General features: G+C 65.4%; 105 protein-coding genes and 1 pseudogene. 41 read left to right on the forward strand and 65 right to left on the reverse strand.

Annotated features, from left to right (window positions below):
• Window positions 1-229: 229 nt before the first annotated feature.
• Together AGI3411_RS08910 and AGI3411_RS08915 are read right to left on the reverse strand one after the other, a co-directional pair.
• Window positions 230-970, reverse strand: coding sequence for an aldolase (locus tag AGI3411_RS08910; protein WP_129527025.1), 741 nt, complete (start codon window positions 968-970; stop codon window positions 230-232).
• Window positions 971-1,012: 42 nt separating this feature from the next.
• On the reverse strand, window positions 1,013-1,729 hold the full coding sequence (locus AGI3411_RS08915) for a haloacid dehalogenase type II (RefSeq protein ID WP_129527026.1): 717 nt from the start codon (window positions 1,727-1,729) through the stop codon (window positions 1,013-1,015).
• Window positions 1,730-1,853: 124 nt separating this feature from the next.
• Here AGI3411_RS08915 and AGI3411_RS08920 point away from each other — a divergent pair, with 124 nt between their 5' ends.
• Window positions 1,854-2,732 (forward strand): LysR substrate-binding domain-containing protein, encoded by an 879-nt coding sequence (locus AGI3411_RS08920; RefSeq protein ID WP_129527027.1) that lies wholly within the window; start codon window positions 1,854-1,856, stop codon window positions 2,730-2,732.
• A 9-nt stretch (window positions 2,733-2,741) separates the two neighbouring features.
• On the opposite strand, the gene AGI3411_RS08925 is transcribed toward AGI3411_RS08920, so the two are convergent.
• The 3 genes from AGI3411_RS08925 to AGI3411_RS08935 all read right to left on the reverse strand — a co-directional run bounded on the left by AGI3411_RS08925 (window position 2,742) and on the right by AGI3411_RS08935 (window position 4,468).
• Window positions 2,742-3,146, reverse strand: a complete 405-nt coding sequence (locus AGI3411_RS08925; protein WP_129527028.1) for a YchJ family protein — start codon at window positions 3,144-3,146, stop codon at window positions 2,742-2,744.
• 20 nt (window positions 3,147-3,166) lie between these two features.
• Complete coding sequence (locus AGI3411_RS08930; protein WP_129527029.1) at window positions 3,167-3,439, reverse strand: GNAT family N-acetyltransferase; 273 nt, start codon at window positions 3,437-3,439, stop codon at window positions 3,167-3,169.
• A gap of 78 nt (window positions 3,440-3,517) precedes the next feature.
• Window positions 3,518-4,468 (reverse strand): 3-hydroxyacyl-CoA dehydrogenase NAD-binding domain-containing protein, encoded by a 951-nt coding sequence (locus AGI3411_RS08935; RefSeq protein WP_129527030.1) that lies wholly within the window; start codon window positions 4,466-4,468, stop codon window positions 3,518-3,520.
• 111 nt (window positions 4,469-4,579) lie between these two features.
• Here AGI3411_RS08935 and AGI3411_RS08940 point away from each other — a divergent pair, with 111 nt between their 5' ends.
• Window positions 4,580-5,212 (forward strand): cysteine peptidase family C39 domain-containing protein, encoded by a 633-nt coding sequence (locus AGI3411_RS08940; protein WP_129527031.1) that lies wholly within the window; start codon window positions 4,580-4,582, stop codon window positions 5,210-5,212.
• Between the two features lie 15 nt (window positions 5,213-5,227).
• Here the strand turns inward: AGI3411_RS08940 and AGI3411_RS08945 are convergent, their stop codons facing one another.
• Window positions 5,228-6,622 carry an MFS transporter gene (locus AGI3411_RS08945; protein WP_129527032.1) on the reverse strand — a complete coding sequence of 465 codons (1,395 nt, stop codon included), beginning with the start codon at window positions 6,620-6,622 and terminating at the stop codon, window positions 5,228-5,230.
• 109 nt (window positions 6,623-6,731) lie between these two features.
• On the opposite strand from AGI3411_RS08945, the gene AGI3411_RS08950 reads away from it, so the two are divergent.
• Complete coding sequence (locus tag AGI3411_RS08950) at window positions 6,732-7,601, forward strand: LysR family transcriptional regulator (RefSeq protein WP_129527033.1); 870 nt, start codon at window positions 6,732-6,734, stop codon at window positions 7,599-7,601.
• An 81-nt stretch (window positions 7,602-7,682) separates the two neighbouring features.
• On the forward strand, window positions 7,683-9,098 hold the full coding sequence (locus AGI3411_RS08955; protein ID WP_129527034.1) for an amidase family protein: 1,416 nt from the start codon (window positions 7,683-7,685) through the stop codon (window positions 9,096-9,098).
• 3 nt (window positions 9,099-9,101) lie between these two features.
• On the opposite strand, the gene AGI3411_RS08960 is transcribed toward AGI3411_RS08955, so the two are convergent.
• The 10 genes from AGI3411_RS08960 to AGI3411_RS09005 form a co-directional block, all read right to left on the reverse strand.
• Window positions 9,102-9,329, reverse strand: a complete 228-nt coding sequence (locus AGI3411_RS08960) for a GNAT family N-acetyltransferase (RefSeq protein ID WP_244240299.1) — start codon at window positions 9,327-9,329, stop codon at window positions 9,102-9,104.
• Between the two features lie 19 nt (window positions 9,330-9,348).
• Window positions 9,349-10,134, reverse strand: coding sequence for a 2-keto-4-pentenoate hydratase (locus AGI3411_RS08965; RefSeq protein WP_129527035.1), 786 nt, complete (start codon window positions 10,132-10,134; stop codon window positions 9,349-9,351).
• Window positions 10,135-10,138: 4 nt separating this feature from the next.
• Window positions 10,139-10,519, reverse strand: coding sequence for a hypothetical protein (locus AGI3411_RS08970; protein WP_165359116.1), 381 nt, complete (start codon window positions 10,517-10,519; stop codon window positions 10,139-10,141).
• A gap of 144 nt (window positions 10,520-10,663) precedes the next feature.
• Window positions 10,664-11,944, reverse strand: a complete 1,281-nt coding sequence (locus tag AGI3411_RS08975; protein ID WP_129527036.1) for a glutamate-5-semialdehyde dehydrogenase — start codon at window positions 11,942-11,944, stop codon at window positions 10,664-10,666.
• 121 nt (window positions 11,945-12,065) lie between these two features.
• The gene (holA, locus tag AGI3411_RS08980; protein ID WP_129527037.1) at window positions 12,066-13,121 is read right to left on the reverse strand and encodes a DNA polymerase III subunit delta; all 1,056 of its coding nucleotides are present in this window, start codon (window positions 13,119-13,121) and stop codon (window positions 12,066-12,068) included.
• The gene (locus tag AGI3411_RS08985) at window positions 13,122-13,784 is read right to left on the reverse strand and encodes an LPS-assembly lipoprotein LptE (RefSeq protein WP_129527038.1); all 663 of its coding nucleotides are present in this window, start codon (window positions 13,782-13,784) and stop codon (window positions 13,122-13,124) included.
• 11 nt (window positions 13,785-13,795) lie between these two features.
• Window positions 13,796-16,453, reverse strand: a complete 2,658-nt coding sequence (leuS, locus tag AGI3411_RS08990) for a leucine--tRNA ligase (protein ID WP_129527039.1) — start codon at window positions 16,451-16,453, stop codon at window positions 13,796-13,798.
• Between the two features lie 101 nt (window positions 16,454-16,554).
• On the reverse strand, window positions 16,555-17,775 hold the full coding sequence (locus AGI3411_RS08995; protein WP_129527040.1) for an MFS transporter: 1,221 nt from the start codon (window positions 17,773-17,775) through the stop codon (window positions 16,555-16,557).
• Between the two features lie 43 nt (window positions 17,776-17,818).
• Entirely contained in the window at window positions 17,819-18,343 is a 525-nt protein-coding gene (locus AGI3411_RS09000; RefSeq protein WP_129527041.1) for a MarR family winged helix-turn-helix transcriptional regulator, read from the reverse strand.
• Between the two features lie 138 nt (window positions 18,344-18,481).
• Window positions 18,482-18,952 carry an HU family DNA-binding protein gene (locus AGI3411_RS09005; RefSeq protein ID WP_129527042.1) on the reverse strand — a complete coding sequence of 157 codons (471 nt, stop codon included), beginning with the start codon at window positions 18,950-18,952 and terminating at the stop codon, window positions 18,482-18,484.
• A 351-nt stretch (window positions 18,953-19,303) separates the two neighbouring features.
• Between AGI3411_RS09005 and AGI3411_RS09010 the strand changes: the two genes are divergently transcribed.
• The 4 genes from AGI3411_RS09010 to AGI3411_RS09025 all read left to right on the forward strand — a co-directional run bounded on the left by AGI3411_RS09010 (window position 19,304) and on the right by AGI3411_RS09025 (window position 23,861).
• Window positions 19,304-20,464 (forward strand): D-alanyl-D-alanine carboxypeptidase family protein, encoded by a 1,161-nt coding sequence (locus AGI3411_RS09010; RefSeq protein WP_129527043.1) that lies wholly within the window; start codon window positions 19,304-19,306, stop codon window positions 20,462-20,464.
• A gap of 12 nt (window positions 20,465-20,476) precedes the next feature.
• Window positions 20,477-21,025, forward strand: a complete 549-nt coding sequence (locus AGI3411_RS09015; protein ID WP_129527044.1) for a hemerythrin domain-containing protein — start codon at window positions 20,477-20,479, stop codon at window positions 21,023-21,025.
• 81 nt (window positions 21,026-21,106) lie between these two features.
• Window positions 21,107-21,979, forward strand: coding sequence for a phosphonopyruvate hydrolase (locus tag AGI3411_RS09020; RefSeq protein ID WP_129527045.1), 873 nt, complete (start codon window positions 21,107-21,109; stop codon window positions 21,977-21,979).
• 124 nt (window positions 21,980-22,103) lie between these two features.
• On the forward strand, window positions 22,104-23,861 hold the full coding sequence (locus AGI3411_RS09025; protein WP_129527046.1) for a SulP family inorganic anion transporter: 1,758 nt from the start codon (window positions 22,104-22,106) through the stop codon (window positions 23,859-23,861).
• Window positions 23,862-23,890: 29 nt separating this feature from the next.
• Here AGI3411_RS09025 and AGI3411_RS09030 read toward each other — a convergent pair whose 3' ends face one another.
• The 6 genes from AGI3411_RS09030 to AGI3411_RS09055 form a co-directional block, all read right to left on the reverse strand.
• Window positions 23,891-24,652: an ABC transporter ATP-binding protein gene (locus AGI3411_RS09030; protein WP_129527047.1), complete on the reverse strand. Its 762-nt coding sequence runs from the start codon at window positions 24,650-24,652 to the stop codon at window positions 23,891-23,893.
• Window positions 24,649-26,526: an ABC transporter permease gene (locus AGI3411_RS09035; protein ID WP_129527048.1), complete on the reverse strand. Its 1,878-nt coding sequence runs from the start codon at window positions 26,524-26,526 to the stop codon at window positions 24,649-24,651. The genes AGI3411_RS09030 and AGI3411_RS09035 overlap by 4 nt, the downstream gene beginning before the upstream one ends.
• Complete coding sequence (locus AGI3411_RS09040; protein WP_129527049.1) at window positions 26,526-27,749, reverse strand: ABC transporter substrate-binding protein; 1,224 nt, start codon at window positions 27,747-27,749, stop codon at window positions 26,526-26,528. The genes AGI3411_RS09035 and AGI3411_RS09040 overlap by 1 nt, the downstream gene beginning before the upstream one ends.
• A 157-nt stretch (window positions 27,750-27,906) precedes the next feature.
• Complete coding sequence (gene rpmG, locus AGI3411_RS09045; RefSeq protein ID WP_003810296.1) at window positions 27,907-28,074, reverse strand: 50S ribosomal protein L33; 168 nt, start codon at window positions 28,072-28,074, stop codon at window positions 27,907-27,909.
• 37 nt (window positions 28,075-28,111) lie between these two features.
• Window positions 28,112-28,348, reverse strand: a complete 237-nt coding sequence (gene rpmB / locus AGI3411_RS09050; protein ID WP_006223506.1) for a 50S ribosomal protein L28 — start codon at window positions 28,346-28,348, stop codon at window positions 28,112-28,114.
• Between the two features lie 338 nt (window positions 28,349-28,686).
• A complete protein-coding gene (locus AGI3411_RS09055) occupies window positions 28,687-29,835 on the reverse strand; it encodes a Bcr/CflA family multidrug efflux MFS transporter (RefSeq protein WP_129527269.1) in 1,149 nt (382 codons plus the stop codon).
• A 204-nt stretch (window positions 29,836-30,039) separates the two neighbouring features.
• Here AGI3411_RS09055 and AGI3411_RS09060 point away from each other — a divergent pair, with 204 nt between their 5' ends.
• The 5 genes from AGI3411_RS09060 to AGI3411_RS09080 all read left to right on the forward strand — a co-directional run bounded on the left by AGI3411_RS09060 (window position 30,040) and on the right by AGI3411_RS09080 (window position 35,645).
• Window positions 30,040-31,302, forward strand: coding sequence for a class I SAM-dependent methyltransferase (locus AGI3411_RS09060; protein WP_129527050.1), 1,263 nt, complete (start codon window positions 30,040-30,042; stop codon window positions 31,300-31,302).
• A 518-nt stretch (window positions 31,303-31,820) separates the two neighbouring features.
• Window positions 31,821-32,822 (forward strand): ABC transporter substrate-binding protein, encoded by a 1,002-nt coding sequence (locus AGI3411_RS09065; protein WP_129527051.1) that lies wholly within the window; start codon window positions 31,821-31,823, stop codon window positions 32,820-32,822.
• A 232-nt stretch (window positions 32,823-33,054) separates the two neighbouring features.
• Complete coding sequence (locus tag AGI3411_RS09070) at window positions 33,055-33,912, forward strand: ABC transporter permease (protein WP_129527052.1); 858 nt, start codon at window positions 33,055-33,057, stop codon at window positions 33,910-33,912.
• Complete coding sequence (locus AGI3411_RS09075) at window positions 33,909-35,162, forward strand: quaternary amine ABC transporter ATP-binding protein (protein ID WP_129527053.1); 1,254 nt, start codon at window positions 33,909-33,911, stop codon at window positions 35,160-35,162. The genes AGI3411_RS09070 and AGI3411_RS09075 overlap by 4 nt, the downstream gene beginning before the upstream one ends.
• A gap of 108 nt (window positions 35,163-35,270) precedes the next feature.
• Window positions 35,271-35,645 (forward strand): tautomerase family protein, encoded by a 375-nt coding sequence (locus tag AGI3411_RS09080; protein ID WP_043541762.1) that lies wholly within the window; start codon window positions 35,271-35,273, stop codon window positions 35,643-35,645.
• Window positions 35,646-35,792: 147 nt separating this feature from the next.
• Here AGI3411_RS09080 and AGI3411_RS09085 read toward each other — a convergent pair whose 3' ends face one another.
• From AGI3411_RS09085 to AGI3411_RS09095, 3 genes are all read right to left on the reverse strand, one after another.
• Window positions 35,793-36,758, reverse strand: a complete 966-nt coding sequence (locus tag AGI3411_RS09085) for a Bug family tripartite tricarboxylate transporter substrate binding protein (protein WP_129527054.1) — start codon at window positions 36,756-36,758, stop codon at window positions 35,793-35,795.
• An 84-nt stretch (window positions 36,759-36,842) separates the two neighbouring features.
• On the reverse strand, window positions 36,843-37,325 hold the full coding sequence (locus AGI3411_RS09090) for a MaoC family dehydratase (protein WP_129527055.1): 483 nt from the start codon (window positions 37,323-37,325) through the stop codon (window positions 36,843-36,845).
• Window positions 37,322-38,569 carry a CaiB/BaiF CoA transferase family protein gene (locus AGI3411_RS09095; RefSeq protein WP_129527056.1) on the reverse strand — a complete coding sequence of 416 codons (1,248 nt, stop codon included), beginning with the start codon at window positions 38,567-38,569 and terminating at the stop codon, window positions 37,322-37,324. Before AGI3411_RS09095 ends, AGI3411_RS09090 begins: the two co-directional genes overlap by 4 nt.
• A 71-nt stretch (window positions 38,570-38,640) precedes the next feature.
• On the opposite strand from AGI3411_RS09095, the gene AGI3411_RS09100 reads away from it, so the two are divergent.
• Complete coding sequence (locus AGI3411_RS09100) at window positions 38,641-39,537, forward strand: LysR family transcriptional regulator (protein ID WP_244240300.1); 897 nt, start codon at window positions 38,641-38,643, stop codon at window positions 39,535-39,537.
• A 31-nt stretch (window positions 39,538-39,568) separates the two neighbouring features.
• Here the strand turns inward: AGI3411_RS09100 and AGI3411_RS09105 are convergent, their stop codons facing one another.
• Window positions 39,569-40,645: a tartrate dehydrogenase gene (locus tag AGI3411_RS09105; RefSeq protein WP_129527058.1), complete on the reverse strand. Its 1,077-nt coding sequence runs from the start codon at window positions 40,643-40,645 to the stop codon at window positions 39,569-39,571.
• Window positions 40,646-40,748: 103 nt separating this feature from the next.
• On the opposite strand from AGI3411_RS09105, the gene AGI3411_RS09110 reads away from it, so the two are divergent.
• Window positions 40,749-41,657, forward strand: a complete 909-nt coding sequence (locus AGI3411_RS09110) for a LysR substrate-binding domain-containing protein (RefSeq protein WP_129527059.1) — start codon at window positions 40,749-40,751, stop codon at window positions 41,655-41,657.
• 16 nt (window positions 41,658-41,673) lie between these two features.
• Here AGI3411_RS09110 and AGI3411_RS09115 read toward each other — a convergent pair whose 3' ends face one another.
• From AGI3411_RS09115 to AGI3411_RS09195, 17 genes are all read right to left on the reverse strand, one after another.
• On the reverse strand, window positions 41,674-42,609 hold the full coding sequence (locus AGI3411_RS09115) for a dihydrodipicolinate synthase family protein (protein ID WP_129527060.1): 936 nt from the start codon (window positions 42,607-42,609) through the stop codon (window positions 41,674-41,676).
• A gap of 42 nt (window positions 42,610-42,651) precedes the next feature.
• Window positions 42,652-43,035, reverse strand: coding sequence for a RidA family protein (locus tag AGI3411_RS09120; protein WP_043541754.1), 384 nt, complete (start codon window positions 43,033-43,035; stop codon window positions 42,652-42,654).
• A gap of 16 nt (window positions 43,036-43,051) precedes the next feature.
• Entirely contained in the window at window positions 43,052-44,275 is a 1,224-nt protein-coding gene (locus AGI3411_RS09125) for a pyridoxal phosphate-dependent aminotransferase (protein ID WP_129527061.1), read from the reverse strand.
• Window positions 44,276-44,350: 75 nt separating this feature from the next.
• Window positions 44,351-45,709 carry an acetyl-CoA carboxylase biotin carboxylase subunit gene (accC, locus tag AGI3411_RS09130; RefSeq protein WP_129527062.1) on the reverse strand — a complete coding sequence of 453 codons (1,359 nt, stop codon included), beginning with the start codon at window positions 45,707-45,709 and terminating at the stop codon, window positions 44,351-44,353.
• Window positions 45,699-46,160, reverse strand: a complete 462-nt coding sequence (locus tag AGI3411_RS09135; RefSeq protein ID WP_129527063.1) for an acetyl-CoA carboxylase biotin carboxyl carrier protein — start codon at window positions 46,158-46,160, stop codon at window positions 45,699-45,701. The genes accC and AGI3411_RS09135 overlap by 11 nt, the downstream gene beginning before the upstream one ends.
• A 3-nt stretch (window positions 46,161-46,163) precedes the next feature.
• Complete coding sequence (locus AGI3411_RS09140) at window positions 46,164-46,577, reverse strand: acetyl-CoA carboxylase biotin carboxyl carrier protein (RefSeq protein WP_129527064.1); 414 nt, start codon at window positions 46,575-46,577, stop codon at window positions 46,164-46,166.
• Window positions 46,578-46,590: 13 nt separating this feature from the next.
• Complete coding sequence (hutG, locus tag AGI3411_RS09145; RefSeq protein ID WP_129527065.1) at window positions 46,591-47,394, reverse strand: N-formylglutamate deformylase; 804 nt, start codon at window positions 47,392-47,394, stop codon at window positions 46,591-46,593.
• Window positions 47,391-48,395 carry a hydroxyacid dehydrogenase gene (locus tag AGI3411_RS09150; protein ID WP_129527066.1) on the reverse strand — a complete coding sequence of 335 codons (1,005 nt, stop codon included), beginning with the start codon at window positions 48,393-48,395 and terminating at the stop codon, window positions 47,391-47,393. Before AGI3411_RS09150 ends, hutG begins: the two co-directional genes overlap by 4 nt.
• Before the next feature lie 12 nt (window positions 48,396-48,407).
• Entirely contained in the window at window positions 48,408-49,694 is a 1,287-nt protein-coding gene (locus tag AGI3411_RS09155; protein ID WP_129527067.1) for a Zn-dependent hydrolase, read from the reverse strand.
• The gene (locus AGI3411_RS09160; protein ID WP_129527068.1) at window positions 49,691-51,385 is read right to left on the reverse strand and encodes an ABC transporter ATP-binding protein; all 1,695 of its coding nucleotides are present in this window, start codon (window positions 51,383-51,385) and stop codon (window positions 49,691-49,693) included. The genes AGI3411_RS09155 and AGI3411_RS09160 overlap by 4 nt, the downstream gene beginning before the upstream one ends.
• 4 nt (window positions 51,386-51,389) lie before the next feature.
• Window positions 51,390-52,229, reverse strand: a complete 840-nt coding sequence (locus AGI3411_RS09165; protein WP_129527069.1) for an ABC transporter permease — start codon at window positions 52,227-52,229, stop codon at window positions 51,390-51,392.
• Window positions 52,230-52,237: 8 nt separating this feature from the next.
• Window positions 52,238-53,224: an ABC transporter permease gene (locus tag AGI3411_RS09170; RefSeq protein WP_129527070.1), complete on the reverse strand. Its 987-nt coding sequence runs from the start codon at window positions 53,222-53,224 to the stop codon at window positions 52,238-52,240.
• A gap of 76 nt (window positions 53,225-53,300) precedes the next feature.
• On the reverse strand, window positions 53,301-54,905 hold the full coding sequence (locus AGI3411_RS09175) for an ABC transporter substrate-binding protein (protein ID WP_129527071.1): 1,605 nt from the start codon (window positions 54,903-54,905) through the stop codon (window positions 53,301-53,303).
• A 75-nt stretch (window positions 54,906-54,980) separates the two neighbouring features.
• The gene (locus tag AGI3411_RS09180; RefSeq protein WP_129527072.1) at window positions 54,981-55,733 is read right to left on the reverse strand and encodes a LamB/YcsF family protein; all 753 of its coding nucleotides are present in this window, start codon (window positions 55,731-55,733) and stop codon (window positions 54,981-54,983) included.
• Window positions 55,734-55,776: 43 nt separating this feature from the next.
• Entirely contained in the window at window positions 55,777-56,778 is a 1,002-nt protein-coding gene (locus tag AGI3411_RS09185; RefSeq protein WP_129527073.1) for a 5-oxoprolinase subunit C family protein, read from the reverse strand.
• On the reverse strand, window positions 56,775-57,497 hold the full coding sequence (gene pxpB, locus AGI3411_RS09190) for a 5-oxoprolinase subunit PxpB (protein WP_129527074.1): 723 nt from the start codon (window positions 57,495-57,497) through the stop codon (window positions 56,775-56,777). The genes AGI3411_RS09185 and pxpB overlap by 4 nt, the downstream gene beginning before the upstream one ends.
• A gap of 29 nt (window positions 57,498-57,526) precedes the next feature.
• On the reverse strand, window positions 57,527-58,753 hold the full coding sequence (locus AGI3411_RS09195; protein ID WP_129527075.1) for a pyridoxal phosphate-dependent aminotransferase: 1,227 nt from the start codon (window positions 58,751-58,753) through the stop codon (window positions 57,527-57,529).
• Between the two features lie 329 nt (window positions 58,754-59,082).
• On the opposite strand from AGI3411_RS09195, the gene AGI3411_RS09200 reads away from it, so the two are divergent.
• A complete protein-coding gene (locus AGI3411_RS09200; protein WP_129527076.1) occupies window positions 59,083-59,763 on the forward strand; it encodes a GntR family transcriptional regulator in 681 nt (226 codons plus the stop codon).
• A 30-nt stretch (window positions 59,764-59,793) separates the two neighbouring features.
• Here AGI3411_RS09200 and AGI3411_RS09205 read toward each other — a convergent pair whose 3' ends face one another.
• From AGI3411_RS09205 to AGI3411_RS09245, 9 genes are all read right to left on the reverse strand, one after another.
• Window positions 59,794-60,561: a slipin family protein gene (locus AGI3411_RS09205; protein ID WP_062682129.1), complete on the reverse strand. Its 768-nt coding sequence runs from the start codon at window positions 60,559-60,561 to the stop codon at window positions 59,794-59,796.
• A 52-nt stretch (window positions 60,562-60,613) separates the two neighbouring features.
• Window positions 60,614-62,053, reverse strand: coding sequence for an NfeD family protein (locus tag AGI3411_RS09210; protein ID WP_208748053.1), 1,440 nt, complete (start codon window positions 62,051-62,053; stop codon window positions 60,614-60,616).
• A gap of 115 nt (window positions 62,054-62,168) precedes the next feature.
• Window positions 62,169-63,149 carry a Bug family tripartite tricarboxylate transporter substrate binding protein gene (locus AGI3411_RS09215; protein ID WP_129527077.1) on the reverse strand — a complete coding sequence of 327 codons (981 nt, stop codon included), beginning with the start codon at window positions 63,147-63,149 and terminating at the stop codon, window positions 62,169-62,171.
• Window positions 63,150-63,178: 29 nt separating this feature from the next.
• Window positions 63,179-64,375, reverse strand: coding sequence for a CaiB/BaiF CoA transferase family protein (locus AGI3411_RS09220; RefSeq protein ID WP_129527078.1), 1,197 nt, complete (start codon window positions 64,373-64,375; stop codon window positions 63,179-63,181).
• A 17-nt stretch (window positions 64,376-64,392) separates the two neighbouring features.
• On the reverse strand, window positions 64,393-65,544 hold the full coding sequence (locus AGI3411_RS09225; protein WP_165359135.1) for an acyl-CoA dehydrogenase family protein: 1,152 nt from the start codon (window positions 65,542-65,544) through the stop codon (window positions 64,393-64,395).
• Window positions 65,545-65,585: 41 nt separating this feature from the next.
• Window positions 65,586-66,791 carry an acetyl-CoA acetyltransferase gene (locus tag AGI3411_RS09230; protein ID WP_129527080.1) on the reverse strand — a complete coding sequence of 402 codons (1,206 nt, stop codon included), beginning with the start codon at window positions 66,789-66,791 and terminating at the stop codon, window positions 65,586-65,588.
• On the reverse strand, window positions 66,772-68,244 hold the full coding sequence (locus AGI3411_RS09235; RefSeq protein ID WP_129527081.1) for a 3-oxoacyl-[acyl-carrier-protein] synthase III C-terminal domain-containing protein: 1,473 nt from the start codon (window positions 68,242-68,244) through the stop codon (window positions 66,772-66,774). Before AGI3411_RS09235 ends, AGI3411_RS09230 begins: the two co-directional genes overlap by 20 nt.
• Entirely contained in the window at window positions 68,241-69,116 is an 876-nt protein-coding gene (locus tag AGI3411_RS09240) for a MaoC family dehydratase (RefSeq protein ID WP_129527082.1), read from the reverse strand. The genes AGI3411_RS09235 and AGI3411_RS09240 overlap by 4 nt, the downstream gene beginning before the upstream one ends.
• Window positions 69,117-69,124: 8 nt before the next feature.
• A complete protein-coding gene (locus AGI3411_RS09245; protein ID WP_129527083.1) occupies window positions 69,125-70,042 on the reverse strand; it encodes an SDR family oxidoreductase in 918 nt (305 codons plus the stop codon).
• A gap of 348 nt (window positions 70,043-70,390) precedes the next feature.
• Here AGI3411_RS09245 and AGI3411_RS09250 point away from each other — a divergent pair, with 348 nt between their 5' ends.
• The 6 genes from AGI3411_RS09250 (at window position 70,391) to AGI3411_RS09275 (ending at window position 76,764) form a co-directional block, all read left to right on the forward strand.
• Window positions 70,391-71,395 carry a LysR family transcriptional regulator gene (locus AGI3411_RS09250; protein ID WP_129527084.1) on the forward strand — a complete coding sequence of 335 codons (1,005 nt, stop codon included), beginning with the start codon at window positions 70,391-70,393 and terminating at the stop codon, window positions 71,393-71,395.
• Between the two features lie 74 nt (window positions 71,396-71,469).
• Window positions 71,470-72,453, forward strand: coding sequence for a tripartite tricarboxylate transporter substrate binding protein (locus tag AGI3411_RS09255; protein ID WP_165359119.1), 984 nt, complete (start codon window positions 71,470-71,472; stop codon window positions 72,451-72,453).
• Window positions 72,454-72,661: 208 nt separating this feature from the next.
• The gene (locus AGI3411_RS09260) at window positions 72,662-73,897 is read left to right on the forward strand and encodes a CaiB/BaiF CoA transferase family protein (RefSeq protein WP_129527086.1); all 1,236 of its coding nucleotides are present in this window, start codon (window positions 72,662-72,664) and stop codon (window positions 73,895-73,897) included.
• Complete coding sequence (locus AGI3411_RS09265) at window positions 73,890-74,675, forward strand: crotonase/enoyl-CoA hydratase family protein (protein ID WP_129527087.1); 786 nt, start codon at window positions 73,890-73,892, stop codon at window positions 74,673-74,675. The genes AGI3411_RS09260 and AGI3411_RS09265 overlap by 8 nt, the downstream gene beginning before the upstream one ends.
• A gap of 70 nt (window positions 74,676-74,745) precedes the next feature.
• On the forward strand, window positions 74,746-75,729 hold the full coding sequence (locus tag AGI3411_RS09270) for a Bug family tripartite tricarboxylate transporter substrate binding protein (RefSeq protein WP_129527088.1): 984 nt from the start codon (window positions 74,746-74,748) through the stop codon (window positions 75,727-75,729).
• Between the two features lie 63 nt (window positions 75,730-75,792).
• A complete protein-coding gene (locus tag AGI3411_RS09275; protein WP_129527089.1) occupies window positions 75,793-76,764 on the forward strand; it encodes a Bug family tripartite tricarboxylate transporter substrate binding protein in 972 nt (323 codons plus the stop codon).
• 16 nt (window positions 76,765-76,780) lie between these two features.
• Here the strand turns inward: AGI3411_RS09275 and AGI3411_RS09280 are convergent, their stop codons facing one another.
• A complete protein-coding gene (locus AGI3411_RS09280) occupies window positions 76,781-77,698 on the reverse strand; it encodes a LysR family transcriptional regulator (RefSeq protein WP_129527090.1) in 918 nt (305 codons plus the stop codon).
• A gap of 200 nt (window positions 77,699-77,898) precedes the next feature.
• Between AGI3411_RS09280 and AGI3411_RS09285 the strand changes: the two genes are divergently transcribed.
• The 4 genes from AGI3411_RS09285 to AGI3411_RS09300 are packed head-to-tail and all read left to right on the forward strand — an operon-like array spanning window position 77,899 to window position 82,571.
• Window positions 77,899-79,059, forward strand: coding sequence for an acyl-CoA dehydrogenase family protein (locus AGI3411_RS09285; RefSeq protein WP_129527091.1), 1,161 nt, complete (start codon window positions 77,899-77,901; stop codon window positions 79,057-79,059).
• 27 nt (window positions 79,060-79,086) lie between these two features.
• Window positions 79,087-80,157: an acyl-CoA dehydrogenase family protein gene (locus tag AGI3411_RS09290; protein ID WP_129527092.1), complete on the forward strand. Its 1,071-nt coding sequence runs from the start codon at window positions 79,087-79,089 to the stop codon at window positions 80,155-80,157.
• Window positions 80,158-80,202: 45 nt separating this feature from the next.
• Entirely contained in the window at window positions 80,203-81,399 is a 1,197-nt protein-coding gene (locus tag AGI3411_RS09295; protein ID WP_129527093.1) for a thiolase family protein, read from the forward strand.
• A gap of 41 nt (window positions 81,400-81,440) precedes the next feature.
• Complete coding sequence (locus tag AGI3411_RS09300; RefSeq protein ID WP_129527094.1) at window positions 81,441-82,571, forward strand: CaiB/BaiF CoA transferase family protein; 1,131 nt, start codon at window positions 81,441-81,443, stop codon at window positions 82,569-82,571.
• A gap of 12 nt (window positions 82,572-82,583) precedes the next feature.
• On the opposite strand, the gene AGI3411_RS09305 is transcribed toward AGI3411_RS09300, so the two are convergent.
• Together AGI3411_RS09305 and AGI3411_RS09310 are read right to left on the reverse strand one after the other, a co-directional pair.
• A complete protein-coding gene (locus AGI3411_RS09305) occupies window positions 82,584-83,507 on the reverse strand; it encodes a pyridoxal-phosphate dependent enzyme (protein ID WP_129527095.1) in 924 nt (307 codons plus the stop codon).
• 55 nt (window positions 83,508-83,562) lie between these two features.
• Window positions 83,563-84,660: a succinylglutamate desuccinylase/aspartoacylase family protein gene (locus AGI3411_RS09310; RefSeq protein WP_129527096.1), complete on the reverse strand. Its 1,098-nt coding sequence runs from the start codon at window positions 84,658-84,660 to the stop codon at window positions 83,563-83,565.
• Window positions 84,661-84,782: 122 nt separating this feature from the next.
• Between AGI3411_RS09310 and AGI3411_RS09315 the strand changes: the two genes are divergently transcribed.
• Entirely contained in the window at window positions 84,783-85,694 is a 912-nt protein-coding gene (locus AGI3411_RS09315) for a LysR family transcriptional regulator (protein WP_165359120.1), read from the forward strand.
• 19 nt (window positions 85,695-85,713) lie between these two features.
• On the opposite strand, the gene gcvA is transcribed toward AGI3411_RS09315, so the two are convergent.
• Complete coding sequence (gcvA, locus tag AGI3411_RS09320) at window positions 85,714-86,655, reverse strand: transcriptional regulator GcvA (RefSeq protein WP_129527098.1); 942 nt, start codon at window positions 86,653-86,655, stop codon at window positions 85,714-85,716.
• 192 nt (window positions 86,656-86,847) lie between these two features.
• Here gcvA and AGI3411_RS09325 point away from each other — a divergent pair.
• The 5 genes and pseudogenes from AGI3411_RS09325 (at window position 86,848) to AGI3411_RS09345 (ending at window position 91,843) form a co-directional block, all read left to right on the forward strand.
• Window positions 86,848-87,622, forward strand: a pseudogene (locus tag AGI3411_RS09325) (SDR family NAD(P)-dependent oxidoreductase).
• A gap of 22 nt (window positions 87,623-87,644) precedes the next feature.
• Entirely contained in the window at window positions 87,645-88,676 is a 1,032-nt protein-coding gene (locus tag AGI3411_RS09330) for an alcohol dehydrogenase catalytic domain-containing protein (protein WP_129527099.1), read from the forward strand.
• 156 nt (window positions 88,677-88,832) lie between these two features.
• A complete protein-coding gene (locus AGI3411_RS09335; protein WP_129527100.1) occupies window positions 88,833-90,020 on the forward strand; it encodes an MFS transporter in 1,188 nt (395 codons plus the stop codon).
• Between the two features lie 137 nt (window positions 90,021-90,157).
• On the forward strand, window positions 90,158-91,579 hold the full coding sequence (locus AGI3411_RS09340) for an MFS transporter (RefSeq protein ID WP_129527101.1): 1,422 nt from the start codon (window positions 90,158-90,160) through the stop codon (window positions 91,577-91,579).
• Window positions 91,580-91,705: 126 nt separating this feature from the next.
• The gene (locus AGI3411_RS09345; RefSeq protein ID WP_244240301.1) at window positions 91,706-91,843 is read left to right on the forward strand and encodes a hypothetical protein; all 138 of its coding nucleotides are present in this window, start codon (window positions 91,706-91,708) and stop codon (window positions 91,841-91,843) included.
• A 67-nt stretch (window positions 91,844-91,910) separates the two neighbouring features.
• Here AGI3411_RS09345 and AGI3411_RS09350 read toward each other — a convergent pair whose 3' ends face one another.
• A complete protein-coding gene (locus tag AGI3411_RS09350; protein ID WP_129527102.1) occupies window positions 91,911-92,810 on the reverse strand; it encodes a GNAT family N-acetyltransferase in 900 nt (299 codons plus the stop codon).
• 230 nt (window positions 92,811-93,040) lie between these two features.
• Between AGI3411_RS09350 and AGI3411_RS09355 the strand changes: the two genes are divergently transcribed.
• On the forward strand, window positions 93,041-94,711 hold the full coding sequence (locus AGI3411_RS09355; protein ID WP_129527103.1) for a methyl-accepting chemotaxis protein: 1,671 nt from the start codon (window positions 93,041-93,043) through the stop codon (window positions 94,709-94,711).
• A gap of 126 nt (window positions 94,712-94,837) precedes the next feature.
• Here AGI3411_RS09355 and AGI3411_RS09360 read toward each other — a convergent pair whose 3' ends face one another.
• From AGI3411_RS09360 to AGI3411_RS09385, 6 genes are all read right to left on the reverse strand, one after another.
• Window positions 94,838-95,488 carry a phytanoyl-CoA dioxygenase family protein gene (locus AGI3411_RS09360; protein ID WP_244240302.1) on the reverse strand — a complete coding sequence of 217 codons (651 nt, stop codon included), beginning with the start codon at window positions 95,486-95,488 and terminating at the stop codon, window positions 94,838-94,840.
• A 464-nt stretch (window positions 95,489-95,952) separates the two neighbouring features.
• Complete coding sequence (locus AGI3411_RS09365; protein WP_129527105.1) at window positions 95,953-96,561, reverse strand: hypothetical protein; 609 nt, start codon at window positions 96,559-96,561, stop codon at window positions 95,953-95,955.
• A gap of 165 nt (window positions 96,562-96,726) precedes the next feature.
• Window positions 96,727-97,782: an RNA methyltransferase gene (locus AGI3411_RS09370; RefSeq protein ID WP_129527106.1), complete on the reverse strand. Its 1,056-nt coding sequence runs from the start codon at window positions 97,780-97,782 to the stop codon at window positions 96,727-96,729.
• 124 nt (window positions 97,783-97,906) lie between these two features.
• On the reverse strand, window positions 97,907-99,115 hold the full coding sequence (locus AGI3411_RS09375; RefSeq protein ID WP_129527107.1) for a GGDEF domain-containing protein: 1,209 nt from the start codon (window positions 99,113-99,115) through the stop codon (window positions 97,907-97,909).
• Window positions 99,116-99,999: 884 nt separating this feature from the next.
• The gene (locus AGI3411_RS09380; RefSeq protein WP_129527108.1) at window positions 100,000-100,602 is read right to left on the reverse strand and encodes a beta/alpha barrel domain-containing protein; all 603 of its coding nucleotides are present in this window, start codon (window positions 100,600-100,602) and stop codon (window positions 100,000-100,002) included.
• 112 nt (window positions 100,603-100,714) lie between these two features.
• Window positions 100,715-101,674 (reverse strand): LysR family transcriptional regulator, encoded by a 960-nt coding sequence (locus AGI3411_RS09385; protein WP_129527109.1) that lies wholly within the window; start codon window positions 101,672-101,674, stop codon window positions 100,715-100,717.
• Between the two features lie 157 nt (window positions 101,675-101,831).
• Here AGI3411_RS09385 and AGI3411_RS09390 point away from each other — a divergent pair, with 157 nt between their 5' ends.
• From AGI3411_RS09390 to AGI3411_RS09400, 3 genes are all read left to right on the forward strand, one after another.
• Window positions 101,832-102,767 carry an alpha/beta hydrolase gene (locus AGI3411_RS09390; RefSeq protein WP_129527110.1) on the forward strand — a complete coding sequence of 312 codons (936 nt, stop codon included), beginning with the start codon at window positions 101,832-101,834 and terminating at the stop codon, window positions 102,765-102,767.
• A gap of 140 nt (window positions 102,768-102,907) precedes the next feature.
• The gene (locus tag AGI3411_RS09395; RefSeq protein ID WP_165359121.1) at window positions 102,908-103,741 is read left to right on the forward strand and encodes an MBL fold metallo-hydrolase; all 834 of its coding nucleotides are present in this window, start codon (window positions 102,908-102,910) and stop codon (window positions 103,739-103,741) included.
• Window positions 103,742-103,881: 140 nt separating this feature from the next.
• Window positions 103,882-104,517: an SDR family oxidoreductase gene (locus AGI3411_RS09400; protein WP_129527112.1), complete on the forward strand. Its 636-nt coding sequence runs from the start codon at window positions 103,882-103,884 to the stop codon at window positions 104,515-104,517.
• Between the two features lie 241 nt (window positions 104,518-104,758).
• Here the strand turns inward: AGI3411_RS09400 and AGI3411_RS09405 are convergent, their stop codons facing one another.
• On the reverse strand, window positions 104,759-106,123 hold the full coding sequence (locus AGI3411_RS09405) for an ATP-binding protein (protein WP_129527113.1): 1,365 nt from the start codon (window positions 106,121-106,123) through the stop codon (window positions 104,759-104,761).
• Window positions 106,120-106,791, reverse strand: a complete 672-nt coding sequence (locus tag AGI3411_RS09410; RefSeq protein WP_129527114.1) for a response regulator — start codon at window positions 106,789-106,791, stop codon at window positions 106,120-106,122. The genes AGI3411_RS09405 and AGI3411_RS09410 overlap by 4 nt, the downstream gene beginning before the upstream one ends.
• A 229-nt stretch (window positions 106,792-107,020) precedes the next feature.
• Here AGI3411_RS09410 and AGI3411_RS09415 point away from each other — a divergent pair, with 229 nt between their 5' ends.
• From AGI3411_RS09415 to AGI3411_RS09435, 5 genes are read left to right on the forward strand one after another with little or no spacing between them, the layout of a single operon-like run.
• Window positions 107,021-107,545: a thermostable hemolysin gene (locus AGI3411_RS09415; RefSeq protein ID WP_244240303.1), complete on the forward strand. Its 525-nt coding sequence runs from the start codon at window positions 107,021-107,023 to the stop codon at window positions 107,543-107,545.
• Window positions 107,542-109,035, forward strand: coding sequence for an AMP-binding protein (locus tag AGI3411_RS09420; RefSeq protein WP_129527115.1), 1,494 nt, complete (start codon window positions 107,542-107,544; stop codon window positions 109,033-109,035). The genes AGI3411_RS09415 and AGI3411_RS09420 overlap by 4 nt, the downstream gene beginning before the upstream one ends.
• On the forward strand, window positions 109,032-109,703 hold the full coding sequence (locus AGI3411_RS09425) for an iron-containing redox enzyme family protein (protein ID WP_129527116.1): 672 nt from the start codon (window positions 109,032-109,034) through the stop codon (window positions 109,701-109,703). The genes AGI3411_RS09420 and AGI3411_RS09425 overlap by 4 nt, the downstream gene beginning before the upstream one ends.
• Window positions 109,700-110,515, forward strand: coding sequence for an SDR family oxidoreductase (locus AGI3411_RS09430; RefSeq protein WP_129527117.1), 816 nt, complete (start codon window positions 109,700-109,702; stop codon window positions 110,513-110,515). The genes AGI3411_RS09425 and AGI3411_RS09430 overlap by 4 nt, the downstream gene beginning before the upstream one ends.
• Window positions 110,512-111,171, forward strand: coding sequence for a tetratricopeptide repeat protein (locus tag AGI3411_RS09435; RefSeq protein ID WP_425265329.1), 660 nt, complete (start codon window positions 110,512-110,514; stop codon window positions 111,169-111,171). The genes AGI3411_RS09430 and AGI3411_RS09435 overlap by 4 nt, the downstream gene beginning before the upstream one ends.
• The last annotated feature ends 369 nt before the right edge of the window (window positions 111,172-111,540 follow it).

A 111,540-nucleotide genomic window follows, 5' to 3' on the forward strand; every position in this document is an offset into this window, starting at 1 on the left:
ACAGGACAGTGAAACGACTTTGCGCCGATGATAGTGGACGGACGTCTGTGAAAGTAGGTCATCGTCAGGCTTTTATTCCGCAAAACCCCACAGGTACATCCTGTGGGGTTTTGTCTTTGGGGCGCCGCCATGCGCGCGCGGCCCCATGCAAAAAACCCCTCGCCGGATTATCGACGAGGGGTTTTGTTTTTGCGGGAGCGGATGGCTTCGCGGCGAGGATACGCGCCGGTCAGGGCAGTTGGCGGCGCAGGGCGGCGAAGAACAGTTCGGATTGCAGGCGCTCGCCCTGGACCTGGGCGGCGACCTTGCCCGCCAGTTCGGGATTGACCGGCACCAGGGGCCGTCCGGTGGATTGGGCGAGCACCTGGGCGGTACAGGCGCGTTCCAGGAAGAAGAGATCGTCGTAGGCATAGTCCACGCGCTCGCCGCAGACGACCACGCCATGGTTGCCCAGGAACACAACGTCCGCGCCCTGCATGGCATGGGCGATGCGTTCGCCTTCGCTGACGTCCAGCGCCAGGCCGTTGTAGTGCTCGTCGACGGCCAGGCGCCCATGGAAGCGCATGGCGTTCTGCGAGAGGGTGGTGTCCAGCGCGCGATCGGTAGTGAGCGTCAGGGCGGTGGCGTAAGGCATATGCGTGTGCAGGACACAGGCCTTGCCGGCGATGCGGTGGATCGCGGCGTGAATGAACATGGCCGTGGGTTCGACTTCATGGCGGCCGGCGAGCTTGTTGCCGTGGGCGTCGACCAGCACGATGTCGTCCGCCTGAACCTCGTTCCACATCAGTCCGCGGGGGTTGAGCAGGAAATGGTCCGCATCGCCGGGCAGCGCGACGCTGAAATGATTGCAGACGCCTTCCCCCAACCCGTGGGCGGCGGCTGCCCGCAGCGCGAGCGCCAAATCGGCGCGCAGCGCGGCGACAGGTTCGGCGTGGAAGAGCGCGTTGGCGAAGTGGGGTTCTTGATTCATGGCTGCCTATCGGGAGTCAGGGGGAGGGAAGGCGCGCATCCGTCATAGCCAGCCGGCATCGCGGAAAAGCTCGGGTACGCGGTCCAAAGTCGCTACGGTAGCGTCCGGCCGGTAGTCAGGCAAGCATTCGCGGCCGGTGCCGCGGTCGATCCAGACGCAGCGAAAGCCGATATCGCGAGCGGCCGCGTGGTCCAGATGCGGGCTGGCGCAAATGTGCACGACCTCGTCGGGCGTGACGCCGAGGCTGGCGTAGGCGTGGGCGAATATCTGACGCGACGGCTTGTAGGCGCCGGCCTGCTCGGCCGTGATGACGCGGTCGACGTGCCCGCCCAACTGGGCGACGTTGCCGGCGATGATGCCGTCGTCGGTGTTGGAAATGATGCACAGCCGGAAGCCAGCCTGCTTCAGCACTGCCAGCGTGCCCACCACCTCGGGGAACGGCGGCATCGCGGAGATGCCGCCGACCAGCATGTCCGCGTATTCGGGCCGGTATTCGAGGCTCAGCTCCTGCATGGTCAGCCGCAACGATTCGCGGCTGATGTCGGCGAAGTTCCGATGCGGCCGCTCGCGTTCCAGCCGATGTTCATGGCCGTCGTAGCGGTGCAGGAACTGCGCGGGCGTGGGCGCATGCCGGCTGGCTTCGGGGTTGACCGCCAGGATGCGGGCGACGGCATCTTGCAGGCCTTCGTCCCACTGGATGAGGGTGCCATAGCAATCGAAAGTGAGCCATTGGGGACGGGGCAGGTGCGCCAGGGGCATATCGGTTCCTTGAATAGGACGGGGGTAGAAGCGAATGTGATGGGTCCAGAGTAGGTGCGGGCAGATGAGTTGTAAAATTAATTATTGAACTCATCTCAGTTGATTAATCGATATCAAACCCGCCATGCTCGATCTTGAACTTCTGAGGACCCTGGTTTACGTCGTGGACGAGGGCAGCTTCACGCGCGCGGCAAGCCGGGTGCATCGCACGCAATCGACTGTCAGCCAGCAGGTACGCAAGCTGGAGCAGAGCGTGGGCAAGACGCTGCTCTTGAGAGACCGGGCCGGCGGCAATGTGTCGGTGACGGAGGATGGCGAGCTGATGGTGGCCTACGCGCGCCGCCTCCTCGCCATTGCGGGTGAAGCCGAGCATGTGCTGTCGGCCCCTCGCAAGACCTGCGTGCTGCGGCTCGGCGTGCCGGAGGATTTCGACGTATCCCGGCTGACCGTGTTGCTGGCAGGGTTTGCCGCCAGCCATGCGGACGTCCGTCTCGAAACGAGCAGCGGCATGAGCATGGACTTGCGGCGCGGGCTGGAATCAGGCGAACTGGATCTGGCGTTGATCAAGCGCGAGCCGGGCGATGGGCCGTGCCTGGCGGCATGGCCGGAACGTCTGGTCTGGGTGGGCGGCAAGCTGCCGGCGCTTGAGGGGGCCGCCGTGCCGCTGGTCCTGTTCCCGCAAGGCTGCATCTATCGCAAGCGCATGATCTACGCCCTGGAAAGCGCAGGCAGGCCATGGCATATCGCGTATCACAGCCACAGCCTGGCGGGGGTGCAGGCCGCCGTTGCGGCTGGATTGGGCGTGAGTTTGCTGCCGGCGTTCGCGCGGTTGGACACGCACGAGGTGCTGGGCGAGGATGCGGGCTTTGCGCCAGTGCCGCCGACGGAGTTGGCGATCGTCGGTAACCCGCGCACGTTGAACGCCGCCGAACAGCACCTGGTGATGGCGCTGAGGCAAGCCATCGAGTCCGACAGCCTGGACGTGCCCGTGCCCGCGGCCTGAGGGCTGGATTCAGCTCAGGTCGCCGTCCAGGTAATACCACCTTTCGTCTTCACGCACGAAGCGGCTGATCTCGTGCAGGCGATGGGCGCGGCCGGCCTGGCGGCTGCGCGCGACGAATTCCACCGTGGCGTGGTCCGCGTCCTGGTCCTGGGCTTTCTTGACCGCCAGCCCCAGCCACTTCAGGTCAGAAGGATTGGGTTCGAGCGTGGCGGGGCGGGTGCTGGGGTGCCAGGTGGCCAGCAGATACGGCAGCTTGTCGAGCACGAAGGCGCTGTAGCGGGAGCGCATCAGCGCTTCGGCGGTGGGCGCCCGCAGGGCGAGTGGGCCTTCATGCCAGCGGCCGCAGCATTCGGGGTAGCTCTTGGGGCCGCCGCAGGGACAAGCGGCGTTTGCGTTGTGAGAAGGCTTTGCCACGATGGATGCGCCGCCGCCGCTCAGGCCAGCAGATCGCTGTATTCGGGATGGCGGCGCATGTAGGCATCCGCGTATGAACACGACGGCCGGACCTTCCAGCCATTGGCGCGCGCGGCGTCCAGGGCGTGGCGGGTCAGCGCGGCGGCGATGCCGCGGCCGCCCACCTGGCTGGGAACGCCGGTATGGGTGATCGTCATGATGTTGCCTTGCAGGTGGTAGTCGAGCACGCAAAGCACGCCATCGACGGTGGCGGTGTAGCGGGAACGTTCAAGGTCTTGCGTTACGGAAATCATGCGGATGGATTCCTTGGATTCGGATTCGCCAGCGGAGCGCCGCTGGCGGAAAGAAGATGGCATACCCGGCACGCGGGTTCAGCGTTGCAGGGCTTTCAGCAAGGCGGTCAACTGGGCGTCCCGGGCCAGGACCAGGTCCGCGATGCTGCGTTCGCCCACCTCCGCTTTGACGCCCTCGATCAGGCGCTGTTGCAGTTCCGGCGTCACGTCCGGCGCGCCGAGATCATCCCACCAGGTCTGCACCGGGCCGAGCAGATGGTCCATGAAATTCGCCAGGCCGCCCTCGCCGCCGCCCAGGTTGAAGGTCATGTGCGGCCCGAACAGCGCCCAGCGCAGGCCGGGGCCCTGCGACACGGCGGCGTCGATGTCGGCGACGCTGGCGACATTCTCGGCCGCCAGGTGAATGGCTTCGCGCCAGAGCGCGGCCTGGAGGCGGTTGGCGATGTGGCCGGGCACTTCCTTGTTCAGGCGGATCGGGTACTTGCCCATGCTCCGGTAGAACGCAATGCTGCGGTCCATCGTGTCGGCCGAAGTCTGGTCGCCGCCGACGACTTCGACCAGCGGAATCAGGTGCGGCGGATTGAACGGATGCCCGATGACGAAGCGGGAGGCATGCTGGCAGCGCGACTGCAGGCGGCTCATGATGAGGCCGGACGAACTCGATGCAACGATGACATGCGGCGGCAGGACTGCGTCCATGCGTGCGAACAGCGCGGTTTTGAAGTCTTCGCGTTCGGGGCCGTTTTCCTGGACGAAGTCCACGCCGGCCAGCGCGGTTTCAAGGTCCGGTTCGAACGTCAGCGCGTCGGGCGAGGCGCCGGGCAGTACGTGGCCCAGTTCCGCCAGCACGGGCCACGCTGCCTGCACGCGGACTCGCGTCTGGGGTTCGGCGTCGGCGGCCGGATCGCTGACGACCACTTCCAGGCCGCGGGCGAGGAACAGCGCGGCCCAGCTGGCGCCGATGGTGCCGGCGCCCACGATGGCGACGCGGCGGACGGCGGACGGAAGAGGCGTGGCGGGACTGGACATGCGGGTCTCCTGGTTGCGTGGATAGGAGCATTGTGAAGCAAACGTCGGGCCGTTGCCACGCGGAGGCCACGGGGGCAAGATAGCGGCTTCCCCGATTTTCCGGAGCCCGGGATGCATGCGACGCCCGACCGCCAGTCCGCCGTGCCCTACTGTTGCCAGTGGGCATCGGCGCATCTGGCCAGCAAGATCATCCACGGCGAGCTGACGCTCGCCGACGACCCCGCGTGGCGGGAGTCGGGCGCGCACGATGTGGAGGAGTACGCGCACTGGGCCAACCATGTCTGCGGCATGGCCTGCCTGAGCATGGTGCTGGCCGCGCGCGGCGCGGGCCGCCACCCCATCCTGGAACTGGCGCGCCGCAGCTTGCCCTATGGGGCCTACACGGTGGACGGAGACCGCATCAAAGGGATGATCCACGCGCCGTTCGTGCGTTATGTGGCCGAGGCTTTCGGCATGGATGCGCGGGTGCACGTCGGCTTGCAGGCCGCTGAGTTGCCGGCACTGATGGAACAGGCCGAGTTCTTTATGGCGTCGGTCCATCCCTGGATACGTTGGCCGGACAGGGAGCCGCCGAGGAAGGGCGGCCACCTGGTGCTGCTGACCCGCGCCGCCCCGGACGCGGTGAGGTTCCACAATCCTTCGGGCGAGCCGGGCGCGCAAGCCGACGTCGAATTGCCGCTGGCCGCCTTCGACCGCTATTTCGCGGGCCGCGGCGTGGCGATTCTTCCGGCCGCCTCCGCCTGAGCAGCCCGCCGCTGCTCAGGCGTTGCGGGCGCGGCGCAGATGCCGCCCTCCCAGCGCCACGGCCAGCACGTAGCTCGCGGCGATGACCCAGTAGGCAACGGGCAGGGCGTCGTGCCAGTCCGGCAGCAAATGCAGGATGGTGCCCATCAAGGCGACGCCGACCAGCGCGCCCGACTGGCGGTTGGCATTCAGCGTTGCCGCGGCGCTGTTCGCATGCCGCTTGCCCGACACCTGCATGACCACGCTGGTCATCGCGGGCACGGCGATGCCCACGCCCAAGTTGGCCAGCGCGACAATGGCGGCGAACGGCCAGTAGGCGACGTCCGGCGTGACGGTGAAGATGGCGACTGCGCTCAGGGCCGCGGCAAGCGACATGCCGCCCAGCAGCGAGGCCGATACGTTCCAGCGCGCCGACATCCGCGCGGAGATCAGGTTGCCGATGGAAAACACCGCCAGCATCGGAACCAGCTGGATGCCGGTCTGCAGCGCATCCGCGCCGCGCGCCTGCTGCAGGAACAGGCTGAGCAGGAAGAGCTGCCCGTAGGAGGCCAGATTGATCAGGAAGCCGATGCCGTTGGCCGCCGCGAATTGCGTGGTCGCGAAGAGCGCGCGCGGAATGATGGGCTCGGCATGGCGGCGTTCGCGCCGGACCAGCAGGGCCGCGGTGCCCAGGAACAGGGCGGCGGCGATCACGATACGGCTGGAGGACCAGCCATAGGCGTTGCCCTGGATCAGCACGAAGCACAGCGAAGACAGCGCAACGATCCCCAGCAGGTGGCTCAGCGGATTGAGCGCGCGCGGCCGGCGGGGCGCCGCCTGGATGCGGCGGCGGGCCAGCCACAGGCCGACGAGGCCCAAGGGAATATTGATGAGGAAGATCCCGCGCCAGCCGAACTGGTGGATCAGCATGCCGCCCATCAGCGGGCCGGCCGCGCCGGCGACCGCCACGATCGCAGACCAGGCCGCCAGCATGCGGTTGCGGGTAGCTTCGTCATCGTAGGCGTGGGTCAGCAGGCTTAACGAACTGGGCATGAACAAGGCTGCTCCCAGGCCTTGCAGCAGGCGGGCCAGGATGAGGATGTCGGCGTTCGGCGCCAGCCCGCAAAGCAGGGACGCAAAGGTAAAGACGCCCAGCCCTGTCAGGTAGATGGTCTTGGCGCCATAGCGGTCGGCGAGCGCGCCGGCCACCAGTAGCAGGGCCGCGAATGTGAGCGTATAGCCATCGACGATCCAGACCAGATCCGTCAGGGGAACCGTGAATTGCAGCGCGATGCTGGGCAGCGCGACGTTGACGACGGTGACGTCGAGCATGGCCATGACGAAGCCGATCGCGAGGGTGACGAGCGGCAGCAGGGCGGCGGCGGCGGGTTTGGCATCGAGGGCGGAGGCGTGGGGGCAAGCGGAGTTCATGGTGGCGGTTCAGCGGCTTTCGAGGGAGGAAGCTTAGGAGGTTTCTCTGATGCAAAAAAGCCGAATAACTGCTTTATAGTGATGCATAAATGCATCTATTGGGTGACACATGGACTGGGATAACGCCAGGATTTTTCTGGCCATTTACCGGATAGGCACACTGCGGGGGGCCGCGGCCCTGCTGCAGATCGACCAGGCCACGGCCGGCCGCCGGCTGGCGGCGCTGGAGGCTTCGCTCGATGCGCGGCTGTTCCTGCGCACGCCGGGTGGGTACGTGCCGACGGCCGCCGGTGAACTGGCGTTCGCAGCGGCGGAGCGCATGGAGCAGGCCGCCGACCAGTTGCAGCGCCAGATGCAGGGGCTGGACCACCGGCTGTCCGGCGCGGTGCGGGTAGCAACGTCGGAAACCGTGGCCAGATACTTCGTCATGGAGGCCGTCCGGCGCGTACACGTTCAGCACCCCGATATCCGCGTGACACTGTCCACGGCGATCCAGCTGAGCAACCTGACGCGCCGCGAGGCGGATCTGGCGATACGCAACCTTAGGCCTGACAACCCCGATCTGATCTACCGCCACCTGGCGCGCAAGGAAGTCGGGCTGTACGCGTCGCGGGCCTACCTGGAGGCGCATGGCGAACCCCGCCTCGGAACGGCATTCGCGGGGCACACGCTGGTGACCTACCAGCAATCGGTGTTGCCGGGCTGGTCCGATATGTTTTGCGGGGAGCCGACGGGCAACGGCCGCATCGGCCTGGAGTTGAATTCCGGCCTGATGATCATCGAGGCCGTGGTGGCCGGCCTGGGCATCGGTGAGCTGCCCACGCATATGGCGCCCGATTATCCGGATCTGGTCCGTATCTGGCCGAGCCGCAGCGAACCCTATGACCTTTGGCTGGTGATGCACGGGGACCTGAACCGCACGGCCCGGGTGCGCGCGGTGGCCGACGCGATCGTCGAGGTCTTCGAAGAGGGCAAGTAGCGGCGTCATCGCGGCTTGTGGGCGGCGGCGGCAGGCGCTAAGGTGGACGTGCCTCGAAAAACCCTGAATCAGGAGTCGCGCGTGTCCGATCTTTGGCGTTTGTCCGCAGTTGAACTTGCCGCCCGTATCCGCCAGCGTGAAGTCTCCGCCCGCGAAGCGGCGCAAAGCGCGCTGCAGCGGCTCGAAGCCGTCAACCCCGCCATCAATGCCGTGGTGGACTACCGCCCCGAAACGGTGCTTGCGCAAGCGGCCGAGGTGGATGCGGCTCTCGCGCGCGGCGAGGAAGCGGGCCCGCTCGCCGGCGTGCCCGTCACGGTAAAGGTCAATGTGGATCAGGCCGGTTTCGCCACCACCAATGGCGTGGGCCTGCAGAAGGACCTAATCGCCACCGAGAACAGCCCGGTCGTGGACAATCTGCGGCGCGCGGGCGCCGTCATCCTGGGCCGCACCAACACACCGGCGTTTTCGCTGCGCTGGTTCACCGGCAATGTGCTGCACGGGAACACGCTGAACCCGCGCAATCCGGCGCTGACGCCGGGGGGCTCGTCGGGCGGGGCAGCCTGCGCGGTTGCCGCAGGCATCGGGCACCTGGCGCATGGCACCGATATCGCGGGGTCCATCCGCTACCCGGCCTACGCCTGCGGCGTGCATGGCTTGCGGCCGTCGCTGGGGCGCGTGGCGGCGTACAACGCGGCATTGCCCGAGCGCCCCATCGGCGCGCAGCTGACGGCGGTATCGGGGCCCCTGGGGCGCAGCATCGCCGACCTGCGGTTGGGCCTGGCCGCGCTGGCTGCACCCGACCCGCGCGATCCTTGGTGGGTGCCGGCTCCGTTGACGGGGCCCGATGTGCCGCGCCGGGCCGCGCTCTGCCTGAACCCCGACGGCATGGAAACCGAGCCCGCCGTGGTCAAGGCCTTGCAGGAGGCGGCGCGCCGCCTCAGCGAGGCCGGCTGGACGGTGGACACGCTGGATTCCCTGCCGTCGATGCAAGAGGCCGCGGACCTGCAGATCCGCATGTGGCTGGCGGACGGCTACGAGGCCCTGGTCGTGGCCGCCGAGAAAGAGGGCGACCGCGGCGCCCTCATCGCGCTGGCCGGCCAGCGCGGCAAGGCGGCCGGCGCCGACCTGGCCGGGTTTTCGGCGGTGTTGACGCGCCGCGCCACGCTCACGCGGATGTGGGAGCTGTTCTTTGCCGAATATCCGGTGCTGCTGCTGCCGGTGTCCGCCGAGCTTCCGTTCCCGGACAATCTCGACCTGCAGGGCGACGAGGCTTATGCGCGCGTCTGGCGCGCGCAAATGACACAGATCGGTGTGCCGTTCATGGGGTTGCCGGGATTGTCGGTCGCCATGGGCAGCGCCATGAGCGGCGCGGGCCCGAGCCCGGTCGGCGTGCAGGTGGTGGCAGGGCGCTACCGCGAAGACCTGTGCCTGGCGGTCGGCGAGATCATCGAGGCGGCAGGCGACGCGATCGGCATTGCCGAGCCCGCGGCCCGCTAAGGGCTAGGCTGCGCCTGCTTTCGCGGCCTGCCGCTTGGAACGCAGCAGGCCCATCATGCCTGTGTCCCAGCGCTCGCTGCCCGCCCGGGTGGACGAGTGCCTGACGCCTTCCAGCGTGAAGCCCAGCTTGCGGCAGGTGCGGATGGCGGGTTCGTTGAACATATAGACGTTGAGCTCCTGCCGGTCGATACCGGGGGGCCGGAACGCTTCATCGATCATCAGCGCCACCATGGGGCGGGCCTTTCGTGGATTACTTGCCGAAGCGCAGGCGCAGGACGCCGATGTCGCCGTAGGCGAGTTCCACGTCGCGGTTGGCTGGCACGTCCAGGAAGCCTGCGTACGAGCCGGTGATGACGTGCTGGCCGGCGCGCAGCCCCAGGCCTTGTTCGCGCAGGAAGTTGGCCAGCCAGTACAGGCCGGCCTTGGGGCGATCGTTCGGGTGGATACCCGCGTGCTGTTCGACTTCTTCGCCGTCCATGGACAGCGTGATGCTCATGCTGCCAGGCGCGGAATTGGGCGATTCGATACGCGGGCCCAGGATCAGCCCCAGGTTGAACATGTGGTCGGCCAGCAGTTCGGGCAGGCTGGCGTGTTCCGGGGAGGCGTAGCGGCAGCCCAGGACTTCCAGGGCCAGGCGGGCACCGGCGATCGCGGCGTCGATTTCGGCTTCGGTATAGGGGGTGGCGCGGGCGGGTAGATCGTGGGCGATCTCGAACGCGATCTCGGGTTCGATGCGAAGCACGTCCGTCCGCGCGGGGATCGGGCCGGCTTCGGCATAGGCGACCGTGGAAGCATAGATTGGGGCGACGACGGTTTTCTCGGGCGAGGGCAGCGCGCTCTTCCAGGCGGCGATGGCATCCTGGCGGCTTTCCTGCAGCAACTGCGCGGTGCGTTGCTGCACGGCGAAGGCCTGGCCCAGCGATTGCGGGCGGCAGTCGGCGGGCAGGCGCGGGCCGGCGATGCCGGACTCGCGTGCCGCGATCAGGTAGCGGGCGGCTTCGAGGCAGCCGGGATAGTCTTCGATTCGGATCTGCATGCGCTCAGACTCCCAGATACAGCATGACCCAGAGGGTGACCATCGCGATCAGGCCGAGCCAGCACGAGCTCCAGAAGCCGACGATCGGCCATTTCACGGACAGCGGCGTCTTCTTGGGATCCACGTGGCCCAGCAGATCATTGGCGTTGCCGATCAGCGAGAAGCGAGTGCCGGGGAACATCAGGCGGAAGAAATAGTCCAGCGTGATCGCCGCCCGCACGGCCAGCGGATACTGGGCGAACGTACGGTGCTGCAGGTACGGGTGCTTCAATGTGGCGTTGATCTGCTTGCTCTTGAGGAAGAACAGGACGATGCCGCTGATCGAGCAGGTAATGAAGCAGAGCACGAAAAGGCTGAAGGCCATGGAAATGGCGGCTGAATGCATTGGGGATCTCGGGTTGCGCGGAGGGCCGCGTTCGGATGACAAGAAGCCGGGAGAAATGCCTGGCCGTATTGTAAAAGGCTTGGTGCAGCCCTGTGTTCAGGGCTGCGTCAGCCGCCGCGCGCCACGGAGGCGCGCCGCAGCGGCTCAGCCGCGGACCTGGCCTTCGCCGCTCAACACCCACTTCAGCGTGGTCAGGCCTTCCAGGCCGACCGGGCCGCGGGCGTGCAGCCGGTTCGTGGAGATGCCGATTTCGGCGCCCAGGCCGTACTCGAAGCCATCCGCGAAGCAGGTCGGCAGGTTGACGTAGACCGAGCTGGAGTCGACCTCGCGCTGGAAGCGCTGCGCGGCCGACAGGTCTTCGGTGACGATGGCGTCCGTGTGGCCGGAGCCCCAGCGGGCGATGTGTTCGATGGCGTCATCCAGCGAGTCGACGATGCGCACCGCCAGGACGGGGCCCAGGTATTCCGTCGCCCAGTCTTCTTCGGTGGCTGGCGTGGCGTGCGGCAGCAGGGCCAGCGTGCGGGGGCAGCCGCGCAGCTCGACGCCGTGTTCGACGAGATCCGCGGCCAGGCTGGGCAGGATGGAGACGGCGGCCACGGCGTCGACCAGCAAGGTCTCCATGGCGCCGCAAATGCCGTAGCGGTAGGTCTTGGCGTTGAAGGCGATGGCGTGGGCCTTGTCCGGGTCCGCCGCCGCGTCGATGTAGACATGGCAATTGCCGTCCAGGTGCTTGATCAGCGGCACGCGGGCCTCCTGGGACAGGCGGGCGATCAGGCCCTTGCCGCCGCGGGGCACGATGACGTCGATGTGTTCGGTCATGGTGATGAGCTTGCCGACCGCGGCGCGGTCCGCGGTGGCCACGACCTGCACCGCGTCCTGAGGCAGGCCGGCGGCGGCCAAGCCCTTTTGCACGATGCGGCCCAGCGCGATATTGGAGTGCAGGGCTTCGCTGCCGCCGCGCAGGATGGCGGCGTTGCCGGACTTCAGGCACAGCGCCGCGGCGTCGATCGTCACATTGGGGCGGGATTCGTAAATGATGCCGATCACGCCCAGCGGAACGCGCATCTGGGCGACACGCATGCCGTTGGGGCGCACCGACGTGGCGGTAATGCTGCCGATGGGGTCCGGCAGGGCGGCGATCTGGCGCAGGCCCTCGGCCATGTGCGCGAGCGTCTTGTCAGACAGGGTCAGGCGGTCCAGCAGCGCGGGCTCCAGCCCGTTGGCGCGGGCGGCGGCGACATCTTTCTCGTTGGCAGCCTTGAGTTCGTCGTGGCTGGCGGCGAGCGCATCGGCCATGGCCAGCAGCGCCTGGTTCTTGGCGGCGCCGGTGGCGCGCATCATCGCGCGCGAGGCGCGGCGGGCGTTTTCGCCCAGGGTGAGCATGGCTTGTTCGATGGAGGACGAGGACATGGCGGCGTCGATCATGGAGTATGGGGGCGGCAGGCGGGCCGCCTGGAGAATCAGTGTATATCCGGCAGGTTGTGGCCGGGCGAACTCCGGTCAGGCGGCCGGAGGGGGCGTGGCGGAGGCGGCGGCTATGCCGCCTTCACGGTCGTCCGCCGGCGGCGGCGACGCGCAGCGCGAGGCGGGTCATTTCTTCCCAGGGATCGGACAGGCGGCCGGGCACGGACAAACCCTTGATCAGGCGGTCCACTTCGTGCGCGTGCTGTACGGCGGCCGGCCAGACGCCCGGCTGCACCCTGCCCAGGGCCTGCAGGGCGAGGCGTTCGTGCGCGCCGAAAATCCGCAGGCGGCGCATCAGGCCGTTGACGTCCTGCCCCAGGGCGCGCGCTTCCGCGACGCGGGCCAGCAGGCGGATTTCTTCGCCCACCGCCCACAGCACCAGCGGCAGCGCCTCGCCTTCGGCACGCAGGCCGTCGATCATGCGGATGGTGCGGCCCGTGTCGCCGGCGAGCATGGCGTCGCGCAGCCCGAAGACATCGTAGCGTGCCACGTTCAGCACTGCGCGTTCCACGTCTTCGGACGCCAACTGGCCTTCGGGGTACAGCAGGCCCAGTTTCTGGATTTCCTGGTGGGCGGCCAGCAGGTTGCCTTCCACCTTGTCGGCCATCCATTGAAGGGTGGCATTGTCGGCGCGCTGGTTCTGGCGCGCGAGGCGCATGCCGATCCAGGCGGGCAGGCGGCCGCGTTCGATATTGGCGATATCGACCATCATGCCGCCGCGGCTCAGTGCCTGGGCCCAGCGGCTATCGCGCGTAGCTTTGTCCAGGCGGGGCAGGGCGATCAGGATGAGCGTGTCCGGGTCGGCCTGCTTCTCGGCCTGTTCGGCCAGCCGGGTCAGCGTATCGGCGCCGGCCTTGCCGGGTTTGCCGGTGGGGATCTTGATTTCGAGTATGCGGCGGTCGCCGAACAGCGACACGCTCTGCGTGGCGGCGGTGACGGAACTCCAGTCGCTGCGGGCATCCATCACCATGGACAGCCGGTCGGTATAACCGGCGTTGCGGGCCGAGGCGCGCAGCACATCCACCGCCTCGGTCACCAGCAGGGGCTCGTCGCCCGACACCGTATACAGCGGCGCCAGCCGGTTGCCCGGCCGTTGCAGGTGTTCGGCCAGGCGGTCCGCGTCCAGGGGCTGTGCCATTTAGCGCACGTTGGCCGGATCGGTAGTGGACGGCGTGTGCCAGGGCGCCGGCGTGCGCTGCGGTTCGGGCGCGTTCGGATCGTACAGCGGGGTTTCGCCGTCTTCGCCGCGTTGCTCGGCGTTCTCGAAGGCGGTGCGTACGTCCGGCGCGGTCAGGCGGCGCAGCAGGCGGGACACGAGGTCGCGCTGCATGGCCCGGTACAGCGTTTCGATCTGGCCCTGCTTGGCCTGCACGACCTGGTCGTCGTAGGGCATTTCGCGGTAGATCGACAGCGTCGTGTCCGGGATCACCGCCCGACCCTTGGCGTCGATGAGACGGAACGTGTAGTTGATGCCGAGTTCGTATTGCTCGACGCGGCCCTGGGCGTTCAGCGAAACCTCGCGCAAGGTCCGGGCATCCGAGACCTGCTGGAGGATGGCCTGGGCCCCCTGGCGGCTGGGCAGCAGCTTGGTGTTCGGCGACGCCGCGCGCACCGCCCGGCGCACGTCGGCGCCGAACTGGGTGTTGTCGGGAATGCCGATGAACATCGTATCGAACGGCAGCGGGGTGACCCCCCGCAAGGCGAAACCGCAGGCGGAGAGCAGCATGAACAGCGCCAGGCAGGCGCCGCGCAGCAGCCAGCTTTGGCGGGAGGAGTGCGTTTGTTGCCCGGCGAAGTGCATGCTTGACCTCATCAGCCTACGACGTTGACCAGTTTGCCCGGAACCACGATGACGCGCTTGGGCGGACGGCCTTCCAGGAAGCGGGCGACCTCTTCCTGCCCGGCCGCAAGCTTTTCGATGTCTTCCTTGGCGGCCTTGGCGGCTACGCGGATCGAACCGCGCAGCTTGCCGTTGACCTGGAGCATCAGTTCGATCTCGTCGGCGACCAGCGCCGCTTCGTCCACGTGCGGCCAGGGCGCGTCCAGGAGGTCGCCGAGTTCCTGCGCATAGCCGAGGTCGGCCCACAGGTGCCAGGTGATGTGCGGCACGACCGGGTACAGCACGCGCAGCAGCACGCCCAGCGTTTCGGCGTAGGCGGCGTCCGTGGGGGCGCCCTCCGGCAGCTTGGCATCGTCGATGGCGTTCAGCATCTTCATGCAGGCGGACACGACGGTGTTGTACTGGATGCGCTGGTAGTCGTAGTCGGCCTGCTTGAGCAGCGTGTAGACCTCGCGGCGCAGGTCCTTCACGGCGGCCGGGGCTTGGGTCCAGTCGGCGCCATGGGCCAGGCCGCGGGCGACGGCTTCGCGCTTGGCGTGGCTGATCGACCAGAGGCGGCGCAGGAAGCGGTTGGAGCCTTCGACGCCGGAATCGGACCATTCGAGGGTCTGCTCGGGCGGGCTGGCGAACATGACGAACAGGCGGGCCGTGTCGGCGCCCAGGGTATCGATCAGCGATTGCGGGTCGACGCCGTTGTTCTTGGACTTGGACATCGTGCCCACGCCGCCGTAGTGGATGGCGGAACCGTCGGACTTCAGCTTGGCGCCGATGATGGCGCCGCGGTCGTCGTAGACGTTTTCGACGTCTTCCGGCCAGAAGTATTCGATGCCGCCCTGGGGCGTCTTGCGCGAATAGATATGGTTCAGCACCATGCCCTGGCACAGCAGCTTGGTGAAGGGCTCGTCGAAGTTGAGCAGGCCCATGTCGCGCATGACCTTGGTCCAGAAGCGGGCGTACAGCAGGTGCAGCACGGCGTGCTCGATGCCGCCGATGTACTGGTCCATCGGCATCCAGTAGTCATTGCGCGCGTCGACCATGGCGTCGCCGTTGCCCGGCGAGGTATAGCGCATGAAATACCAGGACGAGTCCACGAACGTGTCCATCGTGTCCGTTTCGCGGCGAGCGGGCTTGCCGCAGCTAGGGCAGGCGCAGGACAGGAAGGCCTCGTTCTTGGCCAGCGGGTTGCCGCTGCCGTCGGGGATGAGGTCGTCCGGCAGGACCACCGGCAGGTCTTTCTCGGGCACGGGGACCGGGCCACAATCCGCGCAGTGAATGATGGGGATCGGCGTGCCCCAGTAGCGCTGGCGGGAAATGCCCCAGTCGCGCAGGCGCCAGGTGGTCTGCTTTTCGCCCAGGCCTTGCGCGCCCAGATCGGCCGCGATGGCGTCGACCGCTTCCTTGTGCGAGAGGCCGTCGTACTTGCCGGAGTTGAGGGTGCGGCCGGATTGCTTGTCGCCGTACCATTCCTGCCAGGCGTCGGTGGAGTATTCCTTGCCGGCCACGTCCACGACCTGGGTGATCGGCAGGTTGTATTTCTTCGCAAAGGCGAAATCGCGCTCGTCATGCGCCGGCACGCCCATGACGGCGCCGTCGCCGTAGGTCATGAGCACATAGTTGCCGACCCAGACCTCGACCTCGGCGCCCGTGATCGGGTGCGTGACGAACAGGCCCGTGGGCATGCCTTCCTTTTCGCGCGTGGCCATTTCGGCCTCGGTCGTGCCGCCCAGCTTGCATTGCTCGACGAACGCCGCCAGTTGCGGGTTGGAGCGGGCGGCCTGCGTGGCCAGGGGGTGTTCCGGCGCGACGGCGCAGAAGGTCACGCCCATGATCGTGTCGGCGCGGGTGGTGAAGACGTACAGCTTGCCGTCCTGGATCAGCTGGCCGTCCGGCCCGGCGATCTTGTGCGGGAAGGCGAAGCGCAGGCCTTCGGACTTGCCGATCCAGTTCTCCTGCATCAGGCGCACGCGCTCGGGCCAGCCGGGCAGGTCGTTCTGGACGGCGCCCAGCAGTTCGTCGGCGTAGTCGGTGATACGCAGGTAGTAGCCCGGGATTTCGCGCTTTTCGACGAACGCGCCCGAACGCCAGCCGCGGCCGTCGATGACCTGTTCGTTGGCCAGCACGGTCTGGTCTACCGGATCCCAGTTGACGACCTGGGTCTTGCGGTAGGCCACGCCCTTTTCCAGCATCTTGAGGAACAGCCACTGGTTCCACTTGTAGTACTGGGGATCGCAGGCGCACATTTCGCGCGACCAGTCGATCGCCAGGCCCATCGCCTTCATCTGCTTCTTCATGTAGGCGATGTTGTCGTACGTCCACTTCGCCGGCGGCACCTTGGACTTGATGGCGGCGTTTTCCGCCGGCATGCCGAAGGCGTCCCAGCCCATGGGCATCAGGACGTTGTAGCCGCGCATGCGCAGTTGGCGCGCCATCATGTCGTTGATGGTGTAGTTGCGCACGTGGCCCATGTGCAGCTTGCCGCTGGGGTAGGGCAGCATCGAGCAGGCGTAGAACTTCGGCTTTTCGGAGCCGTCGGCGTTCTTCGCGTGTTCGTGGACCAGGTAGACGTCGCGCGCCTGCCAGTCTTGGTGGGCGGCTGCTTCGACGATATTGGGGAGGTAACGTTCCTGCATGGGCTCGTGCACGGTGGCAAAAAAGGGTGAGCCGCCCGGCCGCGCCGGGCGCGGAGGCGGCCTGACTCGGGGGCGGTCAAAACCCCTGATTATAGGAGGTGCTAGGCGCGGGCTGGGAGCGAGGCCGTTTCGGGGATGCGCGCGCTTGGCGCCAGGGCGCCGTAAAGCAGCGTAATGCCCCCAAGAACGGCGCCCGCCGTGACCACGCCGGGCCAGCCAAAATGGGCGTACAGCCAGGACGATACCAGCGAACCGCTGGCGCCGCCGATGAAGTAGCTGGTCATGTAACCGGCCGTCAGCCGGCTGCGCGCCTCGGGGCGCATACGGTAGAGGGCGCTGCTATTGGTGACATGCACGCCCTGGATCGCCAGGTCCTGTATCAGGATGCCGGCCAGCAGGGCAATCACGGACGCCTGGCCGAAGGCCATCAGTCCCCAGGAAGCCAGCAGCAGGAGCAGTCCGACGCGGGTGGCCAGGTTGCCCAGGCCGCGGTCGGCCAGCCGGCCGAACCGGTTGGCGGCGTAGGCGCCCGCGGCGCCGGCCAGCCCGAACAGGCCGATCGTGGTGTTGCTGTATTGATAGGGCGGGCTCGCCAGGAGGAAGGTCAGGGGCGTCCACAGCATGCTGAAGGCGGCGAACAGCAGCCCGCCCAGGAGCGAACGGGCGCGGAACAGGGGTTCTTCGACGAACATCCTCAGGATGGAGGCCAGCAGGCCGGGGTAGCTCAGGCCCGCCGGGCTCTGGTAGCGGGGCAGCAGGCGCCACAGGGCGCCGGACATGGCCAGCATCAGGATGGCCGCCACCCAGTACACGGTGCGCCAGCTGCCCACGTCTGCCAGCACGCCGGCGATGGTGCGCGCCAGCAATATGCCCAGCAGCAGCCCGCTCATGACCGTGCCCACGGCCTTGCCCCGTTCGTGCGGGGCGGCCAGCGTGGCGGCGAAGGGCACCAGGATCTGGGCCACGACGGACAGCATGCCCGTCAGGGCCGTGCCCACGATCAGGACGGTGATGTTGGGCGCGAAGGCGGAAATGAGCAGGCTGCCGGAGGACAGCAGGCTCATCAGCACGATGAGGCTGCGGCGTTCGAACATATCGCCCAGCGGCACCAGCAGCATCAGGCCCACCGCATAGCTGAGCTGGGCCGTGGTGACGATGGAGCCGGCCGCGGCGGTGGACAGCGAGAATTGCTCGCCGATGGTGTGCAGCAGCGGCTGCGCATAGTAGTTGCTGGCGACGGCCAGGCCGGTGGCCACGGACATCAGCAGGATGATCGGCGCGGTCAGTACCGGCGCCTGGGGAGTGCGGGAAGCGGAAGTCATGAGTCTCGGGCGGGGAATAGCGGGTTGCGCCGGGGCGGAGTGCTCAGGCGTCGATGCCGCCGGGCGTTTCCTGATCCAGCCTGACCAGCATCTTCTTCAGCAGGCCGGCCAATTGCTTGCGTTCGCCGGCCGATAGCGGATCCAGCAATTCATTGAGGTCCTTCAGGTAGTCCTTCAGCACCGCCTTCACGACGCGCAGGCCCTCGGCGGTGAGCGACACGATGACGCCACGCCGGTCGTCCGGATTGGGGCTGCGCGCGAGCAGGCCCGCCTGCTCCAGGCGGTCGAGCCGGTTGGTCATCGCGCCGGAGGTCAGCAGCAAGGCCGCGACCAGCTTCTGCGGATTGAGGGCATAGGGCGACCCGCTGCGGTACAGCGTGGCCAGCACGTCGAATTCGCCCTGGTGCAGCGTGTGCTGGCGAAAGCTGCGGTTCACGTTGCGCGTGGCCAGGGCATTCAGGCGGAATACGCGGGTGACGACGGCCATGGGCGAGAAGTCCTGGCCGGGGCATTCCTCGGTCCATTGCGAGATCACCTGGTCGACGAGGTCATTCGTGGGGGGCGTCATTTATTTCAATATAAAGTATCTTTACATGAAGATAAATTCTAACAGCAGCCTCCCGCGGCGCGCAATCCTTGCCGCAAAAAGAAGGGCCCGCCTCTTGCGAGGCGGGCCCTTCCGGCTTGACCGGATACTCGCGCGGAATTACTGCGCGGCGTCCTTCAGCTTCTTGAGCGGGCGAACCTTCACCTTGACCGAAGCCGGCTTGGCGGGGAACCAGCGCTCTTCACCCGTGAACGGATCCTTGCCGAAGCGCTTGGCCTTGGCGGGAACCTTCTGCACGGCAACCTTGAACAGGCCCGGCAGCGTGAATTCGCCGGCGCCCTTCTTGTCCACGGAACCCAGAACCGAGGTTTCCAGGCTGGCCAGGACGGCCTTGACGGCCTTGGCTTCAACGCCCGATTGCTCAACGATGTAGGCGATGAGCTGGGTCTTGTTCAGAGCAGCCTTGATGGCCTTGGGGGCAGCAGCGACCTTCTTGGCGGCGACGACCTTCTTGGCTGCCGGCTTCACAGCGGGCTTCGCAGCGGTTTTGGTGGCAGTTGCCTTCTTCGCGGGCGCCTTGACGGCGGGCTTGGTGACTTTCTTGGCAGGAGCTTTTGCTTTCGTGGCCATGGTCAAAATCCGTATGTTGAGGACATGGAGCAGCGCGTGCCGGTTATCGGCATTTAACGCCACGCGCCCGATGATAGCGGAAGAGTGGCGGTAAATGCGGCTTTCCAGCGGGATTTCAGCCGTTGTTTGTTGTTTTCAACGCAGAAAGTGCCTTCTACAAGGGTTCCGGCAAGATGTCGTGACATTCATCGCGCTTTCTTGCATGCGTGCGGTGGCGAGTGAACCAACCTCGTCGGGCATGTTCCAATTGCGGGCGGCGCGGGAAAGCGCCACATGGCCGGATGCCTGTCTGAAGGGGTTTTGGCGCTGATTCCCGCGCATGAAAACAACGCATGGAAGTGAAGCAGCTATATGTTTATGAAAAAGTTGGCGGCGAGTCTGATCGTCGCGGCCGCGTGTGTTTCGGGCGCCATGGCGCAATCCATGCCTGCGCCGGCGCTGTCGGCGAAGGCATGGCTTCTGCTGGACGAGACCAGCGGACAGGTCATCGCCTCGCACGAGGCGATGACCCGGATCGAACCTGCGTCCCTGACCAAGATCATGACCGCCTACGTCGTGTTCGAGGCCCTGAGCAAGAAAGAACTGTCGGCAACCCAGCTGGTCACCGTTTCGACCCGCGCCTGGAAAGTGCCTGCCGGCAGCTCGAAAATGTTCCTGGAGCCCGGCTCGAAAGTGTCGGTGGACGATCTTCTGCGCGGCCTGATGATCCAGTCCGGCAACGACGCGGCCATCGCCCTGGCCGAAGCGGTGTCGGGCAGCGTCGAGGCCTTCGTGGCGCGGATGAACGACACCGCCGCCAGGCTGGGCCTGCACGCCACGCATTTCGCCAGCCCGCACGGGCTGCCGGATCCGGGCACTTATTCCACCGCGAGCGATCTTTCCGCGCTGGCCGCGCGCTTCATCCGCGACTATCCCCAGTTTTACCAGCGCTACGACTCCGCCAAGCAATTCACCTACAACAAGATCACGCAGCCGAACCGCAACCGGCTCCTGTGGCTGGATCCCAGCGTCGACGGCCTGAAAACGGGGCATACCGAATCGGCGGGCTATTGCATCGTGGCCAGCGCGAAGCGGCCCAACGGCAAGGACGAGCGCCGGCTGATCACGGTGGTCGTCGGGACCGCGTCCGACAAGCTGCGCACCCAGGAAAGCCGTGAGTTGCTGGAGTGGGGCTTTCAGGGGTTCAATACCATCAAGCTCTACGCGCGGGGAGAGGCAGTGGCCACCCCCGAGGTCTGGAAGGGCGAGAACGACAGCCTGAAGGCCGGGTTCGCGCGCGATGCGTACGTGACGGTGCCCGCCGGCGCCAAGGTCGAGCGGATCTGGACGCCGCAGGACCCGCTGGTCGCGCCGATCGCGGCCCAGGCCACGGTGGGCGAGATGCGGGTGCTGGTGGACGGCAAGCCCGCCATGCAGTTCCCGGTCGTGGCGCTGGAACCGGTGGCCGAGGCAGGATTCGCGGGGCGCGCGTGGGATTCCATCCGGTTGTGGTGGCGCGGTCACGCGGGATAACGGAGGTGTGCGATGGCGGTGAGTTTTCCTGGAGGTCCGGCGCCGGCGCCGGGAGCGGACGATCCGCTGGCCCTGCTGTCGGCCTGTCATGGGCGCATCGCCCGCCAATGCGCCACGCTCGGGCGGCTTGCCGCGCACCTGCCCACGCACGGCAGTGACGCCGCGGCCCAGACGGCCGCGGCCAGCGTCCTGCGCTACTTCGATACTGCCGCCGCCCATCATCACGAGGACGAGGAAGAAGACCTGTTCCCGGCCCTGATCGATTCCATGGCCGGATCCGACGCGGTTTGCCTGCACGCGCTGGTGGACGGGCTGGTCGCCGAGCACCGGCAATTGGCCCGGCGCTGGGAACCGCTGCGCCAGGCGCTTTCCGAGATATCCCAGGGGCGGCCCGCCAATCTGCCCGCCCATGAAATCAAGGACTTCACCGACGCCTACGCCGCGCACATCCGCCGCGAAGAGGATGAATTGCTGCCCATGGCGGCAAGGCTGATTCCGGACGACGCGCTGGCCGCCATCGGCCAGGCCATGAAGTCGCGGCGGGGGGGCGAAGCGGGCTGAGCTCGCGGCGCCGGCCCGATTGGCGCTACGATGCGCGTAGCCGGCGCGCGCCGCGCCGGGTTTTGCGCAATCTGTCCCGCCATGAACCGCAACGCCCGCTTCCGCCAGAAATTGCAGGATTCCGTCTTGATGCACGCCATGTCGGCGCACAACCCGCTGTCGGCCAGGCTGGCGGCCGAGGCGGGGTTCGACGCGATATGGGGCAGCGGCTTCGAACTCTCGGCGAGCCAGGCGGTGCCCGACGCCAATATCCTGCCTTTCGGGCAGCACCTGGAAATGATGCGGGCAATCGCCGCTGCGGTGGACGTGCCCGTGATCGCCGACATCGATACCGGTTTCGGCAACGCGGTCAACGTGTCCTATGTCGTGCCGCAATACGAAGCGGCCGGCTGTTCCGCAGTGGTCATGGAAGACAAGACCTTTCCCAAGGACACCAGCCTGCGCGCCTCCGGCCGGCAGGAACTGGTGCGGATCGAGGAATTCCAGGGCAAGGTCGAAGCCGCCTGCGGCGCGCGGCGAGACGCCGGTTTCTGCGTCATTGCCCGGACGGAGGCCCTGATCGCCGGGGCGGGCGAGGGCGAGGCGCTGGCCCGGGCCTCGGCATACGAGGCCGCGGGCGCCGACGCGATCCTGATCCATTCCAGGCAGAGCACGCCCGGCGAGATTCTGTCGTTCGTGGCGGCGTGGCGGGGGAAGGCGCCGCTGGTGCTGGTGCCCACGGCCTATCCGCAACTGCGGGAATCCGACATCCAGGCGCTGGGCAAGGTCGGGCTGGTGATCTACGGCAACCACGCCATCCGCGCCGCCGTGGGCGCCATGCGCGACGTCTTCGCCCGCATCCGGCGCGATGGCGGCATCCACGAGGTCGACGCCGGCCTGCCGTCGGTCAAGGAAATCATCGCCTTGCAAGGCGATGCCGTCATGCGCGAACGGGAACGCCGCTATTTGAAGTAGGCGCGCGTTGCGCGCGCCGGGGCTAGCGATTACGCTAGACGGCCTTGCCCGCGCCCGACAGGCCGGAGGCAGGGCCGATTCAAGAGCAGATGCCTGGGGACGAGAAGGAATGATGCAGGGGGGAATGAAAACCGCGAGCCGGCTGTTCGGTCCGTGGGTCAACGAGGTCAACGCGCAGACCTTGCGCGCGGATGCGACGGCGGGACTGCTTGGCGCTTTGCTGGTGCTGCCGCAGGGCGTTGCGTTCGCCATGCTGGCGGGCCTTCCGCCCGAGTACGGCCTCTATTCCGCCATCGTTCCCTGTATTGTCGCCGCGCTGTTCGGTTCCAGCCGGCACGTCATGTCCGGTCCTACCAATGCCAATTCGCTGGCGCTTTATGCCGTGCTGACGCCGCTGGCGGCGGCCGGCAGCCCGGGGTACATCCAGCTGGCGCTTGCCGTGACGGTGCTGGTCGGGATGATGCAATGGCTGGTAGGGACCCTGAGGCTCGGGTCGCTGGCGCATTTCATCTCGCCGTCGGCGCTGTTCGGCTTTACCAGCGGCGCGGCCTTGCTGATCGCGGTGCACGCCTTGAAGGACGCCCTGGGTTTGCCGGCGCCCGATTCGCACGGCGCGGGCGCCTTGCTGGCAAGCTTGGGCGCGAATATCGGGCAGTTGCACTGGGGCGCCTTGCTGGTCACTTTGGCGACCCTGGCGGTGGCTCTGCTGGTGCGCCGGCTGGACAAGCGCAAGCCCTATATGCTGGCCGGACTGGCGGCGGGCGTGGCGGCAGCCGCGGCGTTCAATGCGCTGACCGAAGGCGAGCCGGTATCCGTGCTGGGCGCCATTGCCCAGCCCTGGCCTCCCTTCCACGTGCCCAGCATCGACTGGCGCGCCTTGCCCGATCTGCTGAGCCTGGCCTTCGCGCTGACCATCGTGGCCCTGGCGCAGTCGATTTCCATCGCCAAGGCCGTGGCGACGCGCTCGGGGCAGCGTATCGACGCGAACCGCGAGTTCGTGGGGCAGGGGCTCTCCAACATCGCGGGCGGATTCTTTTCCTGCTATCTGTCCTGCGGATCGCTGAACCGGTCGGTCCCCAACTACGAAGCGGGCGCCAAGACGCCGCTGGCGTCCGTGTTTTCGGCGCTGCTGCTGATGGCGCTGGTGGCGCTGTCGGCGCCCCTGCTGGCCATGATCCCGCATGCCGCCATCTCGGGGCTGCTGTTGCTGGTCGCCTGGACCTTGCTGGATATTCCGCGCTGGCGGCAGTTGATCCGGGCCCAGCCCAGCGAATGCGTCATTGCCGGCGTGACGCTGGCCGCCACCATCACCATCCGCATGGAAGTGGCGATTCTGCTGGGCACGGTGCTGTCGCTGATGGTTTATCTGCACCGCACGTCGCGCCCCGCGATGCGCACCATGGGGTTCGATGCGCGCGGGCCGCAGCGGCGCTTCGTGGTGCTGGAACGCCAGCCGGAAGCCCTGCCCGAGTGCCCGCAGCTGAAGCTGCTGCGCATGGAAGGATCGGTCTACTTCGGCGCCGCGACGCACGTGGCGCAGCGTCTGCACGAATTGCGGGCCGCGCCCGGCGCGCCGCGTCACCTGCTGGTGATGGCAAAGAGCATGAACTTCATTGATCTGGCCGGCGCCCAGGTCTGGGAAGACGAGCTGGCCGCGAGAAGGGCAATGGGCGGCGACCTGTATTTCCATCGGCCGCGCCCGGAGGTGCTGGCGATGTGGCGTCGCACGGGCTTCCTGGACCGCCTGGGCGAGGACCACGTGTTTCCCGACAAGGCGACGGCGCTGCGCACCATCTATGCCAGGCTGGACCGCGACGTTTGCGCGGGTTGCCAGGCCAGGATCTTCTGGGAGTGCCAGCCTGGGGGCTCCAAACAAGCCTGAGCCGGCTTTGCGGCCGGGCGCGCAGCGCTTCAGGGCGGGGGCGCGTCCGTGCCGAGATAGGCGGCCTTGACCCGTTCGTCGGCGGCGATCGCGGCGGGCTCGCCTTCCGCCAGCAGGCCGCCGCGCACCAGCACGGCGATGCGGTCGGCGTGCTTGAACACCACGTCCAGGCTATGTTCCGTAAACAGGACGGCCATGCGCTGCGTGTCGGCCAACTGGCGGGTCAGCCGCATCAGCGCGTGGCGCTCGTTGGTGGCCATGCCGGCCGTGGGTTCGTCCATCAGCAACAGGCGCGGCTGGTGCGCGAGCGCCATCGCAAGTTCCACCCGCTTGACGTCCCCGTAGGCGAGCGTGCCGCAGGGTTCGGCGGCCTTGTCAGCCATCTGCACCAGGGACAGCAGGGCCATGGCCTCGCCGACCGCGTGCCGGCTGGCCCGGCGCCAGGGGTTGAAGAGCTGCCGGTCGCGGGACAGCAGCGCCGTTTGCACGTTTTCCCGGACCGTCATGGAGCGGAAAGTCGCCGCAGTCTGGAAGCTTCTTCCCACGCCCAGCCGGCAGATTTTGCCGGCGGACAGGCCAACCAGTTCGCGGCCGTCCATCCGGACCGAACCGGAGTCGGGGCGGAGCTGGCCGCCCAGCACGTTGAAGCAGGTGGATTTGCCGGCGCCGTTCGGCCCGATCAGCGCCAGCATCTGGCCCGCGTCCAGCGTGAAGGACACGCCGGCCAGCGCCTCGATGCCGCCGAACGATTTCCGCAGTTCGCTGACTTGCAGCAAGGGGGCGGCGTTCATGCGCGTCTCCTGCCCAGGCGCGCTGCAGCGCCCGCCAGGCCTTCGGGGAAGGCCATGACCAGGGCCAGGATGGCCAGGCCGAGCACGGCGTGCCAGTACTCGGTGCTGCGCGCGGCGGCATCCTGCAGCCAGGTGTAGGACGCGGCGCCCACGAGCGGGCCGGCCAGTGTCTGCAAGCCGCCCAGCAGCATCATGACCAGGCCATCCACCGACCGGCTCACGGCCAGCACGTCGGGCGCGATGCTGCCTTTGGAAAACGCGTAGAGCGAGCCCGCGATGCCCGCGGCGAAGGACGCCGCTACGAAGCCCGCCCACTGCACGCGGCGGGTATCCATCCCGAGCGCTTCGGCGCGCAGGGACGAATCGCGCACGCCGCGCAGCGCGTAGCCCAGCGGGGAGAACGCCAGCCGGCGCAACCACCAAACGCCCGCAGTGCAGAGCGCTAGCGTCACGTAATAGAACCAGGGGCCCCGCGCCAGCCAGGCCGACGGCCACAGGCCGATCAGCCCGTTGCTGCCGCCCGTCACGTCATCCCATTGATAGGCGAGCGCCCACAATATCTGCGCCACGGCCAGGGTCAGCATCGCCAGATACACGCCCGACAGGCGCACGCAGAACCAGCCGAACAGCAGGGCGCCGAATGCCGCGGCGAAGGGGCCGAGCAGCAGCGCCGCTTCCATCGGCACGGACGCCAGTTTCAGCAGCAGCGCCGCGCCGTAGGCGCCCAGGCCGAACCAGGCAGCATGGCCGAAGGAGGTCATGCCCGCCAGCCCCGTCAGGAAGTGCAGGCTGGCGGCGAACAACGCGGCAATCAGGATTTCGGTCAGCAGGATGCCCAGATAGGGCCATTGGATGGCCGCGACCGGCGCGAGCGCCAGCAAGGCCAGCAGCACGCCATAGGCGAGCCGCAAGCGCGGGCCGGCCGCGGCGATGGGGCGTTCGGCCGCGGCGGCATGGGACGAGGGCTCGGGCGGTTTGCCCAGCAGGCCCCAGGGCCGCACGACCAGCACGATGGCCATGACGGCGAACTCCGCCAGCAGCGTGAGCTTGGACAGGTTGAAGACCCACGGGCCGATCTGCACGGGGCCCAGAAACACGAACAGGGCCTTGGTCGAGCAGATGAGCAGGGCGGCCAGGAAGGCGCCGGGAATCGATCCCAGGCCGCCCACCACGACGACCACGAAGGCGCTGGCGATGATTTCCAGGTCCAGGCCGAGCGTGGCAGGCACGCGCGGCGCGGCCAGCGCGCCGCCCAGGCCGGCGAGGAAGGCGCCCAGTGTGAAGGCGGACGTGAACAGCCAGGCCTGGTTGACGCCCAGCGCGGCCAGCATCTGGCGGTTTTCGGCGGCGGCGCGCAGCAGACGGCCCCAGCGGGTGCGCATCAGCAGCAGCCAGAGCAGGCCCAGCACGGCCGGGCCGGCGGCGATCAGCAGCAGGTCGTATTCGGGATAGCGGCGGCCGAGGATCTGCACCGCGCCTGCCAGGCCCGGCGCGCGCGCCGCGAAAAGATCTTCGGGGCCCCAGATCGCCAGCGCGGCGTCGCCGATGATGAGCACCATCGCAAACGTGGCCAGCAGCTGGAATAGTTCGGGGGCCTGGTACAGGCGCCTGAGCACCAGCCATTCGATGGCCGCGCCGATGACGCCGGTTGCCAGCGCGGCCAGCAGCAGGCCCGCCCAGTAGCCCGCGCCGTCGCCGAAATAGCCGGTGAACGTCCAGGCCAGATAGATCCCCAGCATGTAGAACGAGCCGTGCGCGAAGTTCACCACGCGGGTCACGCCGAAGATCAGCGACAGGCCGGCGGCCACCAGGAAGAGCGCGCTGGCGTCCGCCAGGCCGTTGAGCAGCTGCAGCAGCAGTCCGGAAAGATTCATCAGTGCGCCGGACGCATTTTGCGGACCTGTTCGTCAGGCGGCTGCAGGCGGGCGCCGTCGATATAGGCGAAATCCTTCATGATGCCCTTGCCGTCTTCCACTGTGGTTACGCCCACGTAGACGCCCATGGTGGATTGGTGATCGATCTTGCGGTACTGGATCTGGCCATAGGGCGTGTCAACCTTCAGGCCGGCGAAGGCGTCGACGAGCTTTTCCGTGTCCACCTCGCCGGCCGCCTTCAGGCCTTCCGCGATCGACATGAGCGACGCGTAGCCGACGACCGAACCTACTTTCGGGGTTTCGTTGTAGCGTTTCTTGTAGGCCTCGACGAAAGCGTTGTTGGCCGGGGTGTCGATGGCGTACCAGGGGTATCCGGTGACGATCCAGCCCGTGGGGGTGTCGGCGCCCAGCGGTTCCAGGTATTCGGGTTCGCCGGAAAGCACCGAGACCACGGCACGGTTCTCGAACAGGCCGCGGGTATTGCCTTCGCGCACGAAGCGCGTCAGGTCGGCGGCGAACAGCACGTTGAAGATCGCGTCGGGTTTGGCGTCGGCCAGCGCCTGCACGACGGCGCCCGCGTCGACCTTGCCCAGCGGCACGGCTTGTTCGGCCACGAATTCCACGTCGGACTGGAAGGCGGTCATCATGGCCTTGAACGTGGCCACGGCCGACTGCCCGTATTCATAATTGGGATAGACGATGGCCCAGCGCTTCTTGCGCAAGGCCAGCGCCTTGGGGGCCAGGGCCGCCACGTGCATCCAGGTGGACGGGCGCAGCCGGTACGTATAGCGGTTGCCGTCCTGCCAGGTGATCTTGTCGGTGAGCGGTTCGGCTGCCAGGAAAAACACCTGCTGCTGCTTGGCGAAGTCGGTCAGCGCCAGCCCGGTATTGGAAAGAAAGCCCCCGAAAAGCAGTTCGACTTTTTCGCGGGCCAGCAATTCCTGGGCCGCGCGCACCGAATCGCCGGGATTGCCGTTGTCGTCGCGCGAAATCACTTCCAGCTTCCTGCCCAGCACGCCGCCTCCGGCGTTGACCTGTTCCAGCGCCAGCTGCCAGCCCTTCTTGTAGGGGCCTAGGAAAGCCGGGATCGCCTTGTAGCTGTTGATCTCGCCGATGCGGATCGGCGGCTCCTTGTCTTTGGCGAAGGCGATCGGGGTCAACGCCAGGGTCAGGAGAGCCGGCGCAAGCGCGCGGCGCAGCAGGGTAAGGCAGGGACGGAGCATGGCAGGTATCGTGGATAGGGGAATCGGGCTCCTCGGGCGAGGGGCGGCGGCCCAATTGAAGCATGCGTCTTCGCGGTGCTGCAATAACGTAGCGCCGCGAACAACAAAAAGGCCCTGCATTGCAGGGCCTTTTTGGCTTTCAGGGATACCGGCCGAATTACTTCAGCTTGGTTTCCTTGTAGTCGACGTGCTTGCGAGCGACGGGATCAAACTTCTTGATCAGCATCTTCTCGGGCATGTTGCGCTTGTTCTTGGTGGTCGTGTAGAAATGACCCGTGCCGGCAGTCGACTCGAGCTTGATCTTTTCGCGGATACCTTTGGCCATGTCGTGCTCCTAGTATGTAGATTGGCGGGATGGCCGATTAGGCGATTTCGCCGCGGGCACGCATGTCGGCCAGGACGGCGTCGATGCCGTTCTTGTCGATCGTGCGGATGGCCTTGGCCGAAACACGCAGGCGGACCCAGCGGTTTTCGCTTTCAACCCAGAACCGGCGCGATTGCAGGTTGGGCAGGAAGCGACGCTTGGTCTTGTTGTTTGCGTGCGAAACATTGTTGCCCACCATCGGGCCTTTGCCGGTCACTTGGCATACGCGTGCCATGGATGCACCTCTTTGTGTCGTTCTTACGCGCATCGCTTGGGGGGTAGACGGGGTTTTAGCCGCCGGGCTGTACAGGAACACCGCGCTTGACGCCAGTGCTGCTTTGCCGGCCACCCAGTCTTAGTGGATGAGGAGGAACCTGAATTCCGGTTCGCCCCAGTGCTTATACCCGCTGCCTGCCACCCGCGGATTTTCCTGGAGTATTCCTGGAAAAAATCTTGACGCTACGCGGTTGGGGTCAGAGTGCCGAACTACAAAGCATAGTAGTCCTGCACGGGAAACTTCATGTGAAGACGTAGATTCTAATACGAAAAACGTAAATAAATCAAGCAGGCAGGCTAGCGGGTGTGCAATTGCGCCACGCGGCCGGAGAGCCAGGACAGGCAGGCGCAGACCGCGAGCGTGGTGGTCAGGGGCAGCGCGCTGTCCGCCTGCCAGGCGCTGACCGCGAAACCGGCGAGCGCGCCGCAGGACAACTGAAGCGTCCCCAATAGCGCCGACGCCGCGCCCAGCCGCTTGCCCTGTTCCGCCAGCGCGAGCGCCGCGGAGTTGGGATTCACGAAGCCCTGGCTGCCCATGTAGCAGATCAGGCACAGCATCAGCAGCGGCAGCGTCATCCAGCCCACCAGCGTCAGCGCGACCGCCGCCAGGCTGGCGCAGGCCAGCGAGACCAGCGCGCTGCGCTGCAGCTGGCGCGGCGTGTAGGTGCGCAGCAGCCGGGCGCTGATCTGCGAGCAGACGATGAGCGACAGGGCGTTGGTGCCGAACAGCAGGCCGTAGTACTGCGGAGGCACGCCGTAGAGTTCGATGAAGACGCGCGGCGAGCCGATGATGTAGGCGAACATGCCGGCCTGGCCGAAGCCGCCGGCCAGGCTGTGCGCCATGAAGCCGCGATGCGCGAACAGGTCGCGGTAGTTCCGCAGGATGGTGTTCCAGCGCAGCGGCACCACGCGCTCGGGCGCCAGCGATTCCTTCATGATCTTCAGGACCGCCGTCATCAGCATCGCGCCGCCCGCCAGCATCACCCAGAACAGGCTGCGCCAGCTGGTGATGGCCAGCAATTGCGCGCCGATCAGCGGCGCGAGGATGGGGGCGAGGCCCATGATGAGCATCAGCAGCGACAGGGCGCGGGCGGCTTCATGGGTTTCATAGTGGTCGCGGATGACGGCCCGCGGGATCACGATGCCCGCGGCCCCGCCCATCGCCTGCACGACGCGCCAGCCGGTCAGCGCTTCGACCGATCCGGACAGCGCGCAACCGAGGGACGCGACCATGAACAGCGCCAGGCCCACCAGCAGCGGCGGCTTGCGCCCGTAGCGGTCGGCCATGGGGCCGTAGAACACCTGCGCCATCGCCAGCCCGATCAGGTAGGCCGCCAGGGTGCGCTCGACATCGCCGCGGGATACGCCCAGGTTCGTCGCGATCGTGGGGAACGCGGGCAGGTACATATCGATGGCGAACGGGCCGATGGCCGTCAGCGCGCCCATGAGAATAAGCCAGCCGGGCAGACCGCTGCGGAAAGATTGTGATGGGGGCATGTGGATCGCGTTGCAACGCAGGACAGGGCGCCGATGCGGTTTGTTGCATGTTTTGGGCCAAGTCAGCGACTGTATCACGCGTAGCCTTACATGCAAGTTTCAACGATTTTCCGATAAAGTCGTTGGCGTCCGTACGCATCCAGGGGAGTAGCCGTGAATCCTTTGTTGTCTGTGGTGGAACGCAAGCTGCAGGCCTTGCCCTTGACCGTCCAGTTGGTGTTGCCCGACGGCGCCGTGCTGGGGCCGCCCGATCCGCGGGTCCGGTTCGTGGCCCATGACAAGACCGCGCTGGCCCACCTGGCCGAAGGCGCCGTCGGCATCCTGGGGCAGGACTACGTCGAAGGCCGCATCGATATCGAAGGCAATATGCGCGACGTCATGACGGCCGCCGCGGCGCTTTTGCCGGGCTCGCCGGTGGATGCGGCCCGGGGCGGCTGGCTGACCGAGCTGGTCCGCAAGGTCATGTCGGTCTGGCGGCACTCGGTGGAGCGCGACGCGAAGCAGATCGAATTCCATTACGACCTGTCCGACGATTTCTACGCGCTTTGGCTGGACCCGCGCCGGGTGTACTCCTGCGCCTACTTCCGCCAGCCCGGCATGACGCTGGCCCAGGCCCAGGAGGCCAAGCTGGACCACATCTGCCGCAAACTGCGCCTGCGGGACGGCGAACGCTTCCTGGACGTGGGCGCAGGGTGGGGCGGGCTGCTGCTCTGGGCCGCCGAGAACTATGGCGTCGATGCCACCGGCATTACGCTGTCGCGCAACCAGCACGCGCACGTCAGCCGCTTGATCGAGGAGAAGGGCCTGGCAGGCCGCGTCCGCATGGCGCTGCTGGACTACCGCAAGCTCGACGAATCCGTCCCCTACGACAAGATTGCCTCGGTCGGCATGTTCGAGCACGTGGGACGCGCGCAGTTGGAGGGGTATTTCGCCAAGCTGCGCCGCCTGCTCAAGCCGGGCGGCCTGATCATGAACCATGGTATTACGGCGGCGGGCGTCTACAACGCCGAACTGGGCAATGGCATGGGCGAGTTCATCGAAAAGTACATCTTCCCCGGCGGCGAGCTGACCCATATCAGCGTCGTGATGGAAGCCATGACCAACGGCGGCCTGGAAGAAGTGGACGTGGAAAACCTGCGGCCGCATTATGCGCGCACGCTATGGGCGTGGAGCGATGCGCTGGAGGCGCGGTTGCCCGAGGCGGCCCGGATCCTGGGGGGCGAGCAGGGCGAACGCTCGCTGCGGGCGTACCGGCTCTACCTTGCGGGGTGCGCCATGGGGTTCGAGCACGGTTGGATCGCGCTGCACCAGATACTGGCGCAGCCGCCGGCCACCGGGCGTCCGGATGAGCTAGACAACCCGGCGGACCTCGCTTATCCGTGGCGGCGGGACTATATGTATGGAGAGGGGCGCTAGCGCTGCCCTTCCGGTGGCGGTAAAAACCGCGGCGGGGGCATATTCAGGCGTGGCGCACGGCCGGGATATGCCCCCGCAGGTGGCCGAAAAGGCCGTTTCCGGCGGTTTTGAAACTACTGGAATGTATTAATAAGAATATATTATTTACTGAATGTGTCTTTGATTCCGAATCAAAGTTCCTTAGGGGAAAACTGCGATTTACCCGTGGTCGATCGGGGTTATCCCGGACGCTTTTTCCCCTGGATGTATCTGTTTTATTCAAACCTAGGGTTGGGCTGAGCATCAATTTCGTTTAAGATGCTCGCTTCTTCGTTCAGTTTGTTCACTTTCTGTGGGTTTTCAAAAACCGCGTTTTTGAAACTCCTGTCTTGCAAGACTCCGCATCCTCGCGGCCAGTCTTGTTGCTAGTGTCGGTTTGTATTGGCGGTTCAGCCCGTCTTCCGCACAACCCCCTTAGCTCCATGGCACCCACGGGCCCAGCCCGACGTGTGTCCCTGAACCTATGGAGGCAAAAGCCAATGCGTTTCACCCCCGTCAAGACCCTGGCCGCCGCGGCCGTGTTCTTTGCATTCGCCGGTTCGGCCCAGGCCGCCGATGCCGCCCAATGCGAACTCAAGCGTCCTGTCAATTTCGGCGCCATGAACTGGGAATCCAACCTGGTTCTGGTTGACGTCGAACGCTTCATCATGGAAAAGGGCTATGGTTGCAAGACCGAAACCCTGCCTACCGAAACCCTGCCCGCCCTGGCCGCGCTCGAGCGCGGCGACCTGGACATCAACACCGAGATCTGGCTGAACAGCGTCGCCGATCCCTGGGACCGCGCCGAGAAGACCGGCAAGGTCAAGCGCATCGGCGATCTCTACATGGGCGCCGAAGGCTGGTACATCCCGCGCTACACGGCCGAGCGCCTGCCGGAATTGAAATCCGCGGCCGACCTGCCGAAGTTCAAGGACCAGTTCAAGGATCCGGAAGAGCCCGGCAAGGGCCGTTTCTACGGCTGCCCGGCAGGCTGGGGCTGCGAAGTGACCAGCAACAACCTGTTCCACGCCTTGAAGCTGCAAGACACATACACCCTGTATTCGCCCGGCACGGGCGCGGCGCAGAAGGCGGCCCTGATGTCGGCCTACAAGCGCAAGCAGAACGTTGTCTTCTACTACTGGTCGCCCACGCCGCTGGTCGGCTCGATGGACCTGGTCAAGCTGGACATGCCGCCCTATGACGCGGAAAAGCACAAGTGCCTGACGGCGCCCAAGTGCGCCAATCCCGAGCCCAGCGCCTATCCTGACAACCCCGTCTTCACCGCCGTAAACACCAAGTTCTCGGAGGAGGCCCCCAAGCTCACCGAATTCCTGTCCAAGGTGTCGGTGCCGCTGCCGGTGATCAACGAAACCCTGGCCCACATGGAAGAGACCGGCGACGAGTCCGCCGCCGTGGCCAAGTGGTTCCTGAAGACCAAGCCCGACGTCTGGACCAAGTGGGTCCCCGCCGACGTCGCCGGGCGCGTCCAAAGCGCGCTCTAACCTGCCGTGAGCCTGGCTGCGCGCCACCGTGGCGCGTACCGGCCCATCCCCGGGCCGGACTGCTTTGCCGGGATGGCCGCCGGCCGGGCACCGTTGCCCGGCCCGATGCGCGCTCGTGCCGCCGATTTGGCGGGCCGCTTCCGCCACGGAAGCCCCCTGGTTTCATTGTCTTGCGCGATGCCGCGGCCTGCGGCGACACGGGCGATGAGCGCGCCAGAATGGAGTAGAACGAATGTTTCCTGAAATTATTCCCGCCCGGCAGGTCCGGGGGGCGATCGACGGGTTTGTCGATCACCTGGTCACCAATTACGCGGACACGCTGGAGACCATGTCGCAGCCGGTCCTGCATGCGCTGGTCTGGCTGGAGCAGCTGCTGCGCAGCTCGCCCTGGTGGGCGGTGGTCGTGGTGACAGTGGCGATCGCCTGGGGCGTGAGCCGCCGCATCGGCCTGAGCCTGGCAATGGGCGCGCTGTTGTGCGTGATCGGCGTCCTGGGCCTGTGGGACGCCGGCATGCAGACGCTGGCGCTGATGATCATGGCCGCCGGCCTGTCGGTTTTGATCGGCATCCCGCTGGGCGTGCTGATGGCGCGAGTGAACTGGCTGCGCTCCATCATGCTGCCGGTGCTGGACGTGATGCAGACCATGCCCAGCTTTGTGTACCTGATCCCCGTTGTGATGTTGTTTGGCCTGGGCAAGATCCCCGCCATCATCGCCACCGTGATCTACGCCGTGCCGCCGCTAATTCGCCTGACCGACCTGGGCATCCGCCTGGTCGACCGTGAAGTGCTGGAAGCGTCGCGCGCGTTCGGCGCCAACCCGCGCCAGCAATTGTTCGGCGTGCAGCTGCCGCTGGCCCTGCCCAACATCATGGCCGGCATCAACCAGACCACGATGATGGCCTTGTCGATGGTAGTGATCGCGTCGATGATCGGCGCGCGCGGCCTGGGCTATGAAGTGCTGCTGGGGATCAACCGCCTGGAAGTCGGCCGCGGCCTGCTGGCGGGCTTGGGTATCGTGGTGCTGGCCGTGCTGTTCGACCGGATCACGCAATCGTATGGACAGCGCATGCGCATGGGAGGCCAGCGATGAGCAAGATCGAGGTCAAGAACATCTACAAGGTCTTCGGCTCGCATCCGAAGAAATGGCTGCAAGCCGCCCAGAACGGCATGAGCAAGGAACAGTTGCTGGCTGAAAGCGGCCACACGCTGGGCTTGCGCGATATCAGCCTGTCCATCGAAGAGGGCAGCATCTACGTCATCATGGGGCTGTCGGGTTCCGGCAAGTCCACGCTGATCCGCCACTTCAACCGGCTGATCGAACCCAGCGCCGGCCATATCCTGGTCGATGGGGTGGACGTGGTCAGCCTGAACAAGCGCGACCTGGAAGTCTTCCGTCAAAAGAAGATGAGCATGGTGTTCCAGCGCTTCGGTTTGTTCCCGCATCGCACGGTGCTGGACAACGCCGCCTACGGCCTGACCGTGCAGGGCGTGGGCCGCGCCGAACGCGAGAAGCGCGCCCGCGACTGGCTTGAGCAAGTGGGGCTGGCGGGTTTTGAAAACCAGTATCCGCATCAGTTGTCGGGCGGCATGCAGCAGCGGGTGGGTTTGGCGCGCGCGCTGGCCACCGACGCTGAAATCCTGCTGATGGACGAAGCGTTCTCGGCGCTGGACCCGTTGATCCGCCGCGAAATGCAGGATCAACTGCTGCAATTGCAGGCAAAGCTGAACAAGACCATCGTGTTCATCACGCACGATCTGGACGAGGCCCTGCGCCTGGGCAACCGCATCGCCATCCTGAAGGACGGAGAGCTGGTGCAGGAAGGCACGCCGGAAGACATCCTGCTGAATCCGGCCAACGATTACGTGCAATCGTTCCTGCAGGACGTGAACCGCACCAAGGTGCTCAACGCCACGCATGCCGTGAACCCCGCGCGCCTGACGCTGACCATGCGCTCGCGCCCCGCGCACGCCATGGACCGCATGCGCGCGTTGGACTACGAGTACGCGCCGGTGCTGGACGGCAAGCGCCTGGCAGGCGTGCTGACCGCCGAGGCGGCGGAAAAGGCCATCCAGGACGGCGTGCGCGACATCTCCCGCTACGTCGAGGACCTGGCGTCCGTGCCGGCCACGGCTGGCCTGGGCGAAGTGCTGGCCCAACTGGTCCATAGCGACCAGCCGGTGGCGGTGACGGGCGAGGACGACGAGTTCATCGGCATGCTGTCGCGCAAGAAGGTCGTGGAGCTGGTTACGCCGGCCCTGGCCGACACGCCACCTGCCGACGAGGCGCCTGTCGCCGCTGAGGCGGAGCCCGAGCTGGAGCACCGCGACAAGGCGGCCTGACAGGGAAGACCCGTATCCGGACTGTGCCTGCGCATGGGCAAAGTCCGGATATGATGGTCCGCCGGCCGCTCAGGCCGGTTGCCCCTATTCGGAATATCGGAAGCCGTCATGCCCATTTTGAATGTCCAGATCATGCAAGGCCACTCGGCCGCCCAGAAAGCGACCCTGTTGAAGGCGGCGTCCAACGCCGTCGTCGAAAGCATTGCCGCGCCGCTGCCCAGTGTGCGTATCGTGCTGCAGGAAGTGCCCGCGGAAAACGTGATCGTGGCCGGCGAGATTGGCAAACGCATGGCGCGCGTGGACGTGGCGCTGATTGAAGGCCGCGACGAGGCCAAGAAGGCGGCCTTGATCGCCGCGCTGAATCAGGCCGTTTGCGCCAGCATCGATATCTCGGGCGAAGACGTGCGCGTGCTGATCCGCGACGTGCCTAAGGTCGACATGGGCGTGGCCAACGGCATCAGCGCCAAGGCCGCCGGCCGCTGAGGGGGAGCCCCCACGCCGCGCACGCTGCGCGTGCTTGCTGCCCCCCGAGGGGGCTGCGCCGCCTTGGGGCGGCCCGGCGGCGGCGCGGAGCCCCCACGCTGCACACGTTGCGCGTGCTTGCTGCCCCCCGTTGGGGGGGCCGGCGCTTCAATCCAGCTTCACGTTGGCGGCCTTCACCACTTCGCCCCAGCGCGAGATTTCGCTTTTGATGTAGGCCGCGTATTCCTGCGGCGTGGATCCTAGCGCCTGCGCGCCTTGGGCCTTGAGCTGCTTCTGCATTTCGGGCGATTGCAGCGCGCGTCGGATTTCGGCGTTCAGTTTTTCAATGACCGGCTCCGGCGTGCCGGCCGGCACCACCACACCCTGCCACGCTCCCATCTCGAATCCGGGCACCGCCGTTTCCGCCACGGTCGGCACGTCGGGCAACTGGCCGCTGCGCGCGCTGCTGGTCACCGCCAGCGCGCGCAGTTTTCCTTCCCGGATGAAGCCGAGCGAATCGTTCAGCGTGTTCGTCATTACTTGCACCTGCCCTCCGACCAGATCCGTCATGGCCGGGGCGCTGCCGCGATAGGGCACGTGCACCGCATCGATCTCGAGCGAGCGCAGCAGCAACAGGGCGCCCAGGTGAGTGACATTGCCAGCGCCCGCCGAGCCATACGACAGTTTGCCCGGATGCTGGCGCGCATACTGCACGAACGCCTGCGTGTCTTTCGCCGGCACCGACGGATGTACCAGCAGCACCAGCGGGATGACCGCCGTGGACGAGACCGGCGCGAAGTCCTTGACCGGATCGAATGCCAGCGACCGGTAGAGGTTGGGGCTCAGGGCGATCGACGACGTGTTGTAAAGCACGGTATAGCCGTCGGGCTTGGCGGCGGCCGCGTATTGCATGCCGATGTTGCCGTTGGCGCCGCCCTTGTTCTCGACCACGACCGTCTGGCCCAGCTGGTCGGTCAGCTGCTTGGCCAGCACGCGCGCGACCAGGTCGGTGGGGCCGCCGGGCGGGAACGGCACCACCATCGTGACAGGGCGTTCGGGCCAGGCGGCTTGGGCGCTTGCCGCGCTTCCCAACGCCAGGATGGCTAGGCTGCCCGCCAGCAGTACTTTCTTCATGGTTTGTCTCCTTGTGTTTTTTTGGATGAACGCGGATCGCGTCCTGGCAGCAGCGCCCTCTGGACGGGACGCTTTGCCGCCCGATCAGGCGTCGGGCCTGCCCGCGAGCATGCGCGTGGCCGTGTAGGCCATTACCGGCTTGCCGTGCTGGTTCCGCACTTCGATGGCGGACGTTACGACCGCCCGGTTGTGCTGCGAGGTGGGGCGTACGCCGGTGACTTCGATTTCCGCCCAGATGGTGTCGCCCGCAACCACGGGCGCCAGCATTTTCTTGTGGACTTCCAGCAGTGCCAGCCCAGTGCCCTGCACCATGCCCTGCATGATCAATCCCTCGATCAGGCCGTAGGTCAGCGCGCCGGGAGCGGGGCGGCCCTGGATGGCGCCGTGCGCGTAGGTGGCGTCGATAAAAATGGTTTCCAGCATTCCCGTCACGCTGATGAAGTTCACGATGTCGGTCTCGGTAACCGTGCGGCGGAACGTATGGAAGCGCTGGCCCACGGCCAGGTCCTGCCAGTAATAGCCCTGGCCGAGTTGTGCGATGGCGGTGGGGTTGCGGTCTGCGGTCATGCCGGGTCCTTGTCGTTGTCGAGGGGGGTGGAGAGCGCGTCGCGGGCGGCGCCCGCTTCCAGGAGCGTCGAGATATGGGCCTCATCCAGGCCCGCTTCCCGCAGCACGTCGCGCGTATGTTCGCCCAGGCGCGGCGGCATCGCGGCCGGCACGTGGGAGCGCTGCAGGCGCACGGGGTTGCGGGGAAAGCGGTAGCGGCTGCCCGATGCGCTCTCCAGAGGCACGAAGAAATCCACGCTTTGCAAATGCGGATCGGCTTCCAGGTCCTGGAGGCGGTTGACGGGCGCGGCCGGAATCTCCAGCTGTTCGCATAAGGCCAGCCAATAGGCGGTATCGCGTCCCGCGACGATTTCGGCCTGCAGTTCGTACAGCGCCTCGATGTGCCGCGTTCGTGCGGAGATATCCGCAAAGCGCGCGTCTTCCGCCAGATCGGGGCGATCCGCGGCACGGAAGAAGTCGCGCCAATGGGCATCGGTGTAGGGCATCAGGCAGACATGGCCATCGGCCGTGCGGCAGGGTTTGCGCCAGGGCGTAAGCACGCGCGGATAGCCGGCTTCGCCGGGTTCGTCGGCCAGGTGCCGGCCGTAGTAATGCTCGACCAGCGCATAGGAGGCCATGCTTTCGAACATGGGCACTTCCAGCTGCTGCCCCGCGCCGGTGCGCTCGCGCTGGAACAACGCCGCGAGGATGGCGTGCGCGGCGATCAGGCCGCAGGTCTTGTCGGCAGCCACCGTGGGCAGGTAGCGCGGTTCGCCGGTCTGGCGGTCGACGAGGTCGGCAAAGCCTGACAGGCCCTGGATGATGTCGTCATACGCAGGCCGACCGTCGTAGGCGCCGCCCGCGCCGAACCCGTACAGGCCGGCATACACCAGCCGCGGGTTGCGCGCGCACAGCGTATCCGGGCCCAACCCCAGCGCGGCCATCTTGGCGGGCCGCATGCTGTGCATCAGCACGTCGGCCTGATCCACCATCGTCAACAGCGCCTGCCGCGCCTCGGCTTGCTTCAAGTCCAGCACGACGCTGCGCTTGTTGCGGTTCAGGCCCAGGAAGATGGCGGCCAGCCCCGGTTCCTGCGATGGGCCGGTGCGGCGCGTGGAGTCTCCCGCCGGCGCTTCGATCTTGATCACATCGGCGCCGTAGTCGGCGAGTATCTGCGACGCATAGGGGCCGAACACCACGGAAGTCAGGTCCAGGATGCGCACGCCGCCCAGCGCGCCGGCTTGGGAGTGGGGAGAGACTGTCATGGGGGAAATGCTATCGCCCCTGCACATACACGTCTAATATGGCTTAGGTATTGGGTGATATGGAATTTGTTATGGCTATCGATCTACGGCAGCTTCGGCAGTTCGTGACCATTGCGGAACAGGGCAGCTACCGGCGCGCCGCCGATCTGCTGCACATTGCGCAGCCCGCGCTATCGGTATCGATCCAGAAGCTGGAACATGCGGTGGGGGTGCCGCTGCTGGTGCGCGGCGCCAAGGGGGTAACGCCGACGCCTGCCGGGCAGGCGTTGATGGCCGACGCCCGCCGCGCGCTGTTTCATTCCGAACAGGCGCGCCAGGCCGCCCGCCGTGTGGCGTTGGGCGAGTGGGGCCTGCTGCGGCTGGGATTCGTCGGGTCGGCCACCTACATGCTGCTGCCGCGCTGCCTGCCTGCGTTCCGTGCTGAATATCCAGACCTGCAACTGGACCTGCGCGAGGACAGCACGATCGGCCTGGTGGCCATGCTGCGCGCCAACGATATCGACGCCGGCCTCGTACGCGGCCCGCTGGCCGAAGACGCGGCGCTGGATTCCTGGGTGGTCGAGCGCGACGACCTGATCCTGGCGGTGCCGGCGGGGCATCCGCTGGCTTCGGGCGGGCCGGTCCGCCTGGAGCGGGCGCGCGCCGAGAACTTTGTGCTGTATTCGCCTCTCAAGGTGCCGGGCCTGCACGGCGTGGCTCAGGCGCTATGCCGCAAGGCGGGGTTTTCCCCGCGCATCAGTCAGGAGGCGATCCAGGTGCAGACCCTGGTCAGCCTGGTGGCCAGCGGCATGGGCCTGGCATTGGTGCCCGGCGTGACGCGGGCCTACTCCACGCCGCATGTGACGTTCGTGCCGCTGGCCGATGCCGATGCGCATGGCGCGCTGTCCTTGTCGCTCGTGACACATCGCGACACGTCATGCGCATCCGTACTGCGGCTGCGCGACAGCATGCTGTCGCGCGCCGGCTGATGCCGCCCGGTTTGGGCAGCGTAGGGCTGCCTCAGGCTGCGGCCTCGATGTGCCCGGCAATGGCACGGCCGAGATCTTCGGTGCCGGCCTGGCCGCCGAGGTCGGGCGTGCGGGGGCCGTTCTGCAGGCAGTGCTCGATCGCCCGGAGGATGGCGTCATGCGCTTCCTGGCTGCCCAGGAACTGCAGCATCAACGCGCCCGACCAGATCATCGCGATCGGATTGGCAATGCCCTTGCCGTAGATGTCCGGCGCCGATCCGTGGACGGGCTCGAACAGCGAGGGGAATACGCGTTCGGGATTCAGGTTCGCCGACGGGGCGATGCCGATCGTGCCGGTGCATGCCGGCCCCAGGTCCGACAGGATGTCGCCGAACAGGTTGGACGCCACCACCACATCGAAACGCTGCGGCTGCAGCACGAAACGCGCGGCGAGGATGTCGATGTGCTGCTTATCGGTCCGGATGTCCGGGTATTGCCGGGCCATGGCGTCGGCCCGTTCGTCCCACCACGGCATGCTGACCGCGATACCGTTGCTCTTGGTCGCCACCGTCAGCGTCTTGCGCTCGCGCCGGTTGGCCAGCTCGAAGGCATAGCGCATGACGCGGTCGGTGCCGTGCCGCGTGAACACCGATTCCTGGATGACGATTTCCCGGTCCGTGTCGGCGAACAGGCGCCCGCCCAGGTTGGTGTATTCGCCCTCGGTGTTCTCGCGGACGATGAAGAAATCGATATCGCCCGCCTTGCGCCCGGCCAGCGGGCAGGGCACGCCGTCGAATAGCCGCACGTGGCGCAGGTTGATGTACTGGTCGAACTCGCGGCGGAACTTCAGCAGCGATCCCCACAGCGATACGTGATCCGGCACTGTTTCGGGCCAGCCCACCGCGCCGAAGAAGATGGCGTCGTAGCCCTGCAGCTGCGCCTTCCAGTCGGGAGGCATCATTTCGCCGTGCTGCGCGTAGTAATCGCAGTTGGCCCAGGGGAAGGTGTCGATCTGCAGCGACAGGCCGAAGCGCTTGGCGGCGGCTTGGACCGCCCGCAGGCCCTCGGGCATGACTTCTTTGCCGATGCCGTCGCCGGCGATGGCGGCGATCTTGAAAACGTGGGACATGATTGCTCGAGTCTAGAGGTGAAAAAAAGGAATGGGAACGATGGTAGGCGTCCGCACGTCCTATCTACAATAGGCCGTCCTGTGAAATGACTATGCACGAATCATGAATAATGATTTCCTTCCCGCCGACTTGCGCGTCCTGTGCGCGGTGGTGCGCGCTTCCAGTTTCTCCGGCGCGGCCGAGGCCCTGGGCATGTCGCCCGCCTACGTCACCAAGCGCATCCGTCTGCTCGAGGACAGCCTGGGCACGACCCTGTTCCATCGCACCACCCGGCGCGTCGTGATCAGCGAGGCGGGCGAGCGCGTCTACCACTGGGCGCAGCGCATCCTCGACGATGTGGACCACCTGGTCGAGGAGGTCGGCATTACCCGGCGCGAACCCCGCGGCTTGCTGCGGGTCTGCAGCAGCTTCGGATTCGGCCGCCGCGTGGTGGCGCCCGCGCTGTCCGCGTTCGCCGCCCAGCACCCGGCGGTGCAGGTCCGTTTCGAGGTGTTCGACCGCCTGGTCGACGTGGCGGCGGAAGGGTATGACCTGGACGTGCGCGTGGGCGACGACATCGCGCCGCACGTCATCGCGCGCAAGCTTGCCAGCAATCATCGCGTGCTGTGCGCCGCGCCCTCGTATCTGCAGGCGCGAAGCGCGCCGCGCACCCTGGCCGAACTGGCTGCCCACGACTGCCTGGTCATCAAGGAGCGCGACCACCCCTTCGGTGTTTGGCGCATGCGCCGTGGAAGCCGGGAACACACGGTCAAGGTGCGCGGGCCGCTATCGGCCAACAACGGTGAAATGGTCGTGCAATGGGCGGTGGATGGCCGGGGAATCATCCTGCGCTCGGCCTGGGACGTGGGGCCGCTGATCGCCCAAGGCAAGCTGGTCCAGGTGCTGCCGGCGTATCGCCAGGAGGCCAATATCTGGGCCGTCTACCCCTCGCGCCTGAACGCCTCGGCCAAGATCCGCGCATGCGTGGAGTTCCTGGCCGAGTACGTGCGGGGGCAGGGGTTCCGTGATTGACGGAAACCCCGCGGCTTCAGGCCAATGCGGCTTCCAGCCTGCCGATCAGGCGCGCCAGTTCGGCATGGTCCGTGGCGTCCAGCGCCGGGCCCGGACGGCGCACGTAGGCGGAACGGATCGCGCCGCGCCTGCGCAGCGTTTCTTTGCGCAGGGCCAGGCCGATGCCATACTGGAACTCATGCCGCAGCAAGGGCAGGTAGATGTTGAACAGGTCCTCCGCTTCTTCCGGCTTCCCCTCGTGGAACAGGCGGCAGACCTGCACCAGCATCTCGGGATAGGCGAACCCGGTCATGGCGCCATCGGCGCCGCGCAGCATTTCCTGCGGCAGGAACAGGCCGCCATTGCCCACCAGGATACTGATGCGCCGCCTGCCGTCCGCCACGCTTTTTTCGCGGACCTGGCTCAGCTTGCGCATGCCGGGAAAGTCCTCGTGCTTGAGCATGACGATCTGCGGAAAGGCGTCGACGAGGCGGTGTATCACCGCGACCGACGTATGCACGCCCGTGGATTGGGGGAAATCCTGCAGGCAGATCGGGATGTCCCGGCCGAGCAGGGTGGCGATGTTCGCGTAGTACGCGTAGACCTGCTCGTCCGTCTTCAGGTTCGGCACGGGCGCAATCATGACGCCCGCCGCCCCGAGCGACATCGCTTCATGCGACAGGCGCTCGACGTTGCGGTCCGATGCATCGCTTACGCCGACGACTACCGGAACGCCGCCTTCCACGCGCTTCAGCACGCGCCGCATCACTGTTGTGGTCTCGGCCTCCGTCAGCTTGGGCGCCTCGCCCATCATGCCCAGTATCGTGAGGCCGGTTACGCCTTTCTCCAGGTAGAAATCCGTCAGGCTGTCGACGCTTTCCAGGTCCAGTTCGCCGTTGTCGGCGAACGGGGTGGCGGCGATCACGTAGACGCCCTTGCTTGTCTCGTTGATGAGCCCGCTGCGTGCGCTCATGATTGAAAGTCCCTCCAAGTCAGGATAGTTCCGCCCGGGCCGTCAGGCCTGGCGGGCCAGCAGCACCGCGTCCACTTCGATGTCGAAACCCGCGAAATTGGACTGGGTCAGGGTTCGCGCGGGAGGCGGATCGCCGACATAGCCGGCATAGATGGCGTCGAACTCCTTGGCATCGGCCGGGTTTTTCAGGAAGACGCTGACCTTGACCGCGTCGCGCAGCGACGAGCCCGCCGCTTCCGCCGCGGCCTGGAGATTGTCGAGGGCCATCCGCGCCTGTTCGGCGAAGGGCTTGTCGCCGTGGCGCACGTTGTGGACGTCGCGCGGCGTCTGGCCGGAAAGGAATATGAGGCCCTGGGCCTGGATGGCGACGCTGTAGGTACCGGCGGGCGGGGGCGTGCGGTCGCTGGAAAATGCCTTGCGTGTCATAGGAAATCTCCTGTCGTTAAGCGCGGTAGCGGGCGATGAGCTCGACCGTCCGCTCGATCGCGTGCAGCGCCGCGGCGTGGTTCTGCGAGAAATTGAGGCGGAAGCTGTCGCCGGTATCGGGGCTGAACTCCGTGCCGGGGGTTACCGTCACGCCGGCCTGGCGGCGCAGGATGCGCACGAAATCCTGCGGGGACACCGTCAGCTTGGGCAGCCTGGGAAACAGATAGCTTCCTGCCTGGGGCGTGCGGGCGGCCAGGCCTTCCACCGAGCGGAGCACGCGCAGCAGGTCGTCGCGGATGGCCTGGTGCTGCTGGATCCGTTCCTCCATATAGCTTTCGGGCTCCTCGAACCACGTGCGCAGCACGGCCTGGCAGTAGCCGGGAGCCCGGAGCGACACGATGGCCTGCAGCTTTTCCATGCGGTCGAGCAGCTTCGGGGCGCCAAAAGCCACGCCCAGGCGGTAGCCGCTCAGGGATTCGGTCTTGGAGGGGCCCATGATGGTGATGACGTTGCCGGGGTCGATCCCGGCCGCGCGCAGGTGCGTATATTCGACGCCCGCATAGCGCAGGCGCGAGTACAGCTGGTCGACGATGACCGTCGCCCGGTACTGGTTGGCAAGCGCGGCGATCTGTCCGATCTCGTCCTTCGAATAGACCACCCCGGCCGGATTGTTGGGGTTGGAGAACAGGAAAGTCTTCACCCCCGCCTTGAAGGCCGACTCGAGCTGGCCCAGGTCCAGGCCCGCGCGGTCGGCGTTATTCAGGTAATCCATCTCGATCGGGACAATTTCGCCGCCGATGAATTCGACCAGCTTGCGATTGGCGAAATAGTCGGGCCGCACGATCGCCACCTTGTCGCCGGGCGCGACGGTGGAGGCGATGGACAGGAACAGGGCTCCCTGCGTGCCCGGGGTGATGATCAGTTCGTCCGAGCCCGAAACCGGGCTGCCGGTGAACCGCCCCAGGTGCTCCGCCACGCGGGCGCGCAGGTCGGCGCGCCCGCGATACTCCGTATAGGCCTGCTCGCCTCCGCTTTCCACGCCGGCGACGAAGGCTTCCAGGGAGCCGGGCGTGGGCGCGAATGCGCTTTCGTTCACGTCGCCGTGCGAAAAGTCCACCGGTGTGCCGGGCAGCGTGTCGCCTTTCAGCAGGGCATCCAACCCCTCAGCGCGCTGGCGGACTTCCTGGCCAGGCGCGTTGTCAGTGGAGAGTCTGGCGAATTTCTGTTCGATCAAGCTCATGGGATTTCCTTTCAGTAGAGTGGAAATGACGTGCGGTGAAGCCGCCGGGCTTTCACGAGCCGCGGCTGGCTGGGACTAAGCCGCGGCGGTATGCCGTGATGCTATCCAGGATTCAAGATGATGGATACCCGCGCCGCCCAGGCAGAAGACGGGATCCGAGAACAGGTCGCGGTGCAGCGGGATGTTCGTGTCGATGCCTTGCACGACGGCCTCGCGCAGCGCGACCCGCATGCGGGCGAGCGCCTGCTCGCGCGTGTCGCCGAATGCGATGAATTTTCCGATCATCGAATCGTAGTGCGGCGGCACCGTATAGCCGGCATAGGCATGCGAATCCACCCGCAAGCCCGGCCCGCCCGGCGGCCGCCAGTGCGTGATGCGGCCCGGGGAAGGCAGGAAGGACGCGGCATTCTCGGCATTGATCCGGCATTCGATCGCATGGCCGTGGCGCCGGATCTGGTCCTGGCGCCAGGGCAGGGGCTCTCCGGCCGCGATGCGGATCTGCATCTGCACGATGTCGATGCCGGTCGTGAGTTCGGTGACGGGGTGCTCGACCTGCAGCCGCGTGTTCATTTCGATGAAGTAGAACTCGCCGTCCTCATACAGGAACTCGAACGTGCCCGCGCCCCGATAGCCGATCGACCTGCATGCGCTGGCGCAGCGTTCGCCGATCGCCTCGATAGCCTGGCGATCGACGCCGGGGGCGGGAGACTCCTCTACGACTTTCTGGTGCCGCCGCTGCATGGAGCAGTCGCGTTCGCCCAGCCAGACGGCCTGGCCGTGGTGGTCGGCCAGTACCTGGATTTCGATGTGGCGGGGCTGCTGCAGGAAGCGCTCCATGTAAAGATCCGGATTGCCGAAAGCCGCCCGCGCTTCGGCACGCGTCGTTTCCACCGCCGCCTGCAAGCCGCTTTCGGACTCGACCACGCGCATTCCCCGGCCCCCGCCGCCGCCCGCCGCCTTGATGATCAGCGGAAAGCCTATCCTTCCGGCTTGCCGCAATATGGCCTGGGCGTCATCGGGCAGCACGCCGTCCGATCCCGGCACGCAAGGCACCCCCGATTCTTGCATGGCCTGTTTGGCTTTGACTTTGTCGCCCATCATGCGGATCGCCGATGGGGCCGGGCCGATGAACGTCATGCCCGCAGCCTCCACGGCCTCGGCGAAGCCGCCGTTCTCGCTGAGGAAGCCATAGCCGGGGTGGACCGCCTGCGCGCCCGTCAGCCTGGCGGCGGCAAGAATGGCGGAAGTGTTGAGGTAGCTGTCCGCGGAGGCAGCCGGCCCGATGCAGAGCGCTTCGTCGGCCTGCTGCAGGTAGGAAGCATCTCGGTCCGCTTCGGAGTGCACGATGACGGTCTGGACGCCCAGCTCGTGGCAGGCCCGCTGTATGCGCAAGGCGATTTCGCCACGATTGGCGATGAGAATCTTACGAAACATGGTCGGCCTCGCCGGGTTCAAGAATGAACAACGCCTGCCCTTGCTCGACCATCTGCCCGTCCTCGCACAGCACCCGGACGATCGTGCCGGCTTGGGGGGCGGCCACTTCGGTCAACATCTTCATCGCTTCGATGACGCACAGGGGCGCTCCCGCAGCCGCCCAGCCGCCTTCGCGCGCCAAGGGCTCTCCCCCCGGGCTGGAAGCCCGGTAGAAAGCGCCCGCCAACGGGGCGGCGACTGTCTGGGAGGTCGGCGCTGCGGCGGCCGCCTGCGGCTCGGAAGCGGGCATGCCGGGGGGCGCTGCGGAGCCGGGAGGCGGGGCGGAATCTACGCTGCCTGCACGCCGGCGGATACGGACGCCGAAGGCGGGTTCGCTGACATAGAGCTCCGCGATGCGTTCTTCGGCGACCAGATCGATCATGTCGAGGATCAATTGGGTGTTCTGGGTCATCGCTCAGCGCTGCCTTGGCTTGAGTTGGAATAGGGGCATGCCGTAATCCACGATCTGGCCCTCGGCCCCCAGCACGGCGCCGATCGAGCCATCCACGGGCGCATGCACGGACACGAGGTTTTCATCCAGGGCCACCAGCGCCAGCAGCTGGCCCTGGCTTACCTCGTCGCCCGGCTCGATCTGAACCGGCAGCCTGTCGGCATGGCTGCGCAGCAACCGGCCCAGCGTGGCGCTGCGCACGTCGATGAGAGAGGAATCCGGGGTGGGCGCGGCCTCCGGCGTGGCGGCGCCCTCGGAAACCGCGGGCACGTCGATCCGGATGCTGACCAAGCGCTCGCCCTCCCGGATCTCGACCGATTCGACCCCGCGCAGGCGAAGCTGGCGCACATAGGTCCGGATGTCGGAGAGTGTCGTCATGGCCGTCTCCCGTTCATTGCAGCCCTTCCAGCGCCCGCAGCGTGTTCCTGACCATGCTTTCTACGGTGGGAAGCACCGCGGCCGCCCGGTCCTCGCGATAGGCGTAAGGCTCTCCTTCCTCCATATAGAGGTGCCGCGACATTTCGAGCTGAACGGCATGCACGCCGGATTGGGGGCGGCCGTAGTTGCGGGTGATGTAGCCCCCCTTGAAGCGCGCGTCGATGACCCAACTGAAGGGACTGGCGCTGGCTGCGGCGACAGCGGCTTCGCGCAGCGCGGGCGCGCACGCGGCGCCGCTGAATGTGCCGATGTTCAAGTCAGGCAACTGTCCTTCGAAAAGGCGGGGCAGCTCATTGGCGATGGAGTGGGCTTCCCAGAGCAATACGTGGGCATGCTTCTCGCGCAAGCGCGCCAGCTCCTGCTGCAACGCGTCGTGATAGGGCTGCCAGTACCGGGCGATGCGCTCCGCCGTCTCTTGCTCGTCCGGCGGGGCGGCGTCGGCGCGGTACAGGGCTTCGCCGACAAAACTCTCGGTCGGGCACAAGCCGGTGGTGGTGGTTCCCGGGTAAAGGCTCGCGCCGTCGGCCGGTCGGTTGACGTCGATGATGTAGCGCGAATAGTTGGCCTGCAGCACCGAAGCGCCCATCGCGCGGGCGAAGCCATAGAGGCGCGCGAGATGCCAATCGGTATCCGCGATCTTGTGGGCGGCGGGCGTCATGCGGCGCAGGAATGGCTCGGGCAGGCATTCGCCGCCGTGGGGAATGGAAATGAGCAGGGGCAGATGGCCCTGGGTCAACGTGACGATCGGAGGATTCATGGCTGGCGCTCGGCGAAGTTGGAAGATGCTGGCTGGCGGCGGCGGTCCCACGCCTGAGGATGCACAAGATGGGCAGGCTGCCGGCCGGCGAGTACCGAAAGGATCTGTTCAGCGCATTGGCGGGCGGTCGCCTCCAGGGCCTCCTGGGTGGAACCGGCGACATGCGGAGTGAGCACGACGTTGGGCAGCCCGGCGACCACGGACCCCGCAGGCAGCGGCTCTGTTTCGAAGACGTCCAGCCCGGCGCCGTAGATGCGCCCGTCGCGCAGGGCGTCCGCCAGGGCCGATTCGTCGATGAGCCCGCCCCGGGACGTATTGATGACGATGGCGCCGGGTTTCATCTGCTCCAGCGCCGCCTTGTCCAGCGTGTGCCGGGTGTCGCCGCGCAATGGCCGATGCAGCGACACGACGTCCGACGTCCGCAGCAGTTCATGCAGCGTGTCGACGCGGGTCGCGCCGGATGGCGGCAAGCCGTCGGCGGGCAGGCTGGGCGACCAGACGACGACGCGCATGTCCAGCGCCCGCGCGGCCATGTCGCAGAGCAAGCGGCCGGTGCGGCCCCAGCCCACGATGCCCAGCGTTTTTCCGCAGAGCGAGAACAGGGGCTGTTCATACTTGAAACGCCAATGGCCCTTGCGCGTCGCGGCGTCCGCCTGCACGGCCTGGCGGGCGGTGGCAAGCATCAGCATCAGCGCATGCTCCGCGACCGAGCGCACGTTCGCATCGGGAGTGAAAACGACGGGTATGCCTTTCGACTCTGCATGGGAGACGTCGATCTTGTCCGTGCCCGTGCCGTGGTTGGCGATGACGCACAGGCGCGGCGCCGCGTCCATGAGCGCGGCGGGAAGGCTGTCGCGGACGATGACCGCGTCGGCCTCGGCGATGATCTCGCGCAGGGAATCCAGGCCGGGCCCGGGAGATTGGCGCACCTCCACGCCGGCCTCGCGCAGAATCTGCGCGCCGATGGGGTGGATGGGTTGCGCGATGACGCAAATCGGCATGATGAAAGGTCCTCAAATAGGGGCGGGGTCTTGTGGTTCGGCCAGTCCGGCGCGCATGGCTAGCACCTGGCCCAGGCATCGGACTCCCGCGGCAAAGTCGTCCATGGCCATGGCCTCCTCGGGGTTGTGGCTTCCGTTCGCGTTGCGCACGAACAGCATGGCGGTGGGAACGCCCCGGTTCGAGAAGGTCGCAGCGTCGTGCCCCGCGCCGCTGGGAAGCTGACGGGGCTGCACGCCCGCCGCCAGTGCGGCGCCGCGCAGCGCGTGCTGCAGAGGTTCGTCCATGACCGCGGGCTGGCTGCCCGAGACGGGGCCCCAATCGAAGCGGACGCCATGGGAGGCTTCCAGTTCGTGCGCCGCCGCCAGCAGCAGCGAATCCAGCAGGCGCAAGGTGTCGACGTTGCGCGAGCGAATGTCGACGCAGAAGCTCACCTGCCCGGGTACTTTGCTGAAATCGGCCTGCATGGGGTCTGTGTTCACCTGGCCGAAGGTGAGGGTAAGTTCGTGCCCGCTGGCCTCCAGGTCTTGCCATTCGCGCTGCAGACGCTCGATCAAGGCGGCCAGCGCCACGACGGCGTCCTGTCGGTGGGAGCGTGGCGTGGCGCCCGAGTGCGCGTACCTGCCCTTGATCTGCGCTTGCCTGTAGCGATGGCTGCCGCAGATGCCGGTCACCACGCCGAGGGCGTGGCCGCCTCCTTCCAGGACCGGTCCCTGCTCGATATGCAGTTCGACAAAGCAGTCGATGGACTCTGGGCGCAACTCGGCTTCCCCCCGGGCAAGCGCCTCGGGCCGGCCGCCAAGTTCGCCGATGTGCTCCGCCAGGGTCCGGCCAGTGTCGGCGCGGCGGCTGGACAGGGCCTGGGGGCTCAGCAGGCCGAACGCGGACGTGCTGCCGATGTAGGAGACGGGGAACCAGGCGCTTTCCTCGGCCCGTATCCCCATGACCGTGACGTCGCGGTCCGGCTGGGCGCCTTCGCGGATCCATCCCGCGAGCACCGCCAGGCCCGCGACGACACCCGCCGCGCCGTCGTAGTTTCCGCCCCTGGGAACGGAGTCCAGGTGGGAACCGGTCATCACCACGGGCTTTTCCCGGCGGCGTCCCGGCAGTGTCAGGTACAGGTTGAGGGCCGCGTCGACGCGCACTTCCAGGCCCAGGCGCCGCGCGTTGTCGGCCATCAGGGCATGGGCGCGTTGTTCGCCTGCGCCGTAAGTGTCTCGCGTGATGCCCACACCGTCGAAGCTCGATGCGTGCAGTTGTTCGAACAGGCTTGCGGCCAGGGTCAGGTCGGGTTCTATCATGAGGCGTGGGGGGCCAGGGCCGCGTCGTTCAGGGATTCGGAATGGTGGATCGCGGCGGCGGGATCCCAGCCTCGTCCGGGCATGGCGGCGATGAGTTGCCTCGTGTAGGCATCCTGGGGATCATCGAAAATCTGCGCGGGCGGGCCTTGTTCGACCACCTGGCCGCGGTGCATGACCAGCAGGTGATCGCATATCTGCGCCGCCACGCGCAGGTCGTGGGTAATGAAAATCAGCGCCAGCTGCAACCGTTGCTGGACGTCGTGGAGCAGCTTCAGCACCTGCGCCTGTACCGACACGTCGAGCGCCGAGACCGATTCGTCGGCCACGATCAGCCGCGGTTCCATGGCCAGCGCGCGCGCGATGCCGACGCGCTGGCGCTGGCCGCCGGAGAACTCTCCGGGGTATCGGTCGAAGGCAGAGGGATCCAGCTCTACCAGTTGCAGCAGCTCGCGAGCCCGCTTTTCCGCCTGCTGGCGGGAAACGCCGCTGGCGAGCGGGCCGTCGCAGAGGATCCGGCCTACCGTTTGGCGCGGATTCAGCGAGGCGAACGGATCCTGGAAGATCATCTGGATGTTTCGCCGCTTCGGCCGGAACTGAGCTTCCGACATCGGCGCGATGTCCTGGCCGTCGAAGATCATCTGGCCGCCGTCGATGTCCAGGAGCTTGAGCAGGCATTTTCCGATGGTGGACTTGCCCGAGCCGGATTCGCCGACGATGCCCAGCGTTTCGCCACGCTTGACCGTGAAGCTCACATCGTTGACGGCATGGACGACGCGGCCCTTGCGGAACAGGCCCCCGCCGACGGCATAGGTCTTGTGCAGGTTTTCGACCTGCAGCACTGGGCCGCCAGCGGGCGTGGCACGCGTCGAGGGCGACGCGCGGTGCCGCGGGACGGCGCCGATGAGCCGGCGCGTATAGGGATGCTGCGGGCGGTTCAGGATCTGCTCGGCAAGGCCTTGCTCGACGAGTATCCCTTTCTCCATGACGGCGACTCTGTCGGCGATCTCCGCGACCACGCCGAAATCGTGGGTGACGAACATCACCCCCATGCCCTTGTCCCGCTGGATGCGGGCGATCAGGGCAAGAATCTGCGCTTGCGTGGTGACGTCCAGCGCAGTCGTGGGTTCATCGGCGATAAGCAGTTTTGGTTCGAGCGCCAGCGCCATCGCGATCATGACGCGTTGGCGCTGGCCTCCCGACAGCCGGAACGGCCAGGCGTGGCGGATCGCGGCCGGGTCGGGCAGCCCGACCAGTTCCAGCAGTTCCAGCACGCGCTTTTCCCTGGCTTCTCCCGGGTAGGCATTGTGGACGCGCATGACTTCCGCGATCTGTTCGCCAACGGTCAGCAAGGGGTTCAGCGCCGACAGCGGCTCCTGGAAGATCATGGCCATTTCGCGCCCGCGCATGCCGCGCAGGACGTCCTCGTCCAGCGTCAGCAGGTCGCGGCCGCCAAGCAGGATCTGTCCGCCTTCCGGACGGAGATAGTGGGGAAGCAGGCCCATGATGGCGTTGGCGCTCATGGACTTGCCGGAGCCGGACTCTCCCACGATGCACAGGATCTCGCCGGCGCGAATGTCGTAGGAAATGTCCTGGACGGCGTAGGGGCGGTCGCCGCCTGAGGGAAGGGCGATGCTCAGGTTCCTGATGGAGAGCAGCGGCGGATTGGAGGGGGGCAATGTCTGCTTGGTCACGGGGTCAGGCTCCACGCTTGCGAAGTTGCGGGTTGAGAGCGTCGTTCAGACCCTCGCCGATCAGATTGATGGCCAGCACGGTCAGCATGATCGCCAGCCCGGGCCACAGGCTCATCCACTGCGATTCGCGCAGCATCGTCCGCGCGGCGCCGATCATGTAGCCCCAGCTCATGAGGTTGCGGTCGCCCAGGCCAAGGAATGACAGCGCCGATTCGGTCAGGATCGCGGTAGCGGTCATGAGCGATGCGGTCACGATGATGGGCGAGGCGGTGTTGGGCAGGATCTGGGTCAGGATGATGCGGCTGGGACGCTGGCCGATCACGACGGCCGCCTGCACGAATTCGCGCGTTTTCAAGGTCATGAATTCGGCGCGGACCAGGCGGGCGACGGGCGGCCAGGACACCATCGCGATCGCCCCGACGATGGAGTGCAGGGAGGGCTTGAATATCGCCACCAGCACCATGGCCATCGCCAGCTGCGGCACGGTCTGGAAGAATTCGGTCGCGCGCATCAGGGCGTCGTCCACCCATTTGCCGTAGTATCCGGCGAGCGCGCCCACCAGGATGCCGACGAAAACCGCCACCAGGGTCGAGATGACGCCGATCATGAGCGAGACGCGGGCGCCATACGCCAGGCCCGCGGCGATGTCGCGGCCCAGCATGTCCGTGCCCAGGATGTAGGCCGGGTCCGTGAACGGCTTGATGAGAGGCTGGGCCACCATCATCCAGGGCGATTCTTCATACAGGACCGAGGCCGAGGCGCCGACCGCGATAACGATCAACAGCAGGAAAGTGCCCGCCGCGGCGCCGCGGTTGGCAAGGAATCTATTCAGGAATTTCTTCATGGTGTGCCTCAGCTTTCCTGGGTGCGCGGGTCGACGAAGCGATAGATCAGATCAGTGAGCAGGTTGAACACGACGACCATGGTCGACGTGATCAGGAACACGCCCAGCAGGAGCTGGTAGTCGCGCTGCAGCAAGGCATCGAACATCAGGCGGCCGATGCCGGGCCAGCCGAAGACGGTCTCCGTCAGCACGGCGCCGCCGGCCATCTGCCCGAGCTGGATCCCGGCGAAGGTGACGACGGGAAGCAAGGCGTTGCGCAGCGCGTGGTGGCGGATGATCTGGTTCACCGGCACGCCTTTGGCGCGCGCCGTCTTGATGAAGTCCATGCCCAGGACCTCAAGCATCGAGGCGCGCGTCAGGCGGGCGTAGACGGCCATGAAGAAGCAGCCCAGCGAAACGGTGGGAAGGATGAGATGGGTGGCGATGTCCTTGATCCTGGCCCAGCCGGCCAGGCCGCTGCCCACCGTCTCCATCCCGAACGGCGGCAGCCAGCCGAGTTGCAGCGAGAAGAAAATGATTGCAAGGAGCGCCAGCCAGAACTGTGGCGTTGCGTAGATCAGCAGCGATGCGGTCATCAATGCGCTGTCGATCCAGGGGTGCTTTCCCTGGTAGCGGCAGCGGGAAGCGATGATGCCGAACAGCACCCCGAACAACAGCGCAAAGGCGAACGCGCACACCATCAGCAGGAGCGTCGCGGGCAATCTGTCCATAATTAGGTCGAAGACCGGCAACCGTTCGCGATACGAATAGCCGAGGTCGAAGCGGGCCACGCCTTTCAGGTAGGTCGCGAGCTGGACGTAGACGGGCTTGTCCAGCCCGAACTGCTGACGCAACTGCTCAACGTAGGCGGGATCCGAAGATCCGGATTCGCCTGCGAGCACGGCTGCCGGATCGCCGGGCGCCATGCGGATCAGCATGAAGTTGATGATCACCACGCCCAGGATGACGAATAGGGCTTTGCCTAGGCGCGAGACCAGGAAGGACAATTTCTGCATGCGTTCGATTCCACGGTGTTCTGGCGTTCGGGGGCCTGAGCCCGAGGCGGGCGCGGACCCCCGTGGGCGCCGGTTGTTACTTGTCCAGGTACACGTCGGCGAAGGTGTCGTGCAGGCCGATGGCGGACTTCACGAGGTTGTGGACCTTATTGCTGTAGAGCGTCGGGTTCTCGATCTCGAACAGGTAGCCGTTGGCCACGTCGGAGACCAGCTGGCGCTGGATCTCGTCGTAGAGACGCTGGCGCTCGTCGTTCGAGGTGGAGGTCGCGGCCTGGTCCCACAGGGCGTCGACAGCCGGGTTCTTGTATCCCTGGTTGTTGACGAAGGCGGAGCCCTTGACGATGTTGCGTTCCAGATAAAGGCGGGAAACGCCCAGCGCCGGGTCGCCATACTGCGAAGTGAAGCTGAAGGTCAGGTCGAAGTCGAAGTCGGAGACGCGCTTGGACCACGTGCCGGCGTCCGCGGGCTCGATCTCGACCTTGAAGCCGACCTGCTCCAGGCTTTGGCGGGTGTACTCGCCCAGCCGGTCCCATACCGCTCCGTAGGGATAGGAAAGAATCTTGATCGGCGTTTTGGAAAGGTCTACGCCGGACTCCTTGATCAGCGCGCGGGCGGCCTTCAAGTCGTATTGGTAAGGCGTTACCTTGGCGTCGTAGAAGGGCGTGCCCGAGGAAATGGGGCCCGTCGCCACCTTGCCCAGGCCGAAGAAGATGTTGTCGACCACGAACTTCCGGTTGACGGCGGCCATCACCGCGCGCCGTACCAGTACGTTGTCGAAGGGCGGCTTGCGCTGGTTCATCTGCATATAGGCCTGGGGCGAGAACATTTCCCAGCCGGCGGTGGTGTACTGCACGTTCGGGAGGGCCTTCAGGCGGCGGACGTCCACGCTGTCGGCATCGCCGCTGCGCAGCACCTGCACATCCCCGCGCTCGAACGCCACCGCGCGCGAAGCCGCGTCGGGAATGATGCTGAAGACAATCTCGTCCAGGTAGGGCTTGCCTTTCTGCCAGTAGTCGGGGTTGCGGGTCAGGATGATGTAGGACCCTCGTTTCCACTCCTTCAGTTTGAAGGGGCCGGTCCCGATGGGGGTCTGGTTGGCAGGGTTGGTCTTGTAGTCGGTGCCGTCGTAGATGTGCTTGGGCACCATCGGCATGTTGTCGCTGACGAATGCCTTCAGGAACGGCGCGAAGGGCTGCTTGAGGCGGATCTCCACCTTCTCGGGATTCACCGCGGTGACCGACTCGACAAACTGGGTGATGATGACGCGCGCTCGCGGGTGCACTTCGCGCAGGAACTTGTCGATGGAGAACACGACGTCGTCCGCGGTGAAGGGCTTGCCGTCATGCCACTTGACGCCGGACTGCAGTTCGAACACGTAGACCTTGCCGTCGTCGGAGATAGACCACGATTTGGCCAGCCCCGGCGCGGGCTCCAGCGCGGGCGTCCAGGTCAGCAGGCTTTCGTAGATCTTGCCCGCGACGTATTGCGTCGGGATTTGCTGATTGAGGCCCAGCATGAGAATGGGCGGCTCGGGCTGGACGATGGCGCGCAGCGTGCCGCCTTGCGTCTGGGCTTGCGCGCTGGTGCCCGCGAACGCGAGGGCGGCCGCCAGCGCCAGCGCGAGGAACGGGCGCTTGCCGCGAGAGGGGGCGGGTGATTGGGTAGCCAGGACAGAATACATGCGAGTCTTTCCTTGGGGGGGACGGGGCTTTCGCCTTCCGGGGGGGGGATGGGGTGTGGCCGGTGCTGCGTTTCGTCAGATGGTCTTGACCGCGATGCCCTCGGCCTCCAGGGCGGTGCGGATCTGGCTTGCGAATTGCACGGCGCCGGGTTGGTCGCCATGGATGCATAGAGTGTCGGCCGCGATGGGGACGTCCTTGCCGGACAGCGATCGCACCACGCCGTCCTTCACCATGCGCTTGACCTGCGCAATGGCCTGGTCGACGTCCTCGATCATGGCGTGGGGCAAGGAGCGCGGTGTGAGGGTGCCGTCGTCCTGATAAGTGCGGTCCGCGTAAACCTCGAAGACCGTGGGCAGGCCGAAATCGCGGGCCGCCTGGGCGATCGCGGCGTTGGCGACGTAGATCGGCAGCGTCGGGTCCAGGTCGTGGACGGCGCGCGCGACGGCGTTCGCCAGCGCCGGGTCGCGCGCGGTCATGTTGTAGAGCGCCCCGTGTGTTTTCACGTGGTGCAGACGGCCTCCCTGGGAGCGGGCGAAGGCGTCCAGGGCGCCGACCTGGTAGATCACCAGGGCATAGACTTCGTCCGGCGTCATCGACATGGTCCGGCGGCCGAAACCCTGCAGGTCGGGGAGCCCAGGATGCGCGCCGATGGCGACGCCGGCCTCGATGGCGGCGCGCACCGTCCTGAGCATGACGTCGGGATCGCCGGCGTGGAAGCCGCAAGCGATGTTGGCGGAGGTGACGTGCGCGAACAGTTCGAGATCCTGGCCCATGACCCAGGGCCCGAAGCTCTCGCCCATGTCGCAGTTGATATCGATGGATGGCATAGTGTTTTCTCCTGGGGTCGTCTGGGGGGGCGGAGTCCGTGCTTCAGGATTCCAACGCCTGCGCGGCCGATCGGCGCAGGTGCTGCAAGCGTTCTTCGAAGTCTTGCCAGGCGTTTTCGGCGTCGGCTTGCGTGATGGCTTCGAAATACAGTTCATCGCCCGGCATGGCCTGGGCGAGCAAAGGAAGATCGGCGCTGGCGACGTACCCGATCTTCGGGTAGCCGCCCGCGCTCTGGCGGTCGGCCATGAGCACGATTGGCTGGCCGTCGGGGGGCACTTGCACGGTGCCGAAGACGGTGGCTTCCGAAACCAGCTCCAGCGGGCTATCGAGCATCAGGGCCGGGCCTTGAAGGCGTATGCCCATGCGGTCGGATTGGGGGGTGACCTTGTAGGGGCGGCGTTCGAAATCCGCTCGGGCCGACGCGGTGAACGCATTCCAGTGCGGGCCAGGGATGACGCGCAATAATCCTTCGCGCCTTGCCGGCTGCGCCACGTCCACGGGCAGGGCCGACAGCATGGGGAGCCCGCTTTGCACCATCCGGCGTTCGATGGGCAGGGCGGGGGCGCCCCGGCGTGGAGGACTCAGGGGCACGTGGTCGCCTTTGCGCAGCGGGCGGCCGTGGAAGCCGCCGAATCCGGCGCGCACGTTGGTGCTGCGGCTGCCCAGCACGGATTCCGGCGCGAGGCCGCCCCGCACCGCCAGGTACAGGCGTGCGCCCGCGGTGCGGGCGCCGATGTCCAGGACCACGCCGCGGCGCAGCAGCACCGCGCGCCCATAGGGCACGGGTTGCCCATCCGCGGTCACGTTCATGGCGGCGCCGCAGAGGGCGACCAGCGTGTGTTCGGAAAAGGACAGGCGCGGCCCGTTGAGGGTGCATTCGAGCACCGCCGCGTCTTCGGGGTTTCCGACGAGGGCGTTGGCCACGCGATGTGACCATTCGTCCATCGGGCCGTTGACCGAAACGCCGTACTGCTGGTGTCCCAGGCGTCCCGTGTCCTGCAGTGTGCTGAGCATGCCGGGGCGGTCGACAAGCATGGTTCTCATGGCCGCGGCTCCAGAAGATCACGGAATTCGTCCGGCGAGATCGGCCTGAACGTCAGCCGGTCTCCCAGGCGCAGGCGCGTCGGCGGATCCTGGCGCACGTCGAAGAGATTCCAGGGCGTGCGGGCGATGACGTTCCAGCCTCCGGGAGAGGCGTCCTGGTAAATCGAGGAAATGCCGTTGGCAATGGCCACGGAGCCCGCCTCCACGCGAGTGCGAGGCGAACTGCGGCGCCCTATCTGCAGGCGCGGATCCAGAGGTCCGGCGAAAGGATTGCCGGGCGAGAAGAAAAAGGCATAAAGCGTGAGCGGGGCGCCGCAGTGCAGCGCGATCGTTTCGTCGACGCTCAGGCCGCAATGCCGCGCGACATCCTCCAGGTCCGGGCCGAACTCGCCGCCATAGCAGGCCGGTATCTCGATTGCGCGTCCTTCCGTCGACAGCACTGGCAAGTCCTGCGACAGCAGGGCTTCAAGATGGCGCGTCAATTGCGTGGAGGGCAGTCCGGCGCCCTTCGAGAACGCCGCCGGCTGGAAATGCACGGCGACGGTCGTGAAGGCAGGCACCACGTCGATCACGCCGAGCGGCTTGTTGGCGATGAGCAGGGCGGTCACGGCGTGCACCGCCCGGCTGATTTCCACGCCGGCCTGTTCGCCCAGGCGGATCAGCAGGCAGCGGTCGCCGACCGGCTCGATCCGCGCGTCGCACAGGACAGCGGCGGGCATGGTGGATGCGGAGAGGCGCACGATGCGGGTCAGTCGCGGGTGAGCAGCGCGCAGGCTGCGACGATCTGCTCGCAGGCGAGCTTGAGCCGTTCATCGGACAGGGCGAACGCCAGCCGCAGGTAGGGCGCCAGTCCGAACGCCGTGCCCGGAACGACCGCCACGCCGGCCTCTTCGATCAGGTAGCGGGCAAGATCGGAGTCGGTCGATATCCGTTCTCCCTTGGGCGTCCGGGTGCCGATGGCGCCAGCGCAATTGGCGAATAGGTAGAACGCGGCGGGCGGGCGGGTGATCGTCAACAGGGGAGCGGCGCCCTGCAGGATGGACAGCGCCATGTCCCGGCGGGCGCGCAGCCGCTCGCGCCAGACGTCGAGAAACTCCTGCGGGCCGTCGAGCGCCGCGGCCGCCGCGACCTGGCTGACCGATGACGGATTGCTGGTGCTTTGCGACTGCAGCAGTTCCAGCGCCTTGATCAGCCAGGCCGGTCCGCCCGCGTAGCCCAGGCGCCAGCCGGTCATGGCGTAGGTCTTGGAAACCCCGTTCACGGTGAGGGTGCGTTCGCGCATGTCGGGCGAGGCCTGCACGAACGAGATGAATTCTCCTTCGTACACGATCTTCTCGTAGATGTCGTCCGACAGGACCATGAGCCGCGGATGCTGGCGGACGATGTCCGCGAGGGCGCGCAGTTCGTCGCGTGTGTAGAGCGCGCCCGACGGATTGCAGGGGGCGTTCAGAATCAGCCAGCGTGTGCGCGGCGTAATGCGGGATGCCAGCTCGTCGGGGGTGATCTTGAAATTCCGGCTGGCGTCGGGCGTGACGATGACGGGTTCGCCGCCCGCGATCTTCACCATTTCGCTGTAGGAAACCCAATACGGCGCCACGATGATCGCTTCGTCGCCGGGGTTGATGGTCGCCAGCATCGCATTGAACAGGATCTGCTTGGCGCCGGTGGCTGCGATGACCTCCGAGGCGGTGTAGTCCAGGCCATTGTCGCGCGCGAACTTGCGCACTACCGCGGCCTTTAGGGCCGGTGAGCCGCCTACCCCGGTATAGCGGGTATGGCCATCCACGATCCCCTTGATCGCCGCGTGCTGGATATGCGCGGGCGTATCGAAATCCAACTCCCCTTCGCTCAGGCTGATGACCGAACGACCCTGGCTAACCAGGCGGCGGGCTAATTCGCTGACAGCGCCGGTGGCCGAGGGACTGGCTGTGGAAAGACGGTCGGACAAACGCAAGTCAAGGGGAGCGGTAGTCATTTAGAACCCAGGAACAGCGTGGAAGGAAACCCGATCTTGCGTGGTATACAAGTAGAAGTACATCCGGTATACCACCTATATACCTTTATTTGGTAACATTGAAGTTGCTTTAAGGTTGCTAGTGAAATAACGGGGATGGATGACTTCCCAAGGGGCCGCGCAGGCGGTTCCGGGTACCGATCGGCACAGGTTCCCGGAACGGGGCGGCCCCGCAGCCGGGCGACCAGGCGTAGCCAAGCCTGGACACGAGCGCCGCGGGTGGAGGCCGGCGGGGCTTTTGACGAATATGTGCCAAACTGCATTCTTTAAATCGGGCGCGAACAGGAGCCATGACTACGGGTCAACTCACAGAACAAGATGGCCAGGAGGCCGAAAGCAACGGAAAGGGACTGGCGAATCAGGCGTACGACGCCCTGGTCGACCTGATCCTGTCGCGTGAGCTGAAACAGGGTGAGCAAGTGCAGGAGCGCATGCTTGCGCTGCGGTTGGGCGTATCCCGCACGCCGCTGCGCGAAGCCATGCATCGGCTCGAAGGCGAGCGGATGCTCGAACGCAAGTCCAATAACCGGCTGTTCGTGCGCCAGGTCACCTTGCAGGAGCTCATGGAGGGGCTCTATATCCGCCGGATGCTGGAGTCGGACGCCGCCGCCCGGGCGGCCGGCAACGTGCCGGCGGACAAGCTGGCCGACCTGCGCAAGCGCATAGAGGCATTGATGAACATGGACTCTCCGGCGGATCCGCTGCACCAGCAGCTGGACGCGGAGCTGCACGGGCTGATCGCCGAGTACTGTGGCAACGAACTGCTTGCCAGCATGATCGCCAATCTGCGTCAGAAGACCCGGATGTTCTCGCTCAAGCGGCTCGAAAAACGCATGGTGCCGGTCTGTGGCGAGCACATGGCAATGATCGATGCGCTGGCCAGAGGGGATGCGGAAGCCGCATCCGCCGAGACGATGCGCCACATCGACAACATCCGGCAGTCCATCATCGACAAGCTGGCCGGCATGTAACCCCGCGGGCGGGAGCGTTCCCCACCGCCTTCAGGTTTCGTCCTTCCCCGCAAATTTCCGCAGCACCTGCCCCAACTCGGTCGGAAACGGAAAAACGATGGTCGAGTTGTTCTGCGTGCCTATCATGGCCAGCGTGCTCAGGTAGCGCAACTGCATTGCTTCCGGCTGCTGCGACAGCGTGCGCGCGGCGTTCAGCAGCATTTGCGCGGCCTGTTCCTCGCCTTCGGCGTGGATGACCTTGGCGCGCCGCTCGCGCTCCGCCTCGGCTTGCCGGGCGATGACCCGCACCATGCCTTCGTTCAGGTCGATGTGCTTGATCTCCACGTTCGCTACCTTGATGCCCCAGGCATCTGTCTGCGAATCGAGGATTTCCTGCACGTCGTTGTTCAGCTTGTCGCGCTCCGAGAGCATTTCGTCGAGATCGTGCTTGCCCAGCACGGAGCGCAGGGTGGTCTGCGCCAGCTCGCTGGTCGCCTGGCGGAAGTTCTCCACCTGGATCACGGAGCGTTCCGGATCGATCACGCGGAAGTAGATGACGGCGTTCACCTTCACCGAGACGTTGTCGCGCGATATCACGTCCTGGCTGGGCACGTCGAAGACCGCCATGCGCTGGTCCACGCGTACCATCTGCTGGACCACGGGAATCATCAGGATCAGCCCGGGGCCCTTGACGCCAGTGAAGCGCCCCAGCGTGAAGATCACGCCGCGCTCGTACTCGCGCAGGATGCGCACCGCCAGCGCGAACAGCGCGAGCGCCAGCACAAGAATGGGGCCGTAGAAGGCAAGATTCATCAACATGGCAGGCTCCTGAAAGATGCGGGTTCGGGGTGGACAGGGAGGGGGCTGGGCGTTACGCGGGCTCCTTCTGTGACGGCGCTTCGGCGTCCGTCCGCACGCGCAAGGTCAGGCCTTGCGCCGATTCGATCACCACGGTGTCGCCGGCGGCCAGGTCCACCGGACCGACCGCCCGCCAGCGCTCTCCGCCCGCGGACACGTAGCCCTGCGCGCCGGTCCAGCTCAAGACCTTGGTGCGCTGGCCGATCAGCGCCTCGACGCCGCTGACGACGGGCGCCCGGCGGGAACGCAGCGCCAGCCGGCCGATCAGAAAGGTCATCCCCAGGCTGGCCACCGCGACGCCCGCCACCAGCGGCAGCGAGACTTCGTATGCCGGCGTATCCGTGTCGACCAGCATCAGCGCGCCCAGGACGAAGGAGATCGCGCCGCCGATGCCCAGGGCGCCGAGGGACGGCGTGAATATCTCCGCCACCATCAGCACGGCGCCCAGCAAGGCCAGGGCGATGCCGGCGTAGGTCAGTGGCAGCGCGGACAGGGCGTACAGGCCGACCAGCAGGCAGATTGCGCCGACGACGCCGGGGTATAGCGCGCCCGGACTCATGAACTCGAAGATCAGCCCGTAAACGCCGACCATCAACAGCATGAGCGCGAGGTTGGGATTGGTGATGATGCCCAGCACGCGCGTGCGCCAATCCGGCTCGCGCTCCTGCAGCGCCAGCCCCTTGGTGTGCAGGATGACCTCGTTATTGCCGACCCTGACGCGGCGTCCGTCCGTCTTCTCCATCAGGTCGGGCAGATCGTCGGCGATCAGGTCGATCACGTTCTGCGCGCGCGCTTCGCCCGCGGACAGGCTGGCTGCAGCGCGGACCGCCTGCTCTGCCCAGTCCGCATTGCGCCCGCGCAGGGCGGCAAGCGATCGGATGTACGCCACGGCGTCATTGATGGCCTTGGCCTCGCTCGGATCCTTTTGCGGCGAAGGCGGCGGGCCGCCTTCGTCTCCCGACGACGGTTTCTTGGCGGGCGGCTCCGCCGGCCGGGGTGGGCTGCCGCCCAGCGAGATTGGCGTGGCCGCACCCAGGTTCGTGGCGGGCGCCATCGCCGCGATATGGCTGGCGTAAAGAATGTAGGTGCCCGCGCTGGCCGCGCGCGACCCGTTCGGCGCCACGTAGGCAATTACCGGTACGGGGGAGGCGAGGATGGCGCGGATGATCTCGCGCATCGAGGCGTCGAGCCCGCCAGGGGTATCGATGCGCAACACGACCACGGCCGCATTCTGTTCCCGCGCGGCCGCCAGTCCGCGGATCAGGTAGTCGGCCGTGGCAGGCCCGACGATGCCATCCAGGGACAGCACCACGGCGGCGCGTGGATCCGGGGCGGGCTGGGCACTTGCGTCGACCGCACAAAGAGCGGCCGCCGCCAGGAGCGCGGCAAGGGCGCACAGCCTGCGGAGCATCGAACAGGTTCCGGACGTCAGGCTCTGAATCGGGGCGGCCATGGGCTGGTTTCCTCCGATGCGCAGCGCCAGGCGGTGAATCGCCTGGTCAGCTGCCTTCAGAGTACCACTTTTGTCAATCTATTCAGAGACTTGCGAAACCCTGGGGGCTGTCAGGCTATCGCAACGTGATCCCCGTCTGCCGCACGGCCCGGGCCCAGTACTCTCGGTCATCTTCCAGTCGCCGTGTGAGATCCTGTGCGGTGCCGCCCTCGGCGATCAGCCCCAGTTGAGCGTAACGCTCGCGCACGTCGCGAGACGCGAGCACGGCTTCCGTTGCTTTCGTGACGAGTTCGAGCACGGATTGCGGTGTGCCGGGAGGTGCGAAGAGGCCGACCCAGGTGTCCCGGTCCAGGCCGGCGATGCCCAGCTGCGCAAAGCTGGGCACCCCGGGTAGCAAGGGCGAGCCCGAGGGCGTGGTGACGGCGAGAACCCGGGTCTTGCCTGTCTGGGCGGCTTTGGTGGCGCCGGATGCGCTGAGAAAGGCGCTGCCGACGTGTCCCCCTATCAGTCCGCTGAGGTTGGGGCCCTCTCCGGCAAAGGGAATGTGGATGATGTCGATGCCCTGTTCGCGCTTGAGCAGTTCGCCGAAGAAGTGGGTGGTGGTGCCCTCTCCGCTGGAGCCATAGCTGACCGTGCCCGGCTTTTCGCGTGCCAGTTCGACATACTGGGCCAGGCTGTCTGCCGGTATCGTATCGCGGTTGACCAGTAGCGCCACCGGTGTCGTGAAGAGGGTAGATACGGGCAGCAGATTCGCGGCGGGCGGCGGCGCGCCGGCTTCGCCGCGGGTCAGCTGTTCATTGAGGGTGGAATTGGTAGCCGCGACGAACGTGTAACTGTGCGGACTTTTTGCGGCCAAGGAAATGCCGATGCGGCCGGAGGCGCCCGGGCGGTTCTCCACGATGACGGGTTGGCCCCAAGCCGATCCCAGGCGTTCGGCGAGGATGCGGGCGGCTCCATCGACGGCCCCACCCGCGGGGTAGGGCACGATCAGCCGCACCGGCTGATCGGGATAGGCGCCGGCCGAAGCGGCGGTTCCAGAGCCGGGCGCAGCGAGCGTGGCGATCATTAGCGCGGTCAAGTAGACGGCATTTCGCATTCCTTGTCTCCCCTGTGCATGGTGAATCTTCAGATCACGCCGGCGGCCCGGAGCCGCTCGATGCTGTCGGGCGGCAAGCCGAGCAGGTCGGCGTAGATGGCCTCGTTGTCCTGTCCCAACTCGGCGCCCGCATGTCTGGGCTCCGCCGGATCGCGGCTGAAGCGCGGCACGACATTCGGCATTTGCAGCATGCCGAAATCGCGGTCCGGGACGTCGACGATGGACCGGCGCGCCATGACGTGGGGATCCTTGACGACTTGATCGATGGTGTAGATCGGCGCCAGCGTGCCGCCGGCCTGATCGAAAGCCGCGAGGACGTCGTCCAGGTCATGTCCGGCGCACCAGTCGATGAACACGCGGTTCAGTTCCTGCTCATGCACGACCCGGCTGGCGTTGTTGGCGAAACGCGGGTCTTGCGCCAGTTCGGGACGACCGATGGCGCGGCAGTTGTTGGCGAACATGGAATCGATCGACCCCGCCATGGAGACCCAATGGCCGTCGCGCGTGCGGTAGACGGCTGACGGCGCGGAATAGGGGCTGCGATTGCCGTTCCGGGTCGGCACGGTGCCGAGCTGCTGGTAAACCCCCGGCATGAAGTCCAGCAGCCGGGTGATGCACTCGGTCAAGGACAGGTCTATCTCTTCGCCGGGGCGGGCGGGATCGCGGGCGCGCGGCCAGAGCGCCGTGAGAATCCCGATGGCGCCGAACAGCCCTCCGATCGAATCGCCCAACGGCACGCCTGCGTGCATGGGTTCGCTCTCCGGGTGCCCCGTCACGGTGGTCAGTCCGCCCATAGCCTCGAAGATCCGCGCAAAGCCGGGCCGTTCCGAGTATGGTCCGTACTGTCCGAAGCCGGTCACGCGCAGGATGACCAGGTTCGGCTTGAGCGACCACAGCACCTCCTTGGTCAGGCCCCAACGGTCCAGCGTGCCCGGCCGGAAGTTCTCGATCAGTACATCGAACTGGGGCAGCAGCCGCTTGAAAAGATCCACGCCTTCCGGAATGCGCAAGTCCAGTGTGCCGAAGCGTTTGCCTCGCTGGGCGGCCTTCCACCATATGCTTCTGCCGTCCTTGAACGGCGGGAACGCGCGCATGCCGTCGCCTTTGCGCGGCAATTCCAGCTTGAGCACATCGGCGCCGTAGTCGGCGAGCAGCGTGGCGGCGAAGGGGCCGGCCAGGACCGTGGCGATGTCCAGTACCTTGAGCCCGGCCAGGGGGCCCGTCATGGCGTTGCGTTCCTCCGTCATTTCTGCACCAGTTGGCGGGCGATGATTTCCTTCATCACCTCATTGGCGCCGCCGTAGATCTTCTGGCCGCGCGAGTCCATGTACATGCGAGCGATCGGATACTCGCGCATGAAGCCATAGCCGCCGAAGAACTGCAGGCAGCGGTCTATCGTTTCGCATTCCTTCTGCGTGCCCCACCACTTCGCCATGGCGGCAGTGGCCGCGTCGAGCCGTCCTTGTTGCTGCCAGGCGATGCATTGGTCGATGAAGACCCGCGCCAGCGCGGCCTCCGTTTTCATCTCGGCGAGTTCGAAGCGGGTGTTCTGCAACTTGAACAGGGATTGGCCGAACGCCTGGCGTTGGTGCACGTGTTCCAGCGTCAATCGCAAGGCCCGTTCGATACTGGCGACGGCGCGTATGCCGATCAGCAGGCGCTCATAGGGCAACTGCGCCATCATCTGGGAGAATCCCTGGCCTTCCCGAGCCCCCAGCAGGTTGGCCGAAGGCACCCTGGCGTCGTCGAAGAACAGTTCCACCGTGTCCTGAGCCTTGAGCCCGATCTTGTCCAGTGGCTCGCCGCGGCGGAAGCCCGCCAGGTCGCGCGTTTCCACCATCAACAGCGACACGCCCTTGGCTCCCAGGCTGGCGTCCGTCTTGACCGCCAGCATCACCAGATCGGCATGATGTCCGTTGGTATTGAACGTCTTGGAGCCATTGGTCACGTAGCTGTGGCCGTCCAGCCGCGCGCGGGTCTTGATGCCCTGCAGGTCAGAGCCGGCACCGGGTTCGGACATGCCGATGGATGCGACGATATCGCCGCTAGCCATGCCGGGCAGCCAGCGGCGCTTTTGCTCCTCGCTGCCATAGTGATGCAGGTACTGTGCAACGATGTAGTGCGGACCGAAGCCGGGGCCGAAGCCGCATTCCGCGCTGACTTCCACCAGCGCGGCAAGGTGGGCGTAGTCGCCATCGCCGCCGCCATGCTCCGACGGCAGGTCCGCCAGCAGGAAACCCATCTCGCCCAGGCGATTCCAGACGACGCGGTCGGTATGGCCCTGTTTTTCCCAGGCCTCCAGGTGGGGCAACAATTCGCTTGTCCAGTAGCGGCGTGCAGTTTGCTGGAATTGTTCGACTTCATGGGTACGCCAGGGTGATTGGTATTCATCCATCAACACGTTTCTCTCCTTTTGGACTGCCTTGGAAGCGTCAGTCAGGCGCCGTACCTGCCCAGCACAGAGACGCTGCACACGTTCTGCCAGGGAAAGCCGCCCAGGTTGTGGATCACGCCGATCGTGGGATCATCGGTGCGTTGACGGGCGCCGGCGCGCCCTAGCATCTGCAGGTACATTTCATAGGCCATGCGCAGCCCGGTCGCGCCGATGGGGTGGCCGAAGCACTTGAGACCTCCATCGATCTGGCAGGGGATCGTGCCGTCCGCATCGTAGAAGCCGTCAAGCACATCCTGGGCTGCCCGGCCTTCCGCCGAAATATGCATGTCCTCCATCGTCACCAGTTCCGTAATGGAGAAGCAGTCATGCACTTCCAGCAGGTCTATCTGTTCGCGCGGCCGACCTATCCCCGCCTCTTCATAGGCGCGGGCCGATGCCACCCGAGTGGTCTGGAAGTAGCTGCCGTCCCAGCTGTCATGGCCTGCCTCGCTGCCGCTGGATACGGCCAGTTGCAGCGCCTTGATCGCCACCAGGTCGCGCTTGCCCAGTCCATGGGCGATGTCCGGCGTCGTCAGGATGGCGCAGGCGGCCCCGTCGGAGACGCCGCAGCAGTCGTACAGGCCAAGCGGCTCGGCGATCATCGGCGCGTTGATCGCATCGTCCATGCTGATCGATTTACGCAGATGCGCTTTGGGATTGCGGACGGCGTTGGCGTGGCTTTTCACGGACACGTGGGCGATCGCGCGTTTCAGGTCCCGCGCGTCGATGCCATGTTTGGCGCGATAGGCGCTGGCAAGCTGCGCAAACGATCCGGGTGCGCTGATGTTCGGCCACACGATGTCGTTCAGGGGGCCGCGTGGACGCTGAGGAAGGCCTCCGTAACCCGTGTCCTTCAGCTTTTCAACGCCGAAGGCCAACGCAAAATCGCAGGCGCCCGACGCGACCGCATAGGCGGCGCCGCGCAGCGCTTCCGACCCCGAGGCGCAGAAGTTCTCAACCCGGGAGACCGGGATGTTGGGAAGTCGCAGGGCGACGCCCAGCGGAACGCCGCCGCTGCCTAGGTGTTGCGTTTCGATTCCGGTTCCCAGCCAGGCCGCCTGGATCTGTGCCTTGTCTATCCCGGCATCCTGCAGGCATTCAATGAAAGCCTCCACTGCCAGGTTTTCGGCGCTGCGGTCCCAGCGCTCGCCGAAATGCGAGCAGCCCATTCCAAGAATTACCACCTTGTCACGAATTCCTGTTGCCATGCCTGTTCTCCAAGGGATCGGCGACGGTCGCCTTCCAGAAATAGCGGGTATAGCCGCGCGCCGTGTCGTTGGCTTTGATGCGGAAGCTCATGCGCAGCGCCAGGCCGACGGCGAGCTCGTCTTCGTCCATATCGGTGAAGTCCATCATCAGGCGGCCTCCGCCTTCGAACTGCACCATGCCGTAGCAGGCGGGAGGACTGGGGGTATAGGCGAGCCGATCCGCGGTGTAGCTCATGACCCTGGCGGGAGTGTCCGCGAACGGCAGATCCTCCTGCGTGCCGGTTGCGCCGCAGCCGGGATTGACGCAAACGTCCGAGCGCGGCCATTGAGCGGTGCCGCAATGGCCGCAACGTCCACCGATGAAGCCATGCACGGCCTTGCGATTGCGGTACTCGACGGAGAGCGGCGTGAGCTTGTCGTTTTCGGCGCGCATGCCGCGTTCCAGCGGAAGCAGGTCATTGAAAACCAGGAACTTCATGTAGTTGTCCTCGGCCTTGCCGCGTGCCAGCCAGCCTTGCGCTCCCGCGCGGCGAGGCAGGGCGGCAAGCGCCGGCGTGGTGCGCAGTATCAGGACGTCCACCCCCTGGCCGAAAGCGACCAACATCAGCACCTGCCCAGGCGCCGAGACGTGCAACGCGTGCGCCAGCATCAGCAGAGGATGGGCGGCGCCGGCATTGCCTACCGTTTCGGCGAGGGTGTCATGCACGCGGTCAGGCGCGATGCCCGCCAGCTTGGCTATCCGCTGCGCCGCTCCTTTCTGCGGCAACGCGACACAGAAGGTGTCGATCTGCGCTGCTTCAAGCCCAGCTTGATGCAGCGCAGCGGAGATTGTCTGCGGAATCTGCGCCGTATGGCCTTCCTCGCGTATCCAGCGTTCTTCCCAGTAGGTGTCGGTGGCCGCCCCCGCGCCGCGGTAGTGGTCGGCCATGTCGATCGTGCGGCTCTCCAGCGCCAGGGGTTCGGCGACGATTTCGCCCTCACCGACGAGCATGGCCCCGGCGGCGTCCCCATACAGAAGCTCTTGTGCGCTGGCTGCCTTGGTTTTGCGATGGTCGCTCGCAACGATCAATGCGCTACGGGCCGCGCCGCCACGCAGCGCCTGTATCAAGGCGGAAGTAGCGCCCCGCTGCGAGGACGCGATGTCGAGTGCGCCGATGCCCTCGGGAAGATTCAATGCCTGCGCAACGATGCTTGCGTTCAGGCGGCTGGCGTAGGGGAGCGAGGTCGAGGCCAGCAGCAGGTCGTCCACGGCGGGCGCGTCATGCCCAGCAAGGCAGTCGCGCGCGGCTTCCACCGCCATGGTAATGGCGTCTTCATCGTAGTTGCACATGGCTCGCTCGCCGCGACCATGCGCCGAAAGCGATGCGTCGTACCAGGCGTGGCTGCGGAAGATCGCTTCGCGTTGCAACCGCAGACGAGGGATGTAGGCGCCGAAGGAGAGTATGCCCCTCATGCGGATGCTCCTTTTGCGTCATCGACGATGGCCAACCCGTTGTTGAGCACGACCGTCTGGCGTTCCAGCGCGGTGGCACGGAAGCGGATTTCGCCGTGCGTTCCCCAGGATTCGACCCGGATGGTTTCGCCTGGATACACGGGCGCGCTGAAGCGAACGTCGATGCGCTTCAGTCGCGCCGGGTCGTAGTCGCATAGCATGCGCAGGAGCGCATGGCAGGCGATTCCGTAGGAGCAGAGACCGTGGAGGATGGGGCGGTCGAAGCCGCCACTGCGGGCGACTTCGGGGTCGGCGTGCAGGGGATTCAGGTCCCCCGACAATCGGTAAAGCAGGGCCTGGGAGGGGAGCGTGGGCAGGTCGCAGACATGGTCGGGGGTTCCCTCCGGCATTTTGACCGCGGCCGGCGATGGGCCGCTCGCGCCGCCGAATCCACCGTTGCCGCGCGCCATCACGGCCTGCTCCACGGTAGCGAGCAGGGAGCCGTCGCGCGTTTCCAAGGTGCGCTCCACGAAGAAAAGCGCGCCCACGTCCGGTCCTTTGTCGAGGATGTTCTTGACCCGGGTGCGGCCGATGACGGTGCCGGCTGGCGCGAGAGGACGATGTAGCTGAACCGATTGGCTGGCATGAAGCACCTTGCGCCAATCGATGCCGGTGTCCGGCTCTTTCATCCAGAAGCCGGGGTATCCCAGTACGGCGGCCTGGGTCGGCACCGCCAATTGCCGTTCTTCATAGACAAAGGGCAGTTCGCGCGCGTCCAGCGGATCACGGCCGAAACCCAGCCCCAGCGCGTACAGGATCGAATCTTTGGAGGTGTATGCCTGCTCAACCGGCTCGAAGTGGCGTCGCAGCAGCTTGTCGGGATCGATTGTCATGGCGGGCCTCATACCGGAGTCCAGGCGAAAGCCTCGCGGGCACTTTCCAGCGGCACCAGGCTGGGCTGCATGGCCGGGATCGCATGTTCGGCTATCGCTTCGACGGTCCAGCCTTCCGAACGGTGCACGCTGCGCACCGGCCGAGGCTGGCTGAACAACATGATTTCGTTCTTGCGAACGCCGAAGATCTGGCCGGTCACGCCGGCGGCAAGATCCGACAGCAGGTAGACGACCATCGGCGCGATCTTGTCGGCGGTCATTTGCTTGAAACGTTCCAGCCTGCGCTTCTGCTCTTCCGTTTCGTCGGGCAAAGTTCCGATGAGCCGACTCCAGGCCCATGGCGATACACAGTTCGAGCGCACGTTGCAGCGTGCCATTTCAAGCGCGATCGAGCGGGAAATCCCGACGATGCCCAGCTTCGCCGCCGAGTAGTTGGCCTGGCCGATATTTCCCACCAGGCCGGCGGCCGATGTCATGTGCACGTAGGCGCCGGACTGCTGCTCGCGGAACATCGACGCCGCCGCGCGGCTGACGTTGTAGGCGCCCTGAAGGTGCACGTCGATGACCTGCTGCCAGTCGACATTGCTCATCTTGTGGAACATGCGGTCGCGCAGAATGCCGGCGTTGTTGACGACACCGTCCAGCCGTCCGAAGTTGTCGATGGCGGCCCGGACCATGCGCTCCGCTGCGGCGGGGTCGGAGACGCTTTCGCCATTGGCTACGGCGCGGCCGCCTTCCTTCCGGATCATGGCAACCACTTCGGCTGCGGGGTCGAGCGTGCCTTCGCCTTCGCCATTCGGACTGCCGCCCAGGTCATTGACCACCACCGCGGCGCCCTGCCGGGCCGCGAGCAAGGCGATCTCGCGGCCGACGCCGCGTCCAGAACCGGTCACAAGTACGACTTTCCCTTCAAGAACTCCAGCCATTTCGTCTCCTCGGCGGGTTGATCCGTTTATGCGAAAACGGGATGTGGCCACTGTAGGCACGAGGCGGGGGAGGGGTAACCACGCGCAGCGGATGGCAGGTATGCAGGATCGGCAATGCTGAAAGGAAGGGGCCGTGAATCGGTCCGTGCTGCGTTGCGGCACGCACGCCTCCGTGCGCCGTCCGGGTTGACCCCGATCCGGCATGGCTGCTTCGGCGTCGTCGCGCGTGCATGCCGCAACGCAACAGCCCAAACCGGTCGAGGCGCTGGGCCGCCGGGGGGCCGTTCCTCCCTGATATGATCAAAAAAAAGACAACGCAGGCTGTCCCATCCTGGCAGGAGACAGAAGGTGAAACTGGTGGTCCGTGCAGCCGATGAGCTGAAGATGGAGAACGTGTCCGCTTTCGTCGCAACTGCGGAGTCGGGCAGCTTTTCGCAGGCCGCGGTGATGCGCGGGTGCTCTCAGTCCATGCTGAGCCGGCGGGTCTTGGAATTGGAAGAGCTGCTAGGTGGGCGGCTGTTCAATCGCACTGGCCGCGGCGTTTTGCTGACGGAGCTGGGCGTGGCCTTGTTGCCGGTGGCGCAGGGGCTGCTGGACGGCGCCTCCGGCTTCCTTGAACTGGCTTCTTCCACCAACGAGCAGCCGTCCGGCACGGTCGAGATCGCGCTGCCGCGGTGGGCCGCTGAAGGACCCGTGGCGACGCTGGTGAACCGGATATCGGTGCAGTTTCCCAGGATTCACCTGGTGATACACGAAAGCTACAGCCGCGATGTAATGGATCGGCTGGCGGCGGGGAAGCTCGATATCGGCGTTTTCAACAGCCACCATGCCGAGCCGCCTGCCCAGGCACAGCGTCTATTCTCGTCGGACCTGGTGCTGTTGGGCCGGCGCGAGTCCCCATTGTTGCGCGACCCTACCGTTCCGCTTACCGCGTTGAACGGGTTGTCCATCGTGATGCCGCCTTCGCCGAATCCGGTAGAGGCAGTGGTGCGCGAACGCACGCGCGACATGCAGCTGGAATTGCGCGCTGAACTGGAGATCAACTCGGGCGCCATGATCCGCGAGGTAGTCCGCCGCTGCGGCCGTTATGCCATCACGCAGGTTCATCGCATCGAGGACTATCTGGACGAGGGCGATCTGGCGATATCCCGTATCGTCGAGCCGGCGCTCACGCTGCACACCTTTTGCGCGACCGGGGCCAAGCATCGCATCAATCGCGCCAGCCTGGCAGTCGAGCGTTGCCTGGTGTCGGTATTGGGAGAGCACTTCGTCCGATTACAGCAAGCGGCCCAGATGCGAGAGGCCCATTGGGCCCAGGCGTGGCAGACAGCTGCCCGGGCCGTGCATAGCTGATCGTCGCTTCCCGCATGGCACGGCGGAGTTCTTGTCGCTATCGTGACAAGCACAAGAATCCGAGGAGACCAAACATGTCCGTTGCCAGAACCGCGTGGGGCGCAGCCGTGTTCGCTTGCGTCGCGCTGCTTGCCTCGATGTCCGCCACAGCGGCTGAAGGGGATGCCTATCCTTCGCGCCCAATACGTTTCATCGTGCCTATCGGCCCCGGTAGTAGCGGCGACACGATGACGCGGACTTTCGCCGAACACCTGCGCAAGGTGGCGGGCCAGGCCACGCTTGTGGAGAACCGGCCCGGCGCCGAGCTGTCATTAGGCACCCAAGTGGCGCTGAGCGCGCCCGCGGACGGCTATACCGTGGTGTTGATCAGCCCCAGCGCCACGGTAATCAATCCGCTATTTGTGAAGGACCTGCCGTACCGTCCGGAGGACCTGCTTCCCGTGCTGAATGTGACACGCCATGTGGCCGTGCTGGTTGCGGCCGCCGGCTCGCCGTACAAGACCCTGGGCGACGTCGTGGATGCCGCTCGACGCGACAAGGGCGGTGTCAGCCTGGCGACCTACGGCAATAGCTATCGCCTGGGGGCGCTCGACCTGGCCAGGCGGGCGGGCGTGGACTTCAACCAGGTGCCTTACAAAGGCTCGGCGCAGGCCGTGGCCGACGTGGTGGGTGGATCGGTGGATCTGGCGTTGATCGATATCGCCGGCGCGGCGCCCTTGGTCGCCTCGGGCAAGATACGGGCGTTGGCGGTAGCCGGAGATCAGCGCCATCCGCTGCTGCCCGATGTGGCGACGGTACAGGAGTCCGGTTACCCGGGCTATTCGCTGTACGTGTTCATCGGCTTTGCCATCCATGCGAAGACTCCTGCGGCAGTGGCAGGCAAGCTTGAACGCATGATGCGGCAGGTCATGGACGACCCGGCGCTTCGGGCGCAGCTTTACCAGCAAAGCGGCGGCGAGGTGGTTGGCACCGGAAGCAAGGAGTTCTCGCAGTTGATACAGGCCGAGGCGGTGCGGTACGGGGAGCTGGCGCGCCTGGTCGGCGGCGCGCTGCCGTGAACCGTTCGGCGATCCGGGCGCAATCCCCCAGCCAATATTTCCAATGTATCGGCTGACCCAAATATAGTATTTCCGGCGTGCATGGTTCTTACCTAGGATGTCCAGCAAGGCATTCTGGAATGGGAGCTGTCATGTTCGAAAGCAGTACTTGCAGGGCATCCGGGCGGCGCAGGGCGCGAGTTGAGGATAGTCGTTCCGGGAGCGGCGCATGAGCGGGCCGTTGGAAGGCGTGCGCATTCTGGACGTCACGACCGTGCTGATGGGGCCCTACGCCACCCAGATACTGGGAGACCTGGGCGCAGACGTGATCAAGGTCGAACCGCCGGCGGGCGATAACGTGCGCGGTATCGGTCCGGCGCGCCATCCGGGCATGGGCGGGATTTTCCTGCATGCCAACCGCAGCAAGCGCAGCATCGTGCTGGACTTGAAGCGGCCGGCGGGCCGCGAGGCGCTACTCAGGCTGGCGGCCACCTGCGACGTGCTGATCTATAACGTGCGGCCTCAGGCCATGGCGCGGCTGGGGCTTTCGTACGAGGAGCTGGCGCAGGTCAATCCCGCCATTCTGTACGTGGGCGTCTACGGCTACGACCAGCGCGGTCCCTATGCGGCGCGGGCGGCCTACGACGATCTCATCCAGGGCGCGGTAGGCATTCCCGCGTTGTCGGTTCAGGCCGGCAGCGAAACGCCGCGGTACGCGCCCAGTGCCATCGCCGACCGTATCGTCGGCATCAGCGCGGCCAATGCCGTCAGCGCTGGTTTGTATCATCGAGCGCGCACCGGGCAGGGGCAGGCCATCGATGTGCCGATGTTCGAGACCATGGCGCAACTGATTCTCGGCGACCACATGGCGGGCCAATCCTTCGAGCCGCCGTTGGGGCCGCCCGGCTACCCGAGGATCCTGAATGCCGACCGGCGGCCCTACGCGACGTTGAACGGGCATATCTGCGTGCTGCTTTACGCGGACAAGCAGTGGGCGGCATTTTTCGAATTGATCGGGCAGCCCGGCCGGGAGTCCTCCGATCCCAGATTCCGCGATATCGGCACTCGCACGCAGCACATCCATGCAATTTACCGCTTGGTGTCGGATGCGATCGCGACGCGGACGACCGAGGACTGGCTGGCGGCGTTCGAGGCAGCGGACATTCCGGCCATGCCGATGCATAGCGTGGAGTCGCTGCTCGGCGACCCGCAGCTTCAGGCCATCGGATTCTTCAACACGGTCGACCATCCCACCGAGGGCAAGTTGCGCACGATGGCGGTGCCGTCGCGCTGGTCCGGAACGCCGCCCGACCCGTCGCGGCAGGCCCCGCGGCTCGGCGAGCACAGCGTCGAAGTGCTGAGGGAGGCCGGCTACGACGATGACGCCATCGCCGATCTGCTGCGGGATCGGGTCACCTTGGCGGCGGCCCGCGACGCCGCGACGTCCGGAGCGAGCCATGACTGATTTTCTGAAACGCGAACGTCACGGCGCCGTGCTGCTCCTGACCATGGATCGCGGAGCGACGCGCAATGCGCTGTCCGACCCAGACGCGATCGACGCGCTGGTGGATGCATGCGCCGAGATCAATGCGGATATGTCGGTACGCGCCGTGGTGCTTACCGGCGCGCACGGCGTTTTCTCCTCGGGAGGAAATCTCAAGACCCTGTCCACGGCGGTCGGCGCTGGCCTGGGAGAACCCGTGCAGAGCCGTCTTGCCTACCGCAACGGGATACAGCGTGTGCCGTTGGCCCTTTGCAATCTGGAAGTGCCCACGATCGCCGCGGTGAACGGACCCGCCATCGGGGCGGGCTGCGACCTGGCGTGCATGTGCGATATACGGATTGCGGCCGACGAGGCGCGGTTTGCGGAGAGTTTCGTCAAGCTGGGGTTGACGCCGGGTGACGGCGGCGCCTGGTTGCTGCCCCGGGTCGTCGGCATGTCGCGGGCCTGCGAAATGGCCTTTACCGGCCGCAGCGTCGACGCCGCCCAGGCGCTCGGCATGGGGCTGGTCTCGCAAGTGGTCGAGCAGGGGGCGCTGCTACCGGCCGCGCTGGCGCTGGCGCAAGAGATCGCCCAGCATTCCGGCCACGCGCTGCGCTTGACCAAGCGGCTGTTGCGCGAGGGCCAGCATACCCGGCTGGATACATTGCTTGAACTCTCGGCGGGCTTCCAGGCGCTGGCCCACCATACGCAAGAGCATGCCACTGCGCTGGACGCGTTCCTGGATAAGCCACGCGGTTGAGCCGATTCAGTCAGCGCCAAGGCAGCCTCACCGACGCGCAACCCAGAACGAGGCGACACAAGGAGGAGAAATGCAGACAACGAGAAGAAGGCTGGTGGCCGCTTTGGGCGCGCTGGCCGGCCTGCCGCTGGCGCGCACCGCGCTGGCCAACACGGCGGCTTGGCCGGCGCAGCCGATACGGCTGATCCTGCCGTACGCCGCGGGCGGCCCGACCGATGTACTGGCCCGGGCCGTGGCGCAGCATGTCGCGCGTGAATTGGGCCAGCCCGTGATTGTCGAGAACAAGACCGGGGCCAGCGGCAATATCGCAGGGGAGACCGTGGCGCGTGCGCGGCCGGACGGATACACACTGCTGTACCACTCATCGGGGTTGGCGATCAGCCCTGCGCTGTACCGTCAACTACCCTATGATCCGGTACGCGATTTCGCGCCTGTGGGGATGACGGCCTCGATTCCCCTGGTGCTGATGACGGCCAACTCGTTGCCTCCCACGGATACCCGGGAGTTCATCGCCTATCTTAAAAATCGGCCCGATGCGCTCAGCTATGGGACGGGCGGCGTCGGCAACATCACGCACCTGAGCGTCGCATTGTTCCTGCACGCCACGGGCACGCGCGCCGTCGGCATCCCCTTCAAGGGCACCAATCCCGCCATGGTTGCGATGTTGGGCGGCCAAGTGCAGTTCATGGTGGACGCGATCAGCTCGGCGCTGCCCTACATCCGTGACGGCAGGGTGAGGGCTTTGGCCGTGACCGGCGCGGAGCGGTCGCCCGTGCTGCCGCAGGTGCCGACGTTACGCGAGGCGGGCCTGGAAGACCTTACGATGAGCACCTGGCAAGGCGTGCTGGCTCCGGCCGCCACGCCGCAGCCCGTGATCCAGCGATTGAATCAGGCGCTGACCGCGGCGGTGCGGGATCCGGCCATCGCGGGACCCTTCACTGCCCAGGGGGTCGACCTGCGCAGCGCATCGCCCGCCGAGTTCCAGGCGTACTTGGGCCAAGAGGTGCGGCGCTGGGGCGATGCGGTAAGAATGGCGGGCATACAACCCGAGTGAATACGGGAAAGCCATGGCCTGAAACGCCATGGCGACCAATGGAACAGCCTTGCGGAGACAAGCATGAATATCAGGACCTTGGCCATGACGGGATTGCTGGGCGCTGCCTTGGCGCTGGGCGGAAATGCCCGTGCGGCGGCCGATTATCCTTCTCATCCCGTGAAGATCATCGTATCGCTGCCGCCGGGAAGCGGCGCCGATACGACGGCGCGATTCCTTTCCAAACATCTGGCGGAAAAATTCGGGCAGCCGTTCATTGTCGAGAACCGGCCTGGCGCCAACAGTTTCATCGCCGCCCAGGCCGTGGCGACCGCGCCGCCTGACGGCTACACAATGTTCGTGGCGAGCAATTCCCCCATGACGACCAATGCCGCCGTCTTCAGGAATCTGCCGTACGATGCGATCGCGGATTTCTCGCCGGTTGCGCCCATCGCACGCTTCCCGATGGTGCTGGTGGTACCGGCGAACTCGCCTTACCGGACTGTGGCGGAGCTGGTTTCGGCCGCTCGGCAGGCGCCGGGGAAATTGAATTTCGCGAGCGGAACCGCTACTTACCAGGTCGTGCTGGAATTGTTCCATGAGCAGAATGGGATCAAGGCCACGCACGTGCCCTACAAAGGGACATCGGCCGCGCTGGCCGATTTGGCGGGCAGCGTCGTGCAATATAGCCTTGCCGACGTCAGCGCGGCATTGCCGCTGATCCGTGGCGGCAAGCTCAGGCCGCTTGCCGTGACCAGCGCGCAGCGCATCAAGGATCTTCCGGACGTACCCACGATGCAGGAGAGCGGCAACAAGGGTTATGAGGCCTATGCCTGGACGGCAGCGTTCTTCCCCGCGAAGGTCGACCCGGCCATCGTCGCGCGGGTATCTGAAGCGGTTCAGGAGTTGGTGCGCAGCGATGACGGCCGGGCCTTCATGGCCAAACTCGGCGGCGAGTCCTTTGTGGGAGGCCCCGACACGCTGGCCTCGTTCCAGAAGGACGAACTCGAATCCATGCGTCGCATCGCCAAGCTCGCCAACATTCAGCAAGAGTAGGCGCGCCGAGCCCGTTTTACGCCGTATCCATGGCGGCGGGCTCGCTACGCATCAGGCGGCAGGCCATTTCTACGAAGTTGGCGGTGGTAGGGGTAGCGTTGTCCGGATGCACGGCCAGCGCAATACCCACTTTGATCGTATCGGCCAGTTGGGAAACCCTGACCAGGCGTACGTTGCTGCCGGCGTGCCGGCGCGCCACGGCCGGCACGATTGCCACGCCGAGTCCGCTTTCGACCAGGCTGAGAATGGTCTGCACCTGGATAGCCTCCTGCGCGATGCGGGGCACGACGCCAGCTTGCTGGAAGGCATACATGACCAACGCGTGCATGCCCGGAACATGCGTGCGCGAATAGCCGATGAATGGTTCTTCCGCCAGATCGCTCAGCGCAACGTCGTCGCGCTGCGCATGGTGGCTGTCGGCCGGCACCGCCAGCATCAGGTGGTCTGGCTGCAGCAGGGTGACACGGGCCGCAGTGGGTTCGAGAACCGGAAACCGCACCAGCGCGACGTCCAGCGTGTGTGTGTCCAGGCGGCGCAGCAAATCGATGGTGGTGGATTCCTCGATGATCAGGTCGACCCGCGGGAAGTCTCGCCTGAATTCCGACAGCAGCCTCGGCATCAGCGAGTAGGTGGAAGAGCCGACGAAGCCCACCTTCAGGACGCCTTGCTCACCGCTGGCGCCTTCCCGCGCCGCGCGCCGGATCTCTTCGGCATAGAACAGCGTGGTGCGTGCGTATCGCAATACCACCTGGGCCGCGGGAGTCGGCTGCAGGCCGCCGGGAAGCCGATCGAAGAGCTGTACGCCGAGTTCCTGTTCCAGTTTTTTGATTGCGGTGGATAGCGGCGGTTGCGCCATATGCAGCCGTTCGGCGGCACGATGGAAGTTGAGCGTCTCGGACAAGACCAACAGCTGCTTGAGCTGGCGTAGCTCCACGGGTGTCTCCCTTGATGCGCCGGGCTCGCGATATTTGTGATGTATTACCCGGTCCACATCTAATATTAGACCGGGTTGTGGGCCCCGTGTAGATTGCCATGAAGCCCGCGCATACCGCGCAGATCAGGGTTTTCACGGCATCTTCCGCAAATTGGAGTGCGTGTGTCGGCGCCGTGCCGCCGCACGTTCCGGGGACCATATTGGGCGCTATCAACGACGCACTGCGGCTCGCCGCGATTCCAGCGCAGGACGAGGCCCTGCGTTCTTCCGTGCGCGCTTTTCTGCGCGAAGCGCTGAGGGACATGCCGGCCGACCTCCGCGCGCGATCCTGGATGGGATACGACGCGGATTTCAGCCGCGCGCTGGCGCGGCAAGGATGGCTGGGGCTGACGTTGCCGGCCGTTTATGGCGGCGCGGCGCGCAGCAATTTCGCGCGCTTTGTCTTGAGCGAGGAACTGCTCGCGGCGGGTGCTCCGGTCTCGGCACACTGGATCGCCGACCGTCAGACCGCGCCCTTGATTCTGCGCTATGGCTCGCAAGCGCAGCGTGATTTCTATCTGCCGCGCATCATCCGCGGCGAAGCCTTCTTTGCCATCGGCATGAGCGAGCCCGATACGGGGTCCGATTTGGCCAGCGTGCGCACGCGCGCCACGCCCGATGCCGCAGGCTGGCGGTTGAACGGGCGCAAGATCTGGACCACCAACGCCCATCGCTCCCATTACATGTGCGCCCTGGTGCGCACATCAGGCGTCGCGGAAGACCGCCATCGCGGGCTGTCGCAAGTGATCTTCGACCTTTCCCTGCCCGGCATCGAGATCCGTCCCATCCGGGACATCACAGGGGATTCCCATTTTTGCGAAGTGCTGTTCGATAACGTCCTGCTGCCGCCGGACGCGTTGATCGGCGAGGAGGGCAGCGGCTGGCAGCAGGTCACGGCGGAGCTGGCGCTGGAGCGCAGCGGTCCGGAGCGCATCTATTCCAGCATGGTGTTGATAGACGGCTGGCTCGCCCATTTGCGGCGGGCCGGCGCGCCGGATCCGGAGCAGATCCGATTGGCTGGGCGGCTGGCCGGACGTCTGGCGGTGCTGAGAGGCATGTCGCTGGCGGTGACACAGCGCCTGAACGACGGCGCCGACGCCAGCCTGGCGGCCGTGCTGGTGAAAGACCTGGGCACGGAGTTCGAACAGGCCGTGCCCGAATGGATAGGCCGGGCCCTGCGGGCCGGCACGGGCCCGGCGCCAGACGAGGTGCTGGCGCGCACGCTGGCCTATCTGACGCTCATCAACCCGACTTTTTCGCTGCGCGGAGGAACCCGCCATATTCTGCGCGGCATCATCGCGCGCGAACTCGGCCTGCGCTAAGGCGTATTGACACGACAAGGGATGCACATGCCGCAATCCATCCAGCAAGACCTGTATGACGAATTCTCTCGCGCGTTGGCCGGCCTGTGTCCGCTGGAACGTGTCCGCGAGATCGAAGCCGCTGGCGTTGTAGGGGATGCAGACAGCGGTCTTGCACGCATATGGCAGGAGATCGACGCGCTCGGGTATACCGACGCATTGACGCCGGCGGATCAAGGGGGATCCGGGTTGTCCTTGGCGGACGTCGAGGGACTGCTGCGGGCGGCGGGAGCCGCGGCGTTGCCGTATCCGCTTGCCGACACCATGCTGGCGCGCACCTTGCTGCGGGCCGCGGGGCAGGCCGTACCCGAAGGGCCGATTGCGCTGACCCAGGCGCTGCCTGGGCCTAGCGGACTGCGCTGCGCCCCGGCGCCTGGGGCCGGCCTGGCTCGCAGCGTGCTGGTCCATCGCGACGATTGCCTGTTGCTGGTGGCCGCGCCAGCCGCATCCGATCCCGGTATTTTCCGGCCGAGCGCCAGCGCCACGCCCGTATGGATGGAATCGCCGCCCATCATCGGCCGCGTTACCTTGCCGGACGAGGCCGCCTTGGCGTGGCGCAATGCCGCCGATGCGGCCGGTATCGCCGGTGCGATGCAGGCGGTGCTCGATCGCTGCATTGCCTTCGTTGGCGAGCGCCAGCAATTCGGCCGGGCGCTGGGTCGCTTTCAGGCGATTCAGCAGGAAATCAGCGTGGTCGCCGAGCAGGTGGCGTCGACCGCCATGGCGGCGCGCCTGGCCTGCGCCAGCGGCGCTGTGTTCCCGGACGCGTCGCTCGCGGCCTGTGCAAGATTGCGGGCCTGCGAAGCCATTCCCGTGGTTTGCGCCATCGCGCACGCGATTCATGGCGCAATCGGCATAACTGAAGAACTGGCGCTGGGCATCTACACCACCCGGTTGCACGAATGGCGCGCGGCCGGCATGAGCGAAGACGACTGCGCCGGCCTGATCGGCCACCGGTTGCTGGCTGGCGACAACCAGACGCTGCTGGATTTCGTGCGGGGCATCATGGCTGTGGCCCATGCCGAGGGCCGCCATGTGGCGTCGTGCCTTTCCGCGTAGCGCGAACATATTCCTTGAACACGTTTGAATCCGAGGCATCAAACCATGTCCACCCCTTCCGATCCGATTGTTATCGTTGGCGCTCAGCGCACACCCATTGGCGCTTTTCAGGGCGCGCTGTCGCACTACACCGCACCCCAGCTCGGCGCGCATGCGCTGGCCGCCGCGGTGCGCCAGGCCGGGTTGGCGCCCGGTACCGCCCAGGAGGCGTTGATCGGCTGCTGCCTTTTTGCCGGCCTGGGGCAGGCGCCGGCGCGCCAGGCAGTGCTCGGCGCTGGGTTGCCGGCCTCGGTGCAGGCTACGACGCTGAGCAAGATGTGCGGCTCCGGCATGAAGGCGGCGATCCTGGCGCACGATATTCTCTGCGCCGGATCGGCCGACGTGGTGCTGGCGGGGGGCATGGAGTCGATGAGCAATGCGCCGCACTTGATACCCAAGGCACGCCAGGGGTATCGCCTTGGCGACGGGCAGCTGCTGGACCACATGTATCGAGACGGCCTGCAGGATGCTTATGAAGGACATCTGATGGGACATTATGCTGATCTGGCCGCTCGCGAACATGGATTCAGCCGGACTCAGCAGGACGCCTACGCCGAGCAAAGCGTGCTGCGAGCCCAGCACAGCATTGCGGCAGGGCACTTCGCGGCCGAGATTGCGCCCATTGCGGCAAGGGCGCGTCGTGGCGTGCCGGAGGTAGCGCTTATTGCGGATGACGAGACGCCGGGTTTGTGCGATGCCTCGCGGCTTGGCGGCTTGAAGCCGGTATTCACGCCTGACGGCACGGTCACGGCCGGGAACGCTTCTTCGATATCGGACGGCGCCGCGGCGCTGGTGCTGACCCGGCAGCGGCATGCGGAAATGTCGGGGCTGACGCCGCGGGCGCGTATCGTCGGCCATGCCGCGGCCGCGTTGGCGCCGGGGCAGTTCCCGGTGGCGCCGGTGCATGCCATCACGCGCTTGCTCGATCGCGTGGGCTGGAGCCGCGATTCGGTCGATCTTTTCGAGATCAATGAGGCGTTCGCGGTCGTCGCAATGATCGCGCTGCGCGACCTCGGCCTGCCGGCCGATCGGGTCAACGTCGAAGGCGGCGCCTGCGCGCTGGGGCATCCGGTGGGCGCTACCGGCGCGCGTATCATCGTGACGTTGCTGCACTCGCTGCAGCGCAGAGGCCTGCGCCGTGGGGTGGCGAGTCTGTGTCTGGGCGGAGGCGAAGCCACGGCTATCGCCATCGAAGTGTTTTGATCCGGCGGCGCGCCGTCTGTCATCATCCAGGGAGACATAGAATGGGGCCTTTGGCGGGAATCAGGATCATCGAGCTGGCCGGTATCGGCCCGGGGCCGATGGCGGCGATGCTGCTGGCGGACATGGGGGCGACCGTACTGCGGATCGAACGCAAAGAACCAGCTGACCTGGGGGTGAAGCGGGAGCTGAAATACAACCTGCTGCTGCGCAGCCGGCGCGCCATTGCGCTGGACCTGAAGGACCCGCGCGCTATCGCTCTCGTGCTTCGGCTCTTGCGCAAGGCCGATGCGCTGATAGAGGGATTCCGCCCAGGCGTGACGGAGCGGCTGGGCCTCGGGCCGCAAGCCTGCCTGGCGGAGAATCCGCGTTTGGTTTACGGCCGTATTACCGGTTGGGGGCAGGACGGTCCGCTGGCTCACGTGGCTGGCCATGACATCAACTACATCGCCGTCACCGGTGTGCTGGATGCCATCGGCCGAGCCGGCCAGCCGCCGACGCCGCCGCTTGCGCTGGTAGGCGATTTTGGCGGCGGCGGCCCTTACCTCGCATTGGGCATACTGGCCGCGATTATCGAGGCCCGCCAGTCCGGGAAGGGCCAGGTGGTGGATGCCGCCGTGATGGATGGCGTGGCCTCGATGGCGACGGCGTTCTTCGGCCTGGCCGCATCAGGGGCGTGGCAACCCCAACGAGGCACCAACATCCTGGATTCCGGCGCGCCGTTCTACGACGTGTACCCGTGCGCGGACGGCCAGTGGCTCTCGGTGGGTCCGATCGAACGCCGCTTCCACGAGTTGCTGCTGCGGCAGCTCGGCCTGGACGACGACGCCATACGGGAATTGGGAGACCACCAGGACAGGAGCACCTGGCCGCGCCTGCGAACGGTGCTGCGCGAGGCGTTTGCCCGTTGCACCCGGGACGAATGGTGCGAAAGGCTGGCGCAACTGGACGTGTGCGTGGCGCCGGTACACACGCTGCGCGACGCGGCAGCGCATCCCCAGGTCAAGGCGCGGGCGACGCTGCTGGATATTGACGGCATCATGCAGCCAGCCCCGGCCCCGCGTTTCAGCCGGACGCCCAACGCCACGCCCACGGCGCCGCAGCCGCCGGATACCGAGGCATTGAAAGATTGGCTGGATCCCGGGGAACTGGCTGCGCTCGGCCTTGAGTCGTGAAGACGTGTGCAGTTAACCGCCAGGGCCGCGCTGCCATGTCTGGAGCTGTTGCGCCGTCACGCCCACCCCGCCGCACACGATAATCACGGCGCTGCGCGCGTCCGGGAAATGGCGGCGCAAGCTATCCAGGCCCGCGATGGAAGCGCCGCAAGCGGGTTCGGTCAATAACCGGTGCGCGTCCAGGAGGTCGGCGCAACCTTGCACTGCCTCAGCGTCCGACAGGACATGGCTCTTGATCTCCAGTTCGCGCGCAAGGTCGAGGGCGCGGCCGCACACCTGGCGCGCGCCCAGCGACGTCGCCAGGCCGGCGACCGCGGGTAGCTCCACGGGGCTGCCGTGTTCAAGCGCCGCGGCATACGAGGCGGTACCCTCCGTCTCGACGGCCAGGATGCCGACGTCGGCCCAGCCGTTCCGAAGCAGGCCTTCCCCCACGCCCGCCAGCAGTCCGCCGCCGCCGACCGAGCAGACGATCAAGTCGGGCTTGGCGCATTGGAGGGCGAGTTCGTCGATCATCGATGCGTGCCCTTCCCAGAGCAGAGGATGGTCAAAGGGGTGGATGAATTCCGATCCACCGTCGAGCAGCGCCTGCGCATGCGCGTTGGCTTCCTGCCAGGAGCTGCCGTGCACGATGACCTGCGCACCTTCGCTGCCGATGAGGGCCTTGGCCTTTTCGGATGTGGTCTCCGGCACGACCACCGTGACCGGCACACCGAGCTCCCGGCCGGCATAGGCGACGGCATAGCCGGCGTTTCCGCCTGAGGAAGAGACGAACCGTTTCGCGCCCTTGCCGTGCAGCACGGCGCAGGCATGGCCCACGCCGCGCAGCTTGAAGGAGCCGCAAGGCTGGATGCTCTCGATCTTTAGGTACACATCCAGTCCGGCGCGTTGCGAGAACACGGTAGATCGGATGGCGGGGGTATTCACGTGCAGGGTCATGACAACGATTCCTTTAATGCTAGGCGGCGGGGGCCTGCGCGCAGGGGCCGGCCCTTCAAGCAAAGTGTCCGCTTTGCGGGCTGGCCACGACGGCGCAGGTGTTCCCGGGATGGACGATTCCATATTGCCGGGTGGAATAGACGATGCCCGGCTCCTGGAAATAGAGGGTGACCGGCTCCTTGCCGGGGGCGGTCAGGAAGTGGATGCGGCCGGCGATTTCACCCTGCTCCACCTGGGCGCCGGCCACGGCCTGGGGTTCGAATATGCCGTGCTCGGAAGCGATCACATAAGCCTTTGCGCCGCGCATTTCAAAGTAGGGCTGTTTCCGGGAGGCTGCGTTTGACGACGCTTCGTCGCCGGCCAGGACGTCCCATAGGCGCAACACGCGAAGCATGCCTTGCCGGCAGAGGTCCAGCGCCGAAGGCGTAACGACGCCACCGCCCGCCATCTCGGTGCTGACGCAGGTCAGGCCGGCCGCCATCGCCGCGGTTACGCACAGGCGCCGGTCGCCCAGATTGTCCATCACCACGCACATCGGCGCGCCGAAGGCATGCGCCGCGTCGAGGCAGCGCTGGAATTGCTTCTTGTCGGGGCAGGGAATGACGATGGTGCTGGGCACGATGTTCAGGGAAGAGCCGCCCGAATGCAGGCTCAGCAAGGCATCGGCGCGGGGCAGCAGTTCGTCGTTGACGAAGGCCGCGATCTGCTCGGTGATCGTGCCGGCGTGGTCGCCGGGAAACACCCGGTTCATGTTCTTGCCGTCGATCGGCGAGGTGCGCCGGCCGGCATCGACCGCCGGGGCGTTGATGGCGGGGATGATGATCAGGCGCCCCTGGACGCTTTGCGGATCCAGGGTCCGGATCAGTTCGCCCAGTGCGATGGGCCCTTCGTATTCGTCGCCGTGGTTGCCGCCTTCCAGCAGGATTGTCGGCCCCTCGCCGTTGGCGATCACGGCCAGCGGGACTCGGATGGTTCCCCACGCGTCGTCATGAGGGGAGTGCGGGAAATAGACGAAGCCGGCCTGCTTTCCCTGCTTGTCGAAATCAATGTCGGTGAAATAGGTCGACCGTTCGCCGTTGCGGGCCGGTATATGCTGCTGGGATATAGATCTGAGCCCGGAACCGGTGTTCCGGCCGGGTGCGGCCTCTTTCATCGTGCATCCCCAGTGTGGTAAATCGTGGGGAAATGCTAGAGCGCAATGAGAGGCCGCACAAATACCGCTGGCGGATACTCAATATACTTTCTCAGCATAGGATGGGCGTCGGGGAGCGTGCCTTGGAATTGAAGCAGCTACGGTATTTTCTGGGCGTTTGCGAGGCCGGCAGCATCGCCGAGGCCGCACGGTCCCTGCATATCGCGCAGCCGGCGCTATCGCGGCAGATCGCCGCGCTCGAGGCCGAACTGGGGGCGGCGTTGTTCACCCGGTTGCCGCGCGGCGTGGCCGTGACGCGGCCCGGAGAAGAGCTCAGGCTGCGCGCGCTGGATATCCTGGGGCGCACGAGCGCCATCCGGGAACAGGTGCGGGTCGCGTCGCGCGGCATGGCGGGCACGCTGCGGATCGGCGTCATGCCGGGCTATAGCGGCATCGCGCAGCTGACTGCGGCCATTCTGAAACTGCACGATGTCTCGCCGGCGGCCGAGGTTCGCATCGAGGCCATGCATTCGGCGGAGCAGCTCGACAAGCTGCATCGGCATGAGCTGGACCTGGGCATCCTGGCGTGGCGTTCGCCCCTGGACGCCGCGTTCACCGGGCTGCCGATATTCGACGACCGCATGGCGCTGGCCCTGCCCGCGCATTGGCCGCAGGCGCGCCGGAAAAAGGCGCTGCGGCTGCAGGACCTGGCGGGCTTGCCCTTTCTGGAGTTTCCCCGGGAACGCTCGCCTGTCCATTACGACAAAGTGGCCCAGGCCTGCGCCGCCGCCCGCATCCGCCAGCCGCAGTGCCGGGTTTCCGTGACCGACAGCCTGACGATGGTGGGCATGGTGGCCGAGGGCCTGGGGTATGCCATCGTTCCCTTGTCGTTCGAACGGCAATGGACTGCCCACGTGGCGTTCCGGCCTGCCGCCGGCCTGGACATCCCCTTCACGCTGGAACTCGTCAGACTCGCCCAGCGATCCGATCCCCTTGCCGATCACTTCCTGAGCGTCTGGGAAGACGCCAATCCGCCCAGGGGCTGTGCAGATTGATCGGCGCTTCGCTCAGGCCCTAGACCTGGCCGAGCGGCGCCTCTTGCCCCGGGGGCACGGCCTCCTCGAACAGCCAGTCCCGGAACGCCTTCAGCCGGGGCAGGGGAGCGGTCTCGGGGCGATAGATTACGTAGTAGGCCAGCGCCGAAGGGAAGGCGACCTTGGGGAACAGCCTGACCAGGCGCCCGGCGGCCAGATCGTCGCGCGCCATGACGCTGCGCGCCAGCGCGACGCCGTGCGCGTCGATGGCGGCCTGCAGCACGGCCGCGGAATTATTGATCTTCATGCTGCGCCGGGCTGGCCCTGCCTGGACGCCGGCCTTCTCCAGCCACATATCCCAGGTCGGGAAGCCCAGGTGGCCGTCCATCGACAGGTCGTGGATGAAGGTTTCGCGCAGCAGGTCGGCGGGCCGGTCCAGCCGGCCGCCGCGGCGCAGGAGCGCGGGCGAGCAGACAGGATAGACCTCTTCGTCCATCAACTTTTCCGCCGCCAGCCCCGGCCACACGCCTAGGCCATAGCGCACGCCGATATCGATCTGCTGGGACACGAAGTCGACGGGTTTGAGATTGGTGTCCAGCCGCACGTCGGTGTCGGGCCAGGCGGCCTGGAAGCGTTCGATGCGCGGCAGCAGCCATTTCGCCGCGAACGCCGGACTGACGGCCACCGTGAGCAGCCCGTTCGGCGACGCTTCCTGCAGCCGTTCCAGCCCCAGGGCCAGCCTGGCCAGGCCCGCGCGGATGTCGGGCAATGCGCGTTCGGCTGCTTCGGTAGGAACCAGCCGGACTTTCCCGCTTGCGCTGCGGTGAAACAGCGAGGCGCCCAGCCATTGCTCCAGCGTGCGCACGAGTTGGCCCACGGCGGCGGGCGTGACGTGCAGCTCTGCCGCCGCGGCGGAGAAGCTCCGGTGCCGAGCGCTGGCCTCGAATGCCCGCAAGGCGTTCAGGTGTGCGGGTAATGTCATATCAATAAAGATTTTCTTTCAATAAAACGAAGTTTATCTCGTTTGCCTGGACGCGAGCTCCGGAGAAAAATCTATCTTTATCTACAAGTCATGCGCCGCGCAAATCAGGCCTTTCCGCACGGGTTGGTGGCGGCAACCTGAACAGATTTTCTATCAATGGAAGAGGGCGTCGATCGCCCGGGAGTTCTTATCGTGGGCAATGCATTCAAGGGCAGGAAGCTGCTGGTCGTGGGCGGCACCAGCGGCATGGGCAGCGAAACCGCAAGAATGGTTCTTGCCGAAGGCGGGAGCGCCGTGATCGTGGGAAGCCGCAAGGAGAAGACCGAGCAGGCGCGCAGCGAACTGGCCGCGCTGGGGGCGGTCTGGGCGGTGACGGCGGACCTGTCCACCGAGGCCGGGCTTGCCGCCCTGATCGAGGAGATCGGCTTGCGGCATCCCGACATCGACTTGCTGGTCAATGCGGCCGGCGTGTTCTTTCCCAAGGCCTTCCTCGATCACCAGGACGCGGACTACGAGCAGTACATGCAGCTCAACAAGGCGTTCTTCTTCATCACGCAGACGGTCGCCGCAAACCTGGTCGCCAACGGCCGTCCGGGGGGCGATCGTCAACATCGGATCGATGTGGGCGAAGCAGGCGATCGCGGCGACGCCGTCATCGGCCTACTCGATGGCCAAGGCCGGCCTGCATGCGCTGACGCAGCATCTAGCGATGGAGCTGGCTCCCAGGGGCATCCGCGTCAATGCGGTGTCGCCGGCGGTGGTGCAGACGCCGATCTACGAAGGTTTCATTCCCAAGGACGAAGTCCATGGCGCGCTGCAGGGCTTCAACGGTTTCCATCCCATCGGCCGCATCGGGACGCCGCGGGATGTTGCCGAAGCCATAGTCTTCCTGCTGTCGGAGAAGGCCGGCTGGGTCACGGGCGCCATCTGGGACGTGGACGGCGGCGTGATGGCCGGCCGCAACTGAGCGATCGAGGGATGGAGAGGCTATGACGACCACGTATCGCGCAGTGCAGGCGGTGCATCCCGGCAGGCTGGAACTCGTCGAACGCGAGATGCCGGCGCCCGGAGACGGCGAGGTCCTGCTGGAAGTCGAGGCCTGCGGAGTCTGTGGCGCCGACGCGGCCGACATCAAGCGCGTGGCGCCCGGCCAGCCCCGCGTGCCCGGCCATGAGGCCGTGGGCCGCATCACCGCGCTGGGTCCGGGTGTGCCTTCCCTATGGCGCATCGGGCAGCGCGTCGGTGTCGGCCGGATGGGCGGCCATTGCGGCTTGTGCGGGCCGTGCCGCCAGGGGCACTTCAACCTGTGCGCCAATCAGCCTGTCGTCGGCGCCACGTGCGATGGCGGCTATGCGGAAATGATGGTTGCGCGGAGCTCGGGCCTGGTGGCCATCCCGGAGGAACTGGATTCGCAGGACGCCGCGCCGATCCTGTGCGCGGGCATCGCGACCTTCAATGCGCTCAGGAAGTGCGGCGCCGAAGCCGGAGACCTGGTCGCGGTGCTGGGGATCGGGGGCCTGGGCCACATGGCGGTGCAATACGCGCGCCGGATGGGTTTCAAGGTGGTGGCCGCGGGGCGCGGCCAGGACATCGCGCAGGCGGCCCTTGGCCTTGGCGCCCACATCTACGTCGACACCGCCCGCGAGGCGCTGGCCGACGCCCTCAGCGCCATGGGCGGCGCCCAGGCGATCATCGCCACCATCGGCGACGCGGGGGCGGCCGCGGCAGCCATGGCGGGGCTGGCGCCGCGCGGACGAATGGTGCTGCTGGGGATCTGCCAGGACGCGTTGCCTGTGCTTTCCGGGCACCTGGTGGGCGGCGAGCGCTCGGTAATGGGTTCGATCACAGGATCGCCGCATGAAACCGAAAGGGCGTTGAGGTTCAGCGTGCTGGCCGACGCGTTGCCCAGGATCGAGACCCTGCCGCTGGAACGGGCCGAAGAGGCATACCGCCGCATGCGGTCCGGTGAGGTGGAGTTCCGCATGGTGCTCACTATGGATCGGGCCGATCGGCGCGGCTAGCCAGCCTTGCCCGGATTGCCGTCGGGCCTGGAATCCGGCGCCGTTTCGGCCGCCCCGGAACAAAGGGGGTATCGTGTCGCTTAATAACCTTCACTTATTAACTAATTATCGGGGTATGCCTTGTCTTCCGTCGCGCCAGCATCAGCCAGCGGTTCCATGCAAGAACTCTCGTCGCGCGACCAGCGCGGAAACATCGCGCGGCTGACCATCGCCCAGGCGCTGGCCGGAGCGAACTCCGTGGTGGTCTACGCCACCGGGGCGATCGTCGGAGACATGCTGGCCCCGGACAAGGCGCTGGCCACCTTGCCCATTTCCATCTTCGTGGTGGGCATGGCGGCCTGCATCATGCCGGTGGGCGCCATCGCGCGCCGCTACGGCAGGCGAGCGGCCTTCCTGGCCGGGACCGGCTGCGGCGTGCTGGTGGGATTGCTGGCGGCAGCGGCCATCGTGTCGAGTTCGTTCTGGCTCTTCTGCCTGGCGACTTTCTTCGGCGGCGCGTATGCGGCCGTGGTGCTCTCGTTCCGGTTCGCGGCGGCGGACGGCGTTTCGCCCGCGCTGCGGCCGCGCGCGCTTTCCTTCGTGATGGGCGGTGGCGTCGTGGCGGGCGTGGTGGGGCCGCAGCTGGTCACGCACACCATGTATCTGTGGCAGCCGCATATGTTCGCCGCCACGTTCCTTATGCAGGCGGTGGTCGCCGCGCTGTCGGCGCTCGTCCTGATGGGCGTCCGGCTGCCGTCGCCAACGCCAGCGGAAGTCGCGATGGGCCGTCCGTTGTCCGTCATCGCGCGCCAGCCCTTGTTCATCACGGCCGTCATCTGCGGCGCCGTCTCCTACATGCTGATGAACTTCCTCATGACGGCGGCGCCGCTCGCGATGCACATTTGCGGCCATTCCCAAGAGAACGCCAACCTGGGCCTGCAGTGGCACGTCATCGCCATGTACGCGCCCAGCTTCTTCACCGGGCGGCTTATCGTGCGCTTCGGCGCCGGCCGCATCGTGGCGGCGGGCCTGCTGCTCACCGGGCTATCCGCGGCCGTCGGCCTCACCGGGGTCGACGTCGCCAGCTTCTGGCTGACGCTGGTCCTGCTGGGAGTCGGCTGGAACTTCGGTTTCGTGGGGGCTTCCGCGCTGGTGCTGGAATGCCATCGCCCGGAAGAAAAAACCCGGGTGCAGTCCCTTAACGATTTCGTCGTCTTCGGCACGATGGCAGTGGGCTCGTTCGCATCCGGGGGGCTGTTGGCCGCCTACGATTGGGACACCGTGCTGTGGGTGTCCTTCGTGCCGCTGGCCCTGGCGGTCGTGGTGCTGGCCACGGCGGCTTCGCGCGCACGGCAGCGCGCCTGAGTGAATTATCAAAGGGATTTCTTGACGAAATAATCGCGCCTCCATAATAATCAAAGAATATTCTTGTTTTATTTGGATGGCGCGTCCTCCTGTCCAGGACAACGGCGCGCATGGGCTTTGTGTCGTCTGGAGATCGCATGTCTGCACAGGAAGGAAGTTGGGGAGGCCTGCTCTCCGGCGTGAATCTGGCGCGTTCCGTCGCGTTGGCGGGCGGGGTCGCGCTGCATGCGATCAACATCTACATCGCGACCACGGTGTTGCCGTCGGTGGTCAAGGAAATCGGCGGCCTGGAGCTCTACGCCTGGAACACGACCCTGTTCGTGGTCGCCTCCATCCTGGGATCGGCGTTGACGGCGCGATTGCTGGCGGCCGCGGGCTCGCGCGGCGCCTATGCCGCCGCCACCGCGGTCTTCATCGTGGGCAGCCTGATCTGCGCCCTGGCGCCGAACATGCCCGTAATGCTGTTGGGCCGGGCCTTGCAGGGGCTGGGCGGCGGGTTTCTGTTCGCGCTGTGCTACGCCATGATTTATGCGGTGTTCGAAGCGCGCCTGTGGCCGATGGCGATGGCGCTGATCTCCGGCATGTGGGGCGTGGCGACCTTGCTGGGGCCCGCGGTGGGCGGTGTCTTCGCGCAAATGGATGCCTGGCGGGCCGCGTTCGGTTCGCTGGTGCCGATGACACTGTTGTATATGCTGCTGGTGTGGCTGGTGCTGCCCGCGCGCGATCGGGACGACACCGCCGCCGCCAGCAGGCTGCCGCTGATGCAGTTGCTGCTCTTGACGGTGGCCGTATTGGCGGTGAGCGTAGGCAGCATGTCGTCGGCGCCGCTTTGGAACCTCGCCGGCGTGGCCCTGGCCGCCGTGTCGACGCTGCTCTTGGTGCGCAGGGAATTCACCAGCGAAACCCGGCTGTTTCCCCGGAATGCGTTGCGCCTGGATTCTCCGCTGCTGGCCCTGTATCTCACGATCGGGTTGCTGGTGGTCGGCATGACCAGCGAAACCTTCGTGCCGTACTTCCTGCAGGTCCTGCATGCGCAGACGCCGCTGGTATCCGGCTACCTGGCCGCCTTGATGGCGGCGGGATGGACGGTATCGGAAATCTGGAGTTCGGGGTGGAAACACGAGAACGTGCGCCGCGCCATCGCCAATGGCCCGGTGCTGGTCCTGGCAGGCATGGTGGTGCTGGCGTTCAGCACCCCATTGCATGCGCAGGGCGATTGGACGGTGCTGGGGTTCATTGGCTTGGGGCTGGCCCTGGTGGGCTTCGGCATCGGGCTGGGCTGGCCCCACCTGCTGACCCGGATTTTGCAGGTAGCCCCCAGCGGCGATCAGGACGCCGCCGCCACCTCGATCACCACGGTGCAGCTGTTCGCCACGGCCCTGGGCTCGGCGTTGGCCGGCATGCTTGCCAACCTGGGCGGCCTGAACGTGCCGGGCGGCATCGAGGGCACGTCGAACGCCGCGTGGTGGGTCTTCGCGGTGCTGGCCGTTGCGCCGCTGCTCGCCATTAGCGCAGCCGTCCGCGTTGCTGCGGCGCTGAAACGGGAAAGCGCCTGCTAGCCTCGCGCATTCTCTTCGACGCGGCATCGGAATGTCCGATGCAACGATCGGACATTCCTGCTGGCGCCCGAAAGCGGGCCGCGCCAAGATCGCTCACTCCAAATACGGTTTTCAAGGAAGATGAGCATGCGCAACAGTCTCGCAGGGCAACGGGTCGTGGTCGTCGGCGGCAGCTCGGGCATGGGCCTGGCGGTGTGCGCGCAGCTGATGCGCAAGCGCTGCGAGGTGCTGATCGTGGGCCGGTCACGCGCGACAAGCTCGTGACGTCGGGCATCGCGGCCTATCGGGGCAGACGGCCAGGTGCCACCGAGTTTACGTCAACGGGATCGTTTCACATGAAGCCGGGGTTGCGCGGAAGATAGCGCGTCCAGTCGCCGCAGTCGTGTGTGGACATCAGCACCATCGGCAGCGTGAACTGCATGCCTTCGCCAGCGGCGATGGCCAATGCTTCGCTTGTGCCGGGGACGAATACAGAGATCTGCCTGGCCTCTCCTGCGGCGGCGATGGCCAATGCCGCCCTGAATGCGCTGGGCATCGCATGCGTATGCATCACCGCCAGCGGACCGATGTGGCCCGTTGCCGCGATGTATGCGTAGCCGATGCGCTCGCCTCCATCGTCCAGGAAAACTCCTTTTGTCCCGGCATTGCCCAGCAGGTACCGGTGATGCTTTTCGCGCGAAACCCCCAAGGCCGCGATATCGAATGTCTGCAGCGCTTCGAGATCCGCGGCCGTCGCCTGGATGGGCGTCGCATCTAGCGTTGTGCCCCGTACGTGACGCGCCAGCGGTTCACGCTCGGCGCAGCACAAATGGATCGGGACGCGGGGCAGCAGGCCGTGCCGCGCATACAGCCCCTGGGACTCGACGTTGAAGGCGAAGGTGATCAGGCATTTTTCGGTCGCGCCGGCCAGGCTGGCATGTGCGATGGTGCGACGCAGCAGCTCATGGCCGATACCCTGCCGCTGCCGGCCGGGGGCAACGAACAGTTCCGCCAGGAACCAGAGCCGGCCGCATACCCAGCTCAGGGCAAAGCCAGCCATCTCGCCATCGTCCTCGGCTACCCACACGCCGCGCGGGTCGTCCCGAAGGCAAAACGCCTGGAAATCCGGCGGCCGTGCGGTGGCGATGGATCCGAAACCGCAGCGAACCGTCAGATCATTGATGCTGCGGGCAACCAGTTCTTGAGCGCGCGCCAACTCTTGAGCACGTGCGGGTCGGACAACGAGGGACATGGGAGCCTCCTCCGTGACGGCGCTTGATGCCTAGCATAAGACCGCGGGACGAGGGCGCCAAGCGTCGTGTCGACGGCCGGTTTATATCGGAAAATTGCAACACATCGAGAAATATTTATTCAACAATGTATGCAATCTGTATAAGATTGGCGACATTCCCATGGTGATCCCATGGTTCGCCGGACCCGGGAAAATGCCCGCTGGCCGTGCCTCACGTCGTGGAGCATCGAATGCGCACCAATCTGCCTGTTACCCAGACCTGTTACGATTTTCCGGCGGATCAGACACTTATTTCGATCACGGATCTGAAAGGGCGCATCACTTATTGCAATGCCAATTTCATCGAGGTCAGCGGCTTTACGCACGCTGAACTGATCGGCCAGCCCCATAATCTGGTGCGCCACCCCGATATGCCGGAAGAACCCTTCCGCGACATGTGGGAAACCATCCAGGCGGGCTTGCCCTGGACGGCCCTGATCAAGAACCGCCGCAAAAATGGCGATTACTACTGGGTGCGCGCCAACGCCACGCCCATGCGCAACGGCAAAAGCATTGTCGGTTACTTGTCCGTGCGCACCCACGCGCCAAAGGACGAAATCGAGGAAGCCGAAGCGTTGTACGCCGACATGCGGCACGACGCTGAGCGCGGCCGCCGTGTGCACGTGCTGCATCACGGCGCCGTGCTGAACAACAGCCTGTTCGGGCGTCTCGGCCGCCTGTTCTCCTTTGGCCTGCGCGGGCACATTATTCTGTCTTCCCTCTGTATGGCTGCGGTGCCGCCGCTGGCGTACTTCATCGGCAAGCCCTATGGCGCGCCGGAGTGGGTGCCGGCCCTGGCGGGCCTGGTCGCCGCCATGCTGGCGGCTCGCCACTTGATCGGCATCGGCGTCAAGCCGATGCGCGAAGTCATTTCTACCGCCAACGTGCTGGCCGCCGGCGATCTCACCCAGCACGTGCGGGTCGACGGCAAGGCCGAAATCGGCCAGCTGAAATTGGCGCTGGCCCAGCTGGCGGTGTCCATGCGCACCGTGGTGCGCGATGTGCGCGAACAGGTCGCCCATTTGCGCGGCGGCGCGCGCGAGATCGCCGGCGGCAACCGCGACATGTCCGCGCGCACGGAATCGCAGGCCAGCAGCCTCGAAGAAACCGCAGCCGCCATCGAGCAGATCAACGGCACCGTGCGGCAGACCACCGGCATGGCCGAGTCGGGCGCCAACATGGCGCGCGAGACGGTCGGCGCCGCGCAGCGCAGCCACGAGGCCGTGCAGAACGTGGTGACGACCATGCACGAGATTTCCCGGGCGTCGCAGCGCATCGGCGACATCATCCAGGTTATCGAAGGCGTGGCATTCCAGACCAACATCCTGGCGCTCAATGCCGCCGTCGAGGCGGCGCGCGCGGGCGAACAGGGCAAGGGCTTCGCCGTGGTCGCCAGCGAAGTGCGCGCGCTGGCCCAGCGCACCACCCAGGCCGCCAAGGAAATCCGCGTGCTCATCGAAGAGTCCGGGCAGCGTGTGCACCTGGGCGAGCAGCGCGCCGACGAGGCAAGTACCCGCATGGACGAGGTGATGGACGCCATCAGCCGCGTGACGGATTCGCTGGAACACATCAACAACGCCAGCCAGGAGCAATCCTCGGGCATCGGCCAGGTCAACACGGCCATCTCCCAACTCGACCAAATCACGCAGCAGAACGTTTCCATGGTCGAGCGCCTGGCGACCGCCGCCGGGTCGCTGAATGACCAGGTCAGCATGGTGCACGACACCATTCGCGTCTTCCGCCTGACCGACCAGGATACGTCCTTGGCCGAGGTCGACGCGGTCGCGCTGCGCAAGCAGAAGCGCGCAATCCAGGAGCAACCGGGCACGAAGCGGGCAGGGCTGGCCTTGATCGCCGCCTGAACGGGAGCGCGCGGCAGGGCAGCCAGCTTCTCGCACCCTCTCTCGGCTGGAACTGGACTCTATCTACACAACCGTAGCAGCGCCAAAGCGGTTTCACACAGCCTCGACCCAACGCAGACTACGCCCTTATCTGTTTGCGCGCAGGCCGAAACGGGTCGTCGCCATCATCCTGATACGGTTGGTGGAATTGATGGACGGGGTGTGCAGCACGCGCATGTCCATCAAAAAAACATCGCCAGCCCGTCCTGACATCTCGATGATCTCCGTGTTGGACGCGCTGAGAGCGGCTTCGAGATCGGCTGGCGTTTTCAACGATCCACGAAGCTCGCCAGCCATCTCACCCGCCACGCGATGCGAACGGGCCAGCGCCAAAGTCGCGCCTCCGTGCAAACCAACGTCGTCGACCAGATAGAACGCCTGGATGCCGGGGATCTCACCGCCCGATTTCGCAGCCAGGTCAACGTGCCAGTTCAGGTTGCCCAAAGACCATGGCCCTTGATGCGGCAGGGAAAGCAAGGGTTGCGTACCTTGGCTGGATTGCGGGGTTCTGCCGGTAAGGTCAGCGATTGCACTGCGAATTTCTGCCGTGTTCAGCGTTTCGTCCAGATTCGCAATCTTCACCATCGAGGATAGCTTTGAGATCTGTTGAAACGGCGCCAAATCGTTTAGTGAACTGCCAAGACTTTTGCCGCCGGCCCAGACCTTGAGCCGGGATAGCTCTCGCAGAATGCTCTCCCTGAGCGGCTTCAGACGGTTCCTGGAATGAACGCGGTCCAAGCGCAAGTACCCTTCGTTATGAAAGAAGTCGAGCTCTGATTGCTTGAAAGTTATACCGGCCATGTTCGAGAGTTTCGGTATAGCGGCGTTTGGCCGGAAGCGGCCACCGGGCACAAGCGCGTTCCACCACCCGGCCCATGCACGGGCCCAGGCTGTCGAGTCATTCTAAACACGCTTGTCGCGTCGTGTACCGACATCCGTGTACTGACATCCGCTAGGCAATGGTATCCGGACCAGGAACCTTTCCGAGGGGCGGAGGCGCAACCGCTTGGAAGGTCAGCCGGCGGCGTCGGGATCGCAAGAACTGTCTGCTCGCGGCAAGAACCCGTTGTTGCTCGCCTGCCGCCAATACCATTCCTTGGGACCAAGGGCGGACAGGGGGGCGATCAAACCCACTGCAAAAGGGGATGAGAGGGGGGGCTGGGGCGCCCGATAAGCCGCGCCCCGTGCCCGATCGGCGTCATTCAGTCCCGCCGGCCAAACAGCATTGTCAATCCGAACAGCGCTCCCAGCCCGCCGACGATGGCCAGCGACATCGATGCTTCGCGCAAGCTCAGCGCCATGATCGCCGAACCCACCCCCAGAATGGTGATCAACAAGCCCACCAGGCGCCCGCCGGTGGAACCATAGAAATGCGTGCGGCGCGCTGTCTGCGTACCGGCGGGCTGGCGCTGTTGCCACGCCGCCAACGCCTGCTCGAACTCGCGCAACAGACGTTCACGCCTGGGCAGGTCCACCGCGCTGATCAGCAACGTCGGCAGCCCGGGGCGGACCAGTTTGAGATAATCGTCCACGCACCAGCTGGACAGCTGGGCGAAGGGAATGGGAGCGCGGCGCGAAAACTCCAGCCCCTCGGGCGTCACCTTGACGGCATTGCGCGTGGGAAAGCCCTTGAACGCCACCAGCGGCGGCACGAGCAACCCCAGCACCGCCAGCACGGCCGCCAGGCCCATCGGCCCGCGGTTGAACACGACCAGCATGAAACTACCCGCGGCCAAGGCGAAGGCCAACGGCACCGATAACTGGTGCCATCGGGTATAGACCGACGTCTGGATCCCTTCGTTGCTAGTCATGTTTGAGCCAATTGCGCATCGACTTCCTCGGGGAGGATACACGAGTCTTTGGGGCGAACGGCTTCGCTCTGCGCGATTGCCTTCAAGATGGATGTACGTTGCGGGGATCGGCCTTTACCGTGTTCTCGAAAAGGTTGCTCCCGGCTGTGGGTGGATAGTCGTGCCCTAGGCGGCTTCCGGCTTTGCAGTGCGCTTGCGGCGCAGTTCGACCACCTGCCCTGCGCCAACGGCGCGAGCGCGCAACTGGCCACAGCCGCCGTCCACATCCTGCCCGGCGCTATTCCTTACCTTGGCCAGCACTCCACGGCCGTGCAGATAGCGCACGATCTCGCGTATACGCTCGGAATCGGGGCGCTGGTAGTCATTCCCTTCGAGGCTATTGAAGGGAATGACGTTGAGCACGCCGTACTTTCCTTTGAGCAGACGCGCGACAGCATCGAGTTCGTCGTCGCCGTCGTTGATGCCCTTGAGCAGCGTCCATTGATACTGGATCGGATAGTTGGTGTCGCGAGCGTATCGCTCGCCAAGTTCGATCAGCTCTTCCGGCGAAATTTTCGGCGCGCGCGGCAGCAGGTGTTCGCGCAGTTCGGCTTTGGTTGTGTGTAGCGATAGCGCCAGCGCGGGCTTGATGCGTTGTCGCGGCAGGGCTTCGAACACACGCAGGTCGCCCACGGTGGAGAACACGAGATTCTTGTGGCCGATATTGCCTTCGGTGCCGAGCAGGTCGATGGCTTCGAGCACGTTGTCGAGGTTGTGCGCCGGTTCACCCATGCCCATGAAGACGACTTTCTTCACCGCGCGCAGACGCCGCGCCAGCACGACTTGGGCGAGGATTTCCATGCTCGTGACCTGGCGGATCAGACCGCTCTTGCCAGTCATGCAGAAGCGGCAGCCGACCGCGCAGCCGACCTGGGTGGATACGCAGAGCCCGTCGCGCGGCAACAGCACGCTTTCCACCATCTGCCCGTCGGCGAGCTCGACGAGCAAGCGCGAGCCATCGCTGCCGGCGTGTTCGGAGTGGATGCGGGTAAGGCCGTCCAGTTCTGCCGTCAAAGCGGGTACGGCGTCGCGTAGCGCGAGAGGCAGAAAATGCTGGGAGCTCCGCCGTCGAGTGCCGGCGTCGAGCGCTTGCCCTTTCAGCCAGACGCGCACGACCCGGCCCCGATGAACGGGCAGGGCGCCGAGAGCGGCGAGGCGTTGGTCGAAGTCGGAAAAGCGCATGGGAGGCGGATTTTACTCTGCCCCCGGGAACGGGCTGTCGGAGAGTGGTCTTGTAGCCGCATCAAAGAACGTGGCCGCGTGCCGGAGCAGAGGATGGCTGCCGCCGCGCCGCGGCCCTTCACGTTTATGCACAACTTTTTTTTCTGCCCACCTTGTCGCTGAACGTGGAGAGGTTATGTACGGTGTCGATTGTCGCTTCACCCGAAACCGTGCAGTTCCGCCCTCGTCGCTTCGCCGCGTAAAGCAAGTCGTCTGCGCGCTTTAACGCGCTGGCGAAAGGTTCGCCCGCTTGTTCCAGGGTCACCCCCATGCTGGCCGTGAAACGCGAATTGGGAGCGTGCGGGGCCCAACGCTGAGCGACGAAATTTGCGCGGATCTCCTCGGCGATTGCGGTCGCGCTCTCCAGATCTGCTCCGGGCAGCAGCAACAGGAATTCTTCTCCTCCAAGCCGAGCAGCGAAAATGCGCGCGTCCGCGTCTGGCCGAAGCAGGGCGCCAAATCGCGCCAGCACCATGTCGCCAAACGCGTGGCCGAAAACATCGTTAATGTGTTTGAAATTGTCGATATCGGCCATGATCACCCCGGTCGGCGTCGCCCCGTTCGAGAAGGGGCTGCCGGAATCGGAGGCGAGAAGACTATCGAGCCCCTGCCGGTTCAGCAGGCCCGTCAACGCGTCTGTATGGGCCTGGCGACGATACTTCTCTATGGCGTCGTAGCTCGTCGCTATGAAGACCGCGAAGGTCAGAACGATGCTCCCAAGTAGCCCGGTGTATTGGACCAAGGTCCCCCAGACGGAGACTCTCCATTCTCCCATTGCGAGAGGAGGTGTCGGGGCGGAAATATACAAGACGCATTGACCTGTCAACACTAGGGCAATGAAGAGAAACGCGGCGGTGAGCACCTTGTCTGACGTAGTTGCGACCTGTCTTGCAAAGGAAAACGTGGCCCGCCAGATCACTAGCGCGCAACAGGCCTGGACGAAAAACGTTTCCAGTTTTGCGCTGGAAAACAGCGCGACCGAGACAATTACCATTGCCGTCGAGGCCAGCAGGACCGCAATATCAATGTGGCAAGAGGTCTGTCTGCGGCGACGGCTCAGCAGCGCGCGACAGGCCAAAATGACGCCGCCCAGAATGAAAGCGTCCTCGACCGCTTGTTTATAGGGGGATAGATCGCTCGCCTGCACGAGCATGATGGCGTAGCCAGTGCCCAGGCAGCCAAGGGCATAGCCCCAGCGGAGTGTGTTGAAGCCAGCGAAGCGTGCTGCGCACAGTCCGATGGAGCACAACAGGATCGCCGCGGGCACAGACCATTCAAGCAGGGTTGCAGGCATAAACAGGCGAGTAAATGGAGCTGGGCGGTGCAGGCGCGGAGGCTATTTGCCGATTCAAAGGAGCCTGCCAAGCCGAGGTGCCACGTTGTCTAGAGTTCGGCGCGCAGCCTGCGTGGCACGATGCGTGTTGGAAAATACTACGATGTGTCGCAATGTATCGCCAGGGTTCAAAAGTCAAGGATTGTCAAGCGAGGCTGGAAGAGATGCGAGCGCGAACTGCGCTATCAAAATGTTCGCTCCTGGCCAGGAGCGGGCGCTGGCCACAAGCGTCTCCGTGCCATCAATACAAAATACGGCGTTTTCTGCGCTGACAATTTCCAACTCACAGCCCAGTGCATCGCGGCGTACATGTCTCTTTTACAGTGCCCGTACGGGTATGTCGCAAATCCGCGGGCCAAGGCTGTTGCGCCGATTCAATCGCGCTTATCGCGAAGTTCGCCCTGCAGGCCGTCCGTCTGCGTAGAAGAGAAGACGATGTCCGATCAATAGCTGGTCTTGCCCACCAAAGCCGAAAGGCGAACTTCAACCAAAAAGGCGCACTTTATTCCTGCCGCTCAGGGATTGAGCAGCAGGAATAAAGTGCGCCTTTTCGATCGTAGGAGGCGTGCCGATTTGTTGAGAGCTTGAAGTTCGCCTTTTTGACGGCGCCGTCCGATCCATGCGGCATGTCGGCCGGCGACTTGCTTGGCCTCGACTATGTTCGTTCTCGGCCAGCGCCCGACCTTCGCGATTGGCGCCGCATCGACATTCGAACGGCAACTCCGTCGCGGAAGGCGCCAATCGTGTCTGGCCGCTCTCGACTCATTGCTGCCTTCGGAATTGCAATGATCAATGTCCACTTTGCTCACTTGTGCTGGCAACTGACAGCCGTGGACGTCAATGTGCTACCGGCTCGGGACATTAGTAGGTTTACGATCTACCTCTATTGTTGGAATCCAACCTGGCGCGGCCTCTATAGCTTGCCACAAGCCCTCGGGAAGCAACAGCTCCTTGCGCTCACTTAGGTCCAATTCCTGGCGAATCTGCGCGCCACATCCTGATTCAGCTAGTGCCATCCAGTCAGGATTCATCACCAGTCCTTTGCCCACTGCAATGAGGGATAGGCCCAGGCCCAACGCGGCCTGGGCCTGCGCGGCTGTGCGCAGCATGCCCGCCGCCAGAACAGGCACTCGCTCATCTACGTGTGCAATGATGTGCTCCACGGTGAGGCGAGTATCGGCACCCAGAGGCCGAGCTCCCAAAACGTCATTGAGCGATACATGCAGGTAGTCGATGTTTTCGGCGATCAGCCCATCCACCAGGGCGCAGATATCCGGCATGCGGTAGCCACCATCCTCGCGCTCCTCGGGCGAAATCCGATAGCCCAGCGCAAAAGGCCTCTTCGTGTGATTCGCGATCACGCGGTTGCGTAGAGTCAGACCGTTGTGGAAGGCAAAGGGCCGAAACAGATCGGTGTATTCAGAAGTCATGTAGAAGGCTTGGCGCAAGACTGGCGCCAGTCAAAGTCTCAAGACCTCCAAATTGAGGCCGGAGTGTCAGAGAACCAAGGCTTTCAAACTACACAAAAGTATTCAATCCAGATTGACAAAGACCCGGAAATTACCGCTCAGGCTTCCCTCTGCTTGCTGGAAGGCGGCTGCCGATGGCGGGCATAATGCTTTCGCGCTTCTCAACCAGGAAATCGATCACGGCGCGTACCTTGGCGGGCATCTGTGCCCGAGTCGGCGCATAGATATAGAAGCCCGCGAAGGGCTTGCTCCATGTGCTCAGCACGCGCACCAGGGCACCGGTCTCCAGATGTTGCTGCACGGCAATGTCGATGTGCTGCATTAGTCCAGCACCTTGCAACGCGGCACGGATCATGCCGTCGTCGTCGTTAGTGATGATGCGGCCCTGAGGCTCCACCATGAAGGTGTGTCCGCCCGCCTCGGGCGAGGTGAACTCCCAGCCATGGATTGCACCGCCGGCCTGTCTGAAACGCAGGCAGTTGTGTCGAGGCAGGTCGGCCGGTGTGGCGGGCACGCCATATTGTTCGAAGTATGCGGGCGTGGCCACGACGGCCATTTCCAGCGCCGGCGAAATCGGCACCGCCACCATGTGTTCGGCCAGGCTCTCGCCTATGCGTATGCCCGCATCGCAGCCTTCAGCCACGATGTTGGCCAGCGCGTCGTCCATGACTAGTTCCAGTTGGAGCTTGGGGTGGCGTGTACAGAACTCCTGCAGATGGGGCTCCAGCAGAGTTTTGGCCGCCACGCGCGAGGTGTTCACACGCACCAGCCCGGAGGGCTCGTCGCGCATGTCGTGCATGGAGCGCACCGTGCGCTCCACGGCGATCAATGCCGGATACCACACGTCATAGAGACGCTGGCCTTCTTCGGTAAGCGACATGTCCCGCGTCGTGCGGTATAGCAGTTTGACGTTTAAGCGGCGCTCCAGCGCCTTCACGTTCTGCGACAAATTGGCGCGCGAGACCCCCATCTCGGCCGCCGCCTTGGTGAAGCTGCGGTGGTGCGCCACGTGGGCGAACCAGGCCAGGGAGGGAAGCAGTGACGGGTCCATACGGCACTCATTGTCAATTTGAAAATACTACTGTAGTTCGGATTGAGGGCTATGGCTAACCAAATGTAGGGCGTACAGTGCGTCCATCGGGCTTGGGTGTACCACCTAAAGAGAAGTGGCCCGCCAAATCCTACTCAGCGGCCACAAGGAGCGCATCATGCAAAGCGTCAAGATCAAGCACACCTACTGGGACATTGCGGCGGACCTGTACTTCCCGCCGGATTTCGACAAAAGCAGGAAGTACCCGGCGATCATCAGTGCCCATCCTATAGGAAGCTGCAAGGAGCAGACCTCGGGCAATGTCTACGGCGAGGCCCTGGCCAAGGAAGGTTTCGTCGTCATCGCCTTCGATGCCAGCTTCCAGGGCGCCAGCGGCGGCGAACCGCGTTTTACCGAAGATCCCACGCTGCGCGTCGAGGACTTTCGCGTGGTGTGCGACTACCTGGTATCGCTGCCCTATGTGGACGAAGAACGCATCGGCGTGCTGGGCATTTGTGGAGGCGGCGGCTATTCCATCAATGCCGCCATGACCGAGCGCCGGATCAAGGCGGTGGGCACCGTCACGGGTGCCAACTATGGCCGCCTGATGCGCGAAGGCTTCAGCGGCTTCGACCCGATCGGTGCGCTGGAGGCCATGGCCAAGCAGCGCACGGCAGAGGCCCGAGGGGCTGCGCTGCGCGTGGACGACCTGCTGCCGCCATCGCCCGAGGCTGCCAAGGAAGCGGGTATCAAGGAAATTGACGTGCTGGGCGCCACCGAGTACTACCGCAGCGATCGTGGCCGCGCGCCCAACGGCTTGAACCGCGCGCTGTTCTCGCACCAGGCCGCCGCCATCGGCTGGGACGCCTTCCACCTCTGCGAGACTTTGCTGACGCAGCCGCTGATGGTGGTGGTGGGCGATCAGGTCGGGGCCTTTGGCGCCTACCGCGACGGCTGCGAGATCATCGGCCGCGCCGCCTCGAAGAAGAAGGAACTTGTGGTTGTCGAAGGCTGGTCGCACTACGACCTCTATGACAAACCAGAACCTCGGGGCCAAGCGCTGGCCAAGCTGATTCCTTTTTACAAAGAAAACTTGTCAATCGCGAATCAGTGATCTGCTGATCCATCACTGGGAAGTGGCTGGTTTGAATCTCTCATTTCATTAGGAAAATCCATATGGCACTCAAAGTTGTGCGCACGCGGATCGGTGATGCCGAAGTGATTCAGATCGTCTAGGCCGAGATTGGCCAGTACTTGGGTAAGCTGCTGCCGGACACGGCGCTGGCCGAAAACATACGCTCGATAGGTTGGCTCAAGCTCCCCTATCGCAATGACGATTTCAGTCTGAACGCTATTTCCCAGTGTTTCATTATCAAGACCGAATCACGCATCTTCGTTGTCGATACCTGCATAGGTAATGACAAACGTGTACCTGGAGTTGATGCCTGGGACCACATGCAGACCGATTTTCTTGAAACGCTGGCGGATGCCCAAGTCGATCGGCATTCCGTGACAGACGTCATTTGTACCCATCTTCATGTGGACCATGTGGGATGGAACACTTACCTCAGCAACGGGCGATGGCTTCCCACCTTTCCAAACGCGAATTACCACTTTTCCCAGGTGGACTACCTGGAATACCACTCGGCGATCGATCAGGGTAAGGCGGATGAACTTCTTGCCGCATGGATCGCCGAATCCATCCAGCCCGTCTTCGAAGCCGGCCTTGTGAAGCTCATTGAGCCTGACGTGGACCTAGGTGACGGCATTTCCGTAATTTCCACGCCGGTCCACACCAACGGGCACATCGCCATCGAGTTCCGGACAGGTCAGGAGCACTTCATCATCGCTGGCGATTCGTTTCATCATCCATGCCAGATTGCCAGACCGCAGTGGGCTACCGTAGCGGACTTCAGCCAGGCGCAGTCTATCGCTACACGTCAGCGATTGCTATCACACTTGGCGGGAACGAGAACGCTGATCGCGGGATCGCATTTCTGCATTCCTTCCTTTGGCCGGATCATCAAGGCGCAGGAAAACGGCTACGAATTCACGACGGTTAACCCCACGACTGACGTTCAGGCTTGACTCATGGTAGACGAGAACCCAGGCGCTGGAAACATATGAGCGACTCCTGACGGTCTTCGCGGCTTTCCAATTCCGCAGTTCTAGTGCCTCGAGCGGACATCCGGTCCGCGAGGCGTATTCATACACAAGGAATCATGTCCATGACAAAAGTACTGATCCTGGGCGCCAGCGGCCAGATTGCTCGTTGGGTCGTACAGATGCTGGGTGAACACAAGGATATAGCTCAGACGCTGCTCGTGCGCGATCCCAGGAAGCTGACCAGCACCGAGCCCGCCAACGCCAGAATCGCTATCGGCGATGTGATGGACAAGAAGCTGCTACCTCAACTCATGGAAGGGCAGGACGTGGTCTATGCCAATCTCGCTGGCGACATAGACGCGCAGACCGCGCACATTCTGGCGGTGATGAAGTCCAAGAACGTCAAGCGACTGATCTTCGTGAACTCGCTGGGCATCTACGACGAAGTGCCAGGTCAGTTCGGCGAGTGGAATCGTCAGGAGATCGGCCAGTACCTGGCCCCGTACCGTAGGTCAGCGGATCTGATCGAAGCCTCTGATGTGAACTACACCGTCCTGCGGGCCGCGTGGCTCCAAGACGAGGACGAAGTCGACTACGAGATCACTGGCCGGGACGAGCTTTTCAAGGGCACCGAAGTGTCGCGCAAGAGTGTGGCATCGTTGGCGACAAAGTTAATTGAGTCTCCCGATACCTTGGTAAGGGCCAACGTGGGCGTGAACAAGCCCAATACTGACAGCGACAAACCTGCATTCGTTTAATTTGACGTAGTCACTCCAAGCCGTCCGGCATTTTTCCTGCCATAGCGAGAAGTGGTAGGCTGCAAACCGCTTCCTGAGCGGACGATCCGCGGAGCTTCATCGAAGCCCATTTCTGGCCGAAAGCGGCCGCGTGCGCGATACACGTCGACTACCTAGAGTTGGCTTAACCTCCGACTTGCAACCTACGACGACCTGGATGTTATGGAACGAAAACTGGCCGCGATGGCAGAATTTGGTGATACTAGCCAGTGGCCGCACGGCATAACGTCACGCGCAACCCAGGGCCGAGATCGCTGGCGTCTTTGCGCATCGCGAAAGTGATATTCAGCCCATGCGTATGGGCGATGCGGCGCGCGATGGATACCCCCAGACCGCTACCTGCCTCCTCATTTCCGGCGGCCCGCAGAAACCTATCCCCCAGGCGAGGCAGCAGTTCGGGTGAGACACCCGGCCCTTGATCATCGACCGTGATGAGCGAGGGTGAGAACGACAAACGCACCCGGCCATGCCGCGGGCCATAACGGATCGCATTGTCCAGGATGTTCTTCAGCATAATGACCAGAGCGTCTTTGTCCCCGGCCATGGGCATAGGCAGCTGACCCGGCGCCGGCCATTCCACGGCAATGTCGACATCCCGTCGGTTGGCGATCCAAAGACAATCGCTCACCGCCTGCTCCGCCGCGGAGCGCCAATCCACGGACCCGCCGAAGTCGGTGTGATCGGCGTTGTCCAGGCGGGCCATCGTCAGTAACTGTGACACCAGGCGGTCGAGGCGTTCCATTCCTCGGGTAACGCTTGCCTGCGCTTGGCGCAGCTCGTCCGGGTCATGCGTGCGTTGCATGACGTCCCACTGCGCGCGAACGGCAGCCAGCGGCGTGCGCAGTTCATGGGCGGCATCCGCCGTCAGTCGTCGCTCTTGCTCGATCAGCGTTCCGACTCGGGCCAATAATCCGTTCATTGCAGCCATCAGCGGTTTGAGTTCGCCTGGGACGTCGGATACCGGTAACGGCGTGGCGTCGTCCGGGCTGCGCCGCTCCAGCGCGGCGGACAGCCTGCGAATCGGGTGCATCGCCTTGCGCACGGCGTAGATCAGCAGCGCGATCAGTACCGGCAGTCCCAACAGCCACGGCAGAATTTGACCAGCGACGTAGGCAATGACCAAATCGTTGCGTTCACCGATGCGCTGTCCGACGGCCACCCGAGTGTGGCCGGACGGATCGTTCAGGTAGACGAGCCGCCACGGTTCACCGTTGACAACACTATCGGCGAACCCTTCGCGGTCGCCGTCACGGGGAAACTGGATGGCTTCGGGGTCCAACACCAGCGGAGCGCCAGAGCCGCGCCAAATGGCCACCGACAGATCGCCGAGGCCCGCGTCGCCCGAATCCGCCGACGACGGCAATTGCGCAGGCGTCGGTTGCGCCGCGTCAGAAGGGGGGATCAGTGTGGAGATGGCAAGGGTCTGCTGGGCCAGCCGGACCATGTCAGTGTCGTAGAGTTCGTTGATTTCATGCGCGGCGCGCCAATACGTGCCGCCAATGGTGATCAACCAAGCGATGGGCGCTGCCAGCAATACGGCAACGATAAGCCTGCGCTGCAGTGTCATGAGTCGCCTTCCACCTGGCCCAAGGCGTAACCCGAACCGCGCACTGTGCGCACGATCTTGGGATGGATCTTCTTGCGCAGGTGATGGACGAAAACCTCCAACGCATTGCTCTCGAGCTCGGCATCCCAGTCATAAAGCTTGTCGCGAATGAAGTCTCGCGTGAGCACGCGGTTTGGGTGCGTGAGGAAGAGCTCGAGCAGCAGGGCTTCCCGTGTCGTGAGGTCGACCTTCTGGCCTTTCCAATGCACTTCGTGCAAGGCCGGATGGTATTCAAGGTCGCCGTGACGCCAGACGGGCTCGGGCTTGCCTGCCACGCGTCGCGTCACGGCCCGGAGGCGGGCCGCCAGCTCGTCCAGGGTGATGGGCTTGATGAGGTAGTCGTCGGCGCCCGCATCCAACCCCGCAATACGGCTCGCGACGGCTTCGCGCGCTGTCAGGATGACAACCGGCACGGTGCGCCCGGCATGGCGCCAGCGGTTGAGTAACGTTACGCCGTCTTCACCGGGCAGGCCAAGATCGAGCACGACGGCATCGTAATGCACGACGCCCATCGCTTGGTCGCCTTCCCTGCTGTTGGGAAACCAATCCACGGCATAGCCCAATAGCCGCAGGCCGGATTTAAGGCCATCGCCGATGAGTGGGTCGTCTTCAATGATGAGAATTCTCATTTATCGCCTTCTCGCCGTGTATGGCTGAGATTACCACCGCGCTGCTGGTTAATTTCTCATTAAGGTTCGATGCCTAAGCTGCGCTCCATCGTATCGAGAAAACGTTCTCCCCAGTATGGAAGCCGGCATGCCGCAAAAAAAAAGTTTCACGTCGTCCCCTTGGGCGGCGATGGCCCCACGGCCTCGGGATCTGCCTGCAACGCTGCATATCCATCCCATGGAGGATCCCATGCGCGCGCGCATCGAATCCTACATTCACCAACGGTACCAGCAGCGTTTCGGCGCCACGCTGAAAGAGTGGCTGCCTACCCTGGTAAGCGTGCAGAAAGACGGGGAAATCCTGGCGGCGGCAGGCTATCGCAGCGCGGATGATCCGCTGTTCCTGGAGCGGTATCTGGCCGCGCCGATCGAGCAGTACTTGAGTGATCAGGGTGCGCGTGTGGCGCGCCGCCTCATCGTCGAGGCCGGGCAGTTCGCCGCCGCCCGGCCGGGCGGCGGCAGGTTGCTTGTGCCTCTGCTCGCCCAGCATCTGCAGGGCGAGGGGTTCGACTGGGCGGTGAGCACGCTCACCATTGAGTTGCACCATCTGTTCAGCAGGATGGGGTTGGCCCATCAGCCGATTTCGGCCGCCACATCGAGTCATTTGAACGAGCAGGAGCGCATGGACTGGGGAAGCTATTACGAGCATGCGCCGACGGTGTTCGCTGGGAGGCTCAGTGTCATTCTTGATCGTCTGCCGGAGACGCGCTCATGAACGCATTCGACTTTTTTACCCTGTTGCGAGAGCCGGTGCGCTCGCGCGCGCTGGCGGTGCAGTCGTCGGCCGAGTCGCTGGACTATGCCACGCTGCTGCAAAGGGTGGAGAGACTAACCAGTGCGTTGACGGCACATCGTGCAAGCGTGGTCGCTTCGTTGATGGATAACGGCCCTGAATGGATCGTCCTGGATCTGGCCTGCCTGCAGGCCGACGTGGTTCATGTGCCGTTGCCACTGTTTTTCACGCCTGGGCAGTGGCGTGAAACGCTGGACGCGGCGGGCGTGAACATCGTCGTCGGGCCGACCACGCTGCAATCCATGCTGCAGGCATTCGGTTTTGAGGTTGCGGCGCAATGGCCTGGGCAGGCCGCCATGTTCTGGCGAAGTGCCGCAAGTGTGTCGTTGCCCAGGGGCACGGCGAAGATCACCTTCACCTCCGGATCGACGGGTAGCCCCAAAGGCGTGTGCCTGGGCGCCGCCGAGATGCTGGCGGTGGCGGACAGCCTGGCTGCAGCCACGCGACGCCTTGATATCCGTCGTCACCTCACGGCGCTGCCACTGCCGGTTCTGCTTGAGAACATCGCCGGCGTCTATGCGCCGCTGATCGAGGGCGCCACGATTTGCGCGAACCCCTTGAAAGATGTCGGACTCCACGGGTCATCGCGATTTGATCCGGCTGCTTTCCACAACGCGCTCCTTGCATCGGGCGCGCAGAGTGTCATTGTCCTGCCGCAGATGCTGCGCGCCTATATGGGCTGGCTGGCGGCGACAGCGGCCACGGGACCTGACACGTTGCGCTTTGTCGCAGTGGGCGGCGCGGCGGTAGGGGCTGACCTGCTGGAAAGTGCCCGCGCAAGCGGGGTTCCCGCCTATGAAGGCTATGGTCTGTCCGAAGCCTGCTCCGTGCAAACCTTGAACCTGCCCGGCGCGGACTGCCCCGGCTCGGCGGGCCGGCCATTGCCTCATGCGTGTGTGCGCGTGGCTGCCGACGGCGAAATCGAGGTAGCCGGCACTCATGCATTGGGGTACCTGGGCCAACCTGCCACTCCTTCGGCATGGCTGCCGACGGGCGATATGGGCGGCGTGGACGAAGCCGGGTTTCTCCATATCCGTGGGCGCAAGAAGAATGTGCTGATCACGGGATACGGACGAAATGTGTCGCCCGAATGGGTCGAACTTCGGCTGGCGAACCAGCGCGTCATTACCCAAGCTGTCGTATTGGGTGAAGGCCAGGCGGAATTAGGCGCGGTGATCTGGCCGTTGGGCGATCCGAACGACAGCGATATCCAGGCTTGTATCGACGAGGCCAACAATGGCTTGCCCGACTACGCCCGGATCGGACCCTGGATGCGCGCCCGCGCCGAATTCTCTTCGACGAGCGGCCTGGCGACGGTCAATGGGCGCCCGCGCCGCGAGGCAGTTGCCAAGCTGCATTTCGATCTCTTTTTCGCGGATTTCCGCTCAACAGAAGATGTAGACCCATCATGACTTTTTTCGAACAGTTGCTTGATCAGACCCGCGAAGCCCGCGAGTCGCTGTTGGCCGCGCCTATCATCCAGGACTGTCTACGCGGCCAAGTTGCGCTGCCCGCATACATAGCATTCCTGCGCGAGGCCTATAACCATGTCAGCCATACCGTGCCTCTGATGCAAGCCTGTCGTGCGCGCATGCCCGCTCGCCTGCACTGGATGCAGGAGGCGATTGACGAATACATCGAGGAAGAAACCGGGCACGACGCCTGGATACTCAATGACTTGCGCGCATTGGGAGTGGATACGGAAGAGGTCCGCCGCGCTGGCCCTGGCGCGGCCACCGAGATCATGGTGGCCTATGCCTATGACACCATTGCCCGCAAGAACCCGATTGGATTCTTCGGTATGGTGCATGTGCTTGAAGGCACCAGCGTCACGCTGGCCTTAAATGCCGCCGACCAGATCCAGCGCGCGTTGGCGCTGCCCTCGACCGCCTTCAGTTATCTGCGGTCTCACGGAACGCTCGACCAGGAGCACACCGCGCACTTCGCCGAGCTGATGAATTGTCTGGAGGGCGCCGACGACCGCGCTGCGGTGTGTCACGCCGCAAACATGTTCTACGGACTCTATGGCGAGATCTTCCGTGCATTGCCGCGCAGCCTGCCAAGCGGGGAGGCCGCATGAGCCCACGTGATGCCTCTGTCGTTTTGACGGGCGCCGCAGGCGGCTTGGGCAGCGCAATCGCGCGCAGACTATTCGAAGAAGGTGCATGTCTGCTGCTGGTTGGACGCAGCGAAGCTCCACTTCTGACGCTGGCGCGGTCGCTGAGCGTCGGGGCACGCGACCGCTCACGCGTGGACGCACTGGTGGTGGACGTGACCACCGATGCGGGCCGCGCCGCTGTCATCGATGCCGCCGGCGCGAGAAACGCAAACGTGCTGATCAACAACGCGGCGGTTGCCGCGTTCGGGCCGGCGCAGGCCCTGCAATCCGAAGCGGCGCGCCGCCTGATGGAAACGAACGTCGTGGCGCCCATGATGCTGACGGCGGGAATGTTGCCGATGCTGCTGACTCGACCGCGCGCCCAAGTGCTCAATATCGGATCCACCTTGGGAAGTCTTGGCGTGCCAGGATTTTCCGCCTATGCCGCGAGCAAGGCCGCGCTGCGGATCTACTCCGAGGCCTTGCGGCGAGAGCTTGCGGACTCTTGTGTGCGAGTGCAGTACTACGCGCCCCGGGCCATTGACACGCCGTTCAATTCCCCAGAGGTCCAGGCGTTCAATGAAGAGACGCATTCCGCCAGTGATAGCCCGGAGAAGATTGCGCAGGGCGTATCGCGCCTGCTGCAGAGCGGATCGACTCAACGCTACGCAGGCGGTTTCGAAGCGATCGCGGCGCGATTGAATGGCCTTTTTCCTGAATGGTTGGATGGCGCGTTTGCGAAGCACCGCCGCGCGTTGAAGTCTTTAAAGTTCCCTAATGGAGCCTCGTCATGAAACAGAATCTTGGTTTGCGTAATGCGGCCGCTGGTGCGCTGGCGGGCATGGCGTGCTTTTTCTCCACGTTCGCTGTGGCGGCCCCCACTGATCTCGACCAGGGCATACGTGTGCTGCAAAATGAGTGGGCGGTTATTCAGTACAAGACCCCCGCCCATGAGCGGGTGCAGCGGTTCGAGGCCTTGTCTAAAGATGCTCACGACCTGACCGAGCGTTATCGCAACAAGGCCGAACCGCATATCTGGGAAGGCATCATTCTGAGTTCGTGGGCCGGGGCCAAAGGAGGAATGGGCGCCCTGAGCCTGGCGAAGCAGGCAAAGGCCGAGTACGAAATCGCCATTCAAATTGACAGCAAGGCGTTGGACGGGTCCGCGCTGAACAGTCTGGGCGTGTTGTATTACAAGGTGCCTGGTTGGCCGGTGGGGTTCGGCGATAACAAGAAGGCTGAGGCGTTGCTGACACAGGCGTTGTCCATCAACCCGGATGGAATCGACCCCAATTACTTTTATGCGGACTATCTGGTTTACCGCAATCGCAAGGCCGAAGCGATTCCTTACCTGCAGAAGGCATTGAAAGCCCCACCTCGCCCAGGGCGGGAAGTGGCCGATGATGGTCGTCGAGAGGAAGCCAGAACTCTTCTGAAAGAAGCTCAGTAAGCGGTTGCCGTGGAGTGACTTGACGAGAATCGGCGCGCCTCATCAAGCCGCCACGGCAGCATTGGCTTCCCCAGGGAGACGATGCCCAAAAAAATGCGCCGCCTCCGTCATGCCTGTTTCGGAATTGACGAGCCTCCCGAGCAGCGGCCGTCCAGATGACTAGGTCGTCCTCAGCGCCTTGGACCTTGAACGATTGGGACCGGCGCTGAGCTCGAGATCAACGCACGTTTTCGGCAAGGTCTTGTCTTCAAGAATCCATGGCAGCCACGGGCGGCTGAATCGATCTTCTTCAGACTATCGGAGTATTGAGCACAGGTTCCCTCCTCATGTGCCAGCAACGGTGAGCACAGCGAACCACTGTTGGGTATG

This window comes from Achromobacter agilis (assembly GCF_900496965.1).
Classification (GTDB): domain Bacteria; phylum Pseudomonadota; class Gammaproteobacteria; order Burkholderiales; family Burkholderiaceae_B; genus Achromobacter; species Achromobacter agilis.

Excerpts from the sequence above, each read along its gene's own strand:
- AGI3411_RS09400 (WP_129527112.1), top strand. The coding sequence starts at position 103,882 with ATGACAAAAGTACTGATCCTGGGCGCCAGCGGCCAGATTGCTCGTTGG.
- AGI3411_RS09230 (WP_129527080.1), bottom strand. The coding sequence starts at position 66,791 with ATGGCAACAGGAATTCGTGACAAGGTGGTAATTCTTGGAATGGGCTGC.
- AGI3411_RS09235 (WP_129527081.1), bottom strand. The coding sequence starts at position 68,244 with ATGAGGGGCATACTCTCCTTCGGCGCCTACATCCCTCGTCTGCGGTTG.
- AGI3411_RS09410 (WP_129527114.1), bottom strand. The coding sequence starts at position 106,791 with ATGAGAATTCTCATCATTGAAGACGACCCACTCATCGGCGATGGCCTT.
- AGI3411_RS09170 (WP_129527070.1), bottom strand. The coding sequence starts at position 53,224 with ATGCAGAAATTGTCCTTCCTGGTCTCGCGCCTAGGCAAAGCCCTATTC.
- AGI3411_RS09095 (WP_129527056.1), bottom strand. The coding sequence starts at position 38,569 with ATGACAGTCTCTCCCCACTCCCAAGCCGGCGCGCTGGGCGGCGTGCGC.
- holA (WP_129527037.1), bottom strand. The coding sequence starts at position 13,121 with ATGGCACAGCCCCTGGACGCGGACCGCCTGGCCGAACACCTGCAACGG.
- AGI3411_RS09370 (WP_129527106.1), bottom strand. The coding sequence starts at position 97,782 with ATGCGCTTTTCCGACTTCGACCAACGCCTCGCCGCTCTCGGCGCCCTG.
- AGI3411_RS09180 (WP_129527072.1), bottom strand. The coding sequence starts at position 55,733 with ATGCCATCCATCGATATCAACTGCGACATGGGCGAGAGCTTCGGGCCC.
- pxpB (WP_129527074.1), bottom strand. The coding sequence starts at position 57,497 with ATGCCCGCCGCTGTCCTGTGCGACGCGCGGATCGAGCCGGTCGGCGAC.
- AGI3411_RS09085 (WP_129527054.1), bottom strand. The coding sequence starts at position 36,758 with ATGAAGAAAGTACTGCTGGCGGGCAGCCTAGCCATCCTGGCGTTGGGA.
- AGI3411_RS09435 (WP_425265329.1), top strand. The coding sequence starts at position 110,512 with ATGAAACAGAATCTTGGTTTGCGTAATGCGGCCGCTGGTGCGCTGGCG.
- AGI3411_RS08995 (WP_129527040.1), bottom strand. The coding sequence starts at position 17,775 with ATGACTTCCGCTTCCCGCACTCCCCAGGCGCCGGTACTGACCGCGCCG.
- AGI3411_RS09210 (WP_208748053.1), bottom strand. The coding sequence starts at position 62,053 with ATGGCCGCCCCGATTCAGAGCCTGACGTCCGGAACCTGTTCGATGCTC.
- AGI3411_RS09155 (WP_129527067.1), bottom strand. The coding sequence starts at position 49,694 with ATGATAGAACCCGACCTGACCCTGGCCGCAAGCCTGTTCGAACAACTG.
- AGI3411_RS09115 (WP_129527060.1), bottom strand. The coding sequence starts at position 42,609 with ATGAGCGCACGCAGCGGGCTCATCAACGAGACAAGCAAGGGCGTCTAC.
- AGI3411_RS09175 (WP_129527071.1), bottom strand. The coding sequence starts at position 54,905 with ATGTATTCTGTCCTGGCTACCCAATCACCCGCCCCCTCTCGCGGCAAG.
- AGI3411_RS09300 (WP_129527094.1), top strand. The coding sequence starts at position 81,441 with ATGGGGCCTTTGGCGGGAATCAGGATCATCGAGCTGGCCGGTATCGGC.
- AGI3411_RS09080 (WP_043541762.1), top strand. The coding sequence starts at position 35,271 with ATGCCCATTTTGAATGTCCAGATCATGCAAGGCCACTCGGCCGCCCAG.
- AGI3411_RS08945 (WP_129527032.1), bottom strand. The coding sequence starts at position 6,622 with ATGAACTCCGCTTGCCCCCACGCCTCCGCCCTCGATGCCAAACCCGCC.
- AGI3411_RS08910 (WP_129527025.1), bottom strand. The coding sequence starts at position 970 with ATGAATCAAGAACCCCACTTCGCCAACGCGCTCTTCCACGCCGAACCT.
- AGI3411_RS09205 (WP_062682129.1), bottom strand. The coding sequence starts at position 60,561 with ATGTTGATGAATCTTGCCTTCTACGGCCCCATTCTTGTGCTGGCGCTC.
- AGI3411_RS09100 (WP_244240300.1), top strand. The coding sequence starts at position 38,641 with ATGGCTATCGATCTACGGCAGCTTCGGCAGTTCGTGACCATTGCGGAA.
- hutG (WP_129527065.1), bottom strand. The coding sequence starts at position 47,394 with ATGAATCCTCCGATCGTCACGTTGACCCAGGGCCATCTGCCCCTGCTC.
- AGI3411_RS08975 (WP_129527036.1), bottom strand. The coding sequence starts at position 11,944 with ATGATCGACGCCGCCATGTCCTCGTCCTCCATCGAACAAGCCATGCTC.
- AGI3411_RS09350 (WP_129527102.1), bottom strand. The coding sequence starts at position 92,810 with ATGTCCCTCGTTGTCCGACCCGCACGTGCTCAAGAGTTGGCGCGCGCT.
- AGI3411_RS09375 (WP_129527107.1), bottom strand. The coding sequence starts at position 99,115 with ATGCCTGCAACCCTGCTTGAATGGTCTGTGCCCGCGGCGATCCTGTTG.
- AGI3411_RS09310 (WP_129527096.1), bottom strand. The coding sequence starts at position 84,660 with ATGAAAGAGGCCGCACCCGGCCGGAACACCGGTTCCGGGCTCAGATCT.
- AGI3411_RS08940 (WP_129527031.1), top strand. The coding sequence starts at position 4,580 with ATGCATGCGACGCCCGACCGCCAGTCCGCCGTGCCCTACTGTTGCCAG.
- AGI3411_RS09030 (WP_129527047.1), bottom strand. The coding sequence starts at position 24,652 with ATGAACGCCGCCCCCTTGCTGCAAGTCAGCGAACTGCGGAAATCGTTC.
- AGI3411_RS09295 (WP_129527093.1), top strand. The coding sequence starts at position 80,203 with ATGTCCACCCCTTCCGATCCGATTGTTATCGTTGGCGCTCAGCGCACA.
- AGI3411_RS09020 (WP_129527045.1), top strand. The coding sequence starts at position 21,107 with ATGAACCGCAACGCCCGCTTCCGCCAGAAATTGCAGGATTCCGTCTTG.
- AGI3411_RS09365 (WP_129527105.1), bottom strand. The coding sequence starts at position 96,561 with ATGACTAGCAACGAAGGGATCCAGACGTCGGTCTATACCCGATGGCAC.
- AGI3411_RS09215 (WP_129527077.1), bottom strand. The coding sequence starts at position 63,149 with ATGCGAAATGCCGTCTACTTGACCGCGCTAATGATCGCCACGCTCGCT.
- AGI3411_RS09225 (WP_165359135.1), bottom strand. The coding sequence starts at position 65,544 with ATGGATGAATACCAATCACCCTGGCGTACCCATGAAGTCGAACAATTC.
- AGI3411_RS09220 (WP_129527078.1), bottom strand. The coding sequence starts at position 64,375 with ATGACGGGCCCCCTGGCCGGGCTCAAGGTACTGGACATCGCCACGGTC.
- AGI3411_RS09430 (WP_129527117.1), top strand. The coding sequence starts at position 109,700 with ATGAGCCCACGTGATGCCTCTGTCGTTTTGACGGGCGCCGCAGGCGGC.
- leuS (WP_129527039.1), bottom strand. The coding sequence starts at position 16,453 with ATGCAGGAACGTTACCTCCCCAATATCGTCGAAGCAGCCGCCCACCAA.
- AGI3411_RS09420 (WP_129527115.1), top strand. The coding sequence starts at position 107,542 with ATGAACGCATTCGACTTTTTTACCCTGTTGCGAGAGCCGGTGCGCTCG.
- AGI3411_RS09385 (WP_129527109.1), bottom strand. The coding sequence starts at position 101,674 with ATGGACCCGTCACTGCTTCCCTCCCTGGCCTGGTTCGCCCACGTGGCG.
- AGI3411_RS08930 (WP_129527029.1), bottom strand. The coding sequence starts at position 3,439 with ATGATTTCCGTAACGCAAGACCTTGAACGTTCCCGCTACACCGCCACC.
- gcvA (WP_129527098.1), bottom strand. The coding sequence starts at position 86,655 with ATGACATTACCCGCACACCTGAACGCCTTGCGGGCATTCGAGGCCAGC.
- AGI3411_RS09200 (WP_129527076.1), top strand. The coding sequence starts at position 59,083 with ATGACTACGGGTCAACTCACAGAACAAGATGGCCAGGAGGCCGAAAGC.
- AGI3411_RS09025 (WP_129527046.1), top strand. The coding sequence starts at position 22,104 with ATGAAAACCGCGAGCCGGCTGTTCGGTCCGTGGGTCAACGAGGTCAAC.
- AGI3411_RS09305 (WP_129527095.1), bottom strand. The coding sequence starts at position 83,507 with ATGACCCTGCACGTGAATACCCCCGCCATCCGATCTACCGTGTTCTCG.
- AGI3411_RS09010 (WP_129527043.1), top strand. The coding sequence starts at position 19,304 with ATGTTTATGAAAAAGTTGGCGGCGAGTCTGATCGTCGCGGCCGCGTGT.
- AGI3411_RS09065 (WP_129527051.1), top strand. The coding sequence starts at position 31,821 with ATGCGTTTCACCCCCGTCAAGACCCTGGCCGCCGCGGCCGTGTTCTTT.
- AGI3411_RS08970 (WP_165359116.1), bottom strand. The coding sequence starts at position 10,519 with ATGCATTCAGCCGCCATTTCCATGGCCTTCAGCCTTTTCGTGCTCTGC.
- AGI3411_RS09005 (WP_129527042.1), bottom strand. The coding sequence starts at position 18,952 with ATGGCCACGAAAGCAAAAGCTCCTGCCAAGAAAGTCACCAAGCCCGCC.
- AGI3411_RS09240 (WP_129527082.1), bottom strand. The coding sequence starts at position 69,116 with ATGACAATCGATCCCGACAAGCTGCTGCGACGCCACTTCGAGCCGGTT.
- AGI3411_RS09040 (WP_129527049.1), bottom strand. The coding sequence starts at position 27,749 with ATGCTCCGTCCCTGCCTTACCCTGCTGCGCCGCGCGCTTGCGCCGGCT.
- AGI3411_RS09035 (WP_129527048.1), bottom strand. The coding sequence starts at position 26,526 with ATGAATCTTTCCGGACTGCTGCTGCAGCTGCTCAACGGCCTGGCGGAC.
- AGI3411_RS09260 (WP_129527086.1), top strand. The coding sequence starts at position 72,662 with ATGAGCGGGCCGTTGGAAGGCGTGCGCATTCTGGACGTCACGACCGTG.
- AGI3411_RS09070 (WP_129527052.1), top strand. The coding sequence starts at position 33,055 with ATGTTTCCTGAAATTATTCCCGCCCGGCAGGTCCGGGGGGCGATCGAC.
- AGI3411_RS09185 (WP_129527073.1), bottom strand. The coding sequence starts at position 56,778 with ATGAGAACCATGCTTGTCGACCGCCCCGGCATGCTCAGCACACTGCAG.
- AGI3411_RS08965 (WP_129527035.1), bottom strand. The coding sequence starts at position 10,134 with ATGCAGATCCGAATCGAAGACTATCCCGGCTGCCTCGAAGCCGCCCGC.
- AGI3411_RS09335 (WP_129527100.1), top strand. The coding sequence starts at position 88,833 with ATGCAAGAACTCTCGTCGCGCGACCAGCGCGGAAACATCGCGCGGCTG.
- AGI3411_RS09345 (WP_244240301.1), top strand. The coding sequence starts at position 91,706 with ATGCGCAACAGTCTCGCAGGGCAACGGGTCGTGGTCGTCGGCGGCAGC.
- AGI3411_RS08935 (WP_129527030.1), bottom strand. The coding sequence starts at position 4,468 with ATGTCCAGTCCCGCCACGCCTCTTCCGTCCGCCGTCCGCCGCGTCGCC.
- AGI3411_RS09425 (WP_129527116.1), top strand. The coding sequence starts at position 109,032 with ATGACTTTTTTCGAACAGTTGCTTGATCAGACCCGCGAAGCCCGCGAG.
- AGI3411_RS09075 (WP_129527053.1), top strand. The coding sequence starts at position 33,909 with ATGAGCAAGATCGAGGTCAAGAACATCTACAAGGTCTTCGGCTCGCAT.
- AGI3411_RS09390 (WP_129527110.1), top strand. The coding sequence starts at position 101,832 with ATGCAAAGCGTCAAGATCAAGCACACCTACTGGGACATTGCGGCGGAC.
- accC (WP_129527062.1), bottom strand. The coding sequence starts at position 45,709 with ATGTTTCGTAAGATTCTCATCGCCAATCGTGGCGAAATCGCCTTGCGC.
- AGI3411_RS09105 (WP_129527058.1), bottom strand. The coding sequence starts at position 40,645 with ATGTCCCACGTTTTCAAGATCGCCGCCATCGCCGGCGACGGCATCGGC.
- AGI3411_RS09125 (WP_129527061.1), bottom strand. The coding sequence starts at position 44,275 with ATGAGCTTGATCGAACAGAAATTCGCCAGACTCTCCACTGACAACGCG.
- AGI3411_RS09015 (WP_129527044.1), top strand. The coding sequence starts at position 20,477 with ATGGCGGTGAGTTTTCCTGGAGGTCCGGCGCCGGCGCCGGGAGCGGAC.
- AGI3411_RS09270 (WP_129527088.1), top strand. The coding sequence starts at position 74,746 with ATGCAGACAACGAGAAGAAGGCTGGTGGCCGCTTTGGGCGCGCTGGCC.
- AGI3411_RS09330 (WP_129527099.1), top strand. The coding sequence starts at position 87,645 with ATGACGACCACGTATCGCGCAGTGCAGGCGGTGCATCCCGGCAGGCTG.
- AGI3411_RS09150 (WP_129527066.1), bottom strand. The coding sequence starts at position 48,395 with ATGCCGATTTGCGTCATCGCGCAACCCATCCACCCCATCGGCGCGCAG.
- rpmG (WP_003810296.1), bottom strand. The coding sequence starts at position 28,074 with ATGGCCAAAGGTATCCGCGAAAAGATCAAGCTCGAGTCGACTGCCGGC.
- AGI3411_RS09000 (WP_129527041.1), bottom strand. The coding sequence starts at position 18,343 with ATGACGCCCCCCACGAATGACCTCGTCGACCAGGTGATCTCGCAATGG.
- AGI3411_RS09135 (WP_129527063.1), bottom strand. The coding sequence starts at position 46,160 with ATGACCCAGAACACCCAATTGATCCTCGACATGATCGATCTGGTCGCC.
- AGI3411_RS09165 (WP_129527069.1), bottom strand. The coding sequence starts at position 52,229 with ATGAAGAAATTCCTGAATAGATTCCTTGCCAACCGCGGCGCCGCGGCG.
- AGI3411_RS08915 (WP_129527026.1), bottom strand. The coding sequence starts at position 1,729 with ATGCCCCTGGCGCACCTGCCCCGTCCCCAATGGCTCACTTTCGATTGC.
- rpmB (WP_006223506.1), bottom strand. The coding sequence starts at position 28,348 with ATGGCACGCGTATGCCAAGTGACCGGCAAAGGCCCGATGGTGGGCAAC.
- AGI3411_RS09255 (WP_165359119.1), top strand. The coding sequence starts at position 71,470 with ATGTCCGTTGCCAGAACCGCGTGGGGCGCAGCCGTGTTCGCTTGCGTC.
- AGI3411_RS09340 (WP_129527101.1), top strand. The coding sequence starts at position 90,158 with ATGTCTGCACAGGAAGGAAGTTGGGGAGGCCTGCTCTCCGGCGTGAAT.
- AGI3411_RS09275 (WP_129527089.1), top strand. The coding sequence starts at position 75,793 with ATGAATATCAGGACCTTGGCCATGACGGGATTGCTGGGCGCTGCCTTG.
- AGI3411_RS08960 (WP_244240299.1), bottom strand. The coding sequence starts at position 9,329 with ATGGTGGCGCTGATGATCGATGAAGCGTTCCGGCCCCCCGGTATCGAC.
- AGI3411_RS09290 (WP_129527092.1), top strand. The coding sequence starts at position 79,087 with ATGCCGCAATCCATCCAGCAAGACCTGTATGACGAATTCTCTCGCGCG.
- AGI3411_RS09405 (WP_129527113.1), bottom strand. The coding sequence starts at position 106,123 with ATGACACTGCAGCGCAGGCTTATCGTTGCCGTATTGCTGGCAGCGCCC.
- AGI3411_RS09090 (WP_129527055.1), bottom strand. The coding sequence starts at position 37,325 with ATGACCGCAGACCGCAACCCCACCGCCATCGCACAACTCGGCCAGGGC.
- AGI3411_RS09055 (WP_129527269.1), bottom strand. The coding sequence starts at position 29,835 with ATGGGCGCGCTGACGGCCATCGGCCCGTTCGCCATCGATATGTACCTG.
- AGI3411_RS09140 (WP_129527064.1), bottom strand. The coding sequence starts at position 46,577 with ATGACGACACTCTCCGACATCCGGACCTATGTGCGCCAGCTTCGCCTG.
- AGI3411_RS09110 (WP_129527059.1), top strand. The coding sequence starts at position 40,749 with ATGAATAATGATTTCCTTCCCGCCGACTTGCGCGTCCTGTGCGCGGTG.
- AGI3411_RS08985 (WP_129527038.1), bottom strand. The coding sequence starts at position 13,784 with ATGCACTTCGCCGGGCAACAAACGCACTCCTCCCGCCAAAGCTGGCTG.
- AGI3411_RS09195 (WP_129527075.1), bottom strand. The coding sequence starts at position 58,753 with ATGACTACCGCTCCCCTTGACTTGCGTTTGTCCGACCGTCTTTCCACA.
- AGI3411_RS09265 (WP_129527087.1), top strand. The coding sequence starts at position 73,890 with ATGACTGATTTTCTGAAACGCGAACGTCACGGCGCCGTGCTGCTCCTG.
- AGI3411_RS09415 (WP_244240303.1), top strand. The coding sequence starts at position 107,021 with ATGCGCGCGCGCATCGAATCCTACATTCACCAACGGTACCAGCAGCGT.
- AGI3411_RS09245 (WP_129527083.1), bottom strand. The coding sequence starts at position 70,042 with ATGGCTGGAGTTCTTGAAGGGAAAGTCGTACTTGTGACCGGTTCTGGA.
- AGI3411_RS08920 (WP_129527027.1), top strand. The coding sequence starts at position 1,854 with ATGCTCGATCTTGAACTTCTGAGGACCCTGGTTTACGTCGTGGACGAG.
- AGI3411_RS09120 (WP_043541754.1), bottom strand. The coding sequence starts at position 43,035 with ATGACACGCAAGGCATTTTCCAGCGACCGCACGCCCCCGCCCGCCGGT.
- AGI3411_RS09355 (WP_129527103.1), top strand. The coding sequence starts at position 93,041 with ATGCGCACCAATCTGCCTGTTACCCAGACCTGTTACGATTTTCCGGCG.
- AGI3411_RS08950 (WP_129527033.1), top strand. The coding sequence starts at position 6,732 with ATGGACTGGGATAACGCCAGGATTTTTCTGGCCATTTACCGGATAGGC.